Annotated in this window: 105 protein-coding genes and 1 pseudogene (2 of these 106 cut by a window edge); 43 read left to right on the top strand and 63 right to left on the bottom strand. The window is 68.9% G+C overall.

Annotated elements, in window-relative coordinates:
• The 6 genes in view from ACMGER_RS15590 to ACMGER_RS15565 are tightly spaced (at most 8 nt apart) and all read right to left on the bottom strand, a layout consistent with a single transcriptional unit that may run on beyond the window.
• A protein-coding gene (locus tag ACMGER_RS15590) for an enoyl-CoA hydratase (RefSeq protein ID WP_436813085.1) crosses the window boundary here: on the bottom strand, positions 1–585 show its 5' portion. 189 nt of this gene lie to the left of the window's left edge; only the first 585 of its 774 coding nucleotides appear in the window; its start codon is at positions 583–585; its stop codon lies off the left edge, out of view.
• Entirely contained in the window at positions 582–1625 is a 1044-nt protein-coding gene (locus ACMGER_RS15585; protein WP_436813084.1) for an enoyl-CoA hydratase/isomerase family protein, read from the bottom strand. Before ACMGER_RS15585 ends, ACMGER_RS15590 begins: the two co-directional genes overlap by 4 nt.
• Entirely contained in the window at positions 1622–2767 is a 1146-nt protein-coding gene (locus tag ACMGER_RS15580; RefSeq protein ID WP_436813083.1) for an acyl-CoA dehydrogenase family protein, read from the bottom strand. The genes ACMGER_RS15585 and ACMGER_RS15580 overlap by 4 nt, the downstream gene beginning before the upstream one ends.
• On the bottom strand, positions 2764–3159 hold the full coding sequence (locus ACMGER_RS15575) for a RidA family protein (protein WP_436813082.1): 396 nt from the start codon (positions 3157–3159) through the stop codon (positions 2764–2766). The genes ACMGER_RS15580 and ACMGER_RS15575 overlap by 4 nt, the downstream gene beginning before the upstream one ends.
• Positions 3156–4100, bottom strand: a complete 945-nt coding sequence (locus ACMGER_RS15570; protein WP_436813081.1) for a polysaccharide deacetylase family protein — start codon at positions 4098–4100, stop codon at positions 3156–3158. The genes ACMGER_RS15575 and ACMGER_RS15570 overlap by 4 nt, the downstream gene beginning before the upstream one ends.
• A gap of 8 nt (positions 4101–4108) precedes the next feature.
• The gene (locus ACMGER_RS15565) at positions 4109–5608 is read right to left on the bottom strand and encodes a CoA-acylating methylmalonate-semialdehyde dehydrogenase (protein ID WP_436813080.1); all 1500 of its coding nucleotides are present in this window, start codon (positions 5606–5608) and stop codon (positions 4109–4111) included.
• Between the two features lie 169 nt (positions 5609–5777).
• Between ACMGER_RS15565 and ACMGER_RS15560 the strand changes: the two genes are divergently transcribed.
• Positions 5778–7076 (top strand): methyl-accepting chemotaxis protein, encoded by a 1299-nt coding sequence (locus tag ACMGER_RS15560; RefSeq protein ID WP_436813079.1) that lies wholly within the window; start codon positions 5778–5780, stop codon positions 7074–7076.
• 3 nt (positions 7077–7079) lie between these two features.
• Here the strand turns inward: ACMGER_RS15560 and ACMGER_RS15555 are convergent, their stop codons facing one another.
• The 5 genes from ACMGER_RS15555 to ACMGER_RS15535 form a co-directional block, all read right to left on the bottom strand.
• Positions 7080–9179 (bottom strand): ATP-binding protein, encoded by a 2100-nt coding sequence (locus ACMGER_RS15555; RefSeq protein ID WP_436813554.1) that lies wholly within the window; start codon positions 9177–9179, stop codon positions 7080–7082.
• Between the two features lie 84 nt (positions 9180–9263).
• On the bottom strand, positions 9264–10349 hold the full coding sequence (gene bioB / locus ACMGER_RS15550) for a biotin synthase BioB (RefSeq protein WP_436813078.1): 1086 nt from the start codon (positions 10347–10349) through the stop codon (positions 9264–9266).
• Entirely contained in the window at positions 10346–12487 is a 2142-nt protein-coding gene (scpA, locus tag ACMGER_RS15545) for a methylmalonyl-CoA mutase (protein ID WP_436813077.1), read from the bottom strand. Before scpA ends, bioB begins: the two co-directional genes overlap by 4 nt.
• A 150-nt stretch (positions 12488–12637) precedes the next feature.
• Positions 12638–13057 carry a methylmalonyl-CoA epimerase gene (mce, locus tag ACMGER_RS15540; RefSeq protein ID WP_436813076.1) on the bottom strand — a complete coding sequence of 140 codons (420 nt, stop codon included), beginning with the start codon at positions 13055–13057 and terminating at the stop codon, positions 12638–12640.
• 105 nt (positions 13058–13162) lie between these two features.
• Positions 13163–14689, bottom strand: coding sequence for an acyl-CoA carboxylase subunit beta (locus ACMGER_RS15535; RefSeq protein WP_436813075.1), 1527 nt, complete (start codon positions 14687–14689; stop codon positions 13163–13165).
• A gap of 240 nt (positions 14690–14929) precedes the next feature.
• On the opposite strand from ACMGER_RS15535, the gene ACMGER_RS15530 reads away from it, so the two are divergent.
• Complete coding sequence (locus ACMGER_RS15530; RefSeq protein ID WP_436813074.1) at positions 14930–16315, top strand: helix-turn-helix domain-containing protein; 1386 nt, start codon at positions 14930–14932, stop codon at positions 16313–16315.
• A 166-nt stretch (positions 16316–16481) separates the two neighbouring features.
• Here the strand turns inward: ACMGER_RS15530 and ACMGER_RS15525 are convergent, their stop codons facing one another.
• The 5 genes from ACMGER_RS15525 to ACMGER_RS15505 all read right to left on the bottom strand — a co-directional run bounded on the left by ACMGER_RS15525 (position 16482) and on the right by ACMGER_RS15505 (position 22040).
• Entirely contained in the window at positions 16482–17327 is an 846-nt protein-coding gene (locus tag ACMGER_RS15525; RefSeq protein WP_436813073.1) for a TorF family putative porin, read from the bottom strand.
• A gap of 196 nt (positions 17328–17523) precedes the next feature.
• On the bottom strand, positions 17524–19053 hold the full coding sequence (locus ACMGER_RS15520) for a SulP family inorganic anion transporter (protein ID WP_436813072.1): 1530 nt from the start codon (positions 19051–19053) through the stop codon (positions 17524–17526).
• Positions 19050–19745, bottom strand: a complete 696-nt coding sequence (locus tag ACMGER_RS15515; protein WP_436813071.1) for a carbonic anhydrase — start codon at positions 19743–19745, stop codon at positions 19050–19052. Before ACMGER_RS15515 ends, ACMGER_RS15520 begins: the two co-directional genes overlap by 4 nt.
• A gap of 265 nt (positions 19746–20010) precedes the next feature.
• Complete coding sequence (locus ACMGER_RS15510) at positions 20011–21327, bottom strand: ATP-binding protein (protein WP_436813070.1); 1317 nt, start codon at positions 21325–21327, stop codon at positions 20011–20013.
• Positions 21324–22040, bottom strand: a complete 717-nt coding sequence (locus ACMGER_RS15505; RefSeq protein WP_436813069.1) for a response regulator transcription factor — start codon at positions 22038–22040, stop codon at positions 21324–21326. The genes ACMGER_RS15510 and ACMGER_RS15505 overlap by 4 nt, the downstream gene beginning before the upstream one ends.
• A gap of 160 nt (positions 22041–22200) precedes the next feature.
• Between ACMGER_RS15505 and ACMGER_RS15500 the strand changes: the two genes are divergently transcribed.
• The 4 genes from ACMGER_RS15500 (at position 22201) to ACMGER_RS15485 (ending at position 26483) form a co-directional block, all read left to right on the top strand.
• Positions 22201–22452: a hypothetical protein gene (locus ACMGER_RS15500; protein WP_436813068.1), complete on the top strand. Its 252-nt coding sequence runs from the start codon at positions 22201–22203 to the stop codon at positions 22450–22452.
• Between the two features lie 186 nt (positions 22453–22638).
• Complete coding sequence (locus ACMGER_RS15495) at positions 22639–24399, top strand: chloride channel protein (RefSeq protein WP_436813067.1); 1761 nt, start codon at positions 22639–22641, stop codon at positions 24397–24399.
• Entirely contained in the window at positions 24392–25522 is a 1131-nt protein-coding gene (locus ACMGER_RS15490) for a S1C family serine protease (RefSeq protein WP_436813066.1), read from the top strand. Before ACMGER_RS15495 ends, ACMGER_RS15490 begins: the two co-directional genes overlap by 8 nt.
• Positions 25523–25751: 229 nt before the next feature.
• Positions 25752–26483, top strand: a complete 732-nt coding sequence (locus ACMGER_RS15485; RefSeq protein ID WP_436813065.1) for a class I SAM-dependent methyltransferase — start codon at positions 25752–25754, stop codon at positions 26481–26483.
• On the opposite strand, the gene corA is transcribed toward ACMGER_RS15485, so the two are convergent.
• Complete coding sequence (corA, locus tag ACMGER_RS15480) at positions 26461–27429, bottom strand: magnesium/cobalt transporter CorA (RefSeq protein ID WP_436813064.1); 969 nt, start codon at positions 27427–27429, stop codon at positions 26461–26463. The genes ACMGER_RS15485 and corA overlap by 23 nt on opposite strands.
• A gap of 410 nt (positions 27430–27839) precedes the next feature.
• On the opposite strand from corA, the gene ACMGER_RS15475 reads away from it, so the two are divergent.
• Genes ACMGER_RS15475 through ACMGER_RS15460 form a run of 4 tightly spaced genes read left to right on the top strand, consistent with a single transcriptional unit; the run spans position 27840 to position 32332 of the window.
• Positions 27840–28559 (top strand): MgtC/SapB family protein, encoded by a 720-nt coding sequence (locus ACMGER_RS15475; protein ID WP_436813063.1) that lies wholly within the window; start codon positions 27840–27842, stop codon positions 28557–28559.
• Between the two features lie 21 nt (positions 28560–28580).
• Positions 28581–30326 carry an ABC transporter permease gene (locus ACMGER_RS15470; protein ID WP_436813062.1) on the top strand — a complete coding sequence of 582 codons (1746 nt, stop codon included), beginning with the start codon at positions 28581–28583 and terminating at the stop codon, positions 30324–30326.
• Positions 30327–30347: 21 nt separating this feature from the next.
• Complete coding sequence (locus tag ACMGER_RS15465; RefSeq protein ID WP_436813061.1) at positions 30348–31652, top strand: ABC transporter ATP-binding protein; 1305 nt, start codon at positions 30348–30350, stop codon at positions 31650–31652.
• Positions 31652–32332 (top strand): PA4824 family protein, encoded by a 681-nt coding sequence (locus ACMGER_RS15460; RefSeq protein WP_436813060.1) that lies wholly within the window; start codon positions 31652–31654, stop codon positions 32330–32332. Before ACMGER_RS15465 ends, ACMGER_RS15460 begins: the two co-directional genes overlap by 1 nt.
• 85 nt (positions 32333–32417) lie before the next feature.
• Here ACMGER_RS15460 and ACMGER_RS15455 read toward each other — a convergent pair whose 3' ends face one another.
• The 3 genes and pseudogenes from ACMGER_RS15455 to ACMGER_RS15445 form a co-directional block, all read right to left on the bottom strand.
• On the bottom strand, positions 32418–32738 hold the full coding sequence (locus tag ACMGER_RS15455) for a hypothetical protein (protein ID WP_436813059.1): 321 nt from the start codon (positions 32736–32738) through the stop codon (positions 32418–32420).
• A 49-nt stretch (positions 32739–32787) separates the two neighbouring features.
• Positions 32788–34050, bottom strand: a complete 1263-nt coding sequence (locus ACMGER_RS15450; RefSeq protein ID WP_436813058.1) for an RNA polymerase sigma factor — start codon at positions 34048–34050, stop codon at positions 32788–32790.
• A 162-nt stretch (positions 34051–34212) separates the two neighbouring features.
• Positions 34213–34572: pseudogene (locus ACMGER_RS15445) on the bottom strand (YciI family protein); the annotation flags it as partial.
• 268 nt (positions 34573–34840) lie between these two features.
• Between ACMGER_RS15445 and ACMGER_RS15440 the strand changes: the two are divergent.
• The 7 genes from ACMGER_RS15440 to ACMGER_RS15410 all read left to right on the top strand — a co-directional run bounded on the left by ACMGER_RS15440 (position 34841) and on the right by ACMGER_RS15410 (position 45068).
• Positions 34841–36250 (top strand): Gfo/Idh/MocA family protein, encoded by a 1410-nt coding sequence (locus tag ACMGER_RS15440; protein ID WP_436813057.1) that lies wholly within the window; start codon positions 34841–34843, stop codon positions 36248–36250.
• Positions 36247–37035, top strand: coding sequence for a 3-keto-disaccharide hydrolase (locus ACMGER_RS15435; protein WP_436813056.1), 789 nt, complete (start codon positions 36247–36249; stop codon positions 37033–37035). The genes ACMGER_RS15440 and ACMGER_RS15435 overlap by 4 nt, the downstream gene beginning before the upstream one ends.
• A gap of 450 nt (positions 37036–37485) precedes the next feature.
• Positions 37486–39774: a TonB-dependent receptor gene (locus ACMGER_RS15430; RefSeq protein WP_436813055.1), complete on the top strand. Its 2289-nt coding sequence runs from the start codon at positions 37486–37488 to the stop codon at positions 39772–39774.
• A 3-nt stretch (positions 39775–39777) separates the two neighbouring features.
• Entirely contained in the window at positions 39778–41109 is a 1332-nt protein-coding gene (locus ACMGER_RS15425) for a spinster family MFS transporter (RefSeq protein WP_436813054.1), read from the top strand.
• Complete coding sequence (locus tag ACMGER_RS15420; RefSeq protein ID WP_436813053.1) at positions 41106–42743, top strand: carboxylesterase/lipase family protein; 1638 nt, start codon at positions 41106–41108, stop codon at positions 42741–42743. The genes ACMGER_RS15425 and ACMGER_RS15420 overlap by 4 nt, the downstream gene beginning before the upstream one ends.
• Positions 42740–44326 carry an AMP-binding protein gene (locus ACMGER_RS15415; protein ID WP_436813052.1) on the top strand — a complete coding sequence of 529 codons (1587 nt, stop codon included), beginning with the start codon at positions 42740–42742 and terminating at the stop codon, positions 44324–44326. Before ACMGER_RS15420 ends, ACMGER_RS15415 begins: the two co-directional genes overlap by 4 nt.
• A gap of 61 nt (positions 44327–44387) precedes the next feature.
• The gene (locus ACMGER_RS15410) at positions 44388–45068 is read left to right on the top strand and encodes a TetR/AcrR family transcriptional regulator (RefSeq protein WP_436813051.1); all 681 of its coding nucleotides are present in this window, start codon (positions 44388–44390) and stop codon (positions 45066–45068) included.
• Between the two features lie 135 nt (positions 45069–45203).
• Here the strand turns inward: ACMGER_RS15410 and ACMGER_RS15405 are convergent, their stop codons facing one another.
• From ACMGER_RS15405 to ACMGER_RS15395, 3 genes are all read right to left on the bottom strand, one after another.
• Positions 45204–46166 carry a patatin-like phospholipase family protein gene (locus tag ACMGER_RS15405; RefSeq protein ID WP_436813050.1) on the bottom strand — a complete coding sequence of 321 codons (963 nt, stop codon included), beginning with the start codon at positions 46164–46166 and terminating at the stop codon, positions 45204–45206.
• Positions 46167–46311: 145 nt separating this feature from the next.
• Positions 46312–46701, bottom strand: a complete 390-nt coding sequence (gene cueR / locus ACMGER_RS15400) for a Cu(I)-responsive transcriptional regulator (protein WP_436813049.1) — start codon at positions 46699–46701, stop codon at positions 46312–46314.
• 21 nt (positions 46702–46722) lie between these two features.
• Positions 46723–48942, bottom strand: coding sequence for a copper-transporting P-type ATPase (locus tag ACMGER_RS15395; RefSeq protein ID WP_436813048.1), 2220 nt, complete (start codon positions 48940–48942; stop codon positions 46723–46725).
• A gap of 212 nt (positions 48943–49154) precedes the next feature.
• Here ACMGER_RS15395 and ACMGER_RS15390 point away from each other — a divergent pair, with 212 nt between their 5' ends.
• Positions 49155–50942: a copper resistance system multicopper oxidase gene (locus tag ACMGER_RS15390; RefSeq protein ID WP_436813047.1), complete on the top strand. Its 1788-nt coding sequence runs from the start codon at positions 49155–49157 to the stop codon at positions 50940–50942.
• On the top strand, positions 50942–51910 hold the full coding sequence (locus ACMGER_RS15385; protein ID WP_436813553.1) for a copper resistance protein B: 969 nt from the start codon (positions 50942–50944) through the stop codon (positions 51908–51910). Before ACMGER_RS15390 ends, ACMGER_RS15385 begins: the two co-directional genes overlap by 1 nt.
• A 44-nt stretch (positions 51911–51954) precedes the next feature.
• Here ACMGER_RS15385 and ACMGER_RS15380 read toward each other — a convergent pair whose 3' ends face one another.
• The 3 genes from ACMGER_RS15380 to ubiA are packed head-to-tail and all read right to left on the bottom strand — an operon-like array spanning position 51955 to position 55010.
• On the bottom strand, positions 51955–52731 hold the full coding sequence (locus ACMGER_RS15380) for a 3'(2'),5'-bisphosphate nucleotidase CysQ (protein WP_436813046.1): 777 nt from the start codon (positions 52729–52731) through the stop codon (positions 51955–51957).
• A complete protein-coding gene (locus tag ACMGER_RS15375; protein ID WP_436813045.1) occupies positions 52724–54070 on the bottom strand; it encodes a TldD/PmbA family protein in 1347 nt (448 codons plus the stop codon). Before ACMGER_RS15375 ends, ACMGER_RS15380 begins: the two co-directional genes overlap by 8 nt.
• Before the next feature lie 31 nt (positions 54071–54101).
• Positions 54102–55010: a 4-hydroxybenzoate octaprenyltransferase gene (ubiA, locus tag ACMGER_RS15370; RefSeq protein WP_436813044.1), complete on the bottom strand. Its 909-nt coding sequence runs from the start codon at positions 55008–55010 to the stop codon at positions 54102–54104.
• Between the two features lie 262 nt (positions 55011–55272).
• Here ubiA and ACMGER_RS15365 point away from each other — a divergent pair, with 262 nt between their 5' ends.
• On the top strand, positions 55273–56016 hold the full coding sequence (locus tag ACMGER_RS15365; protein ID WP_436813043.1) for a 16S rRNA (uracil(1498)-N(3))-methyltransferase: 744 nt from the start codon (positions 55273–55275) through the stop codon (positions 56014–56016).
• A 155-nt stretch (positions 56017–56171) separates the two neighbouring features.
• Positions 56172–57545 carry a glutamate--cysteine ligase gene (locus ACMGER_RS15360; protein WP_436813042.1) on the top strand — a complete coding sequence of 458 codons (1374 nt, stop codon included), beginning with the start codon at positions 56172–56174 and terminating at the stop codon, positions 57543–57545.
• 94 nt (positions 57546–57639) lie between these two features.
• On the opposite strand, the gene ACMGER_RS15355 is transcribed toward ACMGER_RS15360, so the two are convergent.
• Positions 57640–58965 carry a methyltransferase family protein gene (locus ACMGER_RS15355; RefSeq protein ID WP_436813041.1) on the bottom strand — a complete coding sequence of 442 codons (1326 nt, stop codon included), beginning with the start codon at positions 58963–58965 and terminating at the stop codon, positions 57640–57642.
• Positions 58966–59233: 268 nt separating this feature from the next.
• On the opposite strand from ACMGER_RS15355, the gene ACMGER_RS15350 reads away from it, so the two are divergent.
• Positions 59234–61153 (top strand): M61 family metallopeptidase, encoded by a 1920-nt coding sequence (locus ACMGER_RS15350; RefSeq protein WP_436813040.1) that lies wholly within the window; start codon positions 59234–59236, stop codon positions 61151–61153.
• Positions 61154–61271: 118 nt separating this feature from the next.
• Complete coding sequence (gene ppa, locus ACMGER_RS15345; protein ID WP_436813039.1) at positions 61272–61811, top strand: inorganic diphosphatase; 540 nt, start codon at positions 61272–61274, stop codon at positions 61809–61811.
• Here ppa and ACMGER_RS15340 read toward each other — a convergent pair.
• The 4 genes from ACMGER_RS15340 to ACMGER_RS15325 form a co-directional block, all read right to left on the bottom strand.
• The gene (locus ACMGER_RS15340; protein ID WP_436813038.1) at positions 61765–62193 is read right to left on the bottom strand and encodes a TfoX/Sxy family protein; all 429 of its coding nucleotides are present in this window, start codon (positions 62191–62193) and stop codon (positions 61765–61767) included. The genes ppa and ACMGER_RS15340 overlap by 47 nt on opposite strands.
• A gap of 18 nt (positions 62194–62211) precedes the next feature.
• Positions 62212–62529: a DMT family transporter gene (locus ACMGER_RS15335; RefSeq protein WP_436813037.1), complete on the bottom strand. Its 318-nt coding sequence runs from the start codon at positions 62527–62529 to the stop codon at positions 62212–62214.
• 111 nt (positions 62530–62640) lie between these two features.
• Positions 62641–63114: a GNAT family N-acetyltransferase gene (locus ACMGER_RS15330; protein WP_436813036.1), complete on the bottom strand. Its 474-nt coding sequence runs from the start codon at positions 63112–63114 to the stop codon at positions 62641–62643.
• Entirely contained in the window at positions 63111–64001 is an 891-nt protein-coding gene (locus ACMGER_RS15325) for a DMT family transporter (protein ID WP_436813035.1), read from the bottom strand. Before ACMGER_RS15325 ends, ACMGER_RS15330 begins: the two co-directional genes overlap by 4 nt.
• Before the next feature lie 55 nt (positions 64002–64056).
• Here ACMGER_RS15325 and ACMGER_RS15320 point away from each other — a divergent pair, with 55 nt between their 5' ends.
• On the top strand, positions 64057–64704 hold the full coding sequence (locus ACMGER_RS15320) for a DUF1345 domain-containing protein (RefSeq protein ID WP_436813034.1): 648 nt from the start codon (positions 64057–64059) through the stop codon (positions 64702–64704).
• A gap of 137 nt (positions 64705–64841) precedes the next feature.
• Here ACMGER_RS15320 and ispG read toward each other — a convergent pair whose 3' ends face one another.
• Together ispG and ACMGER_RS15310 are read right to left on the bottom strand one after the other, a co-directional pair.
• Positions 64842–65966, bottom strand: a complete 1125-nt coding sequence (gene ispG, locus ACMGER_RS15315; protein WP_436813033.1) for a flavodoxin-dependent (E)-4-hydroxy-3-methylbut-2-enyl-diphosphate synthase — start codon at positions 65964–65966, stop codon at positions 64842–64844.
• 66 nt (positions 65967–66032) lie between these two features.
• Positions 66033–67991 (bottom strand): DNA/RNA non-specific endonuclease, encoded by a 1959-nt coding sequence (locus tag ACMGER_RS15310; protein ID WP_436813032.1) that lies wholly within the window; start codon positions 67989–67991, stop codon positions 66033–66035.
• Positions 67992–68150: 159 nt separating this feature from the next.
• Between ACMGER_RS15310 and ACMGER_RS15305 the strand changes: the two genes are divergently transcribed.
• Positions 68151–69347 carry an acyltransferase family protein gene (locus ACMGER_RS15305; protein ID WP_436813031.1) on the top strand — a complete coding sequence of 399 codons (1197 nt, stop codon included), beginning with the start codon at positions 68151–68153 and terminating at the stop codon, positions 69345–69347.
• On the opposite strand, the gene ACMGER_RS15300 is transcribed toward ACMGER_RS15305, so the two are convergent.
• Positions 69297–70124 (bottom strand): LytTR family DNA-binding domain-containing protein, encoded by an 828-nt coding sequence (locus ACMGER_RS15300; protein ID WP_436813030.1) that lies wholly within the window; start codon positions 70122–70124, stop codon positions 69297–69299. The genes ACMGER_RS15305 and ACMGER_RS15300 overlap by 51 nt on opposite strands.
• A gap of 92 nt (positions 70125–70216) precedes the next feature.
• Here ACMGER_RS15300 and ACMGER_RS15295 point away from each other — a divergent pair, with 92 nt between their 5' ends.
• The 3 genes from ACMGER_RS15295 to ACMGER_RS15285 are packed head-to-tail and all read left to right on the top strand — an operon-like array spanning position 70217 to position 73205.
• Complete coding sequence (locus tag ACMGER_RS15295) at positions 70217–71452, top strand: acyltransferase family protein (RefSeq protein WP_436813029.1); 1236 nt, start codon at positions 70217–70219, stop codon at positions 71450–71452.
• Entirely contained in the window at positions 71379–72308 is a 930-nt protein-coding gene (locus ACMGER_RS15290; RefSeq protein ID WP_436813028.1) for an isoaspartyl peptidase/L-asparaginase family protein, read from the top strand. Before ACMGER_RS15295 ends, ACMGER_RS15290 begins: the two co-directional genes overlap by 74 nt.
• Positions 72309–72347: 39 nt before the next feature.
• Entirely contained in the window at positions 72348–73205 is an 858-nt protein-coding gene (locus tag ACMGER_RS15285) for a S1/P1 nuclease (protein WP_436813027.1), read from the top strand.
• Positions 73206–73231: 26 nt separating this feature from the next.
• Here ACMGER_RS15285 and ACMGER_RS15280 read toward each other — a convergent pair whose 3' ends face one another.
• The 9 genes from ACMGER_RS15280 to ybgC form a co-directional block, all read right to left on the bottom strand.
• Positions 73232–73492, bottom strand: coding sequence for a hypothetical protein (locus tag ACMGER_RS15280; protein ID WP_436813026.1), 261 nt, complete (start codon positions 73490–73492; stop codon positions 73232–73234).
• Positions 73493–73577: 85 nt separating this feature from the next.
• A complete protein-coding gene (locus ACMGER_RS15275; RefSeq protein ID WP_436813025.1) occupies positions 73578–73790 on the bottom strand; it encodes a type II toxin-antitoxin system antitoxin in 213 nt (70 codons plus the stop codon).
• 10 nt (positions 73791–73800) lie between these two features.
• On the bottom strand, positions 73801–74694 hold the full coding sequence (locus ACMGER_RS15270) for an SPFH domain-containing protein (RefSeq protein ID WP_436813024.1): 894 nt from the start codon (positions 74692–74694) through the stop codon (positions 73801–73803).
• A 201-nt stretch (positions 74695–74895) separates the two neighbouring features.
• Positions 74896–75417 (bottom strand): peptidoglycan-associated lipoprotein Pal, encoded by a 522-nt coding sequence (gene pal / locus ACMGER_RS15265; protein WP_436813023.1) that lies wholly within the window; start codon positions 75415–75417, stop codon positions 74896–74898.
• A gap of 67 nt (positions 75418–75484) precedes the next feature.
• Positions 75485–76810, bottom strand: a complete 1326-nt coding sequence (gene tolB / locus ACMGER_RS15260) for a Tol-Pal system beta propeller repeat protein TolB (RefSeq protein ID WP_436813022.1) — start codon at positions 76808–76810, stop codon at positions 75485–75487.
• A gap of 130 nt (positions 76811–76940) precedes the next feature.
• A complete protein-coding gene (gene tolA / locus ACMGER_RS15255) occupies positions 76941–77807 on the bottom strand; it encodes a cell envelope integrity protein TolA (RefSeq protein ID WP_436813021.1) in 867 nt (288 codons plus the stop codon).
• Positions 77808–77809: 2 nt separating this feature from the next.
• Positions 77810–78247, bottom strand: a complete 438-nt coding sequence (gene tolR / locus ACMGER_RS15250; protein WP_436813020.1) for a protein TolR — start codon at positions 78245–78247, stop codon at positions 77810–77812.
• A gap of 43 nt (positions 78248–78290) precedes the next feature.
• Positions 78291–78983: a protein TolQ gene (tolQ, locus tag ACMGER_RS15245; RefSeq protein ID WP_436813019.1), complete on the bottom strand. Its 693-nt coding sequence runs from the start codon at positions 78981–78983 to the stop codon at positions 78291–78293.
• 4 nt (positions 78984–78987) lie between these two features.
• Positions 78988–79446, bottom strand: coding sequence for a tol-pal system-associated acyl-CoA thioesterase (gene ybgC / locus ACMGER_RS15240; RefSeq protein ID WP_436813018.1), 459 nt, complete (start codon positions 79444–79446; stop codon positions 78988–78990).
• Between the two features lie 241 nt (positions 79447–79687).
• On the opposite strand from ybgC, the gene ACMGER_RS15235 reads away from it, so the two are divergent.
• On the top strand, positions 79688–80149 hold the full coding sequence (locus tag ACMGER_RS15235; RefSeq protein ID WP_436813017.1) for a hypothetical protein: 462 nt from the start codon (positions 79688–79690) through the stop codon (positions 80147–80149).
• 32 nt (positions 80150–80181) lie between these two features.
• Entirely contained in the window at positions 80182–80658 is a 477-nt protein-coding gene (locus ACMGER_RS15230; protein WP_436813016.1) for a hypothetical protein, read from the top strand.
• Here ACMGER_RS15230 and ruvB read toward each other — a convergent pair.
• The 8 genes from ruvB to ACMGER_RS15190 form a co-directional block, all read right to left on the bottom strand.
• A complete protein-coding gene (gene ruvB / locus ACMGER_RS15225; RefSeq protein WP_436813015.1) occupies positions 80655–81677 on the bottom strand; it encodes a Holliday junction branch migration DNA helicase RuvB in 1023 nt (340 codons plus the stop codon). The two genes, ACMGER_RS15230 and ruvB, sit on opposite strands and share 4 nt — an antisense overlap.
• Before the next feature lie 80 nt (positions 81678–81757).
• Complete coding sequence (locus ACMGER_RS15220) at positions 81758–82348, bottom strand: RcnB family protein (protein ID WP_436813014.1); 591 nt, start codon at positions 82346–82348, stop codon at positions 81758–81760.
• Positions 82349–82422: 74 nt separating this feature from the next.
• Entirely contained in the window at positions 82423–83019 is a 597-nt protein-coding gene (gene ruvA, locus ACMGER_RS15215; protein ID WP_436813013.1) for a Holliday junction branch migration protein RuvA, read from the bottom strand.
• A 190-nt stretch (positions 83020–83209) separates the two neighbouring features.
• Positions 83210–84520 carry an NAD(P)/FAD-dependent oxidoreductase gene (locus ACMGER_RS15210; protein WP_436813012.1) on the bottom strand — a complete coding sequence of 437 codons (1311 nt, stop codon included), beginning with the start codon at positions 84518–84520 and terminating at the stop codon, positions 83210–83212.
• A gap of 85 nt (positions 84521–84605) precedes the next feature.
• Positions 84606–85091: a crossover junction endodeoxyribonuclease RuvC gene (ruvC, locus tag ACMGER_RS15205; RefSeq protein ID WP_436813011.1), complete on the bottom strand. Its 486-nt coding sequence runs from the start codon at positions 85089–85091 to the stop codon at positions 84606–84608.
• 435 nt (positions 85092–85526) lie between these two features.
• Positions 85527–86270 (bottom strand): YebC/PmpR family DNA-binding transcriptional regulator, encoded by a 744-nt coding sequence (locus ACMGER_RS15200; RefSeq protein ID WP_436813010.1) that lies wholly within the window; start codon positions 86268–86270, stop codon positions 85527–85529.
• 28 nt (positions 86271–86298) lie between these two features.
• The gene (locus ACMGER_RS15195; RefSeq protein ID WP_436813009.1) at positions 86299–86538 is read right to left on the bottom strand and encodes a DUF2312 domain-containing protein; all 240 of its coding nucleotides are present in this window, start codon (positions 86536–86538) and stop codon (positions 86299–86301) included.
• A 55-nt stretch (positions 86539–86593) separates the two neighbouring features.
• On the bottom strand, positions 86594–86950 hold the full coding sequence (locus tag ACMGER_RS15190; RefSeq protein WP_436813008.1) for a DUF1244 domain-containing protein: 357 nt from the start codon (positions 86948–86950) through the stop codon (positions 86594–86596).
• A 71-nt stretch (positions 86951–87021) separates the two neighbouring features.
• On the opposite strand from ACMGER_RS15190, the gene pyk reads away from it, so the two are divergent.
• Positions 87022–88491: a pyruvate kinase gene (gene pyk / locus ACMGER_RS15185; RefSeq protein WP_436813007.1), complete on the top strand. Its 1470-nt coding sequence runs from the start codon at positions 87022–87024 to the stop codon at positions 88489–88491.
• On the opposite strand, the gene ACMGER_RS15180 is transcribed toward pyk, so the two are convergent.
• The 4 genes from ACMGER_RS15180 to ykgO form a co-directional block, all read right to left on the bottom strand.
• Positions 88467–88862 carry a type II toxin-antitoxin system VapC family toxin gene (locus ACMGER_RS15180; RefSeq protein WP_436813006.1) on the bottom strand — a complete coding sequence of 132 codons (396 nt, stop codon included), beginning with the start codon at positions 88860–88862 and terminating at the stop codon, positions 88467–88469. The two genes, pyk and ACMGER_RS15180, sit on opposite strands and share 25 nt — an antisense overlap.
• Positions 88859–89161: a type II toxin-antitoxin system Phd/YefM family antitoxin gene (locus tag ACMGER_RS15175; RefSeq protein ID WP_436813005.1), complete on the bottom strand. Its 303-nt coding sequence runs from the start codon at positions 89159–89161 to the stop codon at positions 88859–88861. Before ACMGER_RS15175 ends, ACMGER_RS15180 begins: the two co-directional genes overlap by 4 nt.
• A gap of 41 nt (positions 89162–89202) precedes the next feature.
• Entirely contained in the window at positions 89203–89826 is a 624-nt protein-coding gene (locus ACMGER_RS15170; protein WP_436813004.1) for an HAD family hydrolase, read from the bottom strand.
• Between the two features lie 94 nt (positions 89827–89920).
• Positions 89921–90046, bottom strand: a complete 126-nt coding sequence (ykgO, locus tag ACMGER_RS15165; protein WP_055755695.1) for a type B 50S ribosomal protein L36 — start codon at positions 90044–90046, stop codon at positions 89921–89923.
• 151 nt (positions 90047–90197) lie between these two features.
• Between ykgO and ACMGER_RS15160 the strand changes: the two genes are divergently transcribed.
• From ACMGER_RS15160 to ACMGER_RS15135, 6 genes are all read left to right on the top strand, one after another.
• The gene (locus ACMGER_RS15160) at positions 90198–91229 is read left to right on the top strand and encodes a D-cysteine desulfhydrase family protein (RefSeq protein ID WP_436813003.1); all 1032 of its coding nucleotides are present in this window, start codon (positions 90198–90200) and stop codon (positions 91227–91229) included.
• A 73-nt stretch (positions 91230–91302) separates the two neighbouring features.
• Entirely contained in the window at positions 91303–91875 is a 573-nt protein-coding gene (locus tag ACMGER_RS15155; protein ID WP_436813002.1) for a DUF4136 domain-containing protein, read from the top strand.
• Positions 91872–92477: a DUF4136 domain-containing protein gene (locus ACMGER_RS15150; RefSeq protein WP_436813001.1), complete on the top strand. Its 606-nt coding sequence runs from the start codon at positions 91872–91874 to the stop codon at positions 92475–92477. Before ACMGER_RS15155 ends, ACMGER_RS15150 begins: the two co-directional genes overlap by 4 nt.
• The gene (locus ACMGER_RS15145; RefSeq protein WP_436813000.1) at positions 92474–93595 is read left to right on the top strand and encodes a M14 family metallopeptidase; all 1122 of its coding nucleotides are present in this window, start codon (positions 92474–92476) and stop codon (positions 93593–93595) included. Before ACMGER_RS15150 ends, ACMGER_RS15145 begins: the two co-directional genes overlap by 4 nt.
• Positions 93596–93749: 154 nt before the next feature.
• Positions 93750–94439: a 2,3-diphosphoglycerate-dependent phosphoglycerate mutase gene (gene gpmA / locus ACMGER_RS15140; protein WP_436812999.1), complete on the top strand. Its 690-nt coding sequence runs from the start codon at positions 93750–93752 to the stop codon at positions 94437–94439.
• Positions 94440–94577: 138 nt separating this feature from the next.
• On the top strand, positions 94578–95006 hold the full coding sequence (locus ACMGER_RS15135) for a VOC family protein (RefSeq protein ID WP_436812998.1): 429 nt from the start codon (positions 94578–94580) through the stop codon (positions 95004–95006).
• A gap of 26 nt (positions 95007–95032) precedes the next feature.
• Here ACMGER_RS15135 and ACMGER_RS15130 read toward each other — a convergent pair whose 3' ends face one another.
• Positions 95033–96733: an acyl-CoA dehydrogenase family protein gene (locus ACMGER_RS15130; RefSeq protein ID WP_436812997.1), complete on the bottom strand. Its 1701-nt coding sequence runs from the start codon at positions 96731–96733 to the stop codon at positions 95033–95035.
• A gap of 47 nt (positions 96734–96780) precedes the next feature.
• On the opposite strand from ACMGER_RS15130, the gene ACMGER_RS15125 reads away from it, so the two are divergent.
• Complete coding sequence (locus ACMGER_RS15125; protein ID WP_436812996.1) at positions 96781–97764, top strand: L-threonylcarbamoyladenylate synthase; 984 nt, start codon at positions 96781–96783, stop codon at positions 97762–97764.
• Between the two features lie 44 nt (positions 97765–97808).
• On the top strand, positions 97809–98543 hold the full coding sequence (aqpZ, locus tag ACMGER_RS15120) for an aquaporin Z (protein ID WP_436812995.1): 735 nt from the start codon (positions 97809–97811) through the stop codon (positions 98541–98543).
• Between the two features lie 128 nt (positions 98544–98671).
• Here aqpZ and msrA read toward each other — a convergent pair whose 3' ends face one another.
• Complete coding sequence (msrA, locus tag ACMGER_RS15115; protein ID WP_436812994.1) at positions 98672–99220, bottom strand: peptide-methionine (S)-S-oxide reductase MsrA; 549 nt, start codon at positions 99218–99220, stop codon at positions 98672–98674.
• Positions 99221–99236: 16 nt separating this feature from the next.
• Entirely contained in the window at positions 99237–99665 is a 429-nt protein-coding gene (locus tag ACMGER_RS15110; RefSeq protein WP_436812993.1) for a GFA family protein, read from the bottom strand.
• A 114-nt stretch (positions 99666–99779) separates the two neighbouring features.
• Here ACMGER_RS15110 and galE point away from each other — a divergent pair, with 114 nt between their 5' ends.
• The gene (gene galE / locus ACMGER_RS15105) at positions 99780–100778 is read left to right on the top strand and encodes a UDP-glucose 4-epimerase GalE (protein WP_436813552.1); all 999 of its coding nucleotides are present in this window, start codon (positions 99780–99782) and stop codon (positions 100776–100778) included.
• Positions 100779–100806: 28 nt separating this feature from the next.
• On the opposite strand, the gene ACMGER_RS15100 is transcribed toward galE, so the two are convergent.
• The 5 genes from ACMGER_RS15100 to ACMGER_RS15080 all read right to left on the bottom strand — a co-directional run bounded on the left by ACMGER_RS15100 (position 100807) and on the right by ACMGER_RS15080 (position 108613).
• Complete coding sequence (locus ACMGER_RS15100) at positions 100807–101511, bottom strand: phosphatase PAP2 family protein (RefSeq protein WP_436812992.1); 705 nt, start codon at positions 101509–101511, stop codon at positions 100807–100809.
• Between the two features lie 254 nt (positions 101512–101765).
• Positions 101766–103079: an MFS transporter gene (locus ACMGER_RS15095; protein WP_436812991.1), complete on the bottom strand. Its 1314-nt coding sequence runs from the start codon at positions 103077–103079 to the stop codon at positions 101766–101768.
• A gap of 2 nt (positions 103080–103081) precedes the next feature.
• The gene (gene uxuA, locus ACMGER_RS15090) at positions 103082–104266 is read right to left on the bottom strand and encodes a mannonate dehydratase (protein WP_436813551.1); all 1185 of its coding nucleotides are present in this window, start codon (positions 104264–104266) and stop codon (positions 103082–103084) included.
• A 185-nt stretch (positions 104267–104451) separates the two neighbouring features.
• Positions 104452–107442 carry a TonB-dependent receptor gene (locus tag ACMGER_RS15085; protein ID WP_436812990.1) on the bottom strand — a complete coding sequence of 997 codons (2991 nt, stop codon included), beginning with the start codon at positions 107440–107442 and terminating at the stop codon, positions 104452–104454.
• Between the two features lie 424 nt (positions 107443–107866).
• A complete protein-coding gene (locus tag ACMGER_RS15080) occupies positions 107867–108613 on the bottom strand; it encodes a FadR/GntR family transcriptional regulator (protein WP_436812989.1) in 747 nt (248 codons plus the stop codon).
• A 297-nt stretch (positions 108614–108910) separates the two neighbouring features.
• Here ACMGER_RS15080 and ACMGER_RS15075 point away from each other — a divergent pair, with 297 nt between their 5' ends.
• The 3 genes in view from ACMGER_RS15075 to ACMGER_RS15065 are tightly spaced (at most 8 nt apart) and all read left to right on the top strand, a layout consistent with a single transcriptional unit that may run on beyond the window.
• On the top strand, positions 108911–110266 hold the full coding sequence (locus ACMGER_RS15075; RefSeq protein WP_436812988.1) for a 3-keto-disaccharide hydrolase: 1356 nt from the start codon (positions 108911–108913) through the stop codon (positions 110264–110266).
• Between the two features lie 2 nt (positions 110267–110268).
• Positions 110269–111582 carry a Gfo/Idh/MocA family protein gene (locus tag ACMGER_RS15070; RefSeq protein ID WP_436812987.1) on the top strand — a complete coding sequence of 438 codons (1314 nt, stop codon included), beginning with the start codon at positions 110269–110271 and terminating at the stop codon, positions 111580–111582.
• An 8-nt stretch (positions 111583–111590) separates the two neighbouring features.
• Positions 111591–112314: the 5' portion of an FAD:protein FMN transferase gene (locus ACMGER_RS15065; RefSeq protein WP_436812986.1), read on the top strand. The gene runs 128 nt beyond the window's last position; 724 of the gene's 852 nt are visible here — the first part of the coding sequence; its start codon is at positions 111591–111593; its stop codon lies off the right edge, out of view.

Genomic DNA, 112314 nt, shown 5'->3' with positions numbered 1-112314 from the left:
CGCGGTTGCGGTCTTCACCGCCTCGTCGACCAGCGCGGCCGCCGGCACGATGCGGCTGACGAGGCCGGCGCGCTCCGCCTCCTCGGCGTCCATCATGCGGCCGGTCAGGCACATCTCCATCGCCTTGGCCTTGCCGACCGCGCGCGTCAGCCGCTGCGAGCCGCCCATGCCGGGCGAGACGCCCAGCTTGATCTCGGGCTGGCCGAACTTCGCCGTGTCCGCCGCCAGGATGAAGTCGCACATCATCGCCAGCTCGCAGCCGCCCCCCAGCGCATAGCCGGCGACCGCGGCGATCACCGGCTTGCGGGTGGCCGCGAACCGCTCCCAGCCGGCGAAGAAGTTGCTGCCGTACATGTCGGCGAAGCCCTGCGCCTGCATCTCCTTGATGTCGGCGCCGGCGGCGAACGCCTTCTCGCTGCCGGTGACGACGGCGCAGCCCTGGCCGACATCGGCGTCGAACGCGGCCATCGCGTCCAGCAGCTCGGCGAGCACCCGGCTGTTGAGCGCGTTCAGCGCCTGGGGGCGGTTGAGCGTGACCAGCGTGACGGGCCCGCGCTGCTCGACGAGGATGGTTTCGTAGCTCATGCGGGTGTCCAGGCCTCCTGTTCGGGCAAGGGTGCGAAGATCGCGTCGAGGAGACCGTCGGTGACGCCTTCGGGAGTCGCCGGGTTCCAGCTCGGCGCATTGTCCTTGTCGACGATCACGGCACGGACGCCTTCGATGAAATCATGACGGGTGCAGACGCGGCTCGCGACGGCATATTCCTGCCGCATCTCGTCGGCGAAGCTCGCCATGCCCGCGCCTTCGCGCAACAGGCGGAGCGAGACCTTCATCGTCTGCGGCGACTTGGTGCGCAGCGTCTCGAGCTGCTGACGCGCCCATTCGCCGCCGTCCTCGCCGAGCGCGGCGAGGATGCCCTCCAGTCGGTCGGAAGCGAACAGCCGGTCGATCGCGGTCCGGTGGGCGACAATCCGGGCGTCCGGCGCGGGCTCCGACAAGCGGTCGAGGATCGACGCGATCTCGCCCGGTGACTCGGCGATGGCGGCCTTGGCCGCGTCGAGCCGATCGCTCGGGAGATAGTGGGTGGCGAGGCCCAGCGCGAGGCACTCGGCGCCGTCGAGCCGATGGCCGGTGAGCGCGAGATACTGGCCCATCCGCCCCTTGAGCCGCGACAGATACCAGCCGCCGCCAACGTCGGGGAACAGGCCGATGCCGGTCTCGGGCATCGCGAGCCTGGTGTTCTCGGTCGCGACGCGGAACCGCGCGGGCGCGGAGATGCCGACGCCGCCGCCCATGGTGATGCCGTCCATGAAGGCGACCACGGGTTTCGTATAGGTGAACAGCCGGTGGTTCAGGCGGTACTCGGTGAAGAAGAACGCGCGGGCCGCGCGTCCGTCGGTCTTTCCGCTCTCGGCGACCATGCGGATGTCGCCGCCGGCGCAGAAGCCGCGGCCTTCGGCATGATCGATCAGCACCGCCTCGACCCCAGGGTCGTCGGCCCAGGCACCGAGCGTGTCGAGCATCGCAGCGCACATGCCGGTGTTGAGCGCATGGATCGCCTTCGGCCGGTTGAGGCGGATGCGGCCGGCGCGGCCTTCGATGAAGGTTAGGACGTCGTCGCTCATTGCCGCGTCAGCTCCCGTCCGACGATCATCCGCATCACCTGGTTGGTGCCCTCCAGGATCGAATGGACACGCAGGTCGCGCCAGAAGCGCTCGATCGGGTAATCCATGAGGTAGCCGTAGCCGCCGTGGAGCTGGAGCGCGCGATCGACCACCGACGAGCCGGTATCGGTGGCGAAGCGCTTGGCCATCGCGGCGAAGCGGGTCTTGTCAGGTGCGTTGGCCGTCACCTTCACCGCCGCGGCGTAGAGCAGGCAACGCGCCGCCTGCAGCTCGGTGTCCATGTCGGCGAGCGTGAACTGGGTATTCTGGAAGTCGGCGATCGGGCGGCCGAACTGCTGGCGGTCCTTGGTGTAGCGGATCGCCTCGTCGAGGCAGCGCTGCGCCCCGCCCAGCGAGCAGGCGCCGATGTTGAGCCGCCCGCCGTCCAATCCCATCATCGCGATGCGGAAGCCCTCACCCTCAGCGCCGACGAGGTTCTCGACCGGCACGCGCACGCCGTCGAGCATCACCTGCGCAGTCGGCTGCGAATGCCAGCCCAGCTTGCGCTCCTGCACGCCGAAGCCGACGCCGGCCATGTCCTTCTCGATGACGAGGCAGGAGATGCCCTTGGGCCCTTCTTCGCCGGTGCGGACCATGACGACATAGACCTCGTTCTCGCCGCCGCCCGAGATGAACTGCTTGGAACCGGTGACGACGTAATGATCGCCATCCCTGACCGCCTTCGTCCTGAGCGCGGCCGCATCCGAGCCCGACGACGGCTCGGTCAGGCAGTAGCTGGCGAGCCGGTCCATGGTGACGAGGCTCGGCAGATACTTGTCCTTGACCGCCTGGCCGCCGAACCGGTCGATCATCCACGACGCCATGTTGTGGATCGAGATGAAGGCGCTGGTCGAGGGGCAGCCATAGGCCATCGCCTCCATGATCAGCGCCGCCTCGAGCCTTCCCAGGTTGATGCCGCCGCTCTCCTCGCTGACGTAGATCGCCGCGAAGCCCAATTCGGCTGCCGCCTTGATCGTGTCGCGCGGGAAGATGTGCTTCTCGTCCCACTCCGCCGCGAACGGCGTGATGCGGTCGGCGGTGAAGCGCCGCGCGAGCTCCTGGATCTCGCGCTGGTCGTCGGTAAGGTCGAACTGCCCAGTCATTGCCCTCGGTCCAAAACGGCCTCAGCCTCGATCTCCACCCGCCATTCGGGCCGGAGCAGGCCCGCCACCATCGCCATCGTCGCTGCCGGCCGCACATCGGCGAACCAGCGGCCGTGCGCGCGGCCGACCGCGTCGGCGTCCGCCGCGTCGACCAGCAGCATCCGGGTGCGCACCACGTCCTCGGCCGATCCGCCGAGCTGCTCGATCGCGCGCACGATGATCGCGAAGCAGCGCTCGGCCTGCGCCTCGGCGTCGCCGGGAGTCGAGCTGCCGTCGTCCTCGATCGGCGCGGTGCCGGAGACGAGAATGCGATTGCCGACGCGGATCGCCCGGCTGAAGCCGATCGTCGCCTCATAGGGCGATCCGGACGAAACGCACGGCCTGTCGTTCATGGCTGTGTCCCCTGCTCGTGAAGCACCCGTTCGGCGAACAGCCGGTTCGCCACGGCGACGTCGTCCCGCTCATACCAGCGCGGCGCCGGCAGGCCCTTTTCCCATGCCATCAGCTCCGAGCGAGGACCATTGGCGGAAGGGACATCAGGCTCGGCGCTCGCGATCGGATCGCGATAGGCTTCGTCGGCTGTGATGATCTCCCAGCCGTCCTTGCGCAGCGCCTCGACCAGGTCGGTGATATAGAGCGCGGCGAGATCGGTTTCGTGCAGCAGGATCACATGCGCGGGCGAGCGGCCGAGCGTGCGGCGGGCGAGATCGTCGTAGAAGTCGGCGGCGCCGACCAGCGTCTCGACATAGAGCGCCTTGAGCGCCGCCATGTCGATCGGCTTGCCTGCCTTCACGGCGGCGATCGTCAGCCCCTCCATGTTCCAGTCGGAACCGTCGACGGTGACATAGCCGTTGGCGAGCCCGCGCGCCTTGAGCCCGGCGCGCACCGCGTCGCGCTTTGCCTTGTCCTTGCTGCCCTCGTCGAGGAACGGGAAGCGGAACCAGGGGCGATAGCCCGGCCGATCCTTGAGCCAGGCTTCGGCGCGGTCGATGTCGGCGAGATAGGCGTCGGCGGGCATCGCGTTGAGATGCTGATGGCTGAACGAGTGGTTGGCGATGACGTGGCCGGCGGCGACATAGGCGGCGATGTGCGCCTCGCCGTTCGCGCCATCCGGCGTCGCGAGCCTGCCGGGATTGACGTAGAACACGGCCTGCCGGACGCCCGCCTGCTTCAGGCCCGCGATCAGCCTCTCGGTACGCTGGTCGGGCGTCAGAAACGCGCCGCGGCCGCGCGGCACGTCGTCGAAGCTGAGCGCGATGCGCTTCTGCGCCGCCAAGGGCGCGGCGCAGGCGAGGAGCGCGGTCAACCAGATCGCGAGCGTTCGAGTCAGCATCCGCCCCCTCACCCCATCGTCGGGATGACGAAGGCGTTCTCGCCGGTGGCGGAGCCGTCGGGCCAGCGCTGGGTGATCGTCTTGACCTTGGTCCAGAAGCGGACGCCCTCCATGCCGTGCTGATTGACGTCGCCGAACGCCGAGCGCTTCCAGCCGCCGAAGCTGTGGTAGGCGACCGGCACCGGGATCGGCACGTTGATGCCGACCATGCCGACGTCGACCCGCGCCGCGAACTCGCGCGCGGCATGGCCGTTACGGGTGAAGATCGCGACGCCGTTGCCGTACTGATGCTCGCTCGGCAGGCGCAGCGCGGTCTCGAAGTCGGGCGCCCGGACCATCTGGAGGACCGGGCCGAAGATTTCCTCCTGATAGGAGCGCATCTGGGGCGTCACCCGGTCGAACAGGCTCGGACCGATGAAGAAGCCCTGCTCGTGCCCCTGCAACGTGAAGCCGCGACCATCGACCACCAGCTCGGCACCCTCGTCGACGCCGGTCTGGATCCAGTCCTCGACACGCTTCCTGTGCGCGGCGTTGACCACCGGACCATAATGCGCCTCGGCATCGGTCGAGACGCCGACGCGCAGCTTCTCGATCGCGGGGATCAGCTTCTCGCGCAGCGAATCGGCGGTCCTGTCGCCCACCGGCACCACCACCGGCAGCGCCATGCAGCGCTCGCCGGCCGAGCCGAAGGCGGCGCCCGAGAGGTCCGATACCACCTGGTCGAGATCGGCGTCGGGCATGACGATGCCATGGTTCTTGGCGCCGCCCATCGCCTGCACGCGCTTCCCCGCCTCGACGCCGCGGCGATAGACGTAATGGGCGATGTCCGACGAGCCGACGAAGCTCACCGCCCCGATCGCCGGATGGTCGAGAATCGCGTCGACCATCTCCTTGTCGCCGTGCAGGACCTGGAGGATGCCCTCGGGCAGCCCCGCCTCGCGCATCAGCTCGGCGAGCCGCACCGGCACCGACGGGTCACGCTCGGAGGGCTTGAGGATGAAGGCGTTGCCGCAGGCGATCGCCACGCCGAACATCCACATCGGGATCATCGCCGGGAAGTTGAACGGCGTGATGCCCGCGCCGATGCCGACGGGCAGGCGCATCGAATAGACGTCGATACCGGGGCCCGCGCCCTGGGTATATTCGCCCTTGAGAGCATGAGGGATGCCGCAGGCGAACTCGATCACCTCGAGCCCGCGCTGGATGTCGCCCTTCGCGTCGGCGATCACCTTGCCGTGCTCGGACGAGAGCGTGTGGGCAAGCGCATCCATGTTCGCCTCGACCAGTCCCTTGAAGCGGAACATGACACGCGCGCGGCGCTGCGGATTGGTCGCTGCCCAGCCCGGCTGCGCGGCGAGTGCGGCCGCCACCGCCTGGTCGAGCTCCGCCCGGGTGCCCAAGCGCACCTTCGCCTGCACCTGGCCGGTGTTCGGATCGAATACCTCTCCTTCGCGTGCCGCGCCGGCGCCGCCCATGGGGCCGACGATGTGATGATCGATGGTGCGCATCCTGTCCTCTCTTGCGGCGCGGCCTGGCGCCGACTCGTTCGCGTAATTTTATTGCTCTTGGCACAGCCGAACCCGGCTGTCAGCGGCTCGCGAAAAATTCGCCCTTGTCATCGAACCGTCATCAAATCCTAACGGCCAATTTACCACCGGACCGCTAGCGGAATGACCGATGTCGCCCGCCACTGCCCCCCGCCCGAGCTGGCTCACCGAGGCCGAGACGCGCCCGCTCGCGATCCGCCACGACCGGACGCTGACGGAAGCGGTCGAGGCGTTCCGCAGCCGTCTCGACCTGCGCCTGCTGCCGGTGCTCGACGACGAGGAGCGGCCGGTCGGCGCGGTGCACGAGCGCGACGTGCGCCAGCTGCTGCTCAATCCCTACGGCCATGCGCTGATGCGCAATCCCGCCTATGGCCAGCGCCTCACCGCGCATGTCCGTCCCTGCCCGATCGGCGAGGTCGATCTCGGGGTCGAGGTGCTGCTCGAGCGCTATCGCGCCTCCGGCGGGGTCGACGGGATGATCTTGACCCACGGCGGGCGGCTCTATGCGACGCTCGCCAACCGGCGGCTGGTGCAGCTCGACGGCGAGCGCCGGCTGGCCGCCAACCGCGCCCGGATCGAACGGGCCCAGCGGATCGAGGCGGCGATCGCGGGGTTCGAGCGCCAAGTCGCCAGCCTCGCCGCCGATCTCGGCGCGCTCGCACGGCAAGTCGAGGCCAATTCGCAAGATACCGCCGGCCGCGCCGGGCTGACCGAGGAGCGCGCCGCCGCGGTCGCCGCCGCCGCGGTCCAGACCGGCAGCAACATGGCCGAGATCGCCGCGCGCGGGCGCGAGCTCGCCAAGACGCTGACGCTGATCGGCACGAGCACGGTCGAGGCGCGGGGCTCCGCCACGCGCGCGGTCGAGCTGGTCGCCGCCGGCAGCCGCCGCGCGGCCAGCCTCAGCGGCGCCGCGGCATCGATCGATTCGGCGATCGCGCTGATCGCGGAGATCGCCGCCAAGGTGAACCTGCTCGCGCTCAACGCCACGATCGAGGCGGCGCGCGCCGGCGAAGCGGGGCGCGGCTTCACCGTCGTCGCCAACGAGATCAAGCAGCTCTCGACCCAGACCGGCAATGCCGCGCGCACGATCACCGCCCAGGTCGACAGCATCCGCCAGGCGATCGCCGAGGTGGTGGACGGCCATGCGGGGATCGAGGGCGCGATCGGCGCGATCGCGGCGCTGTCGACCGATATCGAATCGGCGGTCGGCGCGCAGGAGTCGGCGACGCGCACGATCGCGCGCAACGTCGACGAGGCGGTCGAGGCATCGCACGGCATCCGCGACGACGTCGAGGCGATCGGCGGCAGCGCCCGCGCCGCGGCGGATTCGGCCCGCGAGATGGCGAGCTTCGCCGGCCGGCTGCAGGACGCAGCCCGCGCGATGTCCGGCGAGGTCGAGCTGTTCCTCGCCGAGGTGCGCGCAGCCTGAGGGCTATTCGAACTCCAGGATCGCGGCGTCGACCACCAGGCTGTCGCCGGGGACGAAGTTGACCGCCTTGACCGTGCCCGTCTTCTCGGCGCGCAGGATGTTCTCCATCTTCATCGCCTCGACCACCGCGAGCGGCTGGCCGGCCTCGACCTTGTCGCCCGCCGCGACGTCGAGCCTGGTGAGCAGGCCCGGCATCGGCGCGAGCAGCAGCTTCGAGGTGTCGGGCGGCACCTTCTCGATCATATGGGCCGCGAGCGCGGCGACGTGCGGGCGGTAGACGCGCACCTTGTGGGAAGCGCCGTGCGCGGTCAGCCGCCACGCCGCACCGTCGCGGGCGACGCCGACATGGAACGGAACGTCGTCGATGGTGCAGGAAAACAGCGGATCGCCCGGCCTCCAGCGATGGACGACATCGAGCGGGGGCTCGTTCGGATCGAGATTGACCAGGAATCCGCGGTCGTACCCGTCGACGGTGATGTCGAAGCGTCTGCCGGCGATGAGCACCACCCGCTCCGGGCCGGGGAGCGCCGGGCCGTCGAGCTGGCCGGAAATCCGGCTCGCCTGCGCTGCACGGTCGAGGTCGGCCAGCACCGCCACTGCCGCGAGCCTGCCGAGCAGCTCGTCCGACGCGGGTGCGCCGTGGAAGCCCTCCGGATATTCCTCGGCGATGAAGCCGGTGGTGAGCCGCCCGTCGCGGAAGCGCGGGTGCTGCATGATCGCGGAGAGGAAATCGATGTTGTGGCCGATCCCCTCGATGCGGAACTGGTCGAGCGCGGCGATCTGGCGATCGGCGGCTTCCTCGCGGGTGGGGGCCCAGGTGATCAGCTTGGCGATCATCGGATCGTAGAACATGCTGACCTCGCCGCCCTCGGCGACGCCGTCGTCGACGCGGGTACAGCCCGCCGGATTGGCCCCTTCGACACCGTGCTCCTGCGAAGGCAGGAGCCCTGAATCACGGGCGGCGTCGCCTGCCTCCCGCGCTCCTGCTTTCGCAGGAGCACGGGTAGGGGGCGGGCGATAGGTCACCAGCCGCCCCGTGCTCGGCAGGAAGCCGCGATAGGGGTCCTCGGCATAGACGCGATTCTCGATCGCCCAGCCGGTGAGCGTCACGTCGTCCTGCGCGAACGCCAGCTTCTCGCCCGCCGCGACCCGGATCATCTGCTCGACCAGGTCGAGCCCGGTCACCATCTCCGTCACCGGATGCTCGACCTGGAGACGGGTGTTCATCTCGAGGAAGTAGAAGCCCTCGCCGCTGGTGTCGGCGCCCGACACGATCAGCTCGACGGTGCCGGCGCTGTAATAGCCCACCGCCCGCGCCAGCGCGACCGCCTGCTCGCCCATGCGTTCGCGCATCGCGGGCGTGACGAAGGGCGACGGCGCCTCCTCGACCACCTTCTGGTGGCGGCGCTGGATCGAGCATTCGCGCTCGCCGAGGTAGAGGATGGTGCCGTGCCGGTCGCCGAGCACCTGGATCTCGATGTGGCGCGGCTGCTCGATGAACTTCTCGATGAACACGCGGTCGTCGCCGAAGCTCGCCAGTCCCTCGCGACGGACGCTCTCGAACTCCTCGCGGACGTCCTTCTCGGAGAAGGCGAGCCGCATCCCCTTGCCGCCGCCGCCGGCCGAGGCCTTCATCATCACCGGATAGCCGATGTCGTTCGCGATCTCGACGGCATGGCCGGTATCACGGATCTCGCCGACGAAGCCGGGGACGACGTTCACCCCCGCCGCCAGGGCGAGCTTCTTCGATTCGATCTTGTCGCCCATCGCGGCGATCGCCTCGGGCGGCGGGCCGATGAAGGCGATCCTCGCCTCGGCGCAGGCACGGGCGAAGCTCTCGCGCTCGGAGAGGAAGCCGTAGCCCGGGTGGATCGCGTCGGCGCCGGTGATCTTCGCCGCGTCGAGGATCAGCTCGGCCTTGAGATAGCTTTCGTTCGCCGGCGCCGGGCCGAGCCGCACCACCTCGTCCGCCATCCGCACATGCGGCGCGCGGGCGTCGGCGTCGGAATAGACCGCGACAGTAGCGATCCCCATCCGCCTGGCGGTGCGCATCACCCGACACGCGATCTCGCCGCGGTTGGCAATCAGGATTTTCTTGAACATCATTCCCTCGGACTCAATCGTCACCCCGGACTTGATCCCGGATCCAGGGCCCGGCGCGAATCGCTCGTGACTCAGGATGCCGGATCAAGTCCGGCATGACGACAATGGCTGACGCACCGGCTCCTCCGCTTCTGCCGCCATCGGCACCAATCCCAGCTTCGCGAACAGCGCCGCATCCCTGTCGTCACCCGCATTGCCGGCGGTGAGCAGCTTGTCGCCGGTGAAGATCGAGTTGGCGCCCGCCAGGAAGCACAAAGCCTGCGTCGCCTCCGACATGCTCTCGCGGCCGGCGGAGAGGCGCACCATCGAGCGCGGCATGGTGATCCGCGCGACCGCGACGGTGCGGACGAACTCGATGTCGTCAATCTTGGCGAGCGGCGTGTCGGCGAGCATGTCGCCGAGGACAGTACCCTTGACCGGGATCAGCGCGTTGACCGGCACGCTCTCGGGAGGTTCCGGCAGCGTCGCCAGCGCATGGATGAAGCCGACGCGGTCCTCGCGCGTCTCGCCCATGCCGACGATGCCGCCGCAGCACACGTTGATGCCGGCGCGGCGGACATTCTCCAGCGTGTCGAGGCGGTCGGCGAAGCTGCGGGTGGTGATGACCTCGCCGTAACGCTCGGGCGAGGTATCGATATTGTGGTTGTAATAGTCGAGTCCCGCCTCGGCGAGCGCCTCCGCCTGCGCAGGCGTCAGCATCCCGAGCGTCATGCAGGTCTCCATCCCCATGCCGCGCACCCCCTTCACCATCTCGGCAAGCCTGGGGATGTCCCTGTCCTTGAGGTTGCGCCACGCCGCGCCCATGCAGAAGCGGGTCGAGCCATGGTCCTTGGCCTGCGCGGCGGCCTGGAGCACCGCCTGCACGTCCATCAGCTTGGTCGCCTTGAGCCCGGTGTCGGCGTGCGCGGACTGGCTGCAATAGCCGCAATCCTCCGGGCAGCCGCCGGTCTTGATCGACAGCAGCGTCGACAGCTGCACCTCGCCCGCGCGGTGATGCGCGCGGTGGACCTCGGCGGCGCGGAACACGAGCTCGGTGAAGGGCAGGTCGAATAGCGCGGCGATCTCGGCGCGGGTCCAGCTCTCAACGTTCCCCGGCGAAGGCCGGGGCCCAGTTGCGATGTCGTGGAACTGGGCCCCGGCCTTCGCCGGGGCACTGGCAGTGGAACTCATTCAGCAGCCTCGCTCTCTGGTGCCCAATTGTGTCCGAGCAGGCGCAGCACCTCCTCGGCAGCGGCGATCAGGTTGGTGCCGGGGCCGAAGATCGCCTGCACACCCGCGTCGCGCAGCGACTGATAGTCCTGTTGCGGGATCACGCCACCCGCCACCACCTTGATGTCGGCGCGGCCGGCGTCCTTGAGATGGCCGATCAGCTCGGGGATCAGCGTCAGATGCCCCGCCGCGAGGCTGGAGGCGCCGACCACGTCGACGTCCTTCGCGATCGCCAGCTTCGCCGCCTCATCGGGCGTCTGGAACAGCGGGCCCGGCACCACCTCGAACCCCAAATCGCCGAACATCGAGGAGACGAGATTGGCGCCGCGGTCGTGCCCGTCCTGACCCATCTTGGCGACCAGCATCCGCGGCTTGCGGCCGAGCCGGCGCTCGGTCGCGCTCACACCGTCGGTGAGGCGGCTCCAACGCGCATCGTCGCGCCATGCCTCGCGGTAGATGCCGGAGACGGGCGTCGGCACCGTCTCGTAACGGCCGAAACCCGCCTCCATCGCCGCGCTGATCTCGCCCAGCGTCGCGCGGGCTCGTGCCGCCTCGACCGCGAGCGCAAGGAGGTTGTCGCTGCCGCCCGCCCCCTCGCGCAGCCGGCCGAGCGCCGCCTGGCACGCCGTCTCGTCGCGTGCCGCACGGACCTTGGCGATGCGGGCGATCTGGGCCTCGCGCACCGCATGGTTGTCGATCGCAAGTATCTCGATCTCCTCGTCCTCGGCGGGGCGGTATTTGTTGACGCCGACGATCACTTCCTCACCGCGGTCGATCCGGGCCTGGCGGGCGGCGGCGGCCTCCTCGATCATCGCCTTGGGCCAGCCAGCCGCGACCGCACGGGCCATGCCGCCCTCGGCGTCGACGCGCGCGATGATCTCGGACGCCTTCTCGACCAGCTCGTTGGTCAGCGCCTCGACATAGTAGGAGCCGCCCAGCGGGTCGACGACCTTGGTGATCCCGCTCTCCTCCTGGATCACCAGCTGGGTGTTGCGGGCGATGCGCGCCGAGAAGTCGGTCGGCAGCGCGATCGCCTCGTCGAGCGCGTTGGTGTGGAGGCTCTGCGTGCCGCCCAGCACCGCCGCCATCGCCTCGATCGTGGTGCGGATGACGTTGTTGTAGGGGTCCTGCTCCTGCAGCGACACGCCTGAGGTCTGGCAATGGGTGCGCAGCATCTTCGAGCGCTCGTCCTTCGCGCCCAGATCGGTCATCACGCGGTGCCAGAGCGTGCGCGCCGCGCGCAGCTTCGCGACCTCCATGAAGAAGTTCATGCCGATCGCGAAGAAGAAGCTCAGCCGCCCGGCGAAGGCGTCGATGTCGAGCCCCGCCGCCATCGCGGCTAAGGCATATTCCTTGCCGTCGGCGATGGTGAAGGCGAGCTCCTGCACCTGCGTCGCCCCCGCCTCCTGCATGTGATAGCCGGAGATCGAGATCGAGTTGAACTTCGGCATGTGGGCCGAGGTGTAGGCGATGATGTCCGACACGATCCGCATACTGGGCGCCGGCGGATAGATGTAGGTGTTGCGGACCATGAACTCCTTGAGGATGTCGTTCTGGATCGTACCGTCCAGCTTCGCCTGCGGCACGCCCTGCTCCTCGCCGGCGACGATGAAGAAGGCGAGGATGGGGATCACCGCGCCGTTCATCGTCATCGACACCGACATCTCGCCGAGCGGGATGCCGTCGAACAGGATCTTCATGTCCTCGACGGTGTCGATCGCCACCCCTGCCTTGCCGACGTCGCCGACCACGCGCGGGTGATCGCTGTCGTAGCCGCGATGGGTGGCGAGGTCGAAGGCGACCGACAGCCCCTTCTGCCCGGCGGCGAGGTTGCGGCGGTAGAAGGCGTTGGATTCCGCGGCGGTGGAGAAGCCGGCGTACTGCCGGATCGTCCAAGGGCGGCCGGCGTACATCGACGCGCGCACGCCGCGGGTAAAGGGTGCGAAGCCGGGGAGGCCCGGATCGAGGCTCGCGGTGTCCTCGGCGGTGTAGAGCGGCTTGACGGCGATCCCCTCCGGCGTGTGCCAGACGAGGTCGCGGCCCTTCACTTCCTTGTCGGCGAGCGCCTGCCAGTCGGCGGGGGCGGGTTTGTCTCCCATCACACCTCTCCCTCTGGGAGAGGGAGGGGCCCGCCGCCGAAGGCGGTGGGAGGGTGAGGGTGAGGAGCTACGAGAGTGCGGTCACCCTCACCCTTCCCATCGCTGACGCGATGGGCCCCTTCCCTCTCCCAAGGGGAGAGGGAGATTGCGTCAATGCTCACCACCCGGGCTCTCCATGATCTCCGTCAGCACACCGCCCATGTCCCTCGGATGCACGAAGAAGATCGGCGTCCCGTGCGCGCCGATGCGCGGCTCGCCCAGCACCTTCGCGCCCCTGGCCTCGAACCAGGCCTTGGCCTCGCGGATATCAGGCACCTCGTAGCACAGGTGATGCTGCCCGCCGGCCGGGTTCTTCTCCAGGAACGCGCGGATCGGGGAGGTTTCTCCCAAGGGCTCGATCAGCTCGATCTGGGTGTTGGGCGTATCGACGAAGCACACCCTCACCCCCTGCGCCGGCAGGTCGAAGGGCTCGCCGATCCGGGTCGCGCCCATCACGTCGCGGTAGAAGGCGATGCTGTCGGCGATCGACGGCGTGGCGACACCGACGTGGTTGAGGCGGCCGAGATTCATCTTCCCTTCCCGTCATCCTGGCGAAGGCCGGGATCGCTCGCGATCGAAGCCGAACGCCCGCGGCACGAGATCCCGGCCTCCGCCGGGATGACGACGGCAGGGTCGTCACAACGGAATATTGTCATGCTTCTTCCACGGATTCTCGAGCTGCTTGCCCCTGAGCTTCCGTAGCCCCAGCGCGATTCGGCGCCGCGTCGAGTGCGGCATGATCACCTCGTCGATGAAGCCCTTCGACGCCGCCACGAACGGGTTGGCGAAGCGGGCCTCGTACTCGGCGGTGCGTTCGGCGATCTCCTCCGGCGTGCGGCCGCGGAAGATGATCTCCACCGCCCCCTTCGCGCCCATCACCGCGATCTCGGCGGTCGGCCAGGCATAGTTGAGGTCGCCGCGCAGGTGCTTCGACGCCATCACGTCGTACGCCCCACCATAGGCCTTGCGGGTGATCACCGTCACCTTCGGCACTGTCGCCTCGGCATAGGCATAGAGCAGCTTGGCGCCGTGCTTGATGATACCGCTATGCTCCTGCGCCACGCCCGGGAGGAAGCCCGGCACGTCGACGAAGGTGACGATCGGGATCTCGAACGCGTCGCAGAAGCGCACGAACCGCGCCGCCTTCTTCGACGAGGCGATGTCGAGCACCCCGGCCAGCACCATCGGCTGGTTGGCGACGACGCCGACCGTCCGCCCCTCGATCCGGCCGAAGCCGGTCAGGATATTGCCCGCGTGCGCCGGCTGCAGCTCGAAGAAGTCGCCCTCGTCGAGCACCTTCCGGATCAGCTCGTGCATGTCGTAGGGCTGGTTGGCCGACGGCGGCACCAGCGTGTCGAGGCTCTCGTCGATCCGGTCCCATGGATCGTCGGTCGGCCGCTCCGGCGGGGCCTCGCGGTTCGAGGCCGGCAAAAAGTCCACGAAGTCGCGGGCCGCGAGCAGCGCCTCGATATCGTTGTCGAAGGCGACGTCCGCGACCCCCGACTTCGTGGTATGCGTCACCGCTCCACCCAGTTCCTCCTGCGTGACGATCTCGTTTGTAACGGTCTTCACTACATCCGGGCCGGTGACGAACATGTAACTGCTGTCCTTCACCATGAAGATGAAGTCCGTCATCGCGGGGCTGTAGACGGCACCGCCGGCACAGGGACCCATGATGAGCGACACCTGGGGGACGACCCCGGACGCCAGCACGTTACGCTGAAACACCTCGGCATAGCCGCCGAGCGAGGCGACGCCCTCCTGGATGCGGGCGCCGCCGCTGTCGTTGAGGCCGATCACGGGCGCGCCGACCTTCATCGCCATGTCCATGATCTTGCAGATCTTCTGCGCGTGCCGCTCGGAGAGCGAGCCGCCGAACACGGTGAAGTCCTGGCTGAACACGAACACGAGGCGGCCGTTGATCGTGCCCGATCCGGTGACGACGCCGTCGCCTGGCACGATCTGCTCGGCCATGCCGAAGTCGACGGCATTGTGCTCGACGAACATGTCATATTCCTCGAAGCTGCCCTCGTCGAGCAGCACCTCGAGCCGTTCGCGGGCGGTGAGCTTGCCCTTGGCGTGCTGGGCTGCGATCCGCTTCTCGCCCCCGCCCAGCCGCGCGGCGGCGCGGCGGCGCTCGAGTTCCTCGATGGTCGACGACATGGCCTCTTCCGAATCCGCGGGCGGTTGTCCCCTCTTTCAAGGCGGCAAGCGGCTGGCAAATGCAATGTTGCAAAGTCCAGCGGAGTAAGTTTGCAAATCTACGCTCTTCGGGTACAGTTCGTCATTCCCGCGAAGGCGGGAATCCATTGTCGCTGAAGTTGGGAGTCGCGACGGCCAGCCAGAATGGATTCCCGCCTTCGCAGGAATGACGACGGTCAAGGTCAATCGAACGGACTTACCATGCCTTCACCCCGCCGCCGCCTGTTCGCCGGACATGAGGTGCGCCGCCTGCGCGCCCGCCTCGGGGTCAGCCAGGCCGAGGTGGCGGCGGAGCTCGGCATCTCGGTGCCCTATCTCTCGCAGATCGAGACCAACGACCGGCCGCTGACGCCGCCGGTGATGCTGGCGCTCGCCCGCGCCTATCCGGACCAATGGGGCGCGCTGACCGGCATCGACGAAGCACTGCTGGTCGCCGCCGCCGCGGCGGCCGACGATCGCGGCATCGCCGATGCACGACTTTCGGAAGACATGTTGCGCCGTGCCGCCGAGCAGCAGCCGGAGCTCGCCCGGCGGATGGTGGCGATCCACGCCGCCTATCGCCGCTCGCAGGAGCAGCTCCGCCTGCTCGACGACACGGTCGAGGCCGGCACCGGCGAGACCAGCCGCCTGCCCTGGGAGGAGGTGCGCGACTGGTTCCACACGCGGGGCAACTACATCGATGCGCTCGACCGCCAGGCCGAGGCGCTCGCCGGCGAGAGCGGCCGCGACCTCACCGCACGGCTCGAGGATGTCCATGGCGTCGCCGTGGAGACGGCCGAGACCGGCGGCACGGAGCTGCGTCGCTATGATCCCGCCCGGCGGCGCCTCGCGATCGACCGCGCGCTGCCGCCGGAAAGCGCTGCCTTCCTGATCGCGCACCAGCTCGTCCAGCTCGAGATGCGCGAGGCGATCGCCGATACCGTCGCCGGCTCGGGTCTGCGGTTCGAGGCGTCGCGCCAGTTGCTCGCGGTCGGTCTCGCCAATTATGCCGCGGGCGCGCTGCTGATGCCCTATGCCGCCTTCCGCGATGCGGCACGGGCGCTGCGCCACGACGTCGACCGGCTGCGCCAGGCGTTCGGGGTCAGCTTCGAGCAGGCGTGCCACCGCCTCTCGACGCTGCAGCGGCCGGGCGCGGCGGGCATCCCGATGTTCTTCCTGCGCGTCGACATGGCCGGCAACATCACCAAGCGCCACTCGGCGACGCGGCTCCAGTTCGCCCGCTTCGGCGGCGCTTGTCCCTTGTGGGTGGTGCATGAGGCGGTGGCGATCCCCGACCGCATCCTCGTCCAGCGCGCCGAGATGCCGGACGGCACCCGCTACGTCTCGATGGCGAAGGGACTGGTGAAGCCGTCGGGCAGCTACGCCCGCGCGCCGCGCCGCTACGCGGTCGCGCTCGGCTGCGAGGAGGGGGACGCGGCCGACTTCATCTACGCCGACGGGCTGGCGAGCCAGACGCCGACGCCGATCGGCATCTCCTGCCGCATCTGCCCGCGCCCGGATTGCGACCAGCGCGCCTTTCCGCCGGCGGGCACTACGCTCGACATCGATCCCGATGCGCGGGCGGTTGTCCCCTATCGGTTCGGCTAGAGCCTATCCAGATGAAGTGGAATCGTACTCCTGCGAAGGCAGGAGCCCTAGATCACGGGCGTGTCGCCTACGGCCTGAGCTCCTGCCTCCGCAGGAGCACTGACACCGCTTCAATCCGAACAGGATGGACTCTAGCCCCTCCCTTCAAGGGAGGGGCTTAGATAGGCTAGAACGCGGCGCTGACCGAGAACACCACCTGCGACGCTGCGATCGGACTGCCGTCCTTGGTCGAGCTGAAGTTCGGCAGCAGATAGGCCGAGTCCGCCTTGCTGATGTCGGTGTCGACATAGGCGACGCCGAGGGTCAGCGGCCCGACCACGGCATCCACGCCCAGCAGCCAGTCGAGATAGCTGCCGGTCGGCGCCACGCTGGTGCCGTTGGGGCCGAGCCCCGGATTGCCGTCCGAATAGCCGAGATGGCCCTTCACCGTGAACGGCGTCCCCGGCACGCCCGAGCTCACGTCGCTCCACAGATAGAGATTGTCGTCCTTGGCGCCCGGATCGTTGTAGACGCCGGCCGCGGCGTCGGCGCCGGTGTTGTACCAGCGGCCGAGCGCCTCCTGCTTGGGCGCATAGGCGACGCCGACCAGCGCATTGACCGGGCCGAGCGTGCCGCTGACCTTGACATAAGGCTCGGCGAAGTCGGTCTTGCTGGCGCCGCCGGGGTACATGTACCAGGTGAGGCCGACGTCGAGCGTCGCGCCGCCGCCGATCGGGGTCTTGAAGCCGCCGACGAGGTCCAGCTCCATATTGGCGCCGCCGAAGGTGCCCCAGCCGGACAGGTTGGAGCCCCAGACGCCGGCATAGACGCCGCTTTCATGGGAAACGGTGACGCCGCCCTGCACCGCCATCTCCTCATCGCTCTGGGAGACGCCGCGGAAGCGATAGTCGGAAACGAGGGCGACGCTGCCGGTGACGGTGATCGGCTTGGGCGGATCGGTATCCTGGGCGGCAGCGGAGGTGGCAATCGTCATCGCCGCCACGATGGCGGCCGTCTTGGTGTGGAACTTCATCGCCGATCCTTATCAAGGATGTTGGTGTGAGGTTCCCGCCTGCACCGGGACCGTCGACCTTCTCGGGAGGGACGGTGGTCGATCGGACCCGATGCAGCCTTGCGTAACGCTATTGCCGTTCCGGTTGGTTGCTGAATTGTGACGAAATGTTGCCACGCTCCCGTCATCCCGGCGAACGCCGGGATGACGGTAACTTCTAAGCCGCCAGCCGCTCGGTCAGCTCCGGCGCGCCGGTGACGTGCACGGGTGCCCCGGCCGCGCGGCGGCGGTTCACCCATTCGCGGATGATCTCCGCCGAGGTGTGGTCGACCGCCGCGAGGTCGCTGACGTCGAACCGCACCGGACGGCCCTGCGGCACCGCGTCGAGCGCGCTGGTGAGCTTGGGCACCGCCAGGAAGGAGGCCGTGCCCGCCAGCCGGATCGCGCTCTCCTCCTCGCCATGCTCATGGTCGAGCTTGAGGCCGAGGCGGCGCCAGTGCGGCAGCAGCTCGATCAGCGACAGGCCGATGCCGACCAGCACGCCGGTGAGCAGGTCCTCCGCCACCACGGTGACCAGCGTGATCGCCCAGATCGCAGCGGGCAATATGCCATAGTGCTTGAGCAGATGGCGGGCATGGCCGAAATTGACCAGCCGCCAGCCGGTCACCACCAGCACCGCGCCGAGCGAGGCCATCGGAATCTCGCGCAGCAGCCACGGCAGCAGCGCGACGAAGCCCAGGATCCACACGCCGTGCAGCATGGTGGACAGCCGGGTCTGCGCGCCCGCCTGGACGTTGGCGGAGCTTCGCACGATCACGCCCGTCATCGGGAGCGAGCCGGCCAAGCCGCAGAGCAGGTTGCCCACGCCCTGCGCGCGCAGTTCCTTGTTGTAGTTGGTGCGGACGCCGTCGTGCATCCGGTCGACCGCCGCCGCCGACAGCAGGGTCTCGGCGCTGGCGATGAAGGCGATGGCGACCGCAGCGGCGAGGATGCTGGGATCGAGCCAGCGCGCGAACATGTCCGCGCCCGGCAGCGTGATCGCGCCGACGATCGATTCGGGAACGATCACGCGCGCGACCCCGAGCCCGAAGCCCCAGGCGAGCAGCGTGCCCGCGACCACGCCCAGCAGCGCACCCGGCACCAGCTTCATGCTGGCGGGACGGAGCTTCTCCCAGCCGATCATCACGGCGATGGTGACGAGCGCGATGATCGCGGCGAGCTCGGTTCCCTCCAGGCTGGTCGGCGACAGGCCGAGCAGGCGGCCGGGCATGGCGGCGAGGTTCTGAAGGCCGTTCGGCAGCGGCTTCTGGTCGAACAGCACGTGGAACTGGCCGGCGACGATCAGCACGCCGATGCCGGCGAGCATCCCGTGCACCACCGCGGGCGAGACCGCGCGGAACCAGCCGCCGACGCGCAGCACGCCGGCGACGAACTGGATGATGCCGGCGAGCACCAGGATCGGTCCCAAGGCGGAGAGGCCCTGGTCGCGCACCAGCTCGAAGATGATGACGGCGAGGCCCGCGGCCGGGCCGCTCACCTGCAGCGGCGAACCGGCGAGCGCGCCGACGACGATGCCGCCGATGATGCCGGTGATCAGCCCCTTCTCGGGCGGCACGCCGGAGGCGATGGCGATGCCCATGCACAGCGGCATCGCCACCAGGAATACGACGATCGAGGCGGTGAAGTCGCGTGCGACGGTGCCGCGCGACTTCACCGCGTCGGGCGACTGGAGCGTGGCGGTCGTCATTCCGCCGCCTCCGCGATCAGCACGTCGCTGGCGAGACGCTGCGCCGCCGGCAGCGCGACCGGCAGCGGGCGATCGTCGCGGATCGGCACGAAGCGGCCGGTCTCGCCGTCGAGGCCGAGCACCACGCCGGCGTGGATGTCGACGAACCAGCCGTGCAGCGCGATCTCGCCCCGGGCGATGCCGGCGGCGACCGACGGATGGGTCCGAAGGTGCGAGAGCTGGACGACGACGTTCTCCATGCTCGCGGTGCGCACCGCATCGCCGCTCGAAAGCTCGGGATAGCCCTGGCGCACCACGCTCTCAGCGGCGTGGCTGTGGCGCAGCCAGGCGGCGACGTTGGGCATCCCGTTCAGCATCTCGGGGTTCATCAGCGCCTTCATCGCGCCGCAGTCCGAATGACCGCACACGATGATGTCGCGCACGCCGAGCGCCGCGACCGCATATTCGACGGTCGAGGACACGCCGCCGTTCTGGTTGGCGAAGGGCGGCACGATGTTGCCGGCGTTGCGACACACGAACAGGTCGCCCGGCTGGGCCTGCATGATCTGCTCGGGCACCACGCGGCTGTCGGCGCAGGAGATCATCAGCGCCTTGGGGCTCTGCCCCTGGGTCGCGAGCTTCGAGTAAAGGGCACCCTGGCTGGGGAAGACCCGCTTCTCGAAGTCGAAGACACGTCCGATCAATTCGTTCACGGTACACACTCCTCGGTCAGCAGAGCCGAGGAGTTAGGGTCCGTCTCTTGCTGCGGCGCAGCAGTTTCGTAAGGAATTGTTGCCGTCGGCGAAGCGCTTCGGCGGCGCGGCAGGACGATGAAGGTCGATCCATCCTCCTCATCGTCATGCCGGACTTGATCCGGCATCCAGGACCACGGGCTACGCCCCCTGCGACCTCGGATCCCGGCTTTCGCCGGGAGGGTGGCAGAGAGAATCGGCTTCTCCTCGGAGACGGACGCCCGCCCTACGGGCGAGGCAGCACGATCTCGGCGGTCAGCCCACCCTCGGGCCGGTTGGTGAGGGAGAAAGCTCCGCCCTCGGCATCGACCGCGCGCACCACGATCGGCAGGCCGAGCCCGAAGCCCGAGGTATCGCGCGAACGCGCCCGGTCGAGCCGGACGAAGGGCTGCAGCACCTGCTGGCGCGCCTCCTCGGGAATGCCGGGGCCGTCGTCGTCGATGCAGACTGCTACCTCATGCCCGCGGTCGGCCAGCGACACGCGCGCGTTGCCGCCATAGTGGAGCGCGTTCTCGACCAGGTTGACGATCGCGCGCTTGATCCCGAGCGGACGCACGGTGAGCTCGCAATGATCGGGACCGGAATAGGTCGCCGGACGCCCTTGATCCGCGGCATTGCTGACGATCGTCGAGCACATCACGGCGAGATCGGTCGACATCGCCGGCTCGCTGTCCCCGTCCCCGCCCAAATAGGCAAGCAGCGAGGACACCATGTCCTCCATCTCGGCGACGTCCTGCTCGATCGCCGTGCGCAGCCCGTCGTCGGCGACCGCGTCGGCGCGCAGGCGCAGGCGCGAGAGCGGCGTGCGGAAATCATGGCCGACCGCGGCAAGCGCCTCGGTGCGGTCCTGGATCAGCCGGTGGATGCGGTCCTGCATCTCGTTGAAGGCGGTGATCACCCGCCGCACCTCGCCGGGACCCGCTTCCGGCACGCGCTCGATCTCCTGGCCGTGACCGACCCGATCGGCGACTTCGGCAAGGCGGCGGAGCGGCCGCAGCACCTGCCGCACCATCAGGCCGCCGATCACGATCAAGGCGATCGCGGGGGTGAGCGCGAGCAGCACTCGTCCGACCGCAAAATCGATCTGATGGAGCGGCTCCAGCGTCTGGAAATAGAGCCAGCTGCCGTCGTCGAGCCGCAGCGTGCCGGTGATATAGGCGTTGCGCCCCGGCGATTTCAGCCTCATGCGCAGGTCGCGTCTCGCCAGGTCCGGCTCCCACGCGATGATCTGCTTGTGCATCCGATCGAGCGAGGGGGCGACGCGCGGCGACGGCGGCAGGTGATCCTTCCAGCGGACCAGATAGCGCGAGGTGGTGAGCTCGCCCGCCATCCCGGAACGGTGCTGCGCCGGCTGCTCCTCGAGCAGCTTGCGCGCGATGACGAGGTGCTCGGCGAGCCGGTTGGCCTCGTCGTCGCGGATCGAGTAGCGGCTGGCACGCTCGTAGAGAAAGGTGGTCGCGCCATATTCGACCAGCAGCGCCAGCAGCAGGATCGCGAAGATGCGCCCGATGATGCCGAGCGGCAGGCGGGGGAGAAGCTTCAACGGCGCTCCACGGGGACATTGAGCATATAGCCGATCCCGCGCACGGTGATGATCGGCGCCGCCTTGCCCGCGCCCGAAAGCTTGCGGCGCAGGCGGCTGACCAGCACGTCGACGCTGCGGTCGGAGCTGTCGCCGAGCCGGGTGCGCGACAGCTCGATCAGCCGCTCGCGCGCGATCACGCGCTGGGCGTTGTCGCAGAGCGCGACCAGCAGGTCGAACTCGGCGCCGGTCAGCTCGACGATCGCGTCGGTCGGCGAATGGAGCTCGCGGCGCGGCAGGTGGATGGTCCAGCCGTCGAAGTGAAGCTCGCCCCGATCGCGCTTGCCGGCGTCGCCGTTGCCGTTGCCCGACCTGCGCCGCAGCACCGCGCGCACCCGCGCGACCAGCTCGCGCGTGCCGAACGGCTTGGCCAGATAGTCGTCGGCGCCGAGCTCCAGTCCGACGACGCGGTCAGTCTCGCTGCTCTTGGCCGAGACGAAGATGATCGGCACGTCGCTGTCGCGGCGGATCGCGCGGCACAGGTCGATGCCGCTGGTGCCGGGCAGCATGATGTCGAGCAGCACCAGGTCGACCGGTCCCGCCTCGAACGCGCGCCACATCTCGGGCGCGGAACCGGCCGGGCGGACGGCGTAGCCGTTCTCCTGCAGCGCGCGCGCCGTCAGCGTGCGGAGCGGCGGATCGTCTTCGACGAGGAGGATGGTCGGTGCAGTCATGTCAATCCGAGCGCCGGGAGGTATGGCGCGGGGCTCCGCCCGTCAACGGCGGTACCGCGATGCAGCAAACCAGCAACATTTCCTCACAATAGCGCCAAGGTCAGGAAAATCGACCTCCCTAGCTGCAGTAGGATTTTCATCCTGCCGAGGAGGCGTTCCCATGACCATCCTGACCACCACCGGCGCCGCGCTCGCGGCGCTCGTCACCGTACCCGCCGCCGACGCCCTGCGCCACCCGCACCTCGGCGCCGCGATCAAGGCCGGCTGCCACGTCCAGCAGGTCCACACGCCCGCGGGCAAGCCGGTCCAGTCCAGTCCGATCGTGCGCTGCCCGGCGGAATCCCGCGCGAAGCCGTCGCAGGCAGCTGCCGCCGACCCGGCCGTCAGCGCCTCGGCCACTGCCGAGCGCTGATCCGGCTCCTCACCTCCCCGGACGCGTTCAGGAACGCACTGGTCGCGGCATAAGGCGCCCTGCGTCTCTCCGATCGCCTCCAGCCCGGCGTCGGAGGTCGGACGTTCATCAGATGCGCCGCCATCAGATGCGCTGGCCATGGATCATCGGCCGGTGGACGCGTGCCTTCCCGCGGAATAGGGAGGCATGGTTCCGCAAGCCGAGATCATGACCGCCTCCCGAGCCATCCGTTTCCTCGCCGCCCAGCGGCGCCGCTTCAGGTCGAGCGAAGGCGCGCTGATCGCGCTGGCGATCGTCATCGGCCTGTGCGCGGGCGTGACGACGCTGATCCAGAGCCGGCTCGCCCATCTGGCCCAGCGGCTGCTCTACGGCCTCGACGTCGAGCGGCTGAGCGCGAAGGCGTCCGTCTCGCCGTGGAGCCTGCTCGCGCTGCCGCTCGGCGGCGCGCTGCTGGCGCTGCTCGGGCGCTTCGCGCGCCGGCGGAGCAGCGCTCCGGTCGACGTGGTCGAGGCCAATGCCCTGCACGGCGGGATCATCCCGGTCGGCGACAGCCTGTTCGTCTCGGCGCAGACGCTCATCTCCAACGGCGCCGGGGCCTCGGTCGGGCTCGAGGCCGCCTATGCGCAGATGGGCGGCGGCCTCGCCTCGGTCGCTGGGCAGCGCCTTCGCCTGCGGCGCAACGACCTGCGCGTGCTGGTCGGCGCCGGCGCCGGCGCGGCGGTCGGCGCGGCATTCGGCGCGCCGCTGACCGGCGCCTTCTATGCCTTCGAGATCGTGATCGGCGCCTACACGCCCGCGGCGATCGCGCCGGTGGCGGCCGCCGCCCTTGCCGCGGTGCTGACGATCCGAGCGTCGGGCGCGCCGGCCTATCTGATCGCGCTGCCCAGCGCGCACGCGATCGACACCGCCGACTATTTCCTGTTCGGCGCGCTCGGGCTGATCTGCGCGCTCATCGGCATCATCCTGATGCAGGCGGTGACGCTGATCGAGCTGCGCGTGCGCCAGTCCCCCATTCCGGATGCGTGGCGGCCGGTCGTCGGCGGCGTCCTGCTGATGCCGATCGCCTGGATGTCGCCGCAGGCGCTCTCGGCCGGGCACGGCGCGCTCCATCTCGACCTCACCATTCCGGTCAGCCTCGCCTTCCTCGCGACGATCTTCCTGCTCAAGATGCTGGCCTCGGCCGTCTCGCTGGGGTTCGGTTTCCGCGGCGGCCTGTTCTTCGCCTCGCTGTTCCTGGGTTCGCTGGCGGGGCAGATCTATGCCGGGCTGATCAACCTCGTCCCGGGGGCCGCGCCGGTCGACGCCACCGACGCCGCGCTGGTCGGCATGGCCGCCATGGCGGTCTCGGTGGTCGGCGGGCCGATGACGATGTCGATGCTGGTGCTCGAATCGACCCATGACTTCGCGCTGACCGGCGTGGCGATCACCGCCGCATTGTGCGCCAGCACGCTCGCGCGCGAGACCTTCGGCTTCTCCTTCTCGACCTGGCGGCTGCACACCCGCGGCGAGACGATCCGCAGCGCCCGCGATGTCGGTTGGATCAAGACGCTGACCGCGGGCCGGATGATGCGGCGCGGCGTGCCGACCGAGGACCGCTCGATCAGCATCGCCGAATTCCGGCGCCGGCACCCGTTGGGCTCGGCCACGCGCGTCATCCTGACGGGGCCGGACGGAACCTATACCGGCCTGGTCGTCACCGCGGCCGCCTATGCCCCCGGCGTCGACGCCGAGGCGCCGGCCCAGTCGCTCGCGGTCCTCGGCGACTGTGCGCTGCGGCCCGATGACGACGTCGTGGCGGTGATGCGGGCGTTCGAGCAGCGCGAGGCCGACGACCTCGCGGTGGTGGACTCCGCGCGGCGCGTGCTCGGGCTGCTTTCGGAGAAATATGTGCGGCGGCGCTATACCGAGGAGATCGAGAAGTCGCAGCGGGAGCTGTTCGGTGAGTGATCCGGCCGCGCCGGAGGCCGCCGAACCGCCGCCGGTGGTGGCCCCCGGCGGCCGATCGATGCTGCGTGCCGCCGGCGCCGCGGCGGTGATTCTGGCGGCGGTACTGGCCGGAGTCGCGATCGGCGCCAATGTCTGGCCGCGGATCACCAAGGTCGAGCAGCGCGTCGTCGAGCCGGTCCGCATCGCCACCAGCGCGCGGCCGGGGCTCGACGCCATCCCCGATCTGGTCGAGCGCAGCTGTCCCGCGATCGTGCTGCTTCGATCGGCGGGCGCCGCGGACAAGGCGCCGGCCAGCGCGGGGTCGGCGAAGGGACCGGCCGCCCCTCCGCCGGTGCGGGCGGTCGGCTTCGTCATTTCGGAGGATGGCTATCTGCTGACCTCGGCCGCGGCGGTGCCGGACGGCGACGTCGAGGCGGTGCTGGGCGACGGCCGCGTCGTTCCCGCCGCGCGCAAGGCCGCCGACGATCTGTCCGGGCTGGCGCTGTTCAAGGTCGAGGCCGGCACGCTCCCCGCGCTCCGGTTCGCCGACGACGGCTTTCCCCGGATCGGGCAGACGGGGCTCGCCCTCACCTCTCCGAACGGGACGGGCTGCATCGTCACCGCCGTGCTGGTGAGCACCGATTTCCTCGCCGGGGAGCCGGGGCTGCGCACCGGCCTGGAGGTGAGGCCGGCGCTCGATCCCACCCTCGCCGGAATGCCGGTGCTGGACCTCGCCGGACGCGTCATCGCCATCGCCGGCCTCGCTCCGCAGGACGATGCGGACGCCGATTCCACCGTCCTGCTGCCCGCCTCGACCGCCGACCGCGTGGCCGACGAACTGGTCCGGAACGGCACGTCGCCGGAAAACGCCTTCGGCTTCGAGGTCGAGGACGTCGGCCCCACCCTCGCCGCGCGTGCCGGCGCCAGCCGCGCACGCGGCGCGATCGTCTCGCTCATCGAGCAGAATTCGCCCGCCGACAAGGGCGGCCTCAGGGCCGGCGACGTAATCGTCGCCGCCGCCGGCCAGCCGGTGTCGAGCGCATCGGAACTGGCGCGCGCGCTCGACACCGGCAGGTCCGCGCTGACGCTCCAGGTCCAGCGGCGCTCGCAAGGCCTGACGCTCGATCTCCAGGACGGAGAATGAGCGCGCCGCCCGCCCGCGCGCGGATCACGGGCCTGAAGGACGGCGATTCCGTCGCAGAAGAAGCTGCTGGGGCGGCTCGCGATCTTGCTCGCGGCGGGCATTCTTCGCATCATCGCTCGCGATTAGCCGGTTGTATCGGCGCTTGGCCTGCAAGCGGCCATCGACTTCAATGGACGGCTGCATGACCTCACGAGAATTGACGGGACTGTTCCCTCTGCCCGAACAGCGAATGTCCCGGCCGAGTCACCGCGCGCTCTCCGATCTGAGCTACCGGCTGCTGTTCGGTGCGATCGGATGGCCATGGCTGCTCTACAGCCTGTGGGGCGGCACGCGGGCCAGCAAGGCCCGCCTGCTCGCGCGGCTCGAGCTCGAACCCGACGCGCTTCCTCATCTCGGAAGCTGGAAGGCGGATACCGGATTCCTCCACCGCATCGTCGACGCGGTGGAGGAGCTACGCCCCGGCACCGTGGTGGAGCTCGGCGCGGGCGCCTCGACGCTGGTCTGCGCGAAGGCCCTGAAGCTCCACGGCGGCGGCCGGCTGATCAGCTACGATCAGCACGCCGGCTTCGTCGAGGCGACATCCCGATGGCTCCGCGATCACGACGCTCCGGCCGACCTCCGCCACGCGCCGCTGGAGCGGACCGTACCGGATTGGCCGGGCCTCTGGTACGACCTCGGCGACCTCCCCGACACGATCGACCTGCTGATTATCGACGGCCCGCCCTGGTCGGTCCATCCGTTCGTGCGGGGCGCCGCCGAGACGTTGTTCGGCCGCCTGTCCCCCGGTGCCGTGGTGCTGCTGGACGATGCGGCGCGGCCGGGCGAGCGCATCGTCGCGCGATGGTGGCGCAAGCGCTGGCCCGACATCGCGTTCCGCCGGCTGTCCGGAAGCACCAAGGGAACGCTGCTCGGCCGGAACTGGCGCGGCGCCCCGCGCGTCACAACCAGCGCGCGCGCTTGAACCGGATGTAGAGCGTGACGCACAGCACGGCGATGATGCCGACGACGGCGAAATAGCCGTACTGCATCTTCAATTCCGGCATGTTCTCGAAATTCATGCCGTAGATGCCGGCGATCGCGGTGGGCACCGCCAGGATCGCCGCCCAGGCCGCGAGCTGGCGCGTAATCGTGCCCTGACGCTGCGATTCGAGCAGGTGGCTGACCTCGAATACCGAGGTCAGCACGTCCCGCAGCGAGCCGATCATCGCCTCGACGCGCTGCACATGATCGAGCACGTCCTGGAAATAGGGCCGGACCTCGGCATCGATGCACGGCAGGTCGAGATGGACGAGGCGCCCGCACAGCTCGGCCATCGGCCGGATGACGCGCTGGAACCGGATCAGCTCGCGGCGCAGGCGGAAGATGCGCATGATCTCCTCGCGCTCGAGGAAGGCGTCGAGCGCGCGCTGCTCCATATGGAGGACCTCCTCCTCGATCGTCTCGACGATCGGCAGGTAGCCGTCGACGATGAAGTCGAGGATCGCGTGGAGGACGTAGTCGACGCCGTGCTTGAGCAGCGACGGCGACGCCTCGAGCTGGGCGCGCAGCTCGGTATGTGCGCGCGCCGAGCCGTGGCGGACGGTGATGATATGGTCCTCGCCGACGAAGATCGCGGTCTCGCCGTAGAGGATGTGATCGCCGTCGAGATGGGCCGTGCGGGTCATCACGAACAGCTGGTCGCCATAGACGTCGAGCTTGGGCAGCTGGTTCGCCTTCAAGGCATCCTCGACGGCCAGCGGATGCAGGCCGTAGCCGTCCTGCAGCTTGCGGAGCTCGTCCTCGGTCGGCTCGAACAGGCCGATCCAGACGAATTCCGAACGATCCCCGGCACAGCGCATGGGCTGATCGAGCGAGATCGATTCCACGCCCTGGCCGTGGCGATACAATTGGGCCGCGATGACGCTCATGGACTCTCCGGGTCGTGCTTTCCCGCGCTGCCTAGCAGACCTCCGCCGGCGCAGGAACGACCGATCCGCCGGTGTGCCGGCAACCGCGCTTGACAATGCTGCATCGCGGGAGCAATCGCGCCGCTGTCGGTGCAACTCGCCGACGATCAGGAAAGCCAACCAACCATGCCAAGCGACAGTAGTCGATTGTCTGCGCCGCTGACGGCCTTCGGCCGAGCCTGATCCTGCATCAGTCTCGCCCCGGATGCCGAAGGCGGCGTCCGAACGAGGTGAGACATGAGCACATTTCCCCGTCCCCGCGACGTGGCTTCCGCCCTGCGCGTACGATGCGCAGGCGGCCCTGACCGGATCCGTCCGATTGCCCTTCCGTCCGCGGCGATCCGCGGGCGCGCCGGCTCCGTGGTGCGGCCGTGAACGCGTCGCTGCTCCCGCTCGACTGGCAGGCGCTGGCGACGAGCTTTGCCTGCCTCGCGGTCGCCTTCGTCCTCGGCACCGCGATCGGGCTCGAACGCCAGTGGCGCCAGCGCACCGCCGGGCTCAGGACCAACGTGCTGGTCGCGCTCGGCGCGGCCGCCTTCGTCGACCTCGGCCTGCGCACCGCCGGCCCTGACGGCGGGGTGCGCGTCGTCTCCTACGTCGTCTCAGGCATCGGCTTCCTCGGTGCCGGCGTCATCATGAAGGAAGGGACGCAGGTGCGCGGGCTCAACACGGCCGCGACGCTCTGGGCCTCGGCGGCGGTCGGCGCCTTCGCGGGCGGCCGCCAGCTTGCCGAGGCGGTGCTGGTCGCGGGTTTCGTGCTGGCGGGGAATACACTGCTGCGGCCGCTGGTCGAGTTCGTGAACCGCCGGCCGATCGAGCCCGGCCAGACCGAGGCGCTCTACCGCGTGCATCTCGTCTGCGCGCCCGGGCAGGTCGCGGGCGCACGCGACCTGCTCTTCGAGGAGCTGGAGCGGCTGCACTATCCGATCCGCGAGATCGAGACCCTGTCGGACAGTGAGGATTCGGTGGAGCTGGCGGCACTGCTGGTGCCGACGAGCGCGAACCATGCCGACCTCGACGCCGTCGCGGAGCATCTCGCGCGCCACCGCGGCGTGATGAGCGCCACCTGGACCGTCAGCACCACCAGCTGACCCGATGCCTGGAGACACACCATGAGCAAGGAAAAATCACGGGTCCGGGCGCTCCGTCCCTTCTCGCGCATGTTGCGCGTAACCGCGCCCAACCGGGCGGACGCCGTCGCCTTCCTGCTGCTCGCGGGTCTGGCGGTGCTCGTCATCCGCGGCGCCGAGGGCATGGCCGAGCCGCTGTCGCAGCTGCGCAGCGCGCCGATCGCCCTCGATCCGGCGAACCTGCCAGGCTATGCGCTGCGCACGACGCTGCGCATGTTCGCGGCGCTGTTCGCCAGCCTGGCCTTCACGCTGGTGGTGGCGACGCTCGCCGCGCGCAGCCGCCGCGCCGAGCAGATCATCGTCCCCGCGCTCGACATCCTCCAGTCGGTGCCGATCCTCGGCTTCCTCACCTTCACCGTCACCTTCTTCATGGGCCTGTTCCCGGGCCAGCAGCTCGGCGTCGAGCTGGCGGCGATCTTCGCGATCTTCACCAGCCAGGCGTGGAACATGGCATTCAGCTTTTACCAGTCGCTGCGCTCGATCCCCTCCGACCTTGAGGAGGTGTCGCGCGGGTTCGGCCTGTCGCCGCTGCGCCGGTTCCTGCGGCTGGAGCTCCCGTTCGCGACGCCCGCGCTGGTGTGGAACGCGATGATGTCGATGTCCGGCGGCTGGTTCTTCGTGGTCGCGTCGGAGGCGATCACGGTCGGCAATACCACCGTCGCGCTGCCCGGCATCGGCTCCTGGCTGGCGCTGGCGATCGAGCGGCGCGACTTCGCCGCGGTCGCCTGGGCGGTGGGCGCGATGGCGGTGGTGATCCTGCTCTACGACCAGCTGGTGTTCCGCCCGGTGGTTGCCTGGGCCGATCGCTTCCGCTTCGAGCAGACCGCCAGCACCGAGCGGCCGCGCTCCTGGGCCTATGACCTGTTCCGCCGCACCCGGCTGCTCCCGCTCATGTTCGCGCCGCTGACGTGGCTGGGCCGCCTGCTGCTCGCGCTCGATCGGGGCGCCGGCGAGAGCCGCCCGGTCCACGCCCGCGCGCATGGGCGTCTCGGCGAACTCGCCTGGCGGGTGCTGGTCGGCGTCGCGCTCGTCTATGCGCTGTGGGTCATCGGCCATTATGTCGCGCGCACGCTGCGGTGGGAGGATGGCGTCGCCGTCCTCGGCCTCGCTTGCCTCACCATGGCCCGCGTGCTGGCGCTGATCGCGCTCGCCAGCTTGATCTGGGTGCCGATCGGCATGTGGATCGGGCTCCGGCCGAAATGGGCCGAGCGGCTCCAGCCGGTCGCGCAGTTCCTCGCCGCCTTCCCCGCGAACGTGTTGTTCCCGTTCGCGGTGATCGCGATCGTCCATTGGCGCCTCAGCCCCGACGTCTGGCTGTCGCCGCTGATGATCCTCGGCACGCAATGGTACATCCTGTTCAACGTCATCGCCGGCGCGAGCGCAATCCCGACCGACCTGCGCGAGGCCGCCGGCATGTTCGGGGTGAGGGGCTGGCAATGGTGGCGGCAGGTCGCGCTGCCCGGAATATTTCCCTATTATGTCACCGGCGCGCTCACCGCCTCGGGCGGGTCGTGGAACGCCTCGATCGTCGCCGAGGCCGTGTCGTGGGGCGACGAGAAGCTCCACGCCGCGGGCCTGGGCGCTTTCATCGCCGATGCGACCGCCGCCGGCGACTATCCGCGCGTAGCGCTCGGCATCGCCACGATGTCGGTCTTCGTCATCGCCTTCAACCGGCTGCTCTGGCGGCCGCTCTACAGCTTCGCCGAGCGCCGCCTCCGCCTCGCCTGATCAGACAAGGAGCCTCGAACCATGGCCACCATCGTCGAAACCCGCCCCATCGTCCAGCTGTCCGGCGTCCGCCACCATTACGGCCGGGGACACGGCCAGATGCTCGTGCTCGACAATGTCGACCTGACGCTCAACGAGAACGAGATCGTCGGCCTGCTCGGCCGCTCGGGCTCGGGCAAGTCCACGCTGCTGCGTTCGATCGCCGGCCTCATCCGTCCGAGCGAGGGCGAGGTGCGGTTCGTGCCGGATGAGGATGGCCACGCGCCGACCGTCAGCATGGTCTTCCAGACCTTCGCGCTGTTCCCCTGGCTCACGGTGCTCCAGAACGTCGAGCTCGGCCTGGAGGCGCGCAAGGTACCCGCCGATGAGCGCCGGACCCGCGCGCTCGCCGCGATCGACCTGATCGGCCTCGACGGCTTCGAGAACGCCTACCCCAAGGAGCTGTCGGGCGGGATGCGTCAGCGCGTCGGGCTCGCCCGGGCGATTGTGGTCGATCCGTCGCTGCTGCTGATGGACGAGCCCTTCTCTGCGCTCGACGTGCTCACCGCCGAGACGCTGCGCACCGACCTGCTCGACCTGTGGTCGGAAGGGCGGATGCCGATCAAGTCGATCCTGATGGTCACTCACAATATCGAGGAAGCCGTGCTGATGTGCGATCGCATCCTCGTCTTCTCCTCCAACCCCGGCCGCATCGCCGGCGAGATCAGGGTCGACTTGCCGCAGCCCCGCGACCGGCTCGACCCTGCGTTCCGCGCGCTGGTCGAGGATATCTATGCGCGCATGACCGCGCGCGCACCGGTCGCGCCGGTGAGCGAGGGCCTGTTCCCCGGCACCGGTATCGCGATGGCGCTGCCGGTCGTCTCGACCAACGCGCTCGCCGGCCTGATCGAAGAAGTCCACGGCGCCCCGTTCGACGGCCGTGCCAGCATGGCCGAGCTCGCCGACCAGCTCCAGCTCGAGGTCGACGAGCTCTTCCCGATGGCCGAGACGCTCCAGCTCATGCGCTTCGCCGAGCTGACCGGCGCGGACCTCAGCCTGACGCCGGCTGCGCGGCGCTATGCAGAAGCCGATGTTGACGCGCGCAAGGCGCTGTTCGCGCAGGCGCTGCTCGCCCATGTCCCGCTTGCCGGGCACATCCGCCGCATCCTCGATGAGCGCATGGGCCATACCGCCCCGGCCCGGCGGTTCCGCGACGAGCTCGAAGATCATATGTCGCCCGACTATGCTACCGAGACGCTGAACGCGGTCACCCATTGGGCACGCTATGCCGAGCTGTTCGCCTATGACGAGGACGCCGACCAGTTCAGTCTGGAAGACCCCAGCTGATGCTGCGGACAGCGCGGGGGGCGTTCCTGCCGCCGGCGCTGCTGGCGGCGGCGCCGGCGCTCGCGTCCGGCGGCGCGCACGTCGTCGACGACGCGGCGGTCGAGACGCCCGGCACCTGCCATCTCGAGAACTGGCTGACGCTGACCGGCGGCCCGGGCGGCCTGCTCACCCTCGCGCCCGCCTGCACGCGCAAGGCCTGGCCGGACCTGGAGATCGGCGGGTTCGTCTCGCATGGCTGGACGCGCGATTCGGCCGACACGCTGATCGGCTTCACGCCAAAGCTCAACCTCCGCTCGGAAGAGCGCGGGGTCGGCATCGGCATCGCGGCCAGTCTCGGCTACGGCATCGACCGCGGCCGGATCGAGACGGCTTCGGTGATCGTGCCGGTGACGATCCCGGCCAGCAAGCGGCTGCGGTTCAATCTCAACGGCGGATGGCAATGGTCGAAAGCGGGCTTCGGTCACGACCTGTTCGTCGGCGGACAGGCCGAGTTCACGCTGAAACCCAACCTCAGTCTGATGGTCGAGGGGTTCGCGCGCGACAGCGGCAAGGCCGGCGGTCAGGCGGGCCTGCGCTGGACGACGGGCAAGGGACGGATCGACGTGGACGTGCTGGTCGGCCGCTACGTCGATGGGGTCACACCGACCGCGGTCACGCTGGGGCTCACGCTGCGGCGGTGAGGGAGAATTTCCTGCCGAGCCGCTATGCGGCCCGGCAGCGGACCTGTCCGCGACCACAACCCAATGCCTGGCCCTCGCGCTGATCTTACCAGCGCGACTTCATCGCCGTACCACCAACGAGCAGGGAGAGCAGGATCACGCCGAGGGCAAGGCGGGACCAGCCGATCGGCCTTGCCGGAACATCGGCGATGGCAGGAACCGAGACCAGCTCATAGCCGGAGGCGGGAGCGCCTGTGTCGCCGCCATTGGGTTCGGCGGCCGATCGGGAGCGCGAGGGCTGACCATCGACGAGCACGAGCGTGCGCGGGTTGATCGTGAACGCGAAACCGGACGCAGGCCCGCAAACCGATCCCGGCGAGGCCGTTCGGAAAAGGGACTTCGAACGAGCGCTCCGCTTGGTGATCACGCAACAGCATCGTGATCGGACGGCGCCTCAGCCACGGAGATCGATGCCCTCAATCACAAGCGTCCGCACGGGCGAGGAGAAATGCCCGTTCCCGCATGTTGCGGGTAAGCTTGGCTGCAGCCTCGAATGCGCAGCGAGCCTCGGCCAGCCGGCCGGCTCGAAACAGAAAGTCGCCCCTCGCCGCCGGCAGTGGCGCATAATTGCGCAGGACGGCCGCGTCGGCAATCTCGTCCACCAGCCGCAGGCCCGCTTCCGGCCCGAACGCCATGCTGTGGGCGATCGCGCGGTTGAGATCGACCACCGGCGAAGGCATCACCGCCCGCAGCCGGTCATAGAGCGCCGCGATGCGGGGCCAGTCGGTGTCGGCCGGCCTCGGCGCACGCGCATGGCAGGCAGCAAGCGCAGCCTGCAATGCATAGGGACCGCCGCCCCCGGAAACTTCGGCGAGCGCTTCGGCTCGGGCGAGCGCGTCGAGACCTCGGCGGATCAGCAGCTGGTCCCAGCGTGCGCGATTCTGCTCGGTCAGCGGTACGAAGGCGCCGTCCGGCCCGATGCGCGCCGGCAGGCGCGATGCCTGGATTTCCATCAGCGCCAGCAGGCCGAACACTTCGGCGTCTTCGGGCATCAGTCCCGCCAGGATGCGGCCCAACCGCGCGGCCTCCAGGCACAGGTTCGGCCGGACGAGGTCGTCGCCCGCCGTGGCAGCATAGCCTTCATTGAAGATGAGATAGATGACCTCCAGCACCGAGGAGAGCCGCGCCGCACGTTCGGCGCCGCGCGGCACCTCGAAGCTGAGTCCGGCCTTTCCGATCGTCTTCTTCGCGCGGACGATGCGCTGCGCGATCGTCGCCTCGCTCGACAGGAAAGCACGGGCGATCTCGTCCGTCGTCAGGCCGCCGACGACACGCAGCGTCAGCGCCGCACGGGCGTCGGCCGAAACTACGGGGTGACAGGCCGTGAAGATGAGACCGAGCAGTTCGTCGCCAAGATCGTCGTCCATGGCCACGCTCACGTCTGCGCCATCGGACTCGTCGCCCGGCTCCTGTGCGATCTCCTCGTGCTTGCGCGTCCGCATCTTGTCGCGGCGAATCGCATCGATGGCGCGGCGCTTGGCAGCCGTCATCAGCCAGGCGCCGGGATTGGCCGGAACGCCGGTCCTGGGCCATTGGGAGAGGGCGACGACCAGGGCGTCCTGTGCCAGTTCCTCGGCAAGGTCGATATTGCGCACCAGCCGGGCCAGGCTCGCGATGAGCCTGGCCCGTTCGATGCGGAAGGTCGCTTCGATCGCCTGGTGCGTCCCGCCTGCGGTCATGCTGCCTTGTCGGCCAAAGCCGTAAGGCGGGCAAGGCGGCGGCGGCCGACAGGCTCAGGTTCCGAGACCGCCGAGAGCACCCGCCGGACCAAGAGTGCCGCTGAGCTTTTCACGCATACGGCTGCGGATTTCCTTGGCCTCCGGCGTAAAGCTCTCCTCGAAGTCAGCCATCTCGTACAGCGGCCGGATCTCGATCTCGCTCGGCCCCAGCATCGGGTTGGGGCAACGCTTCACCCAGGCGACCGCCTCGTCCATATCCTTGACCTCCCAGAGCCAGAAGCCGGCGACCAGTTCCCGGGTCTCGGCAAAGGGCCCGTCGATGACTGTTCGGTTTGGACCATCGAATGCGATCCGCTTGCCCTGCGAAGAAGGCTTGAGGCCGTCGCCGGCGAGCAGGATGCCAGCCTTGACCAGCTCCTCGTTGAATCTGCCCATCGCCTCGAACATCGCCGCCGTCTCAGGTGTGGGGGAAATGCCCCGTTCGCTGTCTTCGGTCGCTTTCACGAGCACCATCACACGCATTGCCTGTCTCCTTGTCTGAGCCGGCCCCATCGCCTGGCATAGCAAACGACGAACGGGGTTTCCGGAAATCGACATCGTCCCGCAAATTTTTCGCCAGCTGCGGCGCAGGGCGCGAATGGCTCTTCCAGCACGGAAACCGCGGCACGCAGCGCAAGGCATATCCGATCGAAACGCGGTTCAAACAGCCCCAAATGCGGCGGCGCGAGTCCAGTCGATCTTGCGCAACCCGCCGCGGCCGGACATCAGGGCGGAACCGGGAGAGGAAGCGATGACGATCGACCGACGTTCGTGGCTCAAGGGGATGACCATCGCGGCCGCAGGGTTGATCACCGCACCGGCTTATGCGGCGTCGCGCAAGCGCAGGATTTCTCCCGGCGATCGGGTCAACGTCGCGGTCATCGGCGCCGGCGGCATGGGCGCTGCGAACATGGAGCAGCTCACTAGCCAGAACATCGTGGCCATTGCCGATCCGGACCTTTCGTACGTCGCCAAGGCGTTCGTGGACGGCAAGGGCGCGCCGATCACCCGCCGCGGCCCGCTCAAGGCCGCCTACGACAAGGCGGACAAATATGCCGATTACCGGCGGATGCTGGACGCCCGCAAGGATATCGACGCGGTCGTCATCGCCACACCGGACCAGCATCACGCCGTCGCTGCGAAGATGGCGATGGAGCGGGGCCTGCATGTCTATGTGCAGAAGCCGCTCACCTATACCGTGCGCGAGGGCCGCGTGCTCGACGCCCTCGCGCGGAGCAACCCCCGCCTCGTCACCCAGATGGGCAACCAGGGCCATTCGGGTGACGACGGCCGGCGCGTGGTGGAGCTGATCCGCGGCCGCGCGATCGGCGACGTGCGCGAGGTCCATGTCTGGACCAACCGGCCGATCTGGCCGCAGGGCGTCGCGCGGCCGGCGCCGCAGCCGGCGCCCGCCAGCCTCGACTGGGACGTCTGGCTGGGTCCGTCGACGGTCGGCTGGGGCTATAATCCGCTCTATGCGCACTTCAACTGGCGCGGCTGGGTGCCGTTTGGTTGCGGAGCCCTTGGCGACATGGGCGCGCATCTCATCGACTTCCCGGTCTGGGCGCTGGAGACGGGACTGCCGACCCGGGTCGAGACGCGCCACTCCGCCTGGGGCGAGAGCGAGCGGCCGCAGGATATTGCCGAGGGCGATCAGCGGGGCAGCTATCCGCTCGCCACCGTCACCCATTTCGAGTTCGGCAACGCCAGGGGCGGACCAGTCAGGCTGACCTGGTATGACGGCGGCCTGATGCCGGCTACGCCTCGTGGCCTCCCGCCGACCGCGATCATGAATCCCGAGGGCGGCGTGCTGTACGTCGGCAGCCGGGGCATGTTGATGCATGAGACCTATGGCGAGAGGCCGGTCCTGATCGGGGACGGCGTCGCCGAGCGCGCCGCGACGATCCCGCCGTCGCTGCCGCGCGTCCTGGGCGGCCTGCACGGTCACGAGATGAACTGGATCCGCGCGATCCGCGGCGAGGAGACGATCTCCTCGCCCTTCGCGGCGGCGGTGCCGCTCACCGAAACCATGCTGCTGGGCATCGTGGCGATGCGTGCCGGCCAGCCGATCGAATACGACGGCGCGGCGGGACGGATCACCAACCTGCCCGACGCGAACCGCTACCTCGACCGCACATACCGAAAGGGATGGGAGTTATGAAATTGATCCTTCTGAGCGCCGGCCTGCTGCTTGCCGCTCCGCTTGCCGCGGCTGTGCAGGAAACCAAGCCCAAGCCCGAGGATACCGAGCAATGGTCTCCCGCGGTGCCGGTCGTGACCCCGGGCAGGAGCGAGACCGCGTCGCCGCCGTCCGACGCGACCGTCCTGTTCGACGGCAAGTCGCTCGATCGCTGGGCGAGCGTCAAGGACGGCTCGCCGGCACGCTGGACGGTGGCGGACGGCGTGATGACGGTGCTGAAGGAGGCCGGCAACATCCAGACGCGCCAGTCGTTCGGCAGCTATCAGCTCCATCTCGAATACCGCATCCCCGCGGACGTCACCGGCAAAGGGCAGCTGCGAGGCAACAGCGGCCTCTTCCTAGCATCCACCGGGCCGGGAGATGCCGGGTACGAGCTGCAGATCCTGGACAGCTATCAGAACGACACCTACGTCAACGGCCAGGCGGGCAGCATCTACAAACAATATCCGCCGCTCGCCAATCCGGTGCGCAAGCCGGGCGAATGGCAGAGCATCGACGTCCTCTGGACCAAGCCGACCTTCGCCGCCGACGGATCCGTGAAGACCCCCGCCTATGTCACGGCGTTCATCAACGGCGTGCTCGTGCAGGATCATGTCGCGCTGCGCGGCGAGACCCTCTATATCGGGAAGCCGAGCTACAAGGCCTATGATCGCGCGCCGATCAAGCTGCAGGCGCACGGCGATCCCAGTCCGCCGATCAGCTTCCGCAACATCTGGGTCCGCGAACTCGGGAACGCCGCCGGGTGACGATGCGGTGTTGGCGCCGAGGTGCAGCCAGGGCGGGCCTACGCGAGCTTGGATGCGGGCGCTTCCGAGACGCCAGGCCTCTCGTATTCGCCCCCTGCCGCGCTAGGAGCAAATTGCGAAAACCTGACCCATAGTCGCCACTCCGGCCCCTTCGGCAAGCTCAGGGCAGACTTGTTCCGGGGGCCACCGGCGGCCAAGCTCAGGTCTCACGGTTCCGATTGAACGTGGACGCCGCCCCGCATGGAGGGATGCCGGACCACGTCCGGCATGACGACGAAGGTTTGTACAGGCCACCCTGAGCTTACTCGATGCGGCGACACGACACCACATCGCCATGGCCCATCCACAATATTCACACTCTAGTTAGTGAATGTTGACAGCGGCGAATGCTCGCTGCATCATCCCTGCCAGAGCCGGCACTCGAATGATCGGCCATCTGGGAGAGAGAGCATGGGGGCATCAATCCTCGGGTCGGCTTGCATCGTTGCGATCGCGGTCGGCGTAACGCCGGCCTCGGCTCAAACGAGCGATCCGCAGACGACAGCCGACACGTCGACTTCCGCGCAGGGCGACATCCGCAAAGGCACCGAAAACGACATCGTCGTCACGGCAACGCGGCGCGAGGAGCGCATCCAGGACGTGCCGATCAGCGTCACCGCCTTCGGGCAGGAGCAGTTGACCGAGAAGGGGATCGTCGGCTTCGAGGGGATAGCGCGCGAGACGCCGGGGGTGGTGCTCAATCGGCCGACGCAGAATTTCAACAACTTCACCTCGCGCGGCATCGCGACCAACGGCTACAACGCCAATCTCCAGAGCTCGGTCGCGGTCTACATCGACGAGCTGCCGATCTCGACGATCGGCAACACGACGGTCGTCGATCCCAACCTGTTCGACGTCGAGCGCGTCGAGTTCCTGCGCGGGCCGCAGGGCACGTTGTTCGGCTCCGGCTCGCTGTCGGGTGCGATGCGCATTCTCACCAAGAGCCCCGACCTCAACGACTTCGACGCCTCGGGGCTCGTCGATCTGGGCCTGACCGGCTCGGACAGCTTCCGCCAGCGCTACAATCTGATGGTCAACGTGCCGCTGGTCACCGACAAGCTCGCGGTGCGCGGCGTCGGCTTCTACCGCCATGAGGAAGGTTATCTCGACAACGTCGGCACGGGCGTCGACAATGCGAACACGCTGGTCGACTGGGGCGGCCGCGGCATCGTGCTGTGGCGGCCGACCGACCGGCTCTCGATCCGGCTGCTCGGCTCCTACGAGGACAGCGATCCCAGGGATTCGTCGCTCACCAGTCCGTCGCTCGGCCGCGAGAAGCGCATCTCGGACCAGCCGGACCTGTTCTCCGGCAAGCAGACGATCATCAACGGCACGATCGAATATGAGTTCGATTTCGCCAAGCTGACCAGCTCATCGACCTATTCGGACTTCGACCAGAAATTCTATGTCGACCTGGCGAACACCTTCAACTTCGCCATCGCCTTCGGCCTCGACGCCGATGCCTATGACAAGGTGTTCGTCCAGGAGACGCGGCTGGCCTCGACGCTCGACGGGCCGCTCCAGTTCGTCGTCGGGGGCTTCTATCTCCATCGCCGGCGCGACGTGGACTATTTCTACCGCTCGTCGCTCGACTTCCTCGAAGCGCGCGGCATCACCGGCCTGCCCGATCAATATTACCAGAAACAGTTCACCCATGCGAACACCGAGGAGCTGGCCGGCTTCGGCGAGCTGACCTACCGCTTCTCGAACCGCTTCTGGCTCACCGGCGGGATGCGCTACGGCCGGATCACCGCGCAAGGCTTCACCGAAGCGGGCGGCTACAACAGCAACTATCTCACCAACGCGCTGCTCGGCATCCCCGGCCCGCTGACGCTCACGCCCTATACTGCGACGACCGGCGTGAAGGCGCGCGGTTCGAAACCGTCGTGGAAGGCGAGCGCCTCGTTCAAGCCGAGCGAGACGCTGACCACCTACGCGACCTTCTCGACCGGCTTCCGCGGCCCGATCGTCAACGCGTTCGCCGGCCGGCCGAGCGTGGTGAACCCGAACGACATCGTCATTCCCTATGGCGCCTCGTCGGACGACCTCAAGAGCTACGAATTAGGTGCCAAGGGGCGCTGGCTCGACGGCCGCGTCAGCATCAACCTCGCCCTCTACCTGATCGACTGGAGCAACATCCAGGCGCAGGCGAACCGCGTGTCGGACTCGGTGCAGTTCGCCACCAACATCGGCGCGGCGCGCAGCAAGGGCTTCGAGGTCGAGATGAGCGTCATCCCGGCCAAGGACGTCCTCATCGGCCTCAACACCGCCTACAACGACGCCAAGATCACCAAGCTGACGCCCGAGGAGGCGGCGATCTCCGGCGCGGTGCTCGGCCACCGGCTGTCGGCGCCGCGGCTGCAGGGCTCGACCTACGTCTCCTACGGCTTCGATCTCGGCAACGACACCAAGGCCAATCTGGCGGTGAACGCACAATATGTCGGGTCCTACAACAGCTCGTTCCCGAACACGCCGGGCAACCCGAATCTCAGGCTCGCGACCTTCGGCGAGACCGACGAATATGTGAACGTCAACGCCACGCTCGGCCTCAAGCGGCGGAGCTGGTCGGCCCAGCTCTACGTCGAGAACGTGTTCGACGACCATTCGGTGGTCTACATCCACCCCGAGGCGTTCCTGGCGAGCCGGTTCGGTACGCTCCGGCCGCGCACCGTCGGCATCCGCCTCGGCTACGGGCTCTGACCGGTGCCGGCCGGCGTCTCCCAGCCCCTCGGCACAGCGCGCGCCGCCGCCATTCTCCCCGGGACGAAGCCGGGCGCCCGCGCCTGGTTCGTCCTGGGGATGCTCTGCTTCGTCTATGTGCTGAACTTCCTCGACCGGCAGCTGCTCTCGATCCTCGTTAAGCCGATTCGTGACGAGCTGCATCTGAGCCACGGCCAGATCGGCATGATCAGCGGCCTCTATTTCGCGCTATTCTATTGCCTGATCTCGATCCCCGTCGCCTGGTTCGCCGACCGGTCGAACCGGGTGCGGGTGCTGTCCCTCGCCTGCGCGCTGTGGAGCGCGGCGACCGCGGTGTGCGGCTTCGCGGCCAGCTATCCGCAGCTCGTCGCGGCGCGGATGACCGTCGGCATCGGCGAAGCGGGCGGCGTGCCGCCCTCCTATGCAATCATCTCGGACTATTTCCGGCCGGGCACGCGGGGCACCGCGCTGGGGCTGTACAATCTGGGCCCGCCGCTCGGCAATGCGCTCGGGGTTGCCTTCGGGGCGTCGATCGCTGCGGCATTCAGCTGGCGCGATGCCTTCGTGGCGGTCGGCGCGGTCGGCATCGTGACGGCATTGCTGGTATGGCTGACCGTGCGCGAGCCCGTGCGCGGCGGGCTCGATGCCCCGGCCCGCGCCGATGCAGCTCCGGCCAAGGCGCCGTTCTGGGCGACCTGCCGCATGTTCTTCAGGCGCCGGGTGCTGCTGCTCGTCGCGCTCGCGACCGGCGCCAACCAGTTCATCACCTATGCCACCGGCAATTTCGCCACGCTTTTCCTGATGGAGGAGAAGGGCATGACGCTCGAGCAGGTCGCGCTCTGGTACGCGCTGCTCATCCTCTTTTCGATGGGCGGCGGCATCTTCCTCGCCGGCCGGCTGGTCGACCGGCTCGTGCCGCGCGACAAGCGTGCCTATGCGCTCGTCCCGGCGGCGGGGCTGGTGGTGGCGGTGCCCTTCTTCATCGGCTTCGTCTGGGCGCCGGGCTGGCAGCTGGCGATGTTGATGCTCATAGTGCCGACGGCGCTCAACTATTTCTACCTCTCACCCGCGGTCGCGCTGGTGCAGGAGGAGGTCCGGCCCAACGAGCGGGTGATGGCGGGCGCGTTGCTGCTGCTCGTCATGAACCTGATCGGGCTCGGGCTCGGCCCTACCTATCTGGGCGCGGCCAGCGACTGGTTCCGCGCGAGCCATCCCGGCAACCCGCTGCAGCTCGCCTTCTACACGCTCGTGCCCTTCTACGGGCTCGCCGTGCTGCTCTTCCTGATGCTCGCCCGCGCGATCCGCCGCGAGACCCGAGAGACCCAAGACAGATGATGCACTCGATCCTGCGTATCGGCGCGCTTGCTGCGGGCGCGCTCCTGGGTGTCGGCGCGGCCTGGGCCGGCCCGGTGGCCCATGCCCCTGCCGGGGTTGCGGAAGGCGTGACCGCGGGCAGGATCAACATCTTCCGCGGCCTGCCCTATGCCCAGCCGCCGGTCGGTCCGCTGCGCTGGAAGCCACCAGTCGGACTTCCCCCCTGGCAGGGCGTGCGCAAGGCGACGTCGTTCGGCCCCGCCTGCGTCCAGCCGCGCCCGCGCGTCCAGAGCATCTACGCCAATCCGCCCGAGCGGATGAGCGAGGACTGCCTCGTGCTCAACGTCTGGACGCCCAAGGATGCCCGCAACCTGCCGGTGTTCGTGTGGATCCACGGCGGCGCGCTGGTCGGCGGATACGGCCATGAAGGGACCTATGACGGCGCGCGCATGGCGGCGAAGGGGATGATCGTCGTCTCGATCAACTATCGGCTCGGCATCCTCGGCTATCTCGCCCACCCGGCGCTGAGCGCGGAATCGCCCGAGGGCATCTCGGGCAATTACGGCCTGCTCGACCAGATCGCGGCGCTGCGCTGGGTGAAGCGCAATATCGGCGCGTTCGGCGGCGATCCCGCCAATGTGACGATCGCAGGAGAGTCGGCCGGCGCGCTCAGCGTCATGTACCTGATGGCCTCACCCAAGGCGCGCGGCCTGTTCCACAAGGCGATCGCGCAGAGCGCCTACATGATCACCACGCCCGAATTGCGCGAGGCACGCCACGGCCTGCCGTCCGCCGAGACGGCGGGAACCGAGATCATGGCCAAGGTCGGCGCCGCCGATCTCGCCGCTCTTCGGATAATGGACGCGGAGAAGCTCACCCGGGCGGCCGCCGATGCCGGCTACGGCCCCTGGGGAGCCGTCGACGGCAAGGTCCTGACGCGCCAGCTCGTCGATACCTTCGACCGCCGCGAGCAGGCACCGGTGCCGATCCTCGTCGGCTTCAACAGCGGCGAGATCCGCACGCTGCGCTTTCTCCTGCCGCCTGCGCCGGCCAGCGCCGCGGGGTACGAAGAGGCGATCCGCAGCCGATATGGCGATCTCGCCGACACGTTCCTGCGCCTCTATCCGTCGAGTTCGATCGGAGAGAGTATGCTGGCCGCGACGCGCGACGCGCTCTACGGCTGGACCTCCACCCGCCTCGCGATCAAGCAGGCCGCGATCGGCCAGCACGCCTATCTCTACCTGTTCGACCATGGCTACCCGGCCGCGGACGAGAACGGGATGCACGCCTTCCACGCCTCCGAGCTTCCCTATGTCTTCGGAACCGCGAGCGAGACGCCGCCCCTCTGGCCCAAGGTCCCGGACACGCCGGCCGAGCGCAGTCTGTCCGACGCGATGATGGCCTATTGGACCGCCTTCGCGAAGACCGGCGACCCGGTCGCGCCCGGCCGGCCGGCGTGGCAGCCCTATGGCGAGGGCGCTCATTACATGGCCTTCGTCCAGGCGCCGCGGCCGGGCACCTACCTCTTCCCGAACATGTACGCGCTGCACGAGGCGACCGTCTGCCGCCGGCGAACCGCAGGCGACCTCCCGTGGAACTGGAACACCGGCGTGATCTCCCCCGTGCTGCCGCCGAAGGGCAAGGGCTGCCAATGATCGACGGAAGCACGCAGGACTATCCGCTGACGCTCGACAAGTTCCTGCACCATGCCGCCAAATGGCACCCGAATGCCGAGGTCGTCACCGCGCGCGATGATGGTCGGATCGACCGGATCGGCTATGCGGAGCTCCGGGCGCGGGCGCTGGCGGTCTCCTCGATCCTCGCCGGCTTTGGCGTCCGCTTCGGCGACCGCGTCGCGACGCTCGCCTGGAACAGCCAGGCGCATGTCGAGGCCTGGTACGCGATCATGGGCATGGGTGCGGTCTGCCACACGCTCAACCCGCGCCTCACTGCCGCTCAGCTCGCCTGGATGACGGTCCAGTCCGAGGCGAGATTGCTGGTCGCCAGCGCCGACCTGCTTCCGCTGGCGCTCGGTATCGCCGGGCAGGCTCCCGCACTTGAGCGCATCCTGGTGATCGACGGCGACGCAGGCGCCGATCCCGGAGGCAGACCGGCGATCATTGCACTCGAGCCGCTGACCGCAACCGTGCCGCCCGACATCGCCTGGGGCGGCTTCGCCGAGACCGCGCCCTCGGGCCTCTGCTTCACCTCCGGCACGACCGGCGCGCCCAGAGGCGTCACCTACACGCACCGCTCGAGCTTCCTGCACACGCTTCGCCTGCTGCAGGCCGACGTCATGGCGATCTCCGGCCGCGACAGCGTGCTGGCGGTCGTGCCGATGTTCCACGCCAACGCCTGGGGCCTGCCCTTCGCCGTGCCGGCCGCGGGCGGCAAGCTGGTGCTGCCCGGCCGACACAACGACGGCGCGAGCCTTGCGCGGCTGATCGCGGCGGAAGAGGTCACCGTCGGCGTCGGCGTGCCCACTGTCTGGCTGGGACTGGTCGAGCATCTTGAGGCCCGCGGCGGCGCGCTGCCGAGCCTCAGGCGGATCATCGTGGGCGGCGCGCCGATGGCGCCGGCGCTGATGGAGCGGATCGAGCGGCGGCTGGGCCTCACCGTGCAGACCAGCTGGGGCATGACCGAGCTCTCTCCCTCCGGCACGGTCGCCGTGCCCGATGATCCCGCACGGTCGGCGGCAGTCTCCGGCAAGCCGGCGATCGGCGTCGACCTGCTGATCACCGATGCGGACGGGCATCCCCTGCCCGACCAGCGCAATGCCGAGGGGCACCTGCGCGTCCGCGGCGCGGCGGTGATCGAGCGCTATTTCGGGCACGAGGAGAGCGCGACCGACGCGGACGGATGGTTCCCGACCGGCGACCTCGCGCGGATCGACGCGCAGGGCAATCTGATCATTACCGGCCGCGCCAAGGACCTGATCAAGTCGGGCGGCGAATGGATCAATCCGGCCGAGATCGAGGCGCTGGTGGGAGCGCTGCCCGAGGTCGCGCTCGCCGCCGTCATCGGCAGGTCCGATCCCAAATGGGGCGAACGGCCGATCCTGCTGGTGGAGGTGCGGCCCGAGCGGCAGGTAAGCGACGAGGCGCTGCTCGGCGCACTGGACGGCAGGATTGCGCCCTGGTGGATCCCCGACGAGGTGATCCGCCTGCCCGCGATGCCGCTCGCCGCCACCGGCAAGATCGACAAGCTGCGGCTGCGCGCCGAATATGGCGGCGCCTGACCTTGGGGCCGGTGCACTCGCCCGCTTGACGCTCGCGCGCGCAGCCTCGAAGGACATTCGCGTGCAAGAGAATGTGAAAGCCCCGCGCCGGTCGAAGAAGGCGGAACAGCGCGCCGAGACGATCGAGCAGATCCTCGACGCCGCCGAGTATCTCTTCTCTAAACATGGCCTCCATGGCGTCACGCTCAAGGACGTCGCCAAGCGCGTGGGCGTCCACCACACGCTGCTGAACTATTATTTCGAGGACAAGACCAAGCTGTTCCACGCTGTGTTCGCGCGCCGTGCCGTCGTCACCAGCGAGCGACGGATGAAGGCGCTCGACGAATATGAACGCGCCTCCGACGGCACGCCCACCGTCGAGGGAGCGCTGCGCGCGTTCCTGGATACGGACCTCGACCTCTACATCGAGGGCGGCGAGGGCTGGAAGAACTATGCGGCGCTCGGCGCGCAGGTGGCGAACACGCCCGAATGGGGCGCCGAGCTGATGGACGAGCATTTCGATCCCGTCGTGCTGCGCCTGACCGGCCTGCTCAGGAAGGCCCTGCCCGATTGCGCCGAAGAGGATATTTTCTGGGGCTATCACTTCGTGACCGGCGCGCTGATGCTCACGCTCGCGCGCACCGGCCGCATTGACAAGCTCTCCGGCGGGCTGTGCAAGTCCGACGATTTCGTGGCCGTGAAGGAGCGCATGGCCTCGTTCATGGCCGCCGGCTTCCTCCAGATCTGCAACCGGCGCTCCTAGCGTAACGCAGGCCGCCACAGCCCGGACTATCGAGGATAAGAAGCGACCGGAACGCCCGGAATAGGAACGTCGAAGGCGAAGAGCCGCCGGACTCTCCAAATCCTCCGACATCTGCACGGGCGGGTGCCATCCTGGTCAGCTCAGCAGTGGCGCGAGCGCGTCCCATTCGCGTTCGACCGCCTTGCGCCCCGCGTCGATCGCCTTGCGGATCTTCTTGGGATCGAACTCGAGCGTCTCGGAATATTCCTGCTCGGGCGCGATGATCCGGATCGGCGCGAACCGGTAGCGCGCGATCTGAAGGTCGAGCGGGCGCAGGATGCGCGCCGCGGCCGCGCCGGTGACGCCCTCCGATTGCAGCGCCCGCGCCTGCCCCTCGCGCGCGGCGATGATGTCGTTGATCAGCGTCGCATTGGCGGTGTCGTTCGCGGAGACCTCCGACTGCAGGATATCGACGGCTCGCAGGCCGATCTTGATGAGGTTGGGATAGGTGCGCACCTTGCTTGGATACGGTGGCGGCGAAGCGCGCACGACGATCACGCCGCGCGGATTGAGCTCCAGCGCCGCGTCCAGCGGCGTGACGTTGCGCACGCCTCCATCCACCCATTGCTCCTCGGTGCCGTCGCCGTCGCGGGTCTTCAGCGGATCGAAGAACACCGGCATCGCCGAGCTCGCATAGACCCAGTTGTGGATGCCGGGCACCGTCTCGTCGATGCTGCGATATTCGCCGGTCCCGAGATTGACCACGCCGATCCGGAGCTTGCGGCCGCTCGCCCTCAGCCTTTTGTCGTTGGTGAAATCCTTGAGCAGCCGGCGCAGCGGCGCGGCATCGTAGAGCGCGTCCTCGCCCAGGATGCCGCCCACGATCCCGAGCGGCCGCTCCTCGTAGATATCGCCGTTGCCCTGGATGTCGAGCCATTGCTGAAGCATCGCCGGCACATCGTCCTGCGCTACCCCCAGCGCCTGGATCGCGCCGGTCGAGACACCGGCGACGATGTCGATCCGGACTCCACGGTTGACGACCAGCTCATGGACGACCCCGACCTGGAAGGCGCCCTTGGCGCCGCCTCCGCTCAGCACGATCGCGAGATCACCGGCCATATCGTCCTCCGCCGCGCGATATATCATGTTCTTGGCCGACCTGCCGCAAGCATTGCCGTCAGCGCAGAGGATGGCGACACCCCCCGAGCCGTCGACGCGTGGCAGTCGGACGGAGAGTTGGAGAAGGCACACTCACACTCCGCCGTCATTCCCCGGCGAGCGTTTCGAGGATAGGGCAGTCGGGCCGTCCGTCGCCGTGGCAGCGCCGGGCCAGGTCCTCCAGGGTCCGGCGCATCGCCTCGATCGCGGCCGCCTTGCGCTTCAGCGCCTCGGCGCGCGCGGTGGCGAGCGCCTTCACCTCCGCGCTCGACCGGTCGCGGTTGTTCCAGAGGTCGAGCAGCGTCCCGATCTCCTCGATCGGGAACCCGAGATCGCGGGCATTGGCGATGAAGCGCAGCCGGTGCACGTCGGCATCGGAATAGTCGCGATAGCCGCTGTCCCGGCGCGGGGCCGGCGGGATGAGGCCGATCTTCTCGTAATGCCGGATCATCCGCTGCGAGACGCCGCTCGCCTCCGCTGCCTGGCCGATGTTCATGGCGGGATTGTACCCCCGTGCTCAGAGCCGCACCAGCCGCAGGCGGAGCGCGTTGGCGATCACGCTGACCGAGGACAGCGCCATCGCCAGCGCCGCGATCGCGGGCGAGAGCAGCATTCCCGTGAAGGGGTAGAGCACGCCGGCGGCGATCGGCACGCCAGCGACGTTATAGGCGAAGGCGAATATCAGATTCTGTCGGATATTCCGCATCACCGCACGCGACAGGCGCCGCGCGCGCACCAGCCCGTCGAGGTCCCCCTGCAGCAGGGTCACGCCCGCGCTCTCGATCGCGACGTCCGCCCCGGCGCCCATGGCGACGCCGACGTCCGCGGCGGCAAGCGCGGGTGCGTCGTTGACGCCGTCGCCGGCCATCGCCACCGCACGCCCCTCGGCGCGGAGCTTCTGGACGACCCTGGCCTTGTTCTCGGGAAGCACGTCGGCTTCGACCTCCTCGATGCCGATCCGGGCCGCCACCGCCCGAGCGGTGGTGCGGTTGTCGCCGGTCAGCATCACCACCCGCACGCCGTCGGCCTTGAGCGCCTCCACCGCTTCCGGGGTGCTCGGCTTGATCGGATCGGCGATGCCGATCATCCCGGCGAGCCGGCCGTCCACGGCGACGAAGATCGCGGTCGCACCTTCGCTGCGCAGGCGTTCGGCTTCCCGGGCGAGGGACGAGATGTCGATCCCCTGCTCGGCCATGAGCCGGGGGGCGCCCAGAAACAGGCGTCTGTCCTCGACAGTCCCGACCACGCCGCGGCCGATCGGCGCGTCGAAGTCGCGGACCTCAGCCAGAGCGATCGAACGCTCCGTCGCCGCGCGCACGACGGCCTCGCCCAGCGGATGCTGGCTGCCGCGCTCGACGCTCGCCGCGAGCCGCAGGAGTTCGGCTTCGTCGACGTCCGGCGCAGGCCGGATCAGGGTGACGGCGGGCTTGCCTTCGGTGAGCGTCCCGGTCTTGTCGACGACCAGCGTGTCGATCATCTCGAACCGCTCGAGCGCCTCGGCATTCCTGATCAATACGCCGACGTGCGCGCCGCGCCCGACGCCGACCATGATCGACATCGGCGTCGCGAGGCCGAGCGCGCAGGGACAGGCGATGATCAGCACCGAGACGGCGGCGACCAGCGCATGGCCGAGGCGGGGATCAGGGCCGACCAGCGCCCAGACGATCGCTGCGATGATCGCCGCCGCGATCACGGCCGGCACGAACCAGGCCGAGACCCGGTCCGCCATGCGCTGGATCGGCGCACGGCTGCGCTGCGCCTCGGCCACCATCCGGACGATCCGCGACAGCAGGGTGTCGGCGCCGACCTTGTCCGCGCGCATCACGAAGGATCCGGTCCGATTGAGGGAGCCGGTGATCATCTGTGCGCCGGGCTCCTTGGTGACCGGCATCGATTCGCCGGTGACCAGCGATTCGTCGACCGCGACCCGTCCCTCAAGCAACTCGCCGTCGACCGGCACCTTCTCGCCGGGACGCACGCGCAGGCGATCACCGACCTGGATCAGATCGAGCGTCACCTCCTCGTCGCTGCCGTCGTCGCGGATACGCCGCGCCGTCCTGGGCGCGAGGTCGAGCAGCGCCTTGATCGCCCCGGAGGTGCGCTCGCGGGCGCGCAACTCCAGGACCTGGCCCAGCAGCACCAGCACCGTGATGACCGCCGCCGCCTCGAAATAGACGGGCACCGCGCCGGCCGCGTCACGGAACGCCGCGGGAAAGGCGCCCGGCGCCAGCATGGCAACGACGCTGTAGGCGAAGGCGACGCCTATGCCCATCGCGATCAGCGTGAACATGTTGAGGTTGCGCGACCTCAGCGACATCCAGCCGCGCTCGAAGAAGGGCCAGCCGGCCCAGAGCACCACCGGAGCGGCCAGCACGAGCTGGATCCAGTTGGAGGTCTGCGCACCGAGCATCATGGTGAGGCCGGTCACGTGTCCGCCCATCTCAAGGGCGAATACGGGCAGCGTCAGCACCAGCCCGATCCCGAAGCGCCGCGTCATGTCGGCGAGCTCGGGATTGGGACCGCCGTCGAGCGTGACCGTTTCCGGCTCGAGCGCCATGCCGCAGATCGGGCAGGTGCCCGGACCGACCTGCCGGATCTCGGGATGCATCGGGCAGGTGTGGATCGTTCCCGGCGGCGCCTCGGGTGCGGCCTCCTTCGGCGCCAGATGCTGCTGCCGGTGCCCGCTACCGCAGGAATGGCCGGCATGGGCATCGTGATCGTGGGCATGATTGGTCATGGCATTCCTCCGATGCCCGCCGATCTAGGGATTGACATCATGTCAAGGTCAAGCGCCTGGCCCCTGCAACCGGAAAGCCTTGTCATCGCCCCGGCGCCGCACCCCGAATGAACGCAAAAGTCAGCCCAAGGCTTGACCTTGACACAGTGTCAGACCGTATCCGGGATGGCGGGGAGACAGGCCCAGCCCCGGACCGCGCTCGGAGGAAGGACATGGACGTGACGATGGACCGGCGCCGGCTTCTGCGCAGCACCGGTCGCATGGGCGGAGGATTGGCGCTCGCCGCCTGGATGCCCGCCTGGGCCCAGACCAACTCGGCGGGGATCGCCGCGCCGCTTCCCGAGGTTTCCGGCGAGGACATCACGCTGCGCGTCGCGCACCAGATGATGACGATCGACGGCCGCCCGAGCCATGCGATCGGCATCAACGGCACGGTGCCCGCCCCACTGATCCGACTGCGCGAGGGCCAGGACGTGCGGCTCCATGTGGTCAACGATCTCGACGAGGAGACGTCGGTCCACTGGCACGGGCTGATCCTGCCGTTCCAGATGGACGGGGTGCCGGGGATCTCCTTCCCCGGCATCAGGCCGCGCTCGACCTTCACCTATGCGTTCCCGATCGTCCAGTCGGGCACCTATTGGTACCACAGCCACTCCGGCCTTCAGGAGCAGCTCGGCCATTACGGCCCGATCCTGATCGAGCCCAGGGGTCCCGATCCGGTCGCCCATGATCGGCAGCATGTGATCGTGCTGTCGGATCATAGCCGGCTGCATCCGCACGCGATCTTCATGAAGCTCAAGCAGCAGCCCGGCTATTTCAACCGGCAGCGCCAGACGCTCTCGAGCCTGCTCGAGGGGAAGGACCAGCCGCTCAAGGAGCGGCTGACATGGGGCGGGATGCGGATGGACCCGACCGACATCTCCGACGTGACCGGCTCGACCTACACCTATCTCGTCAACGGGCATGGGCCGAGGGACAACTGGACTGGGCTGTTCAAGCCGGGCGAGCGCGTGCGGCTGCGATTCGTCAACGCCTCGGCGATGACCATCTTCAACGTGCGCATCCCGGGTCTCCGGATGACGGTGGTGCAGGCCGACGGGCAGAATGTCCGCCCCGTCCAGGTCGACGAGCTGCAGATCACGGTCGCGGAGACCTACGACGTCGTCGTCACACCCGCCGACGAGCGCGCCTATACGCTGGTCGCGGAGGCCGCGGACCGTTCGGGCATGGCGCGCGCGACGCTCGCTCCGCGCCCCGGAATGACGGCCGAGGTGCCGCCGCTGCGCAAGCGCCCGATCGCGACGATGAAGGACATGGGCATGGACATGTCCGGGATGGATCATGGCGCGATGAGCCACGACGGCATGGCCGGAATGGATCACGGCAACATGGCGGGCATGGATCATTCGGGATCGGCCCCGGGCGCCGGCATGGCCGGGATGAGCATGACGATGCGCGATCCCGCGAACGCGCCGCAGGTGAGGATGGGGCCCGGCGTCCAGACGATCTCGCAGATGCCGGTCGACCGCACCGGCGAGCCCGGCCAGGGGCTCGAGAGCGTCGGCCACCGGGTGCTCACCTATCGCGACCTCGTCGCGCTCGAGCGCAATCCGGACGTGCGGGCGCCGGCACGCGAGGTCGAGATCCACCTGACCGGCAACATGGAGCGCTTCATGTGGTCGTTCGACGGGGAGAAGTTCTCGGAGGTAAAGGCCCCGATCGCGATGCGGGCCGGCGAGCGGGTGCGGGTGACGCTGGTCAACGATTCGATGATGGCGCACCCGATCCATCTGCACGGGCATTTCTTCGAGCTCGTCACCGGGCACGGCGATCATGCCCCGCGCAAGCACACGGTCAACGTGCTGCCGGGCGGCAGGGTCAGCTGGGACGTGACGGCGGCGCCCGGCGACTGGGCGTTCCACTGCCACCTGCTCTATCACATGCACGCCGGGATGATGCAGGTCGTGCGCGTGCGCCCTCTCGAAGGAGAGGGGGCATGATGAAGACGCTCCTGCTCCTTGGACTGGCGCCGTTGGCGCTCGCTCGACCGGCGATCGCACAGGATCATTCGGGCCACGCCATGCCGGCGACGGGCGGGCAGCACGCTGAGCACGCCGCCGGCCAGCAAGCGCCGGAACCGCCTGTCCGGAACGTGGACCCACACGCCGGCCACGACATGTCGGCGATGCGCGAGCAGCAGGCGGCTCCGTCGGGTACCAACCTGCCGCCGGGCAATGCGCCGGCACCGGTGCCGACCGCCGATCGGGCAGCCGACCGCTACTACGGCGCCGAAGCGATGGCGGAGGCCGAGCGCGATCTGCGCCGCGAGCACGGCGGCGGAGCCTTCCGCCAGGTCATGGTCGACATCGCCGAATATCGGCCGCGCCGGGGCAAGGACGGCTATCGCTGGGACGGCGAAGCCTGGATCGGCGGCGACATCGATCGCTTCTGGCTCAAGAGCGAAGGCGAGGGCCGTTTCGGCGACCATGTCGAGAGCGCAGAGGTGCAGGCGCTCTACAGCCGCGCCGTCGATCCCTATTGGAACCTGCAGGCCGGCGTCCGTCAGGACCTCGGGCGTAGGCCGCGCCGCACCTATGCGGTCCTGGGTATCGAGGGGCTTGCACCCTATTGGTTCGAGGTCGAGGGCAGCCTGTTCCTCTCCGACAAGGGCGACCTGCTCGCGCGCGCCGAAGGCTATTACGACCAGCGCATCACCCAGAATCTGGTCCTGCAGCCGCGCGCGGAGCTCGACTTCGCGTTCCAGGACGTGCCGGAGAATGCGATCGGCTCGGGACTGTCGAGTGCCGAGCTCGGCCTACGCCTGCGCTACGAGCGCGTCCGCGAGTTTGCGCCCTATGCCGGCGTCTCATGGGAACGCAAGCTGGGCCGGACCGCCGATTTCGCCCGTGGGCGCGGCGAGGATACCGGCGGCGCCAATTTCGTTCTCGGCATCAGGACCTGGTTCTGACGTACGCGGAAGGCATCCGATCGCAGCGGTTCCGTTATCCCGCATTAGCCGCCGACCGCCGCTCTCGCCCGCTCGGCGAGGCGGTCGACGGCGGCGGCGTGGATGCGGGGGGTAGCAGCGAGCACGCCGAACGCCTGGCTCGACGGCGTGTTGAAGGCGAGCGGGCGACCGAGCGCGTCGGTGACGGCCGCCCCCGCCTCCTGGGCGATCAGCACCGCGGCGGCGATATCCCATTCGTGGCCCCAGCGGATCGTCGCGAGCAGGTCGGCCTGGCCGGCGGCGACCATGGCGATGCGCAGCGCGATCGAGTTGGGCTTCTCGACCATCACCAGGTCGCGATCGACCTTGGGCAGGCTGTCGGCGGGGACCCGCGCGCCGGCGAGCTCCGAACGCTCGGCGACATGGATCGCCTCGCCGTTGCGGTGCGCACCCTGTCCCGCCTCCGCCCGCCACGCCTCGCTGCGAGCGGGGGCGTCGAGCGTGGCGATCACCGGCCGGCCGTCCTCGACCAGCGCGATCGACACCGCCCAGCCCGGGCGGCCGCGGATGTAATCGCGGGTGCCGTCGATCGGGTCGACCACCCACACCCGCCGCGCCCCAAGCCGCTCGCGATCGTCGGCGGTCTCCTCCGACAGCCAGCCGGCGTCGGGCAGCAGCGCCTCCAGCCGACGGCGGAGCAATGCATCGATCTCCAGATCGACGTCGCACACCGGGCTGCCGGGCGTCTTTTCCCAGCGGCGGAAGTCGGTCTTCCACTGCCGGAGCGCGAGCGCGCCCGCCTCGGCGGCGATCGCCGCGACCTCGCCCGCCAGCTCAGCCACCGGCGACCGTCATTCCGTCGATCCGCACCGTCGGCGCGTTGATGCCGTAGCGGTACTCGAGGTCGTTGGCGGGCGTGAGGTTGGCGAACATGCTCTTGAGGTTGCCGGCGATGGTGAACTCGGCGACCGGGCGGGTGATCTCGCCCCGCTCGATCAGGAAGCCGAAGGCGCCGCGGCTGTAGTCGCCGGTCACCCCGTTCACGCCCTGACCGATCAGCTCGATGACGTAGACGCCGCGCTCGATCTCGCCGACCAGCGTCTCGCGCGGGAGCTTGCCCGGCAGCATCGCCAGGTTGCTGGTCGAGACGCTCGGCGCGCCGGAGACGCCCCGTGCGGCATGGCCGGTCGGTTCCAGTCCGAGCTGGCGCGCCGACGCCGAATCGAGCAGCCAGGTCTCGAGCATCCCGTCCTCGACGATGCGGGTCGGCGATACCGGCAGCCCCTCGCCGTCGAAGGGACGCGACCGCAGGCCGCGCGGGCGGTGCGGATCGTCCTCGACCGCCACGCCGGGCGCGAAGACGCGCGTGCCGAGCGCGTCGAGCAGGAAACTGGTGCGCCGCGCGATCGCAGCGCCAGCGATGGCCGAGATGAGATGGCCGACGAGGCCGTTGGCGACTCGCGGATCATAGACCACCGGCATCGTGCCGCTCTCGATCCGACCGGGGTTGAGTCGGGCGGCCGCGCGCTCGCCGGCGCGGGTGCCGACCAGCTCCGGTGCCTCGAGCTGCGCGGCGTGGCGCGCCGAATGGCTCGCCCAGTCGCGCTGCATCGCCCCGCCCTCGCCCGCCAGCATCGAGGCGGAGAGGCTGTAGCCGCTGACCCGATAGCCGCCGGCGAAGCCGTGGCTGGTCGCGATCGCCACCGTCGAGCGCGACGCGGAGGCGCTGGCGCCGTCGCTCTGCGAGACTCCGGAGACGGCGCGGGCCGCCTCCTCCACCGCCAGCGCCTGCGCCTTGAGCGTGTCGGGCGCAGGGTCGCCGCCGTCGTCGAGGTCGAGATCGGGCGGCGCGCCCGTCATCAACCGGTCGGCAGGCGCCAGGCCCGCCCAGGGGTCCTCCGGTGCCAGCCGCGCCATCGCCACCGCGCGCTCGACCAGCGCGGCGAGCGCGTCGTCGGAGAGGTCGGAGGTGGCGACGCTCGCCGAGCGCTGGCCGACGAAGACGCGCAGGCCCAGCTCGGCGTTCTCGGACCGGCTCACGTCCTCGAGCGCGCCCATGCGCACCTGGACCGAACTGGCGACATCGCCGGCATAGACCGCATCGGCGGCATCGGCGCCGGCGGCGCGGGCACGCTCCACGGCCTCGGCGGCGCGATCGGCGGCTTGCTTGGGACTCAACATCGACGCGACTTAGGGAGTGGGCCGCGGAAGGTCAAAGCGCCGTCCCGACCACGAGGCAGGCGGCGAACATCAGGAAGCCGAGATTGCGGTTCGAGCGGAAACGGGCGAGCGCGTTGGCGCCGTCGGCCGGCACCAGTGTCGCGATCTGCCACGCGAAGTGCAGCGCGGCCGGCAGCAATGCGAGCAGCGCCACGGGGTCGGGCCGCACCTGCCAGATCGCCGCGCCCCAGAGCAGCAGCGCGACGGCGTAGAAGCCGGCGACGCCGGGCTTCACTCCCCGCCCCAGCCGCCGGGCCGAGGAGCGCACGCCGACCAGCGCGTCATCCTCGACGTCCTGCAACGCATAGATGGTATCGTAGCCGATCACCCAGGCGATGCTGCCGGCATAGAGCAGCAGCCCTGCCGCCGAGAGCACGCCCGCGACCTCGACCCAGCCGACCAGCGCGGCCCAGCTGAACACCAGGCCGAGCCACGCCTGCGGCCACCAGGTGATGCGCTTCATGAAGGGATAGGCCGCGACGAGCGTGAGGCTGGCGAGCGCGACCAGCGCGGCGGGAAGGTGGAGCTGGAGCAGCACGACGAGGCCGACCAGGCACAACAGGCCGAGCCAAGCCCATGCCGCCTGGAGCGACACCGCGCCGCTCGCCAGCGGACGGACGGCGGTGCGCGCCACGCGGCGGTCGAGATCGCGATCGACGATGTCGTTGTAGACACAGCCTGCGCCGCGCATCGCGATGCTGCCGATGAGCAGCCACAGGATCAGGTCCCAGCGCGCCACCGCACCGCCGGCCAGCGCGACCGCCCAGGCGCCGGGCCAGAACAGCAGCCACCAGCCGATCGGCCGGTCGAACCGCGCCAGCAGCGCGAAGCTGCGCAGGCGGGCGGGCAGCGCGCCGATCAGGCCGCGATGCTCGGAATCGGGGACGATCTCAGCGGCCATCGGCGGCCGGGCCGGGAAAAGGTTGACCGAAAATGTTGACTAAATTGACTCGACTCACATGTGAGTCGGGCACAGGTTCGGCGACGGCAAGGGGCACGACTCTCGGCATCGCCGACCCTGCTGCCAAACCAAATCCTATTAGGAAAGCCCTGATCGGGCTGGTGGCGGTGCGGGTGCGAACGTCAGTTAGTTTGGGTTCCGGTAGATGTTACGGCGCGGGTAGGTGATTCCAATCAGTCCGAACTCGCCCTAAGCCGCTTTCATGCCCGCCACGCCTGCCTGGCCGCCGCAGTCCACGCCGCGACTGTTCGTCGAGACGCCGCTGTCCGAAGGAGCGGCGGTGCGCGTCGAGGGCGCGCAGGCGCATTATCTGCTGTCGGTGATGCGGCTGAGGGCGGGCGATCCGGTCAAGCTGTTCGACGGCGTCTCCGGCGAATGGCTGGCGATGGCGGAGAGCCCCGGCAAGCGCGACGTGACGCTCGTGGTGCAGGGCCGGCTGCGCGAGATGGAGACGGTGCCGGACCTGTGGCTGTGCGCCGCGCCGCTCAAGAAGGGGCGGATCGACTGGGTCGCGGAGAAGGCGTGCGAGCTCGGCGTCGCGCGGCTGGTGCCGGTGGTGACGCGGCGGACGGTGGTGGACCGGCTCAACCTGGAGCGGCTCGGCGCGCACATGATCGAGGCGGCCGAGCAATGCGGACGGACCGCGGTGCCGGAGCTGGCCGAGCCGGTGAAGCTGGCGGCGCTGCTGCGTGGCTGGCCGGCGGGGCGGGCGCTGTTCTTTGCCGACGAGACCGGCGGTGTCGCGGCGGTCGAAGCGATGCGGAGCCGGTCCGGTCCGGCGGCGATCCTGATCGGGCCGGAGGGCGGCTTCGATCCGGAGGAGCGAGAGGCGATCCAGGCGCTGCCGGATGCGGTGGGGATCGGGCTTGGGCCGCGCATCCTGCGTGCCGATACGGCGGCGGCGGCGGCGGTGAGCCTGTGGATGGCGGCGGCGGGGGATTGGTGACACCCTTCGTCATGCCGCACTTGTTCCGGCATCCACGGAACCGCAAATGCCAGCCACTCAGGAACGGTGGACCCCGGAACGGGTCCGGGGTGACGGAGAAGGGAGGTCCAAGGTTCCCGCTAGCGCAACGCCCGCCGCGCGACTAAGGCGCTGCCATGACGACCAAGACGGTTTCGGATCGCAACGCGCCGGTCATCGAGGACCGTCGGCAGCTTGTCGATTTCTTCGCGCGCGGCGAGAAGCCCAAGGAGCGCTGGCGGATCGGCACCGAGCACGAGAAGTTCGTATTCCGCCTCACTGACCACCGCGCCCCCGGCTATGACGAGCCGGGCGGCATCCGCGACCTGTTGACCGGGCTCACCGAGTTCGGTTGGCGGCCGGTAGTCGAGGGCGACAATGTCATCGCGCTGACCGGTGCCGACGGGTCGATCAGCCTGGAGCCGGCCGGCCAGTTCGAGCTGTCCGGCGCACCGCTCGACAATCTCCATGAGACCTGCGCCGAGACCGGGCGGCACCTCCAGCAGGTCAAGACGGTCGGCGACCGGCTCGGGCTCGGCTTCCTCGGGCTCGGCATGTGGCCGGACAAGGCACGCGGCGAGCTGCCGGTCATGCCCAAGGGCCGCTATGCGATCATGCTCAGGCACATGCCCAGGGTCGGCAATCTCGGCCTCGACATGATGCTGAGGACCTGCACCATCCAGACCAACCTCGACTATGCGAGCGAGACGGACATGGCGCAGAAGTTCCGCGTCGCGCTGGCGCTGCAGCCGCTCGGCACCGCACTGTTCGCCAACTCGCCGTTCACCGAGGGCAAGCCCAACGGCTATCTCTCCTACCGCAGCCATATCTGGTCGGATACCGATCCGGCGCGGACGGGGATGCTGCCGTTCGTGTTCGAGGACGGGTTCGGCTACGAGCGCTATGCCGAATATGCGCTCGATGTGCCGATGTACTTCGTCTACCGCGAGGGCAGGTACATCGATGCGGCGGGGCTCAGCTTCCGCGATTTCCTGGAGGGGAAGCTCGAGGTGCTGCCGGGCGAGCGGCCGACGATCGAGGACTGGTCCGACCATCTCTCGACCGCCTTTCCCGAAGTCAGGCTCAAGACGTTCCTGGAGATGCGCGGCGCCGACGGCGGGCCGTGGGACCGCATCTGCGCGCTGCCGGCCTTGTGGGTCGGGCTGCTGTACGACCAAGGCGCGCTCGATGCGGCGTGGGACCTCGTCAGGCACTGGTCGATGGAGGACCGGCACGCGCTGCGGGGTGCCGTGCCGAGGCTCGCGCTCGATGCGCCGCTGCCCGGCGGGGGCAGGCTGCGCGACATCGCCGGGGAGGTGCTCGACATCGCCAGCGCCGGCCTGTCGGCGCGGGCGCGGCTCGATGCGTCGGGATCGAACGAGACCGGCTACCTCGACCCGCTGCGCGAGATCGTGCGCACCGGCAAGGTGCCGGCCGAGCTGTTGCTGGAGCATTATCACGGCGCCTGGGGCGACGACGTGAGCGGGGTCTACGGGGAATTGAGCTACTGATTCCCTCTCCCCTTGGAAGAGGGAGGGAGCCGCGCGGCGGCGGAAGGGTGAGGGTGGCCGGGTGGTGATACGTCACCCTCACCCTCCCGCTCGGCTATGCCGAGCGGGCCCCTCCCTCTCCCAAGGGGAGAGGGGTCTTTCGGCCCGTGATCCACGCGAACAGCCGCGGCACCAGTGCGTTGCGCTCCATCCATTCGCTGTATTCGCGATAGGCGGGATCCATGCCGAGGTGCTGCTCCTCGGTCTTGGCGCGCCAATAGTAGACGCCCGCCACGCCCAGCATCAGCGCCGTGTTGCGCACCGCGTCGACCCAGCTGCCGGTCGTCGCGAGGATCGGCATGGTCGAGATCAGCCAGAACAGATTCTTGCTGAGATAGGCCGGGTGGCGGCTGAACGCGTACGGCCCGTGCGTCAGGATGCCGCGATGCGTCAGGTTGGAGAAGCGCAGGCCGAACGCCACCGTCGCCCAGGCGTAGACGGCGGTGAGGCCGACCAGCACGAAGGCGACGATCGCCGTCAGCATGGGATGGCCGCCGAGCCAGTGGACATAATCCGACGTGCCGGGATGGTAATCGAGCGGGCCGCCATCGGCCATCAGCACGAACGGCGGGTAGCAGATCAGCGCCGCGGTCCAGCCCGCCGCGAGGGGCGTGGCGCTGCGGATGTGCGAGTCGAGCGCGCGGAAGGTGAGGATATAGCCGACCGTCGCGAAGGCGACGTCGACCACGAACATGAAGGTGATCAGCCATTGCGCCAGGGCGACCGGATCGCGCCAGAGGCCGGCGGTGTCGCCGCGGACGAGGTCGCCGAAGCCGGGCGGCACGATCGCGAGCATGAAGGCGAGGAAGAAGCCCTTCACCGCCCAGGCGCGAAGATGAGCGTAGATCGCCTCGCGCTCATAGGGCTCGTCGAGGTTCAGCAGCCACGCGCCGAGCGCCCAGGCGCCGTCGCGCGGTTCCTCGAGATAGCGGTCCATCCAGATGGTCCAGGGAATGGCGCCGAGGAACAGCACCGGCGCCGCCATCGCGAAGCACCACATCGAGAAGACGTAGGGACCCTGCCAATAGAAGCGCGAGAGCGCATAGATGCAGGCGATGCCGCCCCAGGTGAGCCACAGCCCGGCGATCTTGGTCAGGCTGACGTCGATCGTCTCGCGCCACGGCCGGGGATGGTCCCAGTCGATGCCGGTCGAGGGATTGCGGTGGGCCCTGTCGACGAAGATCGACCACAGCACCATCGGCACGCCGGCGGCGGCGACGTTGGTGAGCGCCGACAGCGGCCCCGGCATGTCGAACCACAGCGCAGCCGAGGTCCAGGCCAGCAGCCCCGCGAGACCCGCCAGGCCGACGCCGGTGCTGACCGCCGATCGGGGCCGCGGATCGGCCTTGGCGCGGGCGGCGAGCTTGGCGTCGTGGTGCATGGCGGCCGCTCTAGCCCGGGATTGGTAAGCAAGCCGTGAACCTTCGGTCCAGCGCGCTTGCCACGATCCCAGTTGTCACCCCGGCCTTATGCCGGGGCCCACCGTCCGGCTTGTCCAGCGCTCGAACGTCCCGCCGTGAGGCTTGCGGCACCGCGGACCCCGGTACAAGGCCGGGTGACGGTGAGGGGATGTGAGGCAGGTGATATTGCAACATGGCCGGCTTGCTCTAAGAAACGGCGCATCCTTTCCTTCAGGCGAAAGACCCTAGATGCTCCGACCGCTCGCGATTCTTCTTCTTGCCACCGCCGCCCCGTCCGCCCTCGCCCAGGTCAGGAATTCGGCGCCGGTCGCGACCGCGCCCTTCACCGACACGATCCCCGAGGCGCGCGACATCGACTACCCTGGCGGCGTCATCAGGCTGGAGGTCGACGCGACCGACACGGAGCAGGGCATCTACCGCGTCAAGGAGACGGTGCCGGTCGCCGATGCCGGCCATTTCGTGCTCCTCATGCCCAAGTGGCTGCCCGGCAACCACGCGCCGCGCGGGCAGATCGAGAAGCTCGCCGGGCTCAGGATCACGGCGGGCGGCAGGGTGATCCCGTGGAAGCGCGATCCGGTCGACGTCTATGCCTTCCACCTCGATGTGCCCGAGGGCGCGAAGCAGCTCGACGTCTCGTTCCAGTTCCTCTCCGCGACCGCGCCCAACCAGGGCCGCATCGTCGTCGCGCCGAACATGCTCAACATCCAATGGGAGTCGGTGAGCCTCTATCCGGCGGGCTATTACACGCGGCGCATCCCCATCCAGGCCACGGTCAAGTATCCGGCCGGCTGGACCGCCTATTCCGGCCTGCCGTCGACCGCCACCGGATCGATCTACGGCTATCAGCAGACGACCTACGACGTGCTGCAGGACTCGCCCACGATCGCCGGGCGCTACGCCAAGTCGTGGCCGCTGTCCCCGCGCGTCCATCTCGACGTCGTCGCCGACAATCAGGCGGAGATCGACGCCGCCACGCCCGAGATGATCGACAAGCACAAAGCGCTGGTCGACCAGGCGGTGAAGCTGTTCGGCGCCCAGCATTACGACAACTATCACTTCCTGCTGTCGATCAGCGACGAGATGGGCGGCAACGGCCTGGAGCATCACCGCAGCTCCGAGAACGGCGTCGATCTCGGCTATTTCAAGGAGTGGAAGGACAAGGCGCTCGACCGCAACCTGCTGCCGCACGAGTTCACCCACAGCTGGGACGGCAAGTACCGCCGCGGTGCGGACCTGTGGACGCCCGACTTCCGCACGCCGATGCGCGACAGCCTGCTGTGGGTGTACGAGGGGCAGACGCAGTTCTGGGGCTATGTCCTCCAGGCGCGCTCGGGGCTGGTGGGCAAGCAGGACACGCTCGACCAGCTCGCGATCATCGCCGCCAACTACGATGCCATGCAGGGCCGCAAGTGGCGTCCGCTGATCGACACCACCAACGATCCGATCATCTCCGCCCGCCGGCCCAAGGGCTGGACCAACTGGCAGCGCAGCGAGGACTATTACAACGAGGGCCTGCTGATCTGGCTTGAGACCGACGCGCTGCTGCGCAAGCTGTCGGGCGGCAGGAAGTCGATGGACGATTTCGCCCGCGCCTTCTTCGGCATGAACGACGGCGACTGGGGCGAGCTCACCTACACGTTCGAGGACGTCGTCAAGACGCTGAACGACATCCATCCTTATGACTGGGCGGGCTTCCTCGACCAGCGCGTCAACAGGATCAACGAGCGTGCGCCGCTCGCGGGCCTCACCGATAACGGCTATCGCCTGGTCTATACCGACCAGCCGACCGAGATGTGGAAGGCGGCCGAGAAGGACCGCAAGTATCTCAACCTCAGTTTCTCGCTCGGCATGACCGTGGGCAAGGACGGGCAGATCACCGGCGTGGTGTGGGATTCGCCCGCGTTCAACGCCGGCTTCGACGTCGCCACCACCATCGTCGCGATCGACGGCGATGCCTATACCGAGGACAAGCTCAAGGCCGCGATCACCGCCGCCAAGAGCGGCAAGGCGCCGATCAGGCTGCTGGTCAAGAACGGCAGCCGCTACCGCACCGCCGAGATCGATTACCGCGACGGACTGCGCTATCCGCGCCTCGAACGGATCGGAACCGGCACGAACGGGCTCGACCGGCTGCTCACGGCGAAGTAAGGCGCCGATCGAACCCCTTCCCGTTCGGGCTGAGCTCGTCGAAGCCCTGTCCTTCTTCAAGAAGGGCAGCCCTTCGACAGGCCCAGGGCGAACGGACCATAGTGCAGGAAACTGATCCATGCGTATCGACATGGTGCCGGTGGGCGACAACCCGCCGCACAGCCTCAACGTCATCATCGAAGTGCCGGTCGGCGGCGAGCCGGTGAAATATGAGTTCGACAAGGCCTCGGGCGCCCTGTTCGTCGACCGCATCCTCCACACGCCGATGCGCTACCCGGCCAACTACGGCTTCGTGCCGCACACGCTGTCGCCCGACGGCGACCCGCTCGACGCGCTGGTGATCGCGCGCTCGCCCTTCATCGCGGGCTGCGTGGTGCGCGCCCGGCCGATCGCGGTGCTGAATCTCGAGGACGAGCACGGCGGCGACGAGAAGCTGGTATGCGTGCCGGTCGACACCACCTTCCCCTATTATTCGGACGTCGGCGAGCGCAGCGACCTGCCCTCGATCGTGTTCCAGCAGATCGAGCACTTCTTCACCCACTACAAGGACCTGGAAGCCGAGAAGTGGGTCCGGGTCGGCCAGTGGGGCGACGCCGAGCAGGCGCGGCAGATCACCGTCGAGGCGATCGAGCGGGCGAAGGGAGCGAAGGCGGCTTAGCGCAAGGCCCTCCCTGCTTCGGCTTCGGCTTCGGCTTCGGCTTCGGCTTCGCCACCGCAGCGCGTCGCCCCGCCGCGATCGCCAGCCGCGCCCAGCGGCAGAGCTCGTCGGCGTCGTCGTAGGTCTCGTCGGGGGCGCGGCGGTAGTTCATCGACTGGACCCTCCCGCCATCGCGCTCGACCGCGAAGCGCGGCGCGCCGATCGCGTCCCATTCGGCGTCGGTCTCGGCGTCCGCCTTCAGCCACAGCGCGTCGAACGCCAGGATCGCGAAGGCGACGCCGTCGCAATAGAGCGCCGCGCCGCCGAACAGCCGCTTGCGGGTGACGCGGCCGAGCGGCTCGATCGCTTCGGCGACCCAATCCGCGAGACCCCAGTCTATCATTTGGCGTCGAACGCCAACTCAATGCGCGGTCAGCTTGAGGCCGCCGATGCACGCCACCAGCGCGACGATCAGCGCGATGCGGGCGAGGTGCGCGGGCTCGCCGAACCAGACGATGCCGACGACCACCGTGCCGAGCGCGCCGATGCCGCCCCACACCGCATAGGCCGTTCCCATCGGGATCGAGCGCGAGGCGACCTCCAGCAACGCCATCGACAGTCCGACCGAGACGAGGAAGCCGATCGTCCACGGCACGTTGCGGAAGCCGTCGACGTAGCGCAGGCAGGTGGTGAAACCGACCTCGAAGAAGCCGCCGAGAATCAACCAGACCCAAGCCATTCTTCACTCCGTCATGCCAGACTTGTTCCGGCATCCACCGGGCCGCCCCATTCTGACCGACGACCTTGCCGGACCGTGGACCCCGGAACAAGTCCGGGGTGACGCGGGAGGTCAGGCCCGCTCAGCGAGCTTCAACAGCGCCTCGCCCGAGACGCGGCGCACCGTCCATTCGTCCATGCTCTCCGCGCCCATCGCATCATAGAAGCGGACCGCCGGCTCGTTCCAATCGAGCACCGCCCATTCGAACCGTCCGCAGCCGCGCTCGACGGCGAGCGCCGCGACGTGACGGAGCAGCGCCTTGCCGATCCCGAGCCCGCGCGCCTCGGGCGTGACGTAGAGGTCCTCGAGATAGAGGCCGCGCCGGCCGGTCCAGGTCGAGAAATTGTGGAAGAAAAGCGCGAAGCCGGTGGCGGCGCCGTCCACCTCCGCGATCACCGCCTCGGCCGCAGGATGGTCGCCGAACAGCGCCTCGGCCAGCATCGCCTCGGTCGCGACCACCGCGTCGGGCTCGCGCTCATATTCGGCGAGCTCGCGGACGAGGCGGAGGATGGTGGGAACGTCCGCGGGCACGGCGGGACGGATCATGCAGGAGTCTCCTCGGATAGCGGGCGGCTGCGCGCGGCGATGACGCAGCCGGTGACGATCAGCGCGGCGCCGGCGACGGTCCAGGGCGACAGCGTCTCGCCGAACACGGTCCAGCCGAACAGCGACGCCCAGATGAAGGCGGTATATTCGGTCGGCGCGAGATAGCTCGCCGGGCCATGGGCATAGGCCCAGGACAGCAGCAGCAGCGACGCGGTGGCGAGCGCCGCGGCCAGCACCAGCATCGGCGCATGATGCGGCGCCGGCACTGCGGCGAACCACGGCGCCGGCAGCACGAGACAGACCGCGACGGTCAGGTTCTGCCAGAAGGCGACCTCGACCGGCCCGGCGACCAGGCTCTGCGCACGCATCAGGATGATGTTGAAGGCATAGCAAACCGCCGAGCCCAGCACCGCCAGCGCGCCGAGGAACGCCTCATGGCCGAGCTCGGCGCGGGCCTGGCCGGCGAGGATGGCGAGGACGCCGGCGAAGGCGATGGCGCTGGCGACGATCGAGGCGCGGCCGATCCGCTCCTTGAGGATGACGGCGGCGAGGAACAGCGCGATCAGCGGCGCGATGAAGGCGAGCGCGATCGCCTGCGCCATCGGCACCCGCGCTAGGCCCCAGAAGAACAGGATCGCCATCACCGCGCTGACGACGCCGCGGACCAGGTGCAGCCGCATCACGCTGCGCTCCGGCGGGGCAGGACGGCCGGCGAGATAGGGCACGGCCGCGATCGCGATGGCGGCGAAGCTGCGCCAGAGCAGCGCGTTATAGGCGCCGATGTCGAGGCTCAGTCCCTTCATCACCGCATCCATGGCGGAGAAGACGGCGATGCCCAGCACACCGACGCCGAAGGCCGCGGCAGGGGAAAGCGTGCGTGCGGCCATGGCTCTCCCCTCCCCTTCTGATGACGCGGCGTGACGGCGCGGCTATACCAGCGCGATGGCGGGAGGCCAGCAGAGCATCGGCAACCGGATCGCGCCACCGCGATTCCTCGCCTTTTGCGTGATTGCGGCGGTGGCGGTGCCGGTCGCGATCGCGCTCACCGATCAGGCGCAGGGGGTGATGATCGGTTTCGACATCGCGGCGCTGGTGTTCCTTGCCGTCATCGCGCCGTTGCTGCGGCAGACCGACGCGGAAACGATGCGCCTAGCCTCGCGCCGCAACGACGCCAATCGCGCGATGATGCTCCTGGTGACCGCGGCGACGACGATCGCAGTGCTGGCGGCGGTGGCGGCCGAGCTCGGCGGCACGGGAAAGCCGCCGCCGAGCACGCTGGTGCTGGTGGTGGCGACGCTGCTCATCGCCTGGACTTTCGGCAACGCGGTGTTCGCGCTGCACTATGCCCATCTCTTCTATCTTATCGACAGGAGCGGGAAGGACGTGGGCGGGCTGGATTTCCCCGGCGCGGACGAGCCAGAATATTGGGACTTCGTCTATTTCGCCTTCACGCTCGGCATGACCTTTCAGACCAGCGACACCGCGATCACCTCGACGCGGATGCGGCGGGTAGTGACCGGGCATTCGATGATCGCGTTCGTGTTCAACCTCGGCGTGCTGGCGTTCACGATCAACGTGCTGGGAGGCTAAATTCCCTCTCCCTTGGGAGAGGGAGGGAGCGCCGAAGGCGCGGAAGGGTGAGGGTGAGTGCGGTGATACGTCACCCTCACCCTTCCCACCGCCTTCGGCGGCGGGCCCCTTCCCTCTCCCAACGGGAGAGGGATTCTTTACTCCGCCGCTACCGCCCGTGCTTCCTCCGCGGCCTCGATCTCCGCCGCCTTGGCTTCGACCAGCCTGACGATGTGGTCGACCATGTCGGCGTCGCTCACATGGTGATCGGTGACGCCCGACAGATAGACCATGTGCTTGCCGTTGCCGCCGCCGGTGATGCCGATGTCGGTCTCGCGCGCCTCGCCCGGACCGTTGACGACGCAGCCGAGCACCGACAGCGACATCGGCGTGCGGATGTGCTGGAGCCGCTCCTCCAGCACCTGCACGGTGCGGATGACATCGAAGCCCTGGCGGGCGCAGCTCGGGCACGAGACCACGCGCACGCCGCGGTTGCGGATGCCGAGCGCCTTCAGGATCTCGAAGCCGACGCGGACCTCCTCCTCCGGCTCGGCCGAAAGCGAGACGCGGATGGTGTCGCCGATGCCGAACCACAGGAGCGAGCCGATGCCGATCGCCGACTTGACCGTGCCGCCGACGAAGCCCCCCGCCTCGGTGATGCCGAGGTGGAGCGGGCAGTCGACCGCTTCGGCGAGCTGCTGGTAGGCGGCGACCGCGAGGAACACGTCGGACGCCTTCACCGCGACCTTGTAGTCGTGGAAGCCGTGGTCCTGGAGCAGCCTGATATGGTCGAGCGCGCTCTCGACCAGCGCCTCAGGGCAGGGCTCGCCGTATTTCTCGAGCAGGTCCTTCTCGAGGCTGCCGGCGTTGACGCCGATGCGGATCGCGCAGCCGTTGGCCTTGGCGGCGCGCACCACTTCCTCGACGCGATCCGACGAGCCGATGTTGCCGGGATTGATGCGCAGGCACGCGGCGCCGGCGTCGGCGGCCTCGAGCGCGCGCTTGTAGTGGAAGTGGATGTCGGCGACGACCGGCACGCGTGCGGCGCGGACGATCTGGCGGAGCGCTGCGGTCGATTCGACATCGGGGCAGCTCACGCGGATGATGTCGACGCCCGCCTCCTCGCAGCGGCGGATCTGGTCGATCGTCGCGCGCGCGTCGGCGGTCGGCGTGTTGGTCATCGTCTGCACCGTGACCGGCGCGTCGCCGCCGACGGGGACGTTGCCGACCATGATCTGGCGGCTCTTGCGGCGCGCGATGTCGCGCCAGGGACGGACTGACATTCGATTTCCTCGTGGAACGGCAGCCATATAGCGCGGCAAGGGGGCCGGCGGAACCGCCAACCCCTCTCAGATCACGATATCGTCCAGCCGGTCGAACCAGCGCGTGCGGCGCGTCGATTCGAGGCTGCCGTGCGCGTCGAATGTCTTGAGGTCGCCGAAGTCTAGCCCGGTCACCTCCTCGACCGCCGCGATCGTCGTCTGGATCTTGCGGGAGCGCATCTCGTCGATCGTGTAGGGCCGGAGGCCGGAGAACACCTTCGCCTCGTAGAGCGCACGGACATATTCGGTCTGGCCGATGATGAAGGCGGCGGCGGCGATCGTGCCGCTCGACTTCTGCAGCACCGCGATCTTCCAGAAGGACAGCGGGATGCGCCACGGTCCGCCCTTGCGCTCGCGCCCATAGACCGGATCGTTGTCGCGGTAGATGGGGCCGGTGAAGACGCTGAGCCGCCGCTCGCTGGTCTGCGCCTTGTCGAGCACATAATCCTCGAGATTGCCCCAGTCCTGGTCGTTGTAGGTCTGCACCTGCGGCGCGGCGTTGGTGAAATGGAACGTGTCTTCCATCCCACGCCGCGCGTCCGCCTCGCGCTTGGCCGGATCGGTGGCATCGCTCCAGCAGGGATCGAGCAGCCGCACCATATGCCCGCGGCTGAAATAGACATTCTCGTCGGCGCGGGACTTCACGTAGAATTCGTCGTCGGACTGGTATCGGGCGTCGATGCGCCCGTCGGGGCGCCAGCTGTCCTTGCGTTCGATCCGGACCAGCTTGAGCCCGTCGATGTTGACCGCGGTCAGGATCGGGAAGCGCCGCTCCGCCGACATCACCGACGAGAAGTGGAAATAGCGCAGCTCATGACCGCTGCCGTCGAGCAGCGGCGCCACCTCTCCCCTGGCGGCCAAGGCCGCGTAGATCGGATCGAGCGGGATCGGCTCGGACAGGAAGTCGGGATCGTAGCCGAGCCCGGCCGCCTGCCAGCGCGAGTCCTTGAAGGGCGCGAACTGCTTCTCCGATGGCTCGGCGGCGGTCGCGGCCGGCTGCGCGATCGGCGGGAAACCCATCGCGCGGCCGAGCCGGTCGAGCGCGCGGCGGGCGTCGTCGTCCTCGAAGCGGTTGCGCTCCAGGAGGTTGAAGATCGCGCTGATCCTGACGCCTTCGTTGGCGAGCCAGTGCGGATCGTCCGGCGGCGAATCGGGTGCCGGCACTGCCTTGTGATGGATCGCCACCACCTGCCACTGATCGTTGAACACCGGCGCGCCGGACGAGCCCGGCTCGGTATCGGTCGAATAGTGGATGAAGCGGGTGACATCGACGTCGACCGCGGCGGGATCGACCTTGATGATCTGGCTGGCGTGGATCGCGATCTGCTTGGGCTGGCCGTTCGGGTGCTGGATGATCGTCACCCACTCGCCGTCGATCCCCTTGCCGGAGAGCGGCAGCAGCGGCAGCCAGCCGTAGCGGTCGAGCGGCACGCCGTTCTGTGCGATCGGCACCACGGCGACCAGGGTGATGTCGAGCTCCGAGCTCGTGAAGAACAGCTGGCGCGGATCAAGGTTGAACTGGACGGGATCGCGCACCACGCCGTCGAGGTCGTGGTCGTAGCCCAGCTCGGCCTCGGCCTGTGCCGCCTCCGCCGCGCTGGCGAGGACATGGTTGTTGGTGAGCAGCAGCCGCGGACCGACGAGGAAGCCGGTGCCATAAGCATGGCCGCCCTCCATCGGCAGCTTGACCCGGCAAACCGCATCGGCGGCGCGGCGGCCGCGGTCGAGGAAGTTGATCGAGAGGAGATCGCTCTCGCCGATCAGCCGCTCGAAGCCGTTGGGATCGCTGCGCGGGCTCTCGATCAGGCCGACGCGCAGCGGAAAGGCGGTATCGGCGCGCGCACGCTCGGCGCGCTCCTGCCGTGCTGCCGGCGGCACCATCGCCTTGCGATTGGCGACCGCCTCGGCGATGCAGACGCTGAGCGAGGGATCGTCCGTGGCAATGGGCGCGGCGGGCACGGCCGCGATCGGATCGTCGAAGGCCATCCTTGAGGTCCCCCCACCGGATTCGGATTCGGTCGACGCCGGCGAGGATAGCAGATCGGCGGCCGGCGCGCGCCCGGAAACGTCGCTAACATTTCGCTTACGCTGCCTGCGCTATGTCCGCGTCGACGCGCCATGTCCGGCGCCGATGGACACAAGCCCTTGCACCAGCCGCCGGCTGCCCAGTTCGCGACTACCGCCGGCCAGCGCCATTTCGGGATGGACTGGCTGCGCATCGCCGCATTCGCTCTGCTGATCCTCTATCACGCCGCGATGGTGTTCGCGCCGTGGAGCTGGGTGGTGAAGTGGCCGGTCACCTATCCGGCGCTGATCCCGCCGTTGGCGGCGCTGACGCCGTGGCGGCTCGCGCTGCTGTTCGCCGTCTCGGGCTATGCCTCGCGCAAGCTGCTCGGCCGCAGTCCAAGCGTCGGCGCGTTCCTGAGATCGCGCCATGCGCGGCTGCTGGTCCCGCTCGCGTTCGGCATGGCGGTGCTGGTGCCGATCGAGATGTGGGTGCGCGTGCGCGAGCATGGCTATCCGAACGGCTATCTCCACTTCTGGGCGCTCGATTATTGGCGCTGGGGTCGCTTCTGGGGAGTGGTCTTCCCCAACTGGGAGCATCTGTGGTTCGTCGTCTATCTGTGGGGCTATACGATGGTCCTCGGTGCCGTGACGGCGCGGTGGGGCGCCGGCTGGGGCGACCGGCTGCTTGCGTGGCTCGGCGAGCGCCGGCGGCTGCTGTGGGTGCCGCCTGCAGTGCTGACCGTCGCCAAGCTATCGTTGATGTTCGTCGTGCCCGAGCGCCAGGGGCTGTTCACCGACTGGAGCGCCCATGTCGAATATTGGCCGATCTTCGCCTTCGGCTTCGTCGTCGCGGGCAACGCCGCCGCCTGGCCGATGATCGCACGCGTCTGGCGGCCGGCGCTGGCCGCGGCGGTGGCGGCGGGAGCGATCGTGATCGCCATAGAGGTCGCCTATCCCGCCGACACCCTGCCCCCGCACGCGATCGCCGCGTTCGACCGCGCGGCGCGGGTGGCGATGGCGTGGTGGATGGTGCTGGCGCTGTTCCACCTTGCCGACACCTTCCTCAACCGCGACCATCGCTGGCGCAGGCCGCTCGCCGAGGCGGTGTTCCCCGCCTACCTCATCCACCATACGACGATCGTGATCGTGGCGTGGTGGACGCTCGACACGGGGTTTGACCCCCGGATCGAGTATGCGCTGCTGGCGGCGGCGAGCATCGGCGCTTCCGCGGCCGCTTATCTCATCGGGCGGCGCATCGGTTGGCTGCGGCCGCTGATCGGCCTGTCAGGAAAGCCGGTAGCGCCGGCTGCCGCGAAGCTCCGCCCCGCTCTCTAGCGTCACCGTGAAGTCGCCGCTGCGCTCGCTCTCGACGCGGCGGATCGCGGCGCGGCGCACCAGCCGGCCGCGGTGGATGCGCACGAACTCCGGCCCCAGCGATTCCTCGGTCGCCGAAAGCGTGGCGCGGTGGAGCAGCGTCCGCGCCCGCCAGCCGATCTCCACATAGTTGCCCGCCGAGGCGACCCATTCGATCTCGTCGACCGGAACATGGTGCGTGACCGCACCGTCCGCGATGGCGAGCGCGTGCGGCGGCGCGGCAGGCGGCGTTGCGGCGCGGGCGATCAGCCATTGCACGATCGCCGCCAACGCGACGAACTGGAGATAGGTCGCGACGTCCTTGCGGTATTCGTAGAGCAGCCGCTCGGGGATCACGCCGAAGAAGCGATAGGGCCCGGAGCCGACCGCGTCGTAGTAGATGTGGCGCAGCGCCACCATCACGCCGATGTGCCAGCCCGAGGCGGCGAGGCTGCCGAGCACCAGCGCCACGGCGACGACCGGCCAGGACACGCGAGGCGGCCGGATGCGCGCCACTGCGATCCACAGCAACGGATAGACGCTGAGCCAGCCGATCATGCTGGTCCATTCCCACGACCACACCAGATCGGGGCGGATATGGACGCCGTTGGCCGCGAGATCGCTCAGCGTCGATTCGGCGTTGGCGATCATGATGACGACGACGATCAACAGGAACAGGCCGACCGCGCCGAGCATGATCCGGCGCTGCGTCCCGTTCATCCCGCGCCACCCGCCGCTCATCCGCCGTGTCTCGTCCATCGTCCCGATGATGCCGCCATCCGGCCCTCACCGATACCCGTCGCGAAGCCGTCCGCCTAGCGACCGCCGCACCACATGAAAGGAGGTGCGCCATGGAACGGCATTACGGAATGGACTGGCTGAGGGTCGGCGCGTTCGCGCTGCTGATCCTCTATCACATCGGCATGGTGTTCGTGCCGTGGGGGTTCCACATCAAGACCGCCCAGCCGATGGCCTGGGTCGAGATCCCGATGTTCCTGACGAGCCCGTGGCGGCTGTCGCTGCTGTTCCTGGTGTCGGGCTACGCCAGCCGGGCGCTGCTCCTGAAATCGCCGGGGATCGGCGCGTTCCTCAGGAGCCGTACGAGCCGGCTGCTGATCCCGCTGCTGTTCGGGATGGCGGTGGTGGTGCCGCCGCAGAGCTGGGTCGAGGTGACGGTGCAGCACGGCTACCAGGCGGGTTTCCTGCACTTCTGGGCCGCCGACTATTTCCGCTTCGGCACGCTGTTCGGCATCGTCATGCCGACGTGGAACCATCTGTGGTTCGTGCTCTACCTGTGGGTCTATACGCTGGGCCTTGCCGCGCTGCTGGCGCTGGTGCCGAACGGTGCTAGGGCGCAGGCGGCGTTCGATCGGCTGTTCGGCGGTGGCGCGCGCGTGGTATGGCTGCCGATCCTCTACGTCGTGCTGATCCAGACGGTGCTGTTCCACCGCAACGAGGACACGCACGACCTGATCCACGACCTGGGCGCCCACGTCCGCTACGTCCCCGCCTTCCTGTTCGGCTTCGGCCTCGCCGGGTCGCGGCCGGTGATCGCAGCGCTGATCGCGCACTGGAAGGTCTCGGCGGCGCTGGCCGTCGCGGCTTATATGGTGATCGCGGCGCTGCTCGTCGCCTGGCCCGACTTCAGCTTCCCCAGCGACGACGTCGGCACCGTCTTCGGCATTGCCCGCGACGTCGAGACCTGGGCGGCCATCGCGGCGCTTGTCGGCATCGCCAGCCGCTTCTGGAATCGCGACCATAAGTGGCGACCGATGCTGACGGAAGCGGTCTTCCCCTTCTACATCATCCACCAGACCGCGATCGTGCTGGTCGAATATTGGGTGAAGCCGCTCGGCGTCGGCGCGCTCGGCGAGTTCCTGGTGCTGGTGCCGGCGACGGTGGCGGCGTGCTGGGGTTTCTACCTGATCGGGCGCGGGGTCGGCTGGCTCAGGCCGCTGATCGGCCTCAGGCCGCGGGTGGCGCGGGCTCGTGCTTCTGCTAGGGCTCCCGGCCATGACGAACCCGGACTGGACGCTGATGATCCACGGTGGGGCCGGAGCGATCGAGCGCAGCCGGACCTCGCCTGAGACCGAGGCCGCCGTCCGCGCCGCATTGGGCCGTGCGCTCGATGCCGGCGCGGACGTGCTCGCCGCGGGTGGCACCGCGCTCGACGCGGTCGAGGCAGCGGTGCGCGTGCTCGAGGACGATCCGCATTTCAATGCCGGCCGCGGCGCGGCGCTGACCCGCGAGGGCACCGCCGAGCTCGACGCCGCGATCATGGACGGCACCACCCGCCGCGCCGGCGCCGTCGCGCGGGTGAGCTTCACGCGCAGCCCCGTCGCGCTCGCGCGCGCAGTGATGGAGCACAGCCCGCACGTCTTCCTCGCCGGCATCGGCGCCGACGCCTTCTCACGCGAGATCGGCGCGGAGCAGGTCGACAACGGCTGGTTCGTGGTCGAGGAGCGCCGCCACCAACTCGCCGAGCTGCTCGCGCGCGGCGCCAATGCCTATGACGTCGAGATGAAATACGGCACCGTCGGCGCGGTGGCGCGCGACCGGGCGGGCCGGCTCGCCGCGGCGACCTCGACCGGCGGCGTCACCGGCAAGCGCTGGGGCCGGATCGGCGATTCGCCAGTGGTGGGCGCCGGCACCTGGGCCGACGACCGCAGCTGTGCCGTCTCCTGCACCGGCGCGGGCGAGTTCTTCCTGCGCGTGGGCACGGCGCACGAGATCGAGGCGCGGGTGCGGCTCGCCGGCCTGGGGCTGGCGGAAGCCGCCGCCGAGGTGCTCGCCGAGGTGAAGGCGCTCGGCGGCACCGGCGGCGTGATCCTGGCCGGTGCGGACGGAACAATGGCATGGGACTTCACCACCCCCGGAATGCATCGCGCCAGCGCCTCCGCCTCCCGCGAGCGGGTTGTCGCGATGTTCGGGGACGAGGGGTGAAGCTGGTGTCGGCCGCTGCCAGCGGCTAATCGCCGCCGCATGTTCCGCCGAGTCCTCGCGCTGCTCGCGCTCGCCGCCGTTTCCCTCCCCGCCCCCGCCTTTGCCTATTGGGAATATGGCCACGAGACCGTCGCCAAGATCGCGATGGCCAATGTGAAGCCGTCGACGCGCCTGGCGGTGCGGCGGCTGCTAGCCGAGGCACGGCTGCTCGGCACCCCGCAATGCCCGGCGAACACGATCGAGACCGCGAGCACCTGGGCGGACTGCATCAAGACGATCAAGGACGCCGACGGCAAGCGGCCGTTCGACTTCGCCTATACCTGGCATTTCCAGGACGTCGACATCTGCGCGCCGTTCGACCTCGAGCCCGCGTGCAAGGACGGCAATTGCGTGTCGGCGCAGATCGAGCGGGACGTCGCGCTGCTCAAGGACCGTCGCACCTCGCCGCGCGATCGGGTGCAGGCGCTGACGTTCCTGATCCACTTCGTCGGCGACCTCTCGCAGCCGCTCCACGCCGGTGAGCGGCACGACCAGGGCGGGAACAAGGTGCCGGCGGACTATGGCGTCTACGGCCCCGAGCGGCTCAACCTGCACGCGATCTGGGACGGCTGGCTCGCCGAGCGGGCGATCTCGACGCCGCCGTCGCTGGTGCGCCGCTACCCGCCCGTCGAGCGGCGGCGGATCGCGGCGGGCAGCGTCGAGGACTGGAGCCGCGATTCGTGGAAGATCGCGCGCGACGTGGTCTATGCGAGCGCGTTCGGCGATCCGTGCGGTCCGCAGCCGGCGCGGGCGAACCTCGACGAGGCGACGATCGCGAGACTGGTCGGGCCGGCGCGCGAGCAGGTGGTGAAGGGCGGCCTGCGTCTCGCCCGGCTACTCGATGAGGCGCTGGGTTAGGAGGGGCTCATAGATGTCGACCTGCTCTAATCCTCTCCTCCCCAGCGCCATCGCCAGCCGCCGCGCGTGTGATGCGCGCAGATGACGAGGAACGCGGCGGTCGCGGCGAGGATGATGACGACGGCGGGAACCGGGTGCCGCGGGACCAATGCTCCCCCGGTGAGGATGACGATGGCCGAATAGATCGCCAACGTCACCCAACCCTGCCAGGCGATCGGCAGGCCCGCGCCAAAGCCGTAGCGCTTCGGCGCGAACCAGGCGTCGTCGTCGCGCCGGCTCGCGGTCACCGGACGAACGCCACGATCAGCCCGACGACGGCCAGCGCGCCGAACAGCGCCGCGAGCGGGCGGGGATTGCGCGTGAACACTCCGATCATTGCCTGTCTCCTTCTTCCTTCTTCGGGCGCCCGCGCCGAACCGGGGCCGGATCGGCCAGCTTCACCCCGCGGCGCGCGAGCGCTTCGCGCAGCAGGCATTCGACCTCGGCGTTGACGCTCCTGAGGTCGCTCGCCGCCGCGCGCTCGATCGCCGCATGGAGCGCGGGATCGAGGCGCAGCGGGAACGCCTTCTTGGAGGGAACCGCCATTGCCCGAGCCTTACTGGTAGAGCGTGCCCGTGTTGACCACCGGCTGGGTGTCGCGTTCGCCGCACAGCACCACCATCAGGTTCGAGACCATCGCCGCACGGCGCTCGTCGTCGAGCTCGACCACGTTCTTCGCGCTCAATTGCTCGAGCGCCATCTCGACCATGCCGACCGCGCCCGCGACCAAAGTCTGGCGCGCGGCGACCACCGCCTGCGCCTGCTGGCGGCGCAGCATCGCCTGGGCGATCTCCGGCGCGTAAGCGAGGTGGGTGAAGCCGCATTCGTCGACGGTGATGCCCGCCACCAGCAGCCGCGCGATCAGCTCCTCGCGCAGCTCCGCGCCGATCTGATCGTGGTTGCCGCGCAAGGTCACTTCCTGATGCTCGAAGTCGTCATAGGGGTAGCGCGAGCCGATCGTGCGCACCGCCGCCTCGATCTGGACGTTCACGAACGCCTTATAGTCGTCGACGTCGAACAGCGCCTGCGCGGTGTCGGTCACGCGCCACACCACCTGCGCCGCCATCTCGATCGGGTTGCCGCGCAGGTCGTTCACCTTGATGCGGTCGGAGATGATGTTGTTGGCGCGCGCCGACACCTTCCTGCGCGCGTACCAGGGCAGCACCCAGCGCAGGCCCGTGGTGCGGTCGGAGCCCTTGTAGCTGCCGAACAGCGTGATCGCCGCCGCCTGGTTGGGCTGGAGCATGTAGAAGCCCGGGACGATCAGCACGAACACCAGCACCGCGACGATCAGCACCGGCAAGCCCAGGGCGTTGGTGTCGATCATGCTGCCGCCCCAGATCATCCCCGCCAACGCCACCAGCGCGACCAGCAGCATGATGTAGCCGCTCGTCGAGGCCGCGGGGCGCTCCTGGCTTCGCTGCAGGTTCGACCGATTGAGGTCCGACATCACTTCCCTCCTATTAAAGTGATATCAGATTTATATCGTTGCGATGTGAGTCGCAACAAAAATCCCTCTCCCAACGGGAGAGGGAGGGAGCCGCCGAAGGCGGCGGAAAGGTGAGGGTGTTGGTGAGGGCTGTCGTCACCCTCACCCTTCCCACTGCCTTCGGCAGCGGGCCCCTTCCCTCTCCCAGCGGGAGAGGGAATTTTACTGCAGCGTCACCGTCACCGCGCGGCGGTTCTGGGCCCAGCTCGCCTCGTCGGAGCCCATCGCGACCGGGCGTTCCTTGCCGTAGCTGATCGTGCTGATGCGGCTGGCGTCGATGCCGCGGGCGACGAGATAGTTCTTGGCGGCGTTGGCGCGGCGATCGCCGAGCGCGAGGTTGTATTCGCGGGTGCCGCGCTCGTCGCAATGGCCCTCGATGGTGATGCGCACGTTCGGATAGCGCTGCAGCCAGGTCGACTGGCTGTCGAGGATCGTGCGCGCCTCGGGATCGATGTCATAGGCGTCGAGCGCGAAATGGACGGTGTCGCTCTGCACCGAGCGCAGGAAGTCCTGCTGGCTGCCCGGCACCACCGTGTCGGTCACCGGGCCGCTCGGCTCGGTCGGGCCAGTGCCCGGCTGGCTGCCGACCGGCTCGGGCGGCAGCACCGGCGGGGTCTTCTTCGCGCAGCCGGCGGTGGCGATCAGCGCCGCGGCGATGATCAGTCTGGTTGTGGTTTTGGCCATGTCGGCATCTCCCTAGATTGGCCCGTCGGCGACGGGAACGGTGGAACTCTGACGCTTAAAAACTCTTTCAGGGGCGTAACGGTCCCCAGCTCGGATCGGATCCGTCGAGCGGGGTCGGGATGCGGCGCTCGTTGACGCCGGTGAGATCGACCGACCACAGATCGGCCTTGCCGGAACCCTGGGCGGTGCGGAAGAACACCAGTACGCGGCCGTTGGGCGACCAGCTCGGTCCCTCGTCACCCCAGGCCTCGGTCAGGATCTTCTCGTTGCCGCCCGACGCCGACATGACGCCGATGCGGAACGATCCGGTGATCTTGGTGAAGGCGATGAGGTCGCCGCGCGGGCTCCATACCGGTGTCGCATAACGGCCGCCGCCGAAGCTGATGCGTTGCTGGTTCGATCCGTCGGCATTCATCACGTAGAGCTGCTGCGTGCCCGAGCGGTCACTCTCGAACACGATCCTGGAGCCGTCGGGCGAATAGCTGCCGCCGGTATTGATCCCCGGGCTGTTGGTCAGCCGCTGCGGCGAGCCGCCGTTGATGGGGACGCGGTAGATGTCGGTGTTCCCCGCCACCGCCATCGAGAACAGCACCCAGCGGCCGTCCGGCGAGACATGCGGGCCAAAGGCGAGGTTGTTGGTCGTCACCAGCCGGCGCTGCGTGCCCGAGCCCAGGTTGTAGACGTAGATCGTCGGCTTGTCGTTGACGTAGCTCATGTAGACGATCTGCTGCTGGTTGGGCGCGAAGCGCGGCGTCAGCACGATCGACTGGCCGTTGGTGAGGAAGCGGTGGTTGGCGCCGTCCTGGTCCATGATGGCGAGGCGCTTGATGCGCTTCTTTTTGGGACCGGTCTCGGACACATAGATGATGCGGCTGTCGAAATAGGGGCCCTCGCCGGTGAGGCGGGTGTAGACGGTGTCGGCGCACTTATGCGCGCCGCGGCGCCAGTCGGCGGGCGAGACGACGAAGCCCTGCCGGGTGAGCTCGGTCTTGGCGAACACGTCGTAGAGGTAGCAGCCGACCGTCAGCGTGCCGTCGCCGTTGGCGCGAACGAAGCCCTCGACCAGCGCCTGCGCGCCGGTGCTGCCCCAATAAGGAAAGTCGGGCGCGGTGACCTGGTCCATGCTGACGGCGCGGAGCTGCTCGGGGCCGAGCGGCCTAAACAGGCCGGAGTTCTTGAGATCGTTGGTGACGACCTCGGCCACCTGGCGGCCGAGCGCGTCGGTGCTGCCGGCGGGCGTGCCCTGCGCGGCCGGGGTCGGCATCGGCGGGATCGCGATCGGCATCGGCGCGGAGATGCCGCCGACGACGTCGACCTCGACCTGGGCGGCGGCGGGAACGGCGATCCCGAGGCCCAGGGCGAGGGCCAGCCCTCGCCATACATACGCCGTCACCCCGGCCTTGTGCCGGGGTCCATCCGTCCGCGCACCCGCCGGTCGAAGCCCGTGCTGCACGGTAGATGCCGGAACAAGTCCGGCATGACGGTTTTGAAACAGGCCTAGCATCGCTTTCTCCTCGCTACCCTCACCCTGGCAGCTTGTAGTTGATGATGATGTCCTTCCAGCCGTTCTCGTAGAGCTCGGCCGGCAAGGTGTAGGGGGCGCATTGCATGATCGCCGCGGTGGCGAGCTCCGCGACGCGCCGGGCGTAGCGTTGGTTCTCGTCGTTGACGCCGGTCTGCCCCATCAGGGTCGGCCGCACCGCCAGCGTGCCGTCTCGCGCCATCTGGAGGCGCAGACGCGAGCGGATCTGGTTGGCGCCCGGGCCCGGATTGGGCACGCGGTTGGCGCAGGGCTGGACCTGCCGCGCGATCGCGTCGGCGAGTCCGGCGACCGCCTGCGCCGACACCGCCTGGGCGCGCGGTGCCGCGCCGCGCCCCTTGTCGGACGAGATGGCAAGGCTCTTGCGGAAATCGTCGCCGAGCAGGCTGCCGCGCGGCTTGGGCTTGGTCGCGGCGGGATTGGTGCCGGCTGCCTTGGTCGGCGCCGGGGCGGCCTTGGTGGCGGACTTGGCGGGGGCGGGCTTGGCCGGCGACGGCTTGGCAGGCGCGGGCTTGGGCGGCTCCGGCTTGGCGACGGGCGCGGGCCTCGGCGGCGGGGATGGCGCCGGCTGGGCGACGGGCGGCGCAGGCTGGGGTTCGGCGACCGCCTCGGCGGGGGGCGGCGCCTCCTCGGGCGGGCCGGTGTCGGGCGCCTGGCTGGAGGCGGGCGGCTCGGTCGCGGCGGGGGCGGCCGACTTGAGGCTGACCGCATCGACCAGCGAGATGTCGATCGGCTTGCTCTCGAGCTTCAGCGGGTTGGGTGTGGCGAGAAAGCCGACCGAGAGCAGGCCGAACAGCAGGACATGCCCCGCCGCAGCCAACCCCAGGCCGATCTTCTCGGCGCGGTCCACCCTCAGCGCCCCTCGCTCGATGCGTTGGTGACGAGCGCGACGCGGTTGAGGCCGGCGCGATTGAGCTCGCCCATCACCCGCATCACCCGGCCGTAGTCGAGGCCGGTGTCAGCGCGCAGGAATACCTGCCGCGGCTTGTCCGGGCTGCCCTGCGCCGCGAGATCGGCGAGCGCGTCGGGGAGCGTCGCGGTGACGTCGGTCTTGTCGATGAAGATGCGGCCCTGGCCGTCGATCGCCATGTCGACCGGCTTCTGGTCCTGCTCGAGCGCCTTGGCGCGGCTGTCGGGCAGGTTCACCGGCACGCCGGCGGTGAGCAGCGGCGCCGTCACCATGAAGATGATCAGCAGGACCAGCATCACGTCGACCAGCGGCGTCACGTTGATGTCCGCCATCGGCATACGCCGCCCGCGACCATGCTGGGAGGGGAGGTTCATCGCCATGCTCAGCCCCTCCTCGGGACGGGGAGGATTGGGGGCATCTCCCTCATTCGCCCGAATCCAGCTGGCGACTCAGCGTCGCATGGAAGCCGTCGGCGAAGCGGTGGAGCCGCGCCTCGATGCGGTTGATGGCGTGGCTGAAGCGGTTGTAGGCGATCACCGCCGGGATCGCCGCGAACAGGCCGATCGCGGTCGCGAACAGCGCCTCGGCGATGCCGGGGGCGACCACCGCCAGCGACGAGTTCTGCTCGCCGGCGATCGCGGTGAAGCTGCGCATGATGCCCCAGACGGTACCGAACAGCCCGACGAACGGCGCCACCGCTCCGATCGTGGCGAGGACGTTGAGCCGGTCGGACAGGCGGTCGACCTCCGCGGCGGCGGCCGATCCCATCGCGGTCGCGAGCCGCTGGCGCGTGCCCTCCCGGTCGATGCGCTTGCCGCCGGTCGAGCGGCGCCATTCGGCGACGCCGGCCGCGAACACCTTGGCGATCGGCAGCGGGCTGTCGCCGTTGATGCGGTGGAAGGCGTCGATGTCGGCGGCCTTGCGGTACTCGGCCTCGAACCGGTCGGAGTTGCGGCGGATGCCGCCGATCCTGAAACGGAAGCTGATGATGATCGCCCAGGTCCAGATGCTGGCAAGGATGAGGCCGATCATCACCCCCTTCACCACCCAGTCGGCCTGGAGAAAGAGCGCGACCGGCGACAGCGTCGCGGCGTTCGGGTTGGCTAGCAAATCCACCTGGTCAATTCCCCTTGTCCACGAGAGCTTCGAACCTTCTCACCCATTCGGCCGGCTGTCGACGGGCGCGGCCGTTCGGTGCGACGAAGGCCGCCTCGACGCGAGCTTCGGCCAGCAAAAGCCCGCCGCGCATGACTCGCTGATGAATGACTACCGAGGCGGCGCGGATTCGTTCCAGCCGCGTGATCACCGACAGCGTGTCGTCGAGCTTGGCCGGGACGAGATAGCGGATGTGGATGTCGCTGACCGCATAGGTGCCCTCGCCCGCCTCGTGCGCGGCGCGCTGGTCGATGCCAGCGGCGCGCAGCATCGCCGAGCGGGCGCGCTCCATGAAGCGCAGGTAATTGGCATGGTAGACGACGCCGGACAGGTCGGTGTCCTCGAAATAGACGCGCACCGGGAATCGGTGCTCGATCCCCTCGAAGCGTCCTTCGAGCGGCAGGTCGGTCGCCTCGGCGGTCATGGCGTCAACGCCTAGGGCCTGACCTCGTGATCGGCAATGGCCGGGGCAGCGTGGATTGGGGCGCGCGGGTAGGACAACGCGACAGGCGCATCGCCGCAGACGCCGCAGCTCGGCACGCCTGCATGGCCAAAGTCCGCCGCGATATCAACGGTTCGCCGATGGATTCGGCCTGTCGCAGCAGATAGGACGTTCGGAACCGCAGCCGGCCGTTCATGTCGACGAGCCAAAAGGGGAGAAATCCATGCGTGTTCGGACTGCCAAGGTCATCCGCTCGGCCACCGTCGGCTTCGCCCTCGGTTTCATCATCGCTTGCCTGACGATCATCATGGCCAAGCCGCTGCCCTCTGCCGGCGTGATGATCGGCCAGGGGCTGGGCGCCATCGTCGGCGCGACGCTGATCGGCGCGGCCGTCGGCTATTTCCGCTCGCAGGCGGTGCCGGCCGACGCGATGGAACCGCCGCTGGCGCTCTGGCGGAAGACACTGCTCGGTATTTCCGCCGCCCTGCTGATCGTCGCGATCGCAGGCATCCTGTACCTGATGACGCGGAGCCGGCCGCCGCTGCCCCCGGTGCCGCAGGTCGAGGCCCCCGCCTTGCCGCGTTCCCATTTCGGGCCGAAGGCACAGCCGACCCCGACCGGAATCCCGACACCGCCGTCCTCCCAAATCGGGCCGGCCGCGCCGTCGAACACGACCGGGCACTGACCGGCCCGGCGCTCGCTTCCATGAGCGATCTGGTGTTCGCCCTGTTCTTCGCCGTCGTCGCGCTCTTCATCGGCGCGACGTACTGGCTGATGCTCGCGTACGTCAGGTCGAGGCTACGCCAGGTCGCGGCGCTGCCGGTCGTCGCCGATCCGGACGGCAGCATCGACGTCCCGGTCGCGGCCACGTTCAGGGGATTGAAGGGAATCCCCTGGATCGCGATCAGCCATGCCAACGTCGGACATCGATTGCGGCTCGATTCGGACGGCATCGAATTCAAGGTCATCGGGGCGGAGCGGCATCCCTATTCCGACATCTCCTCGGTCGACGTGCGTACGGCGATCGGGACCATGAACGTCGTGATCGAGTTCAAGAGCTCGCTGCGGTCCCTTGCCGGGAACGTGGCGAGCCTCGCCAATGCGGCCAAGGTTGTCGATGTCCTGGCGTCCAGGGGCTGCCCGCTCACGCCCCGGGCAGAGCGGGTCCGCAGGGAGCACGCCGCGGCGCCCTAATCGAACAGACCGTCCTGCGCGTTGGTCGGCGGATCGAGGCCCAGGTGCTTCCACCCGGCGGCGTTGAGGCAGCGGCCGCGGGCGGTGCGGGCGATCATGCCGATCTGGATGAGATAGGGCTCGATCACCTCCTCGATCGTGTCGCGCGGCTCGGACAGGCCGGCGGCTAACGTCTCCACGCCGACCGGGCCGCCGCGGTACACGTCGGCGATCATGGTGAGATAGCGCCGGTCCATCGCGTCGAGGCCGAGCGCATCGACCTCCAGCCGATTGAGCGCACGGTCGGCGGTGCCTGCGTCGACCGTTTCCGTCCCTGCGACGTTGGCGAAATCGCGCACGCGGCGCAGCAGGCGGCCGGCGATGCGCGGGGTGCCGCGGGAGCGTTTCGCGATCTCGCGGGCGCCGTCCTCGGCGACGTGGAGGTCGAGCAGGCCGGCGGCGCGGGTGACGACGCGGAGCAGTTCGTCGACGGTGTAGAAGTTGAGCCGCACCGGAATGCCGAACCGGTCTCTGAGCGGCGTGGTCAAGAGGCCCTGGCGGGTGGTGGCGCCGACCAGGGTGAAGCGCGGCAGGTCGATGCGGACCGAGCGCGCCGACGGCCCCTCGCCGATCATCAGGTCGAGCGCGCGGTCCTCCATCGCCGGGTAGAGCACCTCCTCGACCGCAGGATTGAGGCGGTGGATCTCGTCGATGAACAGGACGTCGCCGTCCTCGAGGTTGGTCAGCAACGCGGCGAGATCACCCGACTTGGCGATCACCGGGCCGGAGGTGGCGCGGAAGCCGACCCCCATCTCCCGGGCGATGATCTGGGCGAGCGTGGTCTTGCCCAGGCCGGGGGGGCCGAAGAACAGGACATGGTCGAGCACGTCGCCGCGCCCCCTGGCAGCATCGATGAACACGCGCAGGTTCTCGCGCGCGCCCTTCTGCCCTACGAACTCGTCGAGCGTCTTGGGCCGGAGCGCCGCGTCGACATCCTCGGCGCGGCGGGAGGCAGTGAGGATGCGGTCGGCGTCGGTCATCGGCGGGAATGTTCCCTACCCGTTCGCACCCGCCCCTGTCGAGTGCGACCGACGCCGACCGTCATCTCATCGGCCACTCCTTATCTGAACGCGCCGTAGATCACGTCGACGATACGGCGGGTACGAACGTTGACCAGCAACAGGTCAGGGCCGTAGCGGACCCAGCGATGGCCGCGCGGCGGCGGCCCGAAGCCGAAGTTTCCATAGCCGTTGTAATAATAGGCCTGCGACAGGAACAGGCTCGGCAGCAGCAAGCCGATCGACCAGCGCCGGTAGCGATAGCCGCGCGGATAGCGGAACACCGGCGCGGGGAGCGGGCGGAAGTTCGGCGGACGATAGCCCGGTCGATGCGGCGGCCGCGGGCGCGGCGGACGGACTACCGGCGGCTGTGGACGCGGCGGACGGACGCCCTGGCCGGGGCCGGGCCGCGGCGGCTGGATCGCCGGCCCGCCCGGATTGGGCCTCGGCGGCTGGATCGCCGGCCCGCCGGGATTGGGCCGCGGCGGCTGCGGCGGCCTTACCCCCTGGCCGGGATTGGGCCGCGGCGGCTGGACCTGTGGCCGGCCGACCGGACGCTCCTGACCAGGTGCAGGGCGGGTCGTCGCCTGCGCCATCGCGATGTCGGGAAACACCAGCAACGCGCTGGTCGTCACAAGAAGAAGCCGCTTCATACACGCCCTCCTGACTTGATCGCGGCAGAGGCTATGCCTCCGAGCGGTTGTTGGCAAGTCGCAACAAGTCCTGATTATTTCGCCGCTTTCCGGAGCGCGAGCCGCACCAGCGCGTCGAGGCCAGCACCGGGACCCAGCTCCTCCTCCGCCGCCGCGACGGCGCTCGATGCCTCGGCCTGGCGGAAGCCGAGGTTGGCGAGCGCGGACATCGCATCGGCGGCGGCGCTGCCGGCAGGTGCGGCGGACGCGATACCGCCGCCGATCGCGATGCCGCCGACCTTGTCCTTCAATTCGCGGACGATGCGCTCGGCGAGCTTGGGGCCGACGCCGTTGGCGCGGGCGACCATCGCCTTGTCCTGTGCCGACACCGCACGGCCGAGCTCGTCGGGCGCGAGCGCGGAGAGGATCGCGAGCGCGACTCGCGCGCCGACGCCTTGCACACCGGTGAGCAGGCGGAACCAGTCGTGCTCCTCGGCGGTGGCGAAGCCGACCAGGCGGATGAAATCCTCGCCGACGAGCATCTCTGTGTGGACGATCACCCCGTCCCCGATCGCGCCCAGCACGGACAGCGTGCGCGCCGAGGCGCCGACCAGATAACCGACGCCGCCGACGTCGATCACGGCGTGATCGGCGGCAGTGGAGGTCAGGATACCCTTGAGATGCGCGATCACGCCGGCCGCCCCGAAGGTTCCGAAAGTTCCGGGAAAACGACATGAATGCCGGCTCCCGCGCGGCACGCGCCGGGGAGGATGGCGTTCCGAGGTGCGGTCGATGAGCCGGTCATGGCCGGTACGTAACAGGAACGATACGATGTAGGAAAGCGGGAAATGCGTCGGGCGGCGGTAGCCGCGGATCTGGCGCTCAGTCGGATTTGTCCCGCATCGGCCTCGGGTCGGATGCGCTCGCGGTCGAGCCCTGCGTGATCAGCCGCGAGCCCCGCTGATCGCGCATGTAGTTCCAGAGCCAGCTCAGCGCGACACTCAGCCGGTTCCTCACTCCGATCAGGAAATAGATGTGCGCCAATCCCCAGATCCACCACGCGATCGCGCCGCGCAGCTTGAATCGTCCGAAGTCGATCACCGCCTTGCGCTTGCCGATCGTCGCCAGGCTTCCGGCGTGCCGGTAGCGGAACGGCTTGCCGGAGGCTTTCCCGCCGAGCCTGGCGCGGATCTCCGCCGCGACGTGATGTCCCTGCTGCTTGGCCGCCGGCGCGATGCCGGGCACCGGCCGGCCGTCGGGGCCGGCGATCGTCGCGGCGTCGCCGATGATGAAGATCTCGGGATGGCCCGGCACGGTCAGGTCGGGCTCGACCATCGCACGGCCGGCGCGGTCGGTTGCGATGCCGACCCATTCCGCGGCAGGAGAGGCCTGCACGCCGGCCGCCCAGACCATGGTCGAGGCGGCGATCCATTCGTCTCCGCAGGCCACGCCGGCGGCGGTGCAATCAGTCACGGGCTGCCCCAGCCTGACCTCCACGCCCAGCTTCTCGAGCGCTCGCTGTGCGTAGCGCGAGAGATCCTCGGTGAAGGCGGGGAGCACGCGCGGCCCCGCCTCGATCAGGATCACGCGCGTCGCTCGCGGGTCGAAATTGCGGAAATCGTCAACCAATGTCAGGCGCGCCAGTTCGGCGATCGTTCCCGCCAGCTCGACGCCGGTCGGGCCGCCGCCGATGACGACGAAGGTCAGCAGCGCGCGGCGCCGTTCCGGATCGGGCTCGCGCTCGGCTTCCTCGAACGCGCGCAGGATGCGGCGGCGGATCGTGGTCGCATCCTCGAGCGTCTTCAGCCCCGGCGCGAACGGCTCCCAGTCGTCGTGGCCGAAATAGGCATGGCGCGCGCCGGTCGCGATCACCAGCGTATCGTAAGCCAGCGTCGCGCCGTCGTCGAGGAGGACGCGGCGCTCCGCCTCGTCGACGCCGACGACGGTGGCGAGCAGGGTCGCGACCTCGCGGCGCCGGCGCAGCAGATGCCGGATCGGCCAGGCGATCTCGGAGGTGGCGAGCGACGCTGTCGCGACCTGGTACAGCAACGGCTGGAAGAGATGATGATTGCGCCGGTCGACCACGGTGATGCGCACGGGCGCGCCGGCGAGGTCGTGAACCGTCTGGAGACCGCCGAAGCCGGCGCCGACCACGACGACATGGTGCCGGTCTGCCGGCACGGGATCGGGCATGGGTACGCCTCCCTTGTCACGGTGCCGCCGATCTTGGGGTATCGCGGGCGAGAGTCCAAGCCGTTGGCAGCGGTGACGGGGCGCTTTACCCGATCCGCCGCGCCGTCGCCGCGTGATGGGCGTGGCAGATCGCCACCGCCAGCGCGTCGGCGGCGTCGGGGCCGTCGATCTTGGCGCCGGGGAGCAGGCGCGTGACCATGGCGTGGACCTGCGCCTTCTCGGCGTTGCCGACGCCGACCACCGCCTTCTTGACCAGCCGCGCGGCATATTCGCCGACGTCGATCCCCGCGCGAGCCGCCGCGCACAGCACGACGCCGCGGGCCTGGCCGAGCTTGAGGGTGGATTGCGGGTTGGCGTTGACGAACACCTCCTCGACGGCGGCCGTATCGGGGGCGTGGTCGGCGATCAGGGCGGCGAGCATCGCGTCGAGATGGGCGAGCCGGCGCGGCAGCGGGGCGGCGGCGTCGGTGACGAGGCGACCGTTGGCGATGTGGCTCAGGCGATTGCCCTCGGCGCGGATCAGGCCCCAGCCGGTGGTGCCGAGGCCCGGATCGAGGCCGAGGATGATCATTGGTTCTCGCGAAGGCGCGAAGGCGCGAAGAAGAGGAGAGAAGTTCGCGCAGAGGCGCAGAGACGCAGAGATACGTCGCTTGCGGCAATCTCAGCCGTTCCAGCGGCTTTCACTCTTTCGGGAGTGCTCCAGGCGATAAGGTCCCGCCGACGCGAGACAGGTGTTACCGGCAAAACCTCTCTGCGCCTCTGCGCCTCTGCGCGAACAACTTCTTCTTCCTCTTCTTCGCGCCTTCGCGCCTTCGCGAGAACCAATCTGCTTGCGCGAGCGCACAGCAGCAGTCCGCCAGCGACGCGCGTGCGAGTCCTGCATCGCGGGCCCCCTCCACCATTCGCTGCGCGAATGGTCCCCAGCGTCGGGTTGATCGTGCCCCGCACGATCAAGGGCCGTCCGGGGGATGGCCCGACCCGGCGCTCATGCCGGGGAGGAGCTGGGTCAACCCAGCTTCTCCATCACCTCGTCGGGAACCTCGTAGTTGCCCCAGACGGTCTGGACGTCGTCGTCGTCGTCGAGCGCGTCGATCAGCTTGAACAAGGTCGCGGCATCGCCCTCGCCGACCTCGACCATCGTCTGCGGCCGCCAGGCGAGCTTGGCCGCCTCGGCCTCGCCCAGCACCGGCTCGAGCGCCTTGGCGACCTCGTGCAGGTCGGCCTGGGCGGTCCAGATCTCGTGGCCGTCCTCGCTCGAGCTGACATCCTCCGCGCCCGCCTCCAGCGCCGCCTCGAACACCTTCTCGGCGTCGCCCGCGCTCGCGGGATAGGTGATCAGGCCCATGCGATCGAAGCCGTGGCTGACCGAGCCCGAGGCGCCGAGGTTGCCGCCGTTCTTGCTGACCGCGGTGCGGACGTTGGTGGCGGTGCGGTTGCGGTTGTCGGTCAGCGCCTCGATGATCAGCGACACGCCGCCGGGGCCGAAGCCCTCGTAGCGGACCTCCTCGTAGTTCTCGGCATCGCCGCGGCTCGCCTTGTCGATCGAGCGCTGGATGTTGTCCTTGGGCATCGACGCCGCCTTGGCGGCGTTGACCGCGGCGCGCAGGCGCGGGTTCATGTCCGGGTCGGGGAGACCCATCTTGGCCGCGACGGTGATCTCGCGGCTCAATTTGGAGAACATGCCGGAGCGCTTCTTATCCTGCGCGCCCTTGCGGTGCATGATGTTCTTGAATTTGGAATGGCCTGCCATGGCTCGTCTCTAGAACAGGAAAAGCGCTTCAGGCCAGCCCGAGCGCGGCCTTGTAGGTTTCGAGCAGCGCCTCCGCCTCGTCGCGGTGGTGCTTCTCCATCCTGCGCAGCTTGATGATCGACCGCATCGTCTTGACGTCGAAGCCGGTCGACTTGGCCTCGGCATAGACGTCCTTGATGTCGTCGGCGATGCCGCGCTTCTCTTCCTCAAGCCGCTCGATGCGCTCGATCAGCAGGCGCAATTGCTCGGCGGCGATGACGTCGCTCATTCATATATCTCCATCAGGTGTGAAGGGCGGCCCTTAGGCGAAGCCGCGCGTCGGCTCAACGGGGCTCCGTCATCGACGGCGGATCGCTCGCCGGGAAGGTGTCGGCCAGCGCCTCGTCGAGCGCGGCGTTCCTGGCGACGCTCTCCTCCATGCGCTTCAACTGCTCGGGCGTCGCCTCGGTCTGGTGCTTCACCTTCCATTCCCCGAACGGCATCCCGTAGATGATCTCGCGGGCACGCGCCTTGTCGAAATGCCCGGCCTCGGCGATCCATTCGGCCAGGCAGTTGCGGCAGAAGCCCGCCTGACCCATCAGGTCGACGTTCTGCGCGTCACTGCGGCGGCGCAGGTGCCGGACCAGCCGGTGGAATGCGGCGGCCGCGACGCGGTCGTCCAGTGCGTCCAGATCGTCCATTGCCCGTTCTCCGGTTGATCGCTCCGCAATACGCGTTAGACGCGCCCACGCAAGCCGACAGGAGCCAGCACATGACCCGCACGATCCATCCGCGCTCCCGCAAGGTCCGCGTGCTGGCCACGCTCGGCCCGGCGAGCAACACGCCCGAGATGATCGAGAGGCTGTTCGTGGCCGGCGCGGACGCCTTCCGCATCAACATGAGCCATGGCGACCAGGCCTCGAAGGCGCCGGTGATCGAGGCGATCCGCGCGCTCGAGAAGACCTATGGCCGGCCGACGACGATCCTCGCGGACCTGCAGGGGCCGAAGCTGCGCGTCGGCAAGTTCGCCGAGGGGCGAGTGACACTGGAGACGGGCCGGCGCTTCCTGCTCGACCGCTCGACCACATCGGGCGATTCGTCCCGCGTCGAGCTGCCGCACAAGGAGATCTTCGCGGCGATCGAGCCCGGCGCGCGGCTGCTGCTCGACGACGGCAAGCTGGTGCTCAAGGTGCTGGAGCATGACGAGGAGCAGATCGTCACCGAGGTGGTGGTCGGCGGGCCGCTGTCCAACTCCAAGGGCCTCAACGTTCCCGACGTGGTGCTGCCGATGGCGGCGCTTACCCCCAAGGACCGCAGCGACATGGCGTTCGCGCTCGACCAGGGCGTCGACTGGGTCGCGATGAGCTTCGTCCAGCGGCCGGAGGACGTCGCCGAAGGGCGGCGGCTGATCGAGGGGCGCGCGGCGCTGCTCGCCAAGATCGAGAAGCCCTCCGCCGTGTCGCGGCTCGAGGAGATCGTCGAGGGCTGCGACGGGGTGATGGTGGCGCGCGGCGACCTCGGTGTCGAGCTGCCGCCGGAGGCGGTGCCGCCGCTCCAGAAGCGCATCGTCGAGACCGCGCGGCGGATGGGCCGGCCGGTGGTGGTGGCGACGCAGATGCTCGAATCGATGATCACCGCGCCGACGCCGACCCGCGCCGAGGTGTCGGACGTCGCCACGGCGGTCTATGACGGGGCGGACGCGATCATGCTGTCGGCGGAGAGCGCGGCGGGCGCCTGGCCGGTCGAATCGGTGGCGATGATGAACTCGATCGCCGATTCGGTGGAGCGCGACCCCGCGCACGGCGACCGCGTCCACTTCACCATCACCAAGCCCGATCCCACCACCGCCGATGCGCTCGCCGAGGCGGCCAAGAGCATCGCGGGCATCGTGTCGGCGAGCGCGATCATCTGCTTCACCATGTCGGGCTCGACCGCGCGGCGCATCGCGCGCGAGCGCCCGTCGGTGCCGATCCTGGTGCTGACGCCCAAGATCGAGACCGCGCGGCGGCTGGGCCTGCTGTGGGGCGTGCACGCGGTGCATACCCGCGACGTCGGCAATTTCGAGGAGATGGTCGCCAAGGCCAAGCGCATGGCGCTGCGCACGCACATCGCCGCTGCCGGGGACCGCGTGATCGTATGCGCGGGCGTGCCGTTCGGGACGCCGGGGAGCACCAACGTGCTCCATGTCGTGCGGGTGATCGGCGACGAGCTGAAGCGCTACAGCGAGACGACCAGCGGGTGACCCTGGAGACCGCGGTCGCGGGTCAGGAGCCGGGCGCCGCGTTGCTGGGCGTGGACGAGCAGCATCTCGTCGAAGGGGTCCTTGTGGAAAAGCGGCGTGTGCAACGTCGCAACGCAGTCGGCGCCAGTGATCGGCGCGACCTCGATTCCCGCCTTATCGGCAAAGAGCATCGCCGCCTCGGGCGCCAACGCGCCCTTGCGTTCGCCGTTCCGACTCACCTTCGACCATTTGATCCGCAGTTCCCAGATCGAAACGGCCGAGATCCAGGCGCGCTCCTCCTGCGCATCGAGGAACGCCCGTTCGCGCGGCGTCAACTCCGCGCCGCCCTCCGCGAGCCAGATCACGAAATGAGTGTCGAGCAGGACGCTCAAGGACGATAGGGCTCCCAATCGTCATCCAGCCCTAAGACTTCGCGACTGAAGGCGGGATCGTCGAATTCCTCCTCCCAACCCTTCGGCAACGGGGGCAGCTTGTCCAACCCCATGTCCTTGCGGACGCGCTCGATCCGTTCCCAGTCGACCCCGCCCTTGCGCTCGGGCTCCGCAGCACGGGGAGGGCCCAGCTCCGCGACCGGTCGTCCGTTCTTGGTGATCGTCACGCGCTCGCCGCGCTCCGCCGCCGCCAACGCAGCGGCGAATTGCGCACGGGCTTCGCGGACCGACATTTCCATGGCTTCATCTCCGTGCACACAATGTACACACGGAGGATCGTTCAGGCAAGCAATCCCACGCGTCGGAGTTCTGCCCGGAACGCCGGTTCGTCGGTGAACAGCACGCCATGGATGCCGACCGCCTTCGCGCCTTCGACATTGGCGGCATTGTCGTCGACGAACAGCGCCTCGCCCGGCTCCAGCCCGAAGCGGGCGAGCGCGAGGCGGTAGATGGCGGGATCGGGTTTCAGCAGCCTCTCGTCGCCCGACACGACGATGTCGCGGAAGCGGTCGAAGGTCTCCGGCCAGCGCCGGCGGGCCTGCGGGAAGAATTCCCCCGAGAAATTGGTGATCGCGAACAGCGGCACGCCCGCCTCGTCGAGCTCCTGCACCAGCTCGAGCATTCCGGCGACCGGGCGGTCCATCGAATCGGTGAAGCGCTCGCCCCAGACGGCGATCAGCGTCTCATGCTCGGGAAAGCGGGCGGCCAGCTCGGCCGAGGTCTCGGCGAAGGGGCGACCGGCGTCATGCTGGAAATGCCACTCGTGGGTGACGACGTCGCGCAGAAACGCATCGAGCGCCCGATCGTCCTCGATCAGGCGCTCGTAGAGGAACCGCGGATGCCAGTGGAACAGGACGTTGCCGACATCGAAGATGACGGCGCGCGGATGCTTCGTGGTCGGCACCGGCCCACTCCCCCACCCGGCCACCCAGCCAGGCTACCCTATGGGCGGCCGGGTGGGGGAGCGGGCCGGTGCCGCTACCCCAGGGTCACGGCGCTCAGCCCTGGCGGGCCTTGAAGCGGCGGTTGGTCTTGTTGATGACGTAGATGCGCCCGCGGCGGCGGATCACGCGGTTGTCGCGATGCCGATCCTTGAGCGACTTCAGTGAATTCACGATCTTCATGACCGATCCCGTTTCGTGCCTGGCGATGTTCGCTGGAAAAATGAGGCGCCCGCCTAGCGGCGCGGCCTCCGCAAGTCAAGGCGGGGCGGGACGGTTGTGCAACCACCGCGCATGGCGCATCTCCGGCGAAACGCCAGCATGAGGATCGCGCATGGACCTGGAGGCCGCCCTTCGCAACCGCCCCCGCACCCGCCTGATCGACGGGCCGACGCCGATCCAGCGGCTGTATCGGATCGAGGAGGCGCTGGGCGAGGCGGCGAAGGGCGTCGTCCTCTACGCCAAGCGCGACGACCTGACCCCGATCGGCGGGGGCGGCAACAAGCTGCGCAAGCTCGAGTTCCTGCTCGGCGCCGCGATCGCCGACGGCGCCGACACCTTCATCACGGTGGGCGCGCGCCAGTCGAACCACGCGCGGCTCAGCGCCGCCGCGGCGGCTCGGGTCGGGCTCGCCGCGGAGCTGGTGCTGACGCGCAGCGTGCCGCGCGAGGAGGCGGATTACACCGAGAACGGCAACGTCCTGCTCGACGAGCTGTTCGGCGCCACCATCCACGACCTGCCCGGCTCGGCCGATTCGCTCGCCTATGCCGAGGAGTGCGCCGCGACGCTCCGGCGCGAGGGGCGCAAGGTGCATGTCGCGCCGTCCGGCGGATCGTCGCCGGTCGGATGCCTGGGCTATGCCGCCTGCGCCGACGAGATCGTGCAGCAATCGCAGAAGCTGGGCGTCGAGTTCGACCGCGTGATCGTCGCGAACGGCAGCGCCGGCACCCATGCCGGGCTCGCCGCAGGCTATGCCGCGCTCGGGCGATCGCCGGCGGTGGTGACATCCTATGCCGTGCTCGCCGAGGAGGAGGCGAGCCGCCGGACGACATTCGACAAGGCGCGCGCGACGCTGGCGCTGATTGACGAGCGCGCGGAGATCGACCCGGATGCGATCGACGTGATCGGCGACGAGCGCGGGCCGGGCTACGGCATCCCCACCTATGGGATGGTCGACGCGGTGCGACTGATGGCGCGGGCCGAGGGACTGCTGCTCGATCCGGTCTATTCCGGCAAGGCGTTCGCCGGCCTGCTGACGGCGGTGCGGAGCGGCGAGTTCGCGGCCGGCTCGAACGTGCTGTTCGTCATGACCGGCGGCACGCCTGGATTGTTCGCCTATCGCAGCACTTTTCGTCCTGCCGCGTAAGCACTTGAGGGAACGGGGACGCAGGCGTAACGGTTGATCCCCAGGCGCGCCCGCGCCCAGGAGGCAGGAGCGTATGGGTTTGCTGACCATGTTGGCTGCAGCCGCCGCGGCGCTGGCGCCGGTTCAGGCGGCGGACGTGCCATCGCCGACGACGCTGACGCCTGGCACGGTCTCTGTCGAGCTGCCGGCGGGCAGCGGCGGCAAGCCTACCGCGGCGGACCAGGTCTTTGCCGACGCGGTCGAGCAGGCGCTGATCGACAAGGGCTTCACCGCCCTGCCCGGCGCCGGCCACGGCCGCTATGTCGCGAGCGTGACGGTGACGCGCGCCGCCCGCGGGGCAGTGACCTCGGATGCGCCGGTCGACGGCGCGAGCGCGACGAGCGGCGGGTTGGGCCGGGGAGTCGGCGCCACGCTCGGCGTCACCTTGCCCTCCAACACATCGCGCGTCGGCAGTCTCATGTCGACCGAGCTCCAGGTCCGCATCAGCCGGCGCGGCGAGACGAAACCGGCGTGGGAAGGCCGCGCCGTCACGGCGCAGGTGGGAGGAACGCGGAACGACGCTCCCGCCACCGTCGCGCCGAAGCTGGCGCAGGCGCTGTTCCGGAACTTCCCGGGCGAAACCAATCTTTCGGTGAGTGTGCCATGATGAAGCGTACGGCGATCCTGATCCTGGCGGCGGCGCTGGCCGGCTGCGCGACCACCGGCGGCGGCCGGGGCGGTCCGACCGACGTCACCCGCTATCACCTCGGCCAGCCGATCGCGCCGGGCACGGTGGCGCTGGAGCCACTCTCCACCAACCAGACGATCAGTCCCGAGTTCCAGCTCTATGCCGATGCGGTGGCGGGCGAGCTCGCCAGGCTCGGCTTCCAGCCGGCGCCGCAGGGATCGCCGTCGCAATATATCGCCGCGGTCGCCTTCCGCCGCACCGACGCCGGCTATGTCGAGAGCCCGCCGCCGTTCTCCATCGGCCTCGGCATCGGCGGCGCCAGCTTCGGCCGCCGCACCGGGGTCGGCGGCGGGATCAGCACGGCCACCGGCATCGGCCGCGGCAAGCGGCGCGCGATCCTCGCGACCGAGCTGGCAGTGCAGCTGCGCCGCCGCAGCGACGGCACGACGATCTGGGAAGGCCGCGCGCAGCGCCAAGGCATCGAACGCGCCGGCCAGCCCGATTCGACCGCCGACATTCTGGCGGCCGCGCTGTTCAAGGGGTTTCCCGGAGAGTCTGGCATCACTATCAGCGTGCCATGACCATCCAGATTTCGGCCGCGTTCGACAGCGGCAACATTCGCGTGGTCGGGCAGGAGGGCGACCGCGTCGACCTCGAGATCGTCCGCGACCATCTGTCCGATTTCTACCAGTGGTTCCACTTCCGCGTCGCCGGCGCGCGCGGGCGGACGCTGACCTTCCGCATCGTCAATTGCGCGGGATCGGCCTATCCGTTCGGCTGGCCGGGGTACAAGGCGCGCGTATCGACCGACCGCATCGCGTGGCGGATGGCGCCGGACACCGGCTATGCCGACGGCGTGCTGACCTGGACGCACCGGTTCGACACCGAGCTCGCCTGGTTCGCCTATTTCGCGCCCTATTCGATGGAGCGGCACGACGAGCTGATCGCACGCATCGCGCTCCGGCCCGGCGTCACCCATCGCGAGCTCGGCCAGAGCCTCGACGGGCGGGCGATCGACTATCTGCACATGGGCGAGGGTCCCAGGCAGGTGTGGCTCTACGCGCGCCAGCACCCCGGCGAATCGATGGCCGAATGGTGGATGGAGGGCGCGCTCGAGAAGCTGGTCGACCTCGGCGATCCGACCGCACGGACGCTGCGCGAGAAGGCGACGCTGCACGTCGTCCCCAACATGAATCCGGACGGCAGCTTCCGCGGGCACCTTCGCACCAACGCCGCGGGCGTGAACCTCAACCGCGAATGGCACATGCCGTCGCCGGAGAAGAGCCCGGAGGTGCTGTGCGTGCGCAATGCGATGGACGAGACCGGCGTCGCCTTCGCGATGGACGTGCATGGCGACGAGGCGATTCCGGCCAATTTCCTCGCCGGGTTCGAGGGCATCCCGGGCTGGACAGACGCGCTCGGCGAGAAATTCTACGAATATGCCCGGCGGCTGGCGGCGGCGACGCCCGAGTTCCAGATCGAGAAGGGCTATGAGAAGGCCGCGCCGGGCAAGGCCAACCTCAGCATGTCGACCAACCAGCTCGCCGAGCGCTACGGCGCCGTGGCGATGACGCTGGAGATGCCGTTCAAGGACCATGACCCGAACCCCGACGCCGAGTTCGGCTGGTCGCCGGAGCGGTCGAAGCGGCTGGCGCACGCCTGCCTCGACACGCTCGCCGGGTTCATCGACGAGGTTTAGCCGATCCGAGGAAGTGGAATCGTGCTCCTGCGCAGGCAGGAGCTTTGGATTACCGGGCGTCGCTTGTGGCCTGGGCTCCTGCCTTCGCAGGAGCACTGGTATCGCCTCGATCCGGACGGACGGCCTCTAATTCATGACGATTCAAGGAGTTCACATGCCCAAGCTCGTGCTCATCCGTCACGGCCAGTCGGCCTGGAACCTGGAGAACCGCTTCACCGGCTGGTGGGACGTCGATCTCACCGAGCTGGGCGAGAAGGAAGCCTGGGACGCCGGTGAGGCGATGAAGAAGGCGGGACTCGATTTCGACCTGACCTTCACCAGCTTCCAGACGCGCGCGATCAAGACGCTCAACCTGGCGCTGGAAGCGATGGGCCGGCTGTGGCTGCCGACCGAGAAGAGCTGGAAGCTGAACGAGCGTCACTATGGCGGGCTCACCGGGCTCAACAAGGCCGAGACCGCGGCCCGGCACGGCGACGAGCAGGTCAAGCTGTGGCGCCGCAGCTTCGACGTGCCGCCGCCGCTGCCCGAGGAGGGCTCGCCCTGGGACCTCGCCAAGGACGAGCGCTACAGGGGCGTGCCGATCCCGCAGACCGAGAGCCTCAAGGACACGATCGCGCGGGTGCTGCCCTATTGGGAGGAGCGGATCGCGCCGGAGCTCAAGGCCGGCAAGCGCGTGCTGATCTCCGCGCACGGCAATTCGCTGCGGGCGCTGGTCAAGCACCTGTCGGGCATCTCGGATGCGGAGATCACCGGGCTGGAGATCCCGACCGGGCAGCCGATGGTCTATGAGCTCGACGCGGAACTGAAGCCGGCCGACCGCTATTATCTGTCCGAGCGACGTTAGGGTCTCGTCCGGATTGGCGTAGTACCTGTGCTCCTGCGAAAGCAGGAGCCTTGAGCCGCAAACCGGAGGACCGTTCCCCAGGGCTCCTGCTTTCGCGGGAGCACGGTGCCGCTTCCTAGCGATGAAGGAGAGAGGCTCATGGTCCAGCCTTATGTTTCGGTGATCACCCTCGGCACCTCGGACGGGGCCCGCTCGCGCCGCTTCTACACGGAGGGCTTCGGCTGGCAGCCGGTGTTCGAGAATGACGAGATCGCCTTCTACCAGCTCAACGGAGTGGTACTCGGCGTGTGGCGGCGCGATGCGCTCGACGAGGATCGGCAGGAAGCGGCCGGAGCCGGCCCTGGCGCCTTTGCGCTCGCTCATAATGTCGAGAGCGAAGACGCCGTCGCGCCGCTGATCGACCGGCTGGTCGCGGCCGGCGGGCGGCTGCTGCGGGCGGCCGAGGCGCCGCCGCACGGCGGCGTGCGCGGCTATGTCGCCGATCCCGATGGCCATGCCTGGGAGATCGCGTGGAATCCGAGCTGGCCGATCGACGCCGAGGGTAACGTGCGGTTTGCGACGGCCTGAGAATCCCTCTCCTTTGGGAGAGGGAGTTATGCGGCGAACGTCTCCGCCTCGACCGCATAGAGCGCATCCGCCTTCGCCGACGCCGCAGCCTTGAGGCCCAGCGCCTCGGGCACGATCTGCTCGACGTAGAAGCGCGCCGCCGCCGACTTCATCCGCAGGAACGGCTCGCCCTCGCCCGTCGCGGCGATGCGGCCCTGACGCTCCATCAGCCAGCCGCACACCGCGACCGACAGCATCGTCAGGAACGGATAGCTCGCCGCCAGCCGATCATCGATCTCGGCCGCCAGCAGCGTGCGGGCGACCTCCTCGCACGCGTCGATCAGCTCGCGCAGCGCCGGCGCCCCCGCCTCGCCGCGCATGTCCGTCACCAGCCGCGCGAGCACGCCGCCGTTGTCGAGCCCCAGCTTGCGGCCGACGAGGTCCGCCGCCTGGATGCCGTTGGTGCCCTCGTAGATCGGGGTGATGCGGGCGTCGCGGAAATACTTCGCCGCGCCTGTCTCCTCGATATAGCCCATGCCGCCATGGACCTGGATGCCGAGGCTGGCGACCTCGTTGCCGAGATCGGTGCCGTGCGCCTTGGCGAGCGGGGTGAGCAGGTCGAGGCGGGCGCTGGCGTCGGTATCACCGCGGGCGGCACGATCGACCTCGGCGGCAGCGAGATAGACCAGCGCGCGGGCGGCCTGGGTCTGCGCCTTCATCCGCATCAGCATCCGCCGGACGTCCGGGTGCTCGACGATCGCGACCGGCCCCGCGCCTGGCGCCGAGGCGCGCGCGGACTGGATGCGCTCGCGAGCGTACTCGACCGCCTTCTGCGTCGCACGCTCCGCCACCTGCACGCCCTGCAGGCCGACGTTGAGGCGGGCGTTGTTCATCATCGTGAACATCGCCCGGATGCCGCCGCGCTCTCCGCCGATCAGCTCGCCGACGCACCCGCCGTTGTCGCCGAACGACAGCACGCAGGTCGGCGAGGCGTGGAGGCCCATCTTGTGCTCGATCGAGACGACGCGGATGTCGTTGGGCTCGCTCGGGTTGCCGTTCGCGTCGAGGCGGTATTTGGGGACCAGGAACAGCGACAGGCCCTTGGTGCCGGCAGGCGCGTCCGGCGTGCGGGCGAGGACGAGGTGGACGATGTTGTCCGCCATGTCATGGTCGCCGAACGAGATGAAGATCTTGGTGCCCTGGATGCTCCACGTCCCGTCGCCGCGCGGGGTGGCGCGGGTACGCAACGCGCCGACGTCGCTGCCGGCCTGGGGCTCGGTGAGGTTCATCGTGCCGGTCCATTCGCCCGTCGCGAGCTTCGGCAGGTAGCGCGCCTGCTGCTCGGGCGTGCCGTGGTGGGTGAGCGCCTCGATCGCGCCGACCGTCAGCGTCGGGGCGAGCGCGAATGCCATGTTGGCGCTGCCCAAGGTCTCCAGCACCGCGCTGGCGAGGCAGAAGGGCAGGCCCTGACCGCCGAACGCCTCCGGCGAGCCGATCGTGCCCCAGCCGCCCTCGACATAGGCCTTGTAAGCTTGCGGATAGCCCTCCGGCATCACGACGCCCCGCTCGGTCCATTCCGCGCCGACCGTGTCGCCCACGCGATCGAGCGGCGCCCATTCACCGGCGGCGAACTGGCCCGCGCCCTCCAGCACCGCGTCGAGGATGTCGTGGTCGACGCCGAGCTCGCCGATGCGGGCGACATGGTCGAGCACGAAGCGCTGCTCGGCGACGGCGGGGGTGAAGGGCATGATCCTCTCGCTTGCTGCTTGTCCGCCGAGGCTATAGCCGCAGGCGCATGAGCGCGCCAAACACGCGGACCTTACCCTACGGCGAGGCGGCCATCGCCGAGGCCGCGGCGGTGATTCGCGCCGGCGGATGCGTCGCGGTGCCGACCGAGACGGTGTACGGGCTCGCCGCCGACGCGACCGATTCGCGGGCCGTCGCGGGCATCTACGCGGCCAAGGGACGGCCGAGCTTCAATCCGCTGATCGTGCATGTGCCGAACCTCGCCGCCGCGGAAGCGATCGCGGTGTTCGACGACGAGGCGCGGGAGTTGGCCGGGCGGTTCTGGCCGGGGCCGCTGACGCTGGTGCTGCCGGTGCGCGAGGGGGCGGTGGCGAGCCTGGTCACCGCCGGGCTGGCGACGGTGGCGGTGCGGGTGCCGCGCCACCGGGCGATGCAGGGACTGCTGAGAGCCTCAGGCAGGCCGCTCGCCGCGCCGTCCGCCAATGCCAGTGGCGGGATCAGCCCGACGCGGGCGGAGCACGTCGTCGCCAGCCTCGGCCGCCGCATTCCGCTGGTGATCGACGACGGGCCGACCGAGGCGGGGATCGAATCGACGATCGTCATGGGAAGGATGGTGCTGCGTCCTGGGCCGGTCGCGGAAGATGAGCTGTTCCCCGGCGAAGGCCGGGGCCCAGTTGCCACCGACGTCGTAACTGGGCCCCGGCCTTCGCCGGGGAACGTGGTTTCTCCTGGGCAACTCGAGAGCCACTACGCACCGTCCAAGCCGCTGCGTCTCAACGCCACCGAACGACGCGGGGGCGAATGGCTGATCGGCTTCGGCCCGATCGTGGGGGACACCACCCTCTCCCCCTCCGGCGACCTGATCGAAGCCGCAGCGCGGCTGTTCGACGAGCTCCACCGCGCCGACGCCAGCCCCGCCCCCGCGATCGCCGTCGCCCCGATCCCCGCCGCCGACATCGGCGTCGCGATCAACGATCGCCTGCGTCGTGCGGCACATCCGCGCGATTCTTTACACTCTCGCAACGACGCATAGACTGCGCCGACCCGTGCGAGTCGGGGGAACGCAGGAGAAATGCCATGACCAATGTGCAGCGTGGACTTGCGGAACTGATCGGGACATTCTGGCTGGTGTTCGGCGGATGCGGCAGCGCGGTGCTGGCCGCGGCCTTTCCGGACGTGGGCATCGGCCTGTTGGGCGTATCGCTGGCCTTCGGGCTCACCGTGCTGACCATGGCCTATGCGATCGGCCATATCTCGGGATGCCATCTCAATCCGGCCGTCACTGTGGGCCTGTGGGCGGGCGGGCGCTTTCCGGCGCGAGACATCCCCCTCTACGTGATCGCGCAGGTGATCGGCGCGGCGATCGCGGCCTATCTGCTGCTCATGATCGCGCAGGGCCAGCCCGGCTGGGACCTCGCGGCCAAGGGCCTCGCCGCCAACGGCTTCGCCGAGCATTCGCCGGGGCATTTCTCACTGGCTGCGGGCTTCACCATCGAGGTGGTGCTGACCTTCATCTTCCTGCTGGTGATCCTGGGATCGACCGACGGCCGCGCGCCGGCCGGCTTCGCGCCGATCGCGATCGGGCTGTGCCTGACGCTCATTCACCTCATCTCGATCCCGGTCACCAACACCTCGGTCAACCCGGCGCGCAGCACCGGGCCGGCGCTGGTGGTCGGCGCCTGGGCGCTCGGCCAGCTCTGGCTGTTCTGGGTGGCGCCGATCGTCGGCGGCGTGCTCGGCGGGATCGTCTACAAGGCGCTCGGCGCCGAAGCCGCGACGCGCCCGCCGGTCGAGGGCGAGGCGTTGCCCTGAGCCCATCTCCGTCATCCCGGTGAAAGCCGGGATCTCAGGCCGTATCGCGCCATCGCATGAGACCCTGCTTTCGGGCTCCCATCAAAGCAATACTTTGATGGGACCCTCGCCGGGGTGACGGAAAAACCTCAGGCGACCGCTGCTGCCGCCTTCGACCGCGCGGCGAAGCTCTTGCGGAGCTTCTGGAGCTTGGGCGGGATCACCGCCAGGCAATAGGGATTCCGCTGGCCCTCGCCTTCCCAATATTGCTGGTGATAGTCCTCGGCCGGCCACCAGGTGCCGAGCGGCTCGATCGCGGTGACGATCGGGTCGGGCCAGTTCGCCTGGTTGCGCGCGACCGCGGCGCGCGCCGCCGCCTCCTGCTCGGACGAATGCGGAAAGATCGCCGAACGGTACTGCGTGCCGACGTCGTTGCCCTGGCGGTTGAGCGTCGTCGGATCGTGCGTCGCGAAGAAGATGTCGAGCAGGTCGTCGTAGCTGACCTCGGCCGGATCGAACGTCACCCGGATCGCCTCCGCGTGGCCGGTGTCGCCGTCGCACACCTGCTTGTAGGTCGGGTGGTCGACGTGGCCGCCGATATAGCCGCTCTCGACGCCCTCGACGCCGATCACGTCCTTGTACACCGCCTCGGTGCACCAGAAGCAGCCGCCCGCGAGCGTTGCGGTTTCCGTAGTCATGGGATCGTTCCTTTCGTTACGCGCCGTCGCCCGCCCCGAACGCGGCGAAGGCCTCCTCGCCGGTCAGGGTCCGCGTCGGTTCGGCAAAGCTGTAGGTCGACGGCTTCTCGTCGATGAAGATCTGGGAGGTGAAGGCGAAATCACCAGGGTTCTCGAATGCCTGTATCGAGACGGCGATGTGCTTCCCATCCTTCGAACGCCAGAACATCGTGCTGCCGCAGGTCTTGCAGAAGCAGCGTTCGGCCCATTCCGAGGAGACGTAGCAGCCGAGGGCGCCGGGATCGGCGACATCGACCGCCTCGGCCTCGGCCGCCAGGAACACCCCGCCCGACCAGCGGCGGCACATCCCGCAATGGCAGGCGCCCATCTCCGGCTCGGCGACCTCGGCTTCGAAACGGACTGCCCCGCAAAGGCAACGTCCTGCATATCTGGACGGCTCGGGCATCGCTGGCTCCTCGGCTGGGCGGCTTGACGGCCGAGATAGGGGTGCCATGGCGCTCGGGCAATGATTCCCCGTCGCCGCCGGACAGGCGGCGACGCAAAGCGTGAAAGGGTGACGATGGACGGCGCGGTGCTGGTGACGGGCGGTGCGGGGTATATCGGCAGCCATGCGGTACTGGCGCTGGCCGATGCAGGCTACCCTGTGGTGGTGATCGACAATCTCGTCACCGGCTTCGACTGGGCGGTCGACCCGCGCGCCACCTTGGTCCGGATGGCGGTGGAGGACCCCGCCGTTCGCGACGTGATGCGCCAGCACCATGTGCGCGCCGTCATGCATTTCGCCGGATCGGTGGTGGTGCCGGAATCGGTCAGCGATCCGCTCAAATATTATCGCAACAACACCGCGGCGAGCCGCTCGCTGATCGAGAGCGCGGTGGCGAGCGGGGTGCCGCATTTCATCTTCTCCTCGACCGCCGCGACCTACGGCGTTCCGGAGAAAGTGCCGGTCGCCGAGAGCGACCCAACCGTGCCGATCAATCCCTATGGCATGTCCAAGCTGATGACCGAGGCGATGCTGCGCGACGTCGCTGCGGCGCATCCGATCAACTATGCGGCGCTCCGCTACTTCAACGTCGCCGGAGCCGACCCCAAGGGCCGCTCGGGCCAGTCGACCGCGGGGGCGACGCACCTCATCAAGGTCGCGGTCGAGGCGGCGATCGGCAAGCGCGACGGGGTGAGCGTGTTCGGCACCGACTTCGCGACGTCCGACGGCACCGGCGTGCGCGACTATATCCATGTCACCGATCTCGCCGCGGCGCATGTCCATGCGCTGGAGCTGCTCGTCGCCGATCCGGGGAAGAGCCACACGCTCAACGCCGGCTATGGCCGCGGCTATTCGGTGCTCGAGGTGCTCGACGCGGTCGACCGCGTCACCAACCACAGGATCGAGCGCCGCCTCGAAGGCCGCCGCCCGGGCGATCCCGACGCGCTGGTCGCGGACAACAGCGCGATCCTCGCCACGCTGCCGTGGCGGCCGCAGCACGCCGATCTCGACGGCATCGTCAAGGATGCGCTGGCGTGGGAGCGCAAGCTGGCGGAGCGGGATCAGGCTGCCTGATCGCGGGATCGGTTCGCGCGAACCAAGATCATCCTGGTCGCCGCCGCAGCAGCCGCGCCTCGATCCACCACCACATCAGCGCCCACAGCGCGCCGAACAGCCAGCCGGCGAGCACGTCGCTCGGCCAGTGCACACCGAGATAGACGCGGCTGATCCCGATCGCGCCGGTCAGCAGCAATGCGACCGCGAGCACGAACACACGCATCCGCGCCTCGCGGATTACCGGAAACAGCAGCGAGGCGAGCGTCAGGTAGATGATCGCGCTGTTGGCGGCATGACCGCTGGGGAAGCTCGCGTTGCTCACCTCCACCAGATGATCGATCAGCGTCGGCCGCGGCCGCGCGAAGCCGGCCTTGAGCGCGGAGACGGCCCAGCTGCCCGACAGCGACGCCACCAGCACGAGCAGCGCCGGCCGCCACAGCCGCTTGAGCGCGAGGAAGACGATCGTCAGCAGGACCACGCCGGTCAGCACCGTCGCGCCGCCGAGCGCGGTCACGTCGCGCATCGTGCCCGCGAGCCACGCCGGTCCGGCAGGAAGCTCCGGATGACCGGGCACCCGCATCGCGAGCATGAGGCTGCGATCGAGCGCCAGCGCTTCGCCGGCGCGCACCTCCGATCCGAGCCGGAACAGGAGCCACAGCGCGCCGGCGACCAGCGCCGCGCCGGCCAGCAGCCAGGGTGGCCGGCGCGTCGCTCGCGCAGGCGGAACGGTCGGCACGAGCGGTTCGGTCATTGCGGGAAGCGGCCTCTGCGCATTGGCTCAATTCTCAACGGATATAACCGTCAATCCAACTCCTGCTATCGCGGGATTGAAGCAGCTTGCAACAAACCGGCATCGTCATGCCGGACTTGTTCCGGCATCCACTTCTCGGCGAAGACTGGCGCCGATGTTCCTGCTCGAACTTCGAAACCAGCGCTTGGTTGCCCGGTGGACCCCGGAACAAGTCCGGGGTGACGAATAGTGGGCCAGGTTTTCCGCAATCCGCCCTAAACCTCGGCGGAAGCGGGCCGATCCAGTCGCGGCACCAGGAGCTGGACCAGGAGAAGCGCGACCAGATAGGCGGTGCCCGCCCAGAGGAACACCGGCAGGTAGCTGCCGACCGTCTCGAGCACCTGTCCCACATAGCGGGCCATGATCATCCCGCCGACCGCGCCCGCCGCGCCGCCGATCCCCATTACCGACGCGACCGAACCGCGCGGGAAGGTATCCGACACCATCGTGTAGAGGTTCGACGACCATCCCTGATGCGCGGCGGCGGCGAGGCCGAGGATCGCGACCGCGGCGACCAGGCTGGAGACCACGCTCGCGAAGAACACCGGCAGCACCGCCAGCGCGCAGGCGAGCAACGCCAGCTTGCGCCCGGCGTTGACGCTGTAGCCGCGCTTGATGAGCCACGACGACAGCCAACCGCCGCCGATGCTGCCGACGTCGGCGAGCAGATAGACCGCGATCAGCGGCGGCCCGAAGCTGGTCAGGTCGAGCCCGTGCCGCTTGGCGAAGAAATCGGGCAGCCAGAACAGGAACAGATACCACACAGGGTCGGTCAGGAACTTGGCGGTGGCGAACGCCCAGGTGCCGCGGTGGCGGAAGAGCGCACGCCACCGGATCGGCGCGGGGACGCCGTCCGCGCCATCATCGGCGTTGATATAGGCGAGCTCCTGGGCGGACACGCGGGGATGCCGGGCCGGCGCGCGATAGAAGGCGAGCCAGGCGATCAGCCAGACGAAGCCGAGCAACCCCGTCACGATGAACGCACCCTGCCAGCCGTAGCGGATGGCGATGAACGGCACGATGATCGGCGTGGCGATCGCGCCGACATTGGCGCCGGCGTTGAGGATGCCGGCGGCGAGCGCCCGTTCCTTCTTCGGGAACCATTCGGCGACCGACTTGATCGCCGCGGGGAAGTTCGCGGCCTCGCCTAGGCCCAGCGCGAAGCGTGCCAGGGAAAAGGCTCCCGGACTGCGTGCCAGCGCATGGGCCATCGCGGCCAGGCTCCACAGGCCGATCGCCGCCGCATAGCCGAGCTTCGAGCCGATCCGGTCGATCAGCGGCCCGCACGCGAGCAGGCCGATCGCATAGGCCGCCTGAAACCAGAACACGATCATGCCATAGTCGATCTCGGACCAGCCGAGCTCGGCCTGGAGCGTCGGCTTGAGGATGCCAATGACCTGCCGGTCGATATAGTTGATCGTCGTCGCGAAGAACAGCAGCGCGCAGATGATCCAGCGGACGTTGCCGCCGGCAGACGCCTCGACTCGTTCGGGTGCGGGATTGGCTGCCTCGTGGAGCGGGCGCGCCATCGTCAGGCCGGGACGAAGCGGTCGGCGGTGGCGGTCACATGCGCGATTCCCCGCTCCACGCCGCGCAGCTCGGCCAGACCGCGCATCCGGCCAAGCAGCGAGTAGCCGGGCAGCGTCGTCTTCGCGAGGTCGTCGAGCATCTGGTGCCCGTGGTCGGGTCGCATCGGGATCGAACGCCGCTCGCGCTGCTGCAGCGCGTGGATCGCGGCGACCAACCGGACCATGCCGGCGTCCCCTTCGAGATGGGCGGCCTCGTGGAACGTGCCCTCGCCCTCGCGTTGGACCGAGCGGAGATGGAGAAAGCCGATCCGCTCGCCCAGCCGCTCGATCATGCCCGGCAGGTCGTTGTCGGGGCGCACGCCGAACGACCCGGCGCAGAAGCACAGCCCGTTCGACCGGTTGGGAACGCGCGCGAACAGCGTCGCGACATCGTCCTCGGTGCTCACCACGCGCGGCAGGCCGAACAGCGGGAACGGCGGGTCGTCCGGATGGACCACGAGACGGATCCCGAGCTCGTCCGCCAGCGGGCAGACCGCCTCCAGGAAGGCGACGTGATTGGCGCGCAGCGCGTCGGCGTCGACATCGTCATATTGCGCGAGCGCGTCGCGGAACCGCTCGGCGGTGAAGGTCTCCTCGCTGCCCGGCAACCCGGCGATGATCGTGCGCTCCAGCCGCTGGCGATCCTCGTCGGTCATCGCGCGGAACCGCCGCGCCGCGCGCTCGACCAGGGCCGGCGGATAGTCGCGCTCGGCGCCCGCGCGGCGCAGGATGTGCAGGTCGTAGGCCGCGGCCGCCTCGATCTCGAACCGCAGCGCCAGCGCACCGTCCGGCATCTCCCAGGCAAGATCGGTCCGGGTCCAGTCGATCACGGGCATGAAGTTGTAGGTGACGGTAGCGATGCCGCACGCCGCGAGATTGACCAGGCTCTCGCGGTAGCGCTCCACCAGCGCGTGCCAGTCCGCCGCACGGGTCTTGATCCCCTCGTGCACCGGCAGGCTCTCGACGACCGTCCAGCCGAGGCCCGCCGCCTCGATCTCCCGCCTGCGCGCGGCGATCGCCTCGCGCGGCCAGACCGCGCCGTTGGGGATCTCGTGGAGCGCGGTGACGACCTCGCTGGCGCCGGCCTGCCTGATGTCCTTCAGCTTCACGGGGTCAGATGGGCCGAACCAGCGCATCGTTTCCGTCATCAACACCGGTCACTCGCCTCCTTGCCGCCCGTTCTGGAACCCTTCTGCCAGGTGATCGTCTAGCAGGTCCGAATTTGGCAGGCCAGATACAAAGAATTGGTAAGGCAAATTTGAATAATAGCTGACGAAGCTCGCCGAGAGCACGCCGGGCGACCGGCAGATGCTCACGGCGACAGGGGAAGAGCCTAGAACTGGAAGTTGACCGCCAGGGCGTAGGTGCGACCGAAATAGGCGGTGTACAGAGGGTCCTTCCGCGTGGTGTCGGTGTAGAGGCGGTTGGTCTCGTTGGTGATGTTCGACACCTCGGCGATCAGCTTGATGTTGTCGCTGATGTTGTACGATGCCGATGCGTCGACGAAGATCGAGCTGGCGTTGACGTTGGCGTCGCTGTCGGTCGGGCCGGGGACGCCGGTGAGGAACGCCGCCCGGTAGTTGACCGTCGAGCGGATGCTGAACCTGTCGTCCTCATAGTAGAGCGTGCCGCTGGCGGTCTCCGGCGAGAGGCCGACGAGCGGCGCCCGGCGCGTGATGGTCGGCGAGATGATATAATTGATGCTCGAGCGCACGCGCGTGAAATTGGCGAGCACGCCGAAGTTGCTGAGCGCACCCGGCAGGAAACGGAACGGCAGCTGGAGGTTCACCTCGAACCCGCGCAGCGGCCCGCCGTCGGTATTGTTACTGCGCGTCACGCTGAACAGTTCGTCCGCGGTGACGCCGGTGCCCGTGCCCTCGAGCAGCGACAGCGGGAGGCCGAGCTCGCGGAACGGCACCAGTTGGTTGGTGTTCTGGATATAGGTCTCGATGTTCTTGTAGAAATAGGCGACCGACAGCAGCGAGCCGGGCGCGAAATACCATTCGAGCGAGGCGTCGAAGGTGTTGGCGCGGATCGGATCGAGATAGGGGTTGGTGATCGAGGCGGTGCGGATCACGATGTTCGCGCTGCCGCTGGGGATCAGCTGCCCATAGGCCGGGCGCGACATCACACGCGCCGCGGAGAAGCGCGCGATGAGGTCGGTCGTGATGTCGAGCGCGAGGTTCATCGACGGCAGCCAGTCCTCGTACGAGCGCTGCACCCGCGAGATCACATATTGCGAGGGATAGGGCGACCCGTCCGGCGCCTCGATGGGGATCGGCCCGTAGGTGTCGAGATCGGTGTGGACGTAGCGGACGCCGGCATCGCCGCGCAGCGCGAACGGCAGGACATCCTTGGTGTCGAACTTCACCATGACGTAGCCGGACGTATATTTCTCGTCGACACCGCCATAGGTGCCCTTGGCGCATTCCACGCTGCAATATTGATAGCTGCTGAAGTTCACCGCGTCGCGGAACTTGTCCGGGTCGATTGCGACGAAATCCTGCATCTGGCCGTCCAGGTTCTTGCCCACCCCCTTCGTCACGAAGGTGATGTCGGCGAGCGACACGCCCGCCGGCAGCGTCTGCGGCAGCGACTGGTCGGGGATCAGCTGTCGCTCGCGCGCGGTGTATTTATTGGTGCGATACTGGCCGCCGAACTGAACGGTGAAGTCCGGCGCCGCCTCCCACGCGCCGTTGAGGTCGAACGTCTTGCTGACGATGGTGTTTCTGCGGATGAAGCTCGAAATCTGTCCCTGCTGCGTGCCGTCGGGCAGCGGCGGGCCGTAGAGGAAGTTGGCCGGATCGGTCAGGTCGATGCCGTAACCGATCTTTGGGACGTCCGGATTGTCGCGGAAGTCGATCGAGAAATCGTCGGTGTCGTTCGAATCGATCGCGACCTGCAGGCGGTTCACGTCCAGTCGCGAATCGTTGACGCCGGCCATGCCGAAGACGCGGAACGTGTCGGAGAAGCGGTGGTCGAAGTTGAGATTCACCTGACGGAAAGTCGAGGTGAAACGCTCGTCCTGCATCTCCGAGCGTAGGTCCACGCCGTCCCATAGGCCGTGGATCAGCGATCCGTTGTCGTCGACCTCGATGTCGCGGATCGACATCATCGGCTGGCCGTTGTTCGAGGCGGTCCGACCCATCGATCGCGCGTCGATCATCGTGTCGAGGCGATTGACCTTGAAGCGCGAATAGAGGCCGTCGATCGAAATGTCGGTGTCGTCGGTCGGCTTCCATTGCAGCGTCAGCGACCCGGCCAGGCGCTCCTGATTCTGGCTGCCCTTCACCGGACGCGGCAGGCGCGGCAGGAAAACGCCGCCGCCCGGGCGACCCGACACGCCCGTGCGGCTCATGATATAATCATAGGCTGCCTGCGTGCTGGTGCGGGGGTTGCCGGCCGAGCAATTATTGGCATCGGCACCCACCGATGTGCCGCCGTTGGCATAGCTCGAACCGGGGCTGTTCACCGCGACGCCGCGAAAGACGTAGCCGACCGGTGTGCAATACGGGAGCAGTATGGCGCCGGGGGGATCTGTGGGCAGTCTCGGTACATTCGCGGGAGCCGCCTGACCCGCGACATAGGACGGCAGGACGTCCACCGCCGAATAGGCATATTCGTCGATGTGGCGCTTCGAATAGGCGATGCTGCCGAGCACGCCGAACGTGTCGCCGAACTTCTTGGAGACGAGCGCGGACAGCCGCGGGTCGATATCCTTGGCGATGTCGTTGTAGATGCCGCGCACGGTGCCCGAGAAGACGAAGTCCTTCTTCTGGTCGAACGGCTTGGGCGCGCGCAGGTCGACGGTGGCACCGAGCGAGCCTTCCTCGACGTCGGCCGACAGGGTCTTGCGCACCGAGAGGCTCGAGAAGATCTCGGTCGGGAAGGTCACGAAGTCGAACGAGCGCCCCGTGGCGACGCCGCCGCGGATGTCGCTGCCGCTGACCTGCGACACGCCCTCCATCCCGTTGATGCGCACGCGGGTGAACTGCGCGCCGAGTCCGCGGACCGAGATATTGCGCCCCTCGCCGCCGTCGCCGCGCGACAGGGCGACGCCGGGAATGCGCTGCATCGACTCGGCGAGGTTCGAATCGGGGAACTTGCCGATGTCCTCGGCGACGATGCTGTCGATCGCGGCGGTTTCCTCCCGCTTCAGGTTCAGCGCGCTGTTGAGCGAGGCGCGGAAGCCGGTGACGACGATGTCCGGTCCCGGTGACTGCGGGTCGGTTTCGGGAGATTCGGCGGCCGGCTGTTCACTTGTCTGGCCAGTCTGCCCTACGGGAGCTTGTGGGGCCGTCTGGCCGTAGACCGGTGATGCCATGCCAAGGCTCACCAAACTCGCAGAGATCAATAGCTGACGCTTGCTGCGGCGATCGCCGTTCATTCCCCTCTCCCTGATTGGCCGGGCGAGCAGTTGGCCGCCCGGGATGCTTCCTGACAATCGGGTTATATCTTATCGTTGCTCGTCAGCTATCATTGTCAGGCAACTATGACAATAGCGTCTGACGACGAGGGCGATCGGGGGCGAGACCAATCGCCGCACTTACGGAGCGCTACGCCTCACGTCAGGTGCGGGCTCAGAGAATTGACGGTGTCCGGACCAGAGCCTGTCCGATGATGCCGAGGCGTGCTCCTGCGAAGGCAGGAGCCCTGGATCATCGGCCTATCGCTCGTGGCCTGAGCTCCTGCCTTCGCAGGAACACCGGCATCACTTTATGCGGACAGAATGGAATCCGGGTCGGGTGTCAGACCGTGCGGCGGGCGAGAGCGCGTCGGCGCTGATCGGTCTCCGCGCGGGCGCGTTCGACCGCCTCGGTCTCGGTCACGTGCAGAAGATGGTCGATGAGCCTGGTAAGATGGTCGCGCATCGCGTTGCGCGCATCGACCGGCGAGCGCGCTTCGAGCGCCTTCAGGATGCGGCCGTGCTCGGCCATGCGGCTTTCCGTGCCCAGGCTGCCCGCCTTCCGGAGCACCTCGCGCGCGAGCGGCGAACGGAAGCGCATGTCCCAGAAATCGGTGACGGCCGAGATGATCACCGCGTTGCCGGTCGCCTCGGCGATGGCGATGTGGAAGCGTCGGTCGGCCTCTTCGGCGGCGGCGGTATCTTCCTGCGCCATCTGCGCCAGCAATTCGCGCAACTCGGCAAGCTGCGCCTCGTCGATCTCGGTCGCGGCGACCGCGGCGACCTCGCCCTCGAGCAGCCGGCGCGCCTCGGTGATCTCGAACGCGCCGATGTCGAGTTCCCGGTCCCCGTCGGCGGCCGAAGAAGCGAGCACGAACACGCCCGATCCCTTGCGCGCCTCGACCAGGCCCTGCATCTCGAGCGCGATCATCGCCTCGCGGATCGTCGGGCGGCTGACCTGGAACCGTTCGGTCAGGTCGCGCTCGGCGGGCAACCGCGTCCCCACGGGAAACACGCCGTTGGCGATGTCGGCAACGATCGCCTGGACGATCTTCCGGTAGAGTTTGCCGCCCCGTTCTTCCGCTGGCATATCGTTCCTCGCTCGATCGGCCGGGCGCGCTCCGGCCCTGTCTCCGCGTCGTCATTCTACTTCGCCTGTAACGGCCCTCGTCAAGCCTTCGGCAGGCAGAACGACCGCATTTGTACTGACAAAATGTCAGACACCCTATTGCAATGTGGTCGGACCACGGACTAACGTCGGCGGAGGAGAGGCCGCGTCGGCAAGGCCGGAACCGCGGTAACATAAGGCGGGACAGCCATGATATCGTCAAGACATGAGCGGCGCTCGGCCCGCCCTCGCGGAAACAGGATCGCAGCCGCCGCGACGGTGCGCGGAATCGCAATTCTGGGTCTGCTCGCCGCACCGGTCGCCGCGACGGCTGCCGCTCCGGCGCAGGAGCAGGCGCCTTGGCGCGACATCACGCCGCACTCAGGTCTCGCCGGCTGGCACAAGGCCGGCGGCAACGCGAGTTTCGAGATCGTCGGCGGCGAACTTGTCGGGCGTGCCGCGCCGGGATCGGCGAACAGCTGGCTCGTGTCCGACACGCAATATGGCGATTACATCCTGGAGTTCGACGCCAGGACCGATCCGGTACTCAATTCCGGGGTGATGATCCGCGGTCAGAGCCGGCCCGATTACCGGAACGGCGTGGTCTTCGGATACCAGGCCGAGATCGACCCGTCGAAGCGCGCGTGGAGCGGCGGCATCTACGACGAGCAGCGCCGGCAGTGGCTCTACACGCTCGGCCGCAACGATGCGGCGCGGCGCACCTTCCGCTCCGGCGACTGGAATCACTATCGCATCGAGGCGATCGGCAATCGCCTGCGTACCTGGGTGAACGGCGTGCCGGCGGCGGATATCGCCGACGATACCGACACACGCGGGTTCATCGCGTTTCAGGTCCACGCCATCTCCGATGCCGAGGCGAGCCGGAAGCCCGAAGTGCGGTTCCGCAACGTCCGGATCATCAGCGAGGACGCGGCTCGCTTCGCGTCTCCGGCGACGGCGCTGGAGCAGCAGGGCTGGCTGACCAACCGTCTGTCCGACGGCGAGCGGCGTGCGGGCTGGACGCTGCTGTGGGACGGCGATACGGGCACTGGCTGGCGCAGCGCCAAGGCGGCCGGGTTTCCGGACAAGGGCTGGTCGATCCGCGACGGCATCCTGTCGGTCGAGGGTGGCGGCGACATCGTTACGGCGCGCGACTATGGCAACTTCGAGCTGTCGGTCGATTTCCGCCTGACACCCGGCGCCAACAGCGGGATCAAGTACCGCATCGATCCCAGGACGCTGGTCGGACTCGAGTACCAGCTGCTCGACGACAAGCGCCATCCCGACGCCAAGATGGGCCGCGACGGCAACCGCACGCTTGCCTCGCTCTACGATCTGATTCCGGCGCGCAACCTGTCGGACCCGGACAATCCGGGCAAAAGGGTCAATCCGCCGGGCGAATGGAACCGCGCGGTGATCGTCGTGCGCGGCCGGCACGTCGAGCATTGGCTGAACGGCTTCAAGGTCGTCGAGTACGAACGCGGCTCGCCCGAGTTCCGTGGGCTCGTCGCACAGAGCAAGTTCGTCGGCCGGCCGGACTTCGGCGAAGGAGCGCAGAGCCCGATCCTGCTCCAGGATCACGGCGACCGTGTCGATTTCCGCTCGATCAAGCTGCGCGAGTTGCAAGGGGAATGACGATGCTCGACCGCCGGACGATGATGAAGGGCGCGGGCGCCACGCTCGGGATCGCGATGAGCGCGCGCAGCTATGCGCAGATCAAGGGCGCCAACGACCGGCTGCGCGTCGCGGTGGTCGGGGTCAACGGCCGCGGACAGGCGCATATGAGCGCCTTCTCGAAGCTGCCGAACGTGGCGATCACCCATCTCGTCGACGTCGACTCGCAGATCCTGGCGAAGCGCGCCGCGGAGTTCACCGCCAAGGGCAACCCTGCGCCCAGGACCGAGCGCGACTACCGCAGGCTGCTGGACAGCAAGGCGGTGGATATCGTGACCGTCGCGACTCCGGATCACTGGCACGCCAAGCTGGCGATCGACGCGATGGATGCCGGCCGGGACGTCTATTGCGAGAAGCCGATCAGCCTCGCTCCGGCCGAGGGCGAAGCGATGATCGCCGTGCAGCAGCGTACCGGCCGCAAGCTGCAGGTCGGCAACCAGCAGCGCTCGAGCGTCGAGACCCGGCAGCTCGCCGCGCTGATCAAGGCCGGCGAGCTCGGCGACGTGTACGAGGCGCAGACCTGGTACGCCAACAACCGCACCTCGATCGGCCGCGGGCACGAGATGGCGCCGCCGGCGCATCTCGACTGGGACATGTGGCAGGGGCCGCGGCCGCGCGGGCCCTATCGTTCCAACCTCGTGCCCTACAACTGGCACTGGTTCTGGAAGTATGGGACCGGCGAGACCTGCAACAACGCGATGCACGAACTCGACGTGGCGCGCTGGCTGATGGGGCTCACCTTCCCGGAGACGGTGGCGGCGCGCGGCTCGCGCCAATTCTATCGCGGCGACGATTGGGAGATGTACGACACGCTCGCGCTCGATCTCGTCTATCCCGACGGGCGCGCGATCCGGTGGGACGGGAACAGCTGCAACGGGATGCTGCGCTATGGCCGGGGGCGCGGCGTGCTGTTCCTGGGGACCAAGGGCTCGGCGGTCGTCGACCGTAACGGGTTCGAGCTCTATGACCTCGCCGGCAAGCAGGTGCGGCAGGTGGCGGCGGCGGCGAGCTCCGAGACCACCGGGACGGTCGGGGAAGGCGCGCTCGACGTTTTGCACGCGGGCAACCTCGTCGACGTCATCCGCGGCCGCGCGGGCGCGCTCGCCTCGCCGATCCGCGAGGGGCATATCAGCACGACGCTCTGCCACCTCGGCAACATAGCCTATCGCACCAAGTCGACGCTCACCCTCGATCCTGCGACCGGCAAACCCTCCGGCGCCGAGGCGATGAAGCTCTGGTCGGTCGACTATGAGCCGGGCTGGGAGGTGAAGGCCTGACCGTCCCCATGATCACGATGCATGTCGAGCGGTTCACCGCGATGGGGACGCGGGTCGAGCTGCATCTGTTCGGCTCGGACGATCGCGACGCGCTGCTCGCGGCGCGGCGTGCGATCGAGGCGGTCGACGACGCGCTCACGATCCACCGTCCTTCGGCGACGACTGCGCTCAACGACAGCCTGATGGCGGGTCGGCCCTGCCGGATCAATGATCCGGTGGTGCTCGATGCGCTGATAGAGATCGAGGCGGCCTATGCGGCGACGCATGGCCTGTTCGACCCGGCCGCCGATGCGTCGAGGCCGGGGGCCGGGTGGAACGTGATCTCGTTCGACCGGGACAATGCCCGTATCGAGGCGTCGCGGCCCGTCGCGCTTGATTTCGGCGGGTTCGGCAAGGGCTTCGCGCTCGATCGGGCTTGCACTGTGCTGCGAGCGGCGGGAGTGACATCGGCTTTCCTGTGCGCAGGCGAGAGCTCGATCGCGGTCGTCGGCCAGCATCCGCTGGGGGGAGGCTGGCCGATTTCGCTCCCCCACCCTCTCGAACCCGAACGATCCCTTGCGGAATTCGAGCTGCGCGACGAGGCACTCTCGATCTCGTCGACCGTGGGCGCCGGAACGGCCGCGCCGGAACGCGCCGCGATGATCCGGCCGACCGATGCCTCCGTCGTCACCGCGGCACGCACAACGGTCGCCATCGACCGCAGCGGCGCGCGTGCCGAGGTGATGAGCACGG

It is taken from the genome of Sphingomonas astragali (genome assembly GCF_051400615.1).
Lineage (GTDB): Bacteria > Pseudomonadota > Alphaproteobacteria > Sphingomonadales > Sphingomonadaceae > Sphingomonas.
The sequence above is the reverse complement of the archived record's forward strand: the minus strand, read 5'-3'. Positions and strand labels throughout refer to the sequence as shown.

Bases quoted from the DNA above. Each gene is read 5' to 3' on its own strand.
- ACMGER_RS15095 (WP_436812991.1), bottom strand. From the start codon at position 103,079: ATGGCGCGCCCGCTCCACGAGGCAGCCAATCCCGCACCCGAACGAGTC.
- ACMGER_RS15235 (WP_436813017.1), top strand. From the start codon at position 79,688: ATGCGTGTTCGGACTGCCAAGGTCATCCGCTCGGCCACCGTCGGCTTC.
- tolR (WP_436813020.1), bottom strand. From the start codon at position 78,247: ATGGCGATGAACCTCCCCTCCCAGCATGGTCGCGGGCGGCGTATGCCG.
- ACMGER_RS15385 (WP_436813553.1), top strand. From the start codon at position 50,942: ATGAAGACGCTCCTGCTCCTTGGACTGGCGCCGTTGGCGCTCGCTCGA.
- cueR (WP_436813049.1), bottom strand. From the start codon at position 46,701: ATGAACATCGGCCAGGCAGCGGAGGCGAGCGGCGTCTCGCAGCGGATG.
- ybgC (WP_436813018.1), bottom strand. From the start codon at position 79,446: ATGACCGCCGAGGCGACCGACCTGCCGCTCGAAGGACGCTTCGAGGGG.
- ACMGER_RS15160 (WP_436813003.1), top strand. From the start codon at position 90,198: ATGGACCTGGAGGCCGCCCTTCGCAACCGCCCCCGCACCCGCCTGATC.
- ACMGER_RS15290 (WP_436813028.1), top strand. From the start codon at position 71,379: ATGACGAACCCGGACTGGACGCTGATGATCCACGGTGGGGCCGGAGCG.
- ppa (WP_436813039.1), top strand. From the start codon at position 61,272: ATGCGTATCGACATGGTGCCGGTGGGCGACAACCCGCCGCACAGCCTC.
- pal (WP_436813023.1), bottom strand. From the start codon at position 75,417: ATGGCCAAAACCACAACCAGACTGATCATCGCCGCGGCGCTGATCGCC.
- ACMGER_RS15580 (WP_436813083.1), bottom strand. From the start codon at position 2,767: ATGACTGGGCAGTTCGACCTTACCGACGACCAGCGCGAGATCCAGGAG.
- ACMGER_RS15135 (WP_436812998.1), top strand. From the start codon at position 94,578: ATGGTCCAGCCTTATGTTTCGGTGATCACCCTCGGCACCTCGGACGGG.
- ACMGER_RS15080 (WP_436812989.1), bottom strand. From the start codon at position 108,613: ATGCCAGCGGAAGAACGGGGCGGCAAACTCTACCGGAAGATCGTCCAG.
- uxuA (WP_436813551.1), bottom strand. From the start codon at position 104,266: ATGACGGAAACGATGCGCTGGTTCGGCCCATCTGACCCCGTGAAGCTG.
- ACMGER_RS15300 (WP_436813030.1), bottom strand. From the start codon at position 70,124: ATGGACGAGACACGGCGGATGAGCGGCGGGTGGCGCGGGATGAACGGG.
- ACMGER_RS15390 (WP_436813047.1), top strand. From the start codon at position 49,155: ATGGACGTGACGATGGACCGGCGCCGGCTTCTGCGCAGCACCGGTCGC.
- gpmA (WP_436812999.1), top strand. From the start codon at position 93,750: ATGCCCAAGCTCGTGCTCATCCGTCACGGCCAGTCGGCCTGGAACCTG.
- ACMGER_RS15585 (WP_436813084.1), bottom strand. From the start codon at position 1,625: ATGAGCGACGACGTCCTAACCTTCATCGAAGGCCGCGCCGGCCGCATC.
- ACMGER_RS15085 (WP_436812990.1), bottom strand. From the start codon at position 107,442: ATGGCATCACCGGTCTACGGCCAGACGGCCCCACAAGCTCCCGTAGGG.
- ACMGER_RS15190 (WP_436813008.1), bottom strand. From the start codon at position 86,950: ATGGACGATCTGGACGCACTGGACGACCGCGTCGCGGCCGCCGCATTC.
- ruvB (WP_436813015.1), bottom strand. From the start codon at position 81,677: ATGACCGACGCCGACCGCATCCTCACTGCCTCCCGCCGCGCCGAGGAT.
- ACMGER_RS15340 (WP_436813038.1), bottom strand. From the start codon at position 62,193: ATGATAGACTGGGGTCTCGCGGATTGGGTCGCCGAAGCGATCGAGCCG.
- ACMGER_RS15325 (WP_436813035.1), bottom strand. From the start codon at position 64,001: ATGGCCGCACGCACGCTTTCCCCTGCCGCGGCCTTCGGCGTCGGTGTG.
- ACMGER_RS15520 (WP_436813072.1), bottom strand. From the start codon at position 19,053: ATGACGACCGCCACGCTCCAGTCGCCCGACGCGGTGAAGTCGCGCGGC.
- ACMGER_RS15420 (WP_436813053.1), top strand. From the start codon at position 41,106: ATGATGCACTCGATCCTGCGTATCGGCGCGCTTGCTGCGGGCGCGCTC.
- ACMGER_RS15110 (WP_436812993.1), bottom strand. From the start codon at position 99,665: ATGCCCGAGCCGTCCAGATATGCAGGACGTTGCCTTTGCGGGGCAGTC.
- ACMGER_RS15145 (WP_436813000.1), top strand. From the start codon at position 92,474: ATGACCATCCAGATTTCGGCCGCGTTCGACAGCGGCAACATTCGCGTG.
- ACMGER_RS15365 (WP_436813043.1), top strand. From the start codon at position 55,273: ATGCCCGCCACGCCTGCCTGGCCGCCGCAGTCCACGCCGCGACTGTTC.
- ACMGER_RS15435 (WP_436813056.1), top strand. From the start codon at position 36,247: ATGAAATTGATCCTTCTGAGCGCCGGCCTGCTGCTTGCCGCTCCGCTT.
- ACMGER_RS15565 (WP_436813080.1), bottom strand. From the start codon at position 5,608: ATGCGCACCATCGATCATCACATCGTCGGCCCCATGGGCGGCGCCGGC.
- ACMGER_RS15505 (WP_436813069.1), bottom strand. From the start codon at position 22,040: ATGACTGCACCGACCATCCTCCTCGTCGAAGACGATCCGCCGCTCCGC.
- ACMGER_RS15360 (WP_436813042.1), top strand. From the start codon at position 56,172: ATGACGACCAAGACGGTTTCGGATCGCAACGCGCCGGTCATCGAGGAC.
- ACMGER_RS15210 (WP_436813012.1), bottom strand. From the start codon at position 84,520: ATGCCCGATCCCGTGCCGGCAGACCGGCACCATGTCGTCGTGGTCGGC.
- ACMGER_RS15285 (WP_436813027.1), top strand. From the start codon at position 72,348: ATGTTCCGCCGAGTCCTCGCGCTGCTCGCGCTCGCCGCCGTTTCCCTC.
- galE (WP_436813552.1), top strand. From the start codon at position 99,780: ATGGACGGCGCGGTGCTGGTGACGGGCGGTGCGGGGTATATCGGCAGC.
- ACMGER_RS15130 (WP_436812997.1), bottom strand. From the start codon at position 96,733: ATGCCCTTCACCCCCGCCGTCGCCGAGCAGCGCTTCGTGCTCGACCAT.
- ACMGER_RS15535 (WP_436813075.1), bottom strand. From the start codon at position 14,689: ATGTCGTCGACCATCGAGGAACTCGAGCGCCGCCGCGCCGCCGCGCGG.
- ACMGER_RS15485 (WP_436813065.1), top strand. From the start codon at position 25,752: ATGTCCCGGCCGAGTCACCGCGCGCTCTCCGATCTGAGCTACCGGCTG.
- ACMGER_RS15200 (WP_436813010.1), bottom strand. From the start codon at position 86,270: ATGGCAGGCCATTCCAAATTCAAGAACATCATGCACCGCAAGGGCGCG.
- ACMGER_RS15320 (WP_436813034.1), top strand. From the start codon at position 64,057: ATGGCGGGAGGCCAGCAGAGCATCGGCAACCGGATCGCGCCACCGCGA.
- mce (WP_436813076.1), bottom strand. From the start codon at position 13,057: ATGAATCTCGGCCGCCTCAACCACGTCGGTGTCGCCACGCCGTCGATC.
- ACMGER_RS15155 (WP_436813002.1), top strand. From the start codon at position 91,303: ATGGGTTTGCTGACCATGTTGGCTGCAGCCGCCGCGGCGCTGGCGCCG.
- ACMGER_RS15355 (WP_436813041.1), bottom strand. From the start codon at position 58,965: ATGCACCACGACGCCAAGCTCGCCGCCCGCGCCAAGGCCGATCCGCGG.
- ykgO (WP_055755695.1), bottom strand. From the start codon at position 90,046: ATGAAGATCGTGAATTCACTGAAGTCGCTCAAGGATCGGCATCGCGAC.
- ACMGER_RS15440 (WP_436813057.1), top strand. From the start codon at position 34,841: ATGACGATCGACCGACGTTCGTGGCTCAAGGGGATGACCATCGCGGCC.
- ACMGER_RS15405 (WP_436813050.1), bottom strand. From the start codon at position 46,166: ATGGCCGGTGATCTCGCGATCGTGCTGAGCGGAGGCGGCGCCAAGGGC.
- ACMGER_RS15530 (WP_436813074.1), top strand. From the start codon at position 14,930: ATGCCTTCACCCCGCCGCCGCCTGTTCGCCGGACATGAGGTGCGCCGC.
- ACMGER_RS15195 (WP_436813009.1), bottom strand. From the start codon at position 86,538: ATGAGCGACGTCATCGCCGCCGAGCAATTGCGCCTGCTGATCGAGCGC.
- ACMGER_RS15465 (WP_436813061.1), top strand. From the start codon at position 30,348: ATGGCCACCATCGTCGAAACCCGCCCCATCGTCCAGCTGTCCGGCGTC.
- ACMGER_RS15555 (WP_436813554.1), bottom strand. From the start codon at position 9,179: ATGTTCAAGAAAATCCTGATTGCCAACCGCGGCGAGATCGCGTGTCGG.
- bioB (WP_436813078.1), bottom strand. From the start codon at position 10,349: ATGAGTTCCACTGCCAGTGCCCCGGCGAAGGCCGGGGCCCAGTTCCAC.
- msrA (WP_436812994.1), bottom strand. From the start codon at position 99,220: ATGACTACGGAAACCGCAACGCTCGCGGGCGGCTGCTTCTGGTGCACC.
- ACMGER_RS15175 (WP_436813005.1), bottom strand. From the start codon at position 89,161: ATGGAAATGTCGGTCCGCGAAGCCCGTGCGCAATTCGCCGCTGCGTTG.
- ACMGER_RS15100 (WP_436812992.1), bottom strand. From the start codon at position 101,511: ATGACCGAACCGCTCGTGCCGACCGTTCCGCCTGCGCGAGCGACGCGC.
- ACMGER_RS15575 (WP_436813082.1), bottom strand. From the start codon at position 3,159: ATGAACGACAGGCCGTGCGTTTCGTCCGGATCGCCCTATGAGGCGACG.
- ACMGER_RS15275 (WP_436813025.1), bottom strand. From the start codon at position 73,790: ATGGCGGTTCCCTCCAAGAAGGCGTTCCCGCTGCGCCTCGATCCCGCG.
- pyk (WP_436813007.1), top strand. From the start codon at position 87,022: ATGACCCGCACGATCCATCCGCGCTCCCGCAAGGTCCGCGTGCTGGCC.
- scpA (WP_436813077.1), bottom strand. From the start codon at position 12,487: ATGGGAGACAAACCCGCCCCCGCCGACTGGCAGGCGCTCGCCGACAAG.
- ACMGER_RS15500 (WP_436813068.1), top strand. From the start codon at position 22,201: ATGACCATCCTGACCACCACCGGCGCCGCGCTCGCGGCGCTCGTCACC.
- ACMGER_RS15415 (WP_436813052.1), top strand. From the start codon at position 42,740: ATGATCGACGGAAGCACGCAGGACTATCCGCTGACGCTCGACAAGTTC.
- ACMGER_RS15495 (WP_436813067.1), top strand. From the start codon at position 22,639: ATGGTTCCGCAAGCCGAGATCATGACCGCCTCCCGAGCCATCCGTTTC.
- ACMGER_RS15335 (WP_436813037.1), bottom strand. From the start codon at position 62,529: ATGGCTTGGGTCTGGTTGATTCTCGGCGGCTTCTTCGAGGTCGGTTTC.
- ACMGER_RS15460 (WP_436813060.1), top strand. From the start codon at position 31,652: ATGCTGCGGACAGCGCGGGGGGCGTTCCTGCCGCCGGCGCTGCTGGCG.
- ACMGER_RS15570 (WP_436813081.1), bottom strand. From the start codon at position 4,100: ATGCTGACTCGAACGCTCGCGATCTGGTTGACCGCGCTCCTCGCCTGC.
- ACMGER_RS15070 (WP_436812987.1), top strand. From the start codon at position 110,269: ATGCTCGACCGCCGGACGATGATGAAGGGCGCGGGCGCCACGCTCGGG.
- ispG (WP_436813033.1), bottom strand. From the start codon at position 65,966: ATGTCAGTCCGTCCCTGGCGCGACATCGCGCGCCGCAAGAGCCGCCAG.
- corA (WP_436813064.1), bottom strand. From the start codon at position 27,429: ATGAGCGTCATCGCGGCCCAATTGTATCGCCACGGCCAGGGCGTGGAA.
- ACMGER_RS15560 (WP_436813079.1), top strand. From the start codon at position 5,778: ATGTCGCCCGCCACTGCCCCCCGCCCGAGCTGGCTCACCGAGGCCGAG.
- ACMGER_RS15450 (WP_436813058.1), bottom strand. From the start codon at position 34,050: ATGACCGCAGGCGGGACGCACCAGGCGATCGAAGCGACCTTCCGCATC.
- ACMGER_RS15125 (WP_436812996.1), top strand. From the start codon at position 96,781: ATGAGCGCGCCAAACACGCGGACCTTACCCTACGGCGAGGCGGCCATC.
- ACMGER_RS15375 (WP_436813045.1), bottom strand. From the start codon at position 54,070: ATGTTGAGTCCCAAGCAAGCCGCCGATCGCGCCGCCGAGGCCGTGGAG.
- ACMGER_RS15330 (WP_436813036.1), bottom strand. From the start codon at position 63,114: ATGATCCGTCCCGCCGTGCCCGCGGACGTTCCCACCATCCTCCGCCTC.
- ACMGER_RS15270 (WP_436813024.1), bottom strand. From the start codon at position 74,694: ATGTCGGACCTCAATCGGTCGAACCTGCAGCGAAGCCAGGAGCGCCCC.
- ACMGER_RS15295 (WP_436813029.1), top strand. From the start codon at position 70,217: ATGGAACGGCATTACGGAATGGACTGGCTGAGGGTCGGCGCGTTCGCG.
- ruvC (WP_436813011.1), bottom strand. From the start codon at position 85,091: ATGATCATCCTCGGCCTCGATCCGGGCCTCGGCACCACCGGCTGGGGC.
- ACMGER_RS15310 (WP_436813032.1), bottom strand. From the start codon at position 67,991: ATGGCCTTCGACGATCCGATCGCGGCCGTGCCCGCCGCGCCCATTGCC.
- ACMGER_RS15470 (WP_436813062.1), top strand. From the start codon at position 28,581: ATGAGCAAGGAAAAATCACGGGTCCGGGCGCTCCGTCCCTTCTCGCGC.
- ACMGER_RS15350 (WP_436813040.1), top strand. From the start codon at position 59,234: ATGCTCCGACCGCTCGCGATTCTTCTTCTTGCCACCGCCGCCCCGTCC.
- ACMGER_RS15395 (WP_436813048.1), bottom strand. From the start codon at position 48,942: ATGACCAATCATGCCCACGATCACGATGCCCATGCCGGCCATTCCTGC.
- ubiA (WP_436813044.1), bottom strand. From the start codon at position 55,010: ATGGCCGCTGAGATCGTCCCCGATTCCGAGCATCGCGGCCTGATCGGC.
- ACMGER_RS15220 (WP_436813014.1), bottom strand. From the start codon at position 82,348: ATGAAGCGGCTTCTTCTTGTGACGACCAGCGCGTTGCTGGTGTTTCCC.
- ACMGER_RS15525 (WP_436813073.1), bottom strand. From the start codon at position 17,327: ATGAAGTTCCACACCAAGACGGCCGCCATCGTGGCGGCGATGACGATT.
- ACMGER_RS15150 (WP_436813001.1), top strand. From the start codon at position 91,872: ATGATGAAGCGTACGGCGATCCTGATCCTGGCGGCGGCGCTGGCCGGC.
- ACMGER_RS15430 (WP_436813055.1), top strand. From the start codon at position 37,486: ATGGGGGCATCAATCCTCGGGTCGGCTTGCATCGTTGCGATCGCGGTC.
- aqpZ (WP_436812995.1), top strand. From the start codon at position 97,809: ATGACCAATGTGCAGCGTGGACTTGCGGAACTGATCGGGACATTCTGG.